Genomic DNA, 115,343 nt, shown 5'->3' on the forward strand with positions numbered 1-115,343 from the left:
ATCTGAGAACCGCCGGTGTTCGTCGTCGCCCGCACATCGAGCGAAGGCAAGAGACCTTGTGACGGATCGAACGTCACCGTGCCGTTGTCGATGCGGAAGACGGTATCGAAGTACGTCACTTGACCGCGCGTCGAGGAGAACGCGCCGTCGAGCGTCGGCGCGCTCAAGCGGCCGCCGATCGTCAGCTTGCCGGCGGCGGTGAGGTCGATCGCGCCGCCTTTGATGCGCACGCGCTTGCCCGCCGCTGCGGTGACGTTGAGGTGCATCGCAGGCAGCTCGAGTATGGATGGTTTGGGAGTTGCGGGCACGTCGCTCGGCACGAGATGAAATCCGCCGCCATAGATGCTGCCGGCATATGCCACCGTGCGGCCGGGAAGCGGCGCGGGAACGCCGGGCACCGGTCCGGGAGCGCTCTGCGTTGACGATCCTTGACCGAACGCGGTTGCAAGCGTGTAGATGGCCGAGAACGGCACGAGCGAATCGCTTGCCGTTATCGTGCCGTCGAGGTACGGATTCACGCCGGATTTGGTGAGACTGAAATCGCCGTTCAGCGTGCCGGAGATCCAACCCGGCACATCCACGTTCGCGCTGTTGAGCGCGATCGTTCCTGAATATTGGAAGCCCGGATTCGAGCGCAGTCCGAGGGCCGGCACGACGTGCGCCGACGCTTTAGCGACGACGTCGCCGGAGCCGAGGGAGCCGCGCAGGCGCGAGAGCGTGACCGTGTCCTGAGCAAGCGTCAGGTCTGCCGCCACATCGGTCATCGGCACGGTCTCAAACGCGGACCGCACCGACGCGCCGCGTAACGTCGCCGATCCGCCGAGCACGGGATTGCCTGCGTGCCCCGTAGCGGAGGCAGTCGCTTGGAGCGTGCCGGTCAGCGAAGCATAGCGATTCGTGAGCGGATCGAAAGCGGCGAGATCGACGTGGTCGGCGGTGAAACGCAGGTTGAGCGGTTTGTTCTTCGGCCCGAGCGCAAGCGGTTTGAGCTGCAGCGGCAGCGTCCCCGCGAGCGTGAGCGCACCGCGGTTTGATGCAAATGCAAGACGCGCGTCGCTCACGTCGAGTTCGCCCGGTTGAAAGTCGATGTTCGCGTTCACGCTGTCGTAGCGAACACCCAGAAGCGAGCCGGCGCTGCCGGCGACCACGGCTTGGACGCGCGGCTTGGAATACGTGCCGCCGACGCTCAGCGACATCTTCGCCGCGCCTTCGACGATGCCGGGATGCCCAAACGCCGACGCAACTTTCCCGAGATCTTGCGCATCGAGACCGGCCGACCCGACGATGCGGTCGCCCGGCCCGAATTGCGCCGATCCGGCGGCTTGCGCGAACGGCAACTGCACGCGCGCGTCGGTCAAGCCGAATGATTTCCCATCGCTCTCAAGCGAGCCGCTCAGCGTGTTGATCGCGAGCTTTCCGAGATGCCCGTCGCGCAATGCGAACGTCGCGATCGCGGATGGATGCGCGAGCTTGCCGCGCAGCTGGCCCGCTATGTCCAAACTGCCGGTCAAGCCGAGGTCTTCGTGTCGTATCAGCGGCATGACGATGCCGAGATCGACGCCCGTCGCGCCGCCGTGGACGTCGAATTCGGCACCAGTCAGGTCAGGCAATCCGGCGCGGCGAGACGAAAACGCTGCGCTGCCTGCCAGCTGCGCATTGTCGGCCGGCCCGCGTTGACGCATCGTCGCGAGCAGTTCGTTTTTCGAGCTTGCGAACGTCGCGTCCACCACGCCGAGCGGATAGCCCGCGAGGGCCGCGCCATTGAAGTCGACGCGTCCATTCGCCGCAACCATCTCCGGGTCAGACGTGAATGCGATGTTCCAGCTTCCGACGCCGTCGAGCGTGTCGTAGCCGTCGAAGAAATCGTTGAAGTCCGAAAGGTCGACGTGCGGACTCGTGGAGCGCACGTGCAGATCCGACGGAGAGATGTCGCCCGCCAGCGTGATGAGCGAAGACCCGAATTGCACCTGGCCGTTCTCAAGCGCGAGCATGCGGCGCTCGAGGTGGACGTCGCCGCGGAAATTCTTGAACGCGACGCCGCGTACCGTGCCGCCGTCCGAATAGATCTCGCCGTCGACGGACGGGGCGCCCAGCGTGCCGCGCAGTCGCATGGTCCCGCCGACAACGCCGGTCAGCGTCGCCGTGCGAGGTAAGTAACTGTTCAAGAGGCCGCCGAGATCGCCGACGCGCATCGTCGCGTGCACATCGAGCGGGTCGGACGCGACCGGCACGACGCCTTCGAGGCCGGCGATGCTTCCGTTCACTTCGACGCGGTTGCCGGCGTAGGCGACGCGGCCTGCGCGCGCCGTCAGCGTACCGCCGCCGTATTGCACGTCGACGTCACCCGAGATCGGCACGGCGTGGTAGCGGCCTCCGCTCACGGCCGCTTGCCCCGATGCGCGCAGCGCGTCAATCGACCCGCCGATCTGCGCGAACGCTGTGGCAGAACCCGCGGACAACGGCCCGCCGAGCGCCTGCAGCTGGCGCAGATCCAAGGCGTCGGCCCAAACGGCGAGCGTATCCGCGTTTGCGCCGCCGTGCGGAAGCGTGCCGGTCGCCGCGATCGCGCCGCCGGCCGCGTTTGCCGTCGCGGCAAAGACCTGCGTTGGAAGACCGCCGCCGCCGGTCATCGTCGCATCGAGCGCGCGCACGGGCACGCCGGCGATGGTGGCGTTCGCGCTGTTCGCATCGCCGCTCATCGTCCAGCGTCCGCCCGACATCACGCCGTTGAAATTGGCATTGCTGCGGCCGCGCGCACGCAGATTCGGCGGAAGGCCCGGCAGCGAAGCGATGTCCGTGGAGCCTGAGCCGCTCAGTGCGAGTGCATACTTTCCGTTGGATGGCGAAGCGGATGCAAATCCGCTCGATGCGAGCGTTCCATCCGGACCGTCGAACGACAGTCGCGCAACGCGAATCGATCCTGCCGATCCGGTCGCGATAGCCCGACCTTCACCAAGTCTGTAGCCGGCGACGACGAGACCGTTGGCCAAGAGATCGACGCCGAGGCGAGGTGCGGCCTCCGGACCATCGAGCCATGCGGCGCCGTCGAGCGTTGCGGCGATCGAGGGCAGAGCGATGGGAGCGCCGACGCCGGGAAGCGCGTACGAGCCTTCACGAAGATCGAGATCGATGCTGTGCGCGAGTGCGACGCCCTCGATCGATCGCTGCGCGTGCGGCGGTCTATCGATGCCGGCTTCGAGCACGAGCTCGCCACCCTTGGCGTTCACGATCGCGCCGGCCGAGAATCGCTCCGGTCCGGCGCGCACCACGCTGCGTATGCCGACGCCGTTGCCGCCCGTCACTTGTGCGTATCCCTCGCCGCTCAGACGAGCGAACGGACCGTTGAATGACGCGATCGCCGACGAATCTCCACCCGGATTGACATTGGCGACGAATGGGAGACCGGCCGCGGGCACGCGGCCGAACAGCGCGAGCAAGGTGGGCGATCCCTCTTGTGCGACCGCGATATCACCGCCGCCGTGAACGGTTCCGCTGTCGTACAGTCCGTCGATGGATGTGAGCGTGACGTGGCCGTGCGCGTAGTACATATCGCTCGCAAAATCGGTGAGAGCGATGTCTTGATACCACACCGAGTCCGGGGCGCGGAGAGCTGCGCGAGCGTGAACCTCGGACGGCGGCCCGGTGATGAAGACGTGGGCTGCGACGTCGCCGTGGAGCGGCAATTGGTTTGCGACCCTGAAGAGACGACGCGCGCGCGCAGCATCCGCTTCGAATGACGCGCCGATCGAGAGCGTCACGCCGCCGATCAAACGCAGGCCGCCGTCGACAGTCACAGGTATGCCGGCCGCCGTTCCGCTCATCTGCGTGAAGCTGAGCCGGCCTGCGTCGAAATGCAGCCGGCCGCTCACGTCTCGCAGCGGCACGTCGAGCGGAACGACCGTCAGCCGCGCGCCGTGCAGAGCGCCCTCACCGCTCAATCGCCACTGCGGACCGGCGGCCGGATCGTAACCCGCGTCAAACGCGCGCAGCTCCACGTCGGCGGTACCGGCATGGACCGCGAAGTCGCGCGACGAGACAATTCCGTCGACGATCGGTACGAAATCCAGATCCGGCGCGGCAAGCGACGCAAGCGCATATTGCGACCGGTCGTCTTCGACCAGCTTTCCGCTGATTCGCGTCAAGTGCGCCGGGGCAGCTGGGTCGAAGCCGTTGAAGAGCGCGCTCAGGTCGCCGTGCGTGTTTCTTCCTCTATCAATGTCGAATGTCGCGTTGACATCTGCTAGGTTGAACTTGCGTCCGCGCGGGTCCACAGAAGTCGGATCGGTAAAAACGAGGACGCCGCCCTGTACTTGCACGACGGCGCGCAGCGGCGGTCCGCTTTGTGCCGCCGGGCGAGCCGCAGCGGGGCCGGACGAGAGGAGCCGCGAGATGTTGAACGTGCCGTCGTCATACCGGATGACGTAGAGCGTCGGCCTTATCGCGATGAGGCTGCGCAACCCGTATGCGCGATCGCTGCGCGCGAACGGGCCGCCTCGGTCGTAGGTGACGATGATGTGCCCGGCCGAGAACAGTTTCGCGCCCGACTTGTCCGTTATGACCGCATCGTCGATCGTCGCCCGATCGGCACCGACGTCCATGGCACGAACATCGAGATGCAGGCCGCGCGTCGCGAGCGCGATTTGGAGCGCCATGCGCACCGCCGCCGACCGCGGAGCCTGCAGGCCGATCGTGAGCGCGACGACGAGCACGATCGCCGTTGCGATCGCCGCGAGTCTTCGAAGCCTGCTGCGCACGTGACCCTTCTTCCCTTGTCGGGAGCGGGTATCATGGCAAGCAGCAATTGTTGCTTCAATTGAAAGAGCCGACTGAAGACGAAGAGCCGACTGAAGGGGCCGACGCTAGTCGGCCCTTGAGCTCATATCCTCCGCGTGCTGCGGGCGTGCGTCACATCACACGTCGAGGTTGACGACGTCGCGAGCGTTTTCGGCGATGAACAGCTTGCGCGGCTCGACCTTCTCACCCATGAGGATGGTGAACATCTCGTCGGCCGCCACGGCGTCGTCGAGCAGCACTTTGCGCACGATTCGCGCTTCAGGGTCCATCGTCGTCTCCCAGAGCTGCTCCGGATCCATCTCGCCTAGACCTTTGTATTGCTGGATCGAGCAGCCGTCGCCGGCCTGCGCCAGGACGGCGTCGCGCTCTTCGTCGCGATAGCAATACCAGAACTTCTTACCCTTGCGTACCTGGTAGAGCGGCGGCTGGGCGATGAACAGATGACCGAGTTCGATCAGTTTCGGCATATAACGGAAGAAGAACGTCAGCAGCAGCGTGCGGATGTGCGCTCCGTCCACGTCGGCGTCGGTCATGATATAGATGCGATGGTAGCGCAATTTTGAGGCGTCGAAATCTTCGTGGAAACCTGTGCCGAGGGCCGTGATGAGCGTGCGGATCTCTTCATGGCTGACGATCTTGTCGAGGCGCGCCTTTTCGACGTTGAGGATCTTGCCTTTCAGCGGCAAGATCGCTTGGAAGTGTCGATCGCGGCCGAGCTTCGCGCTGCCGCCGGCCGATTCGCCCTCGACGAGAAAGATCTCGCTCTTGGCTGGATCCCGCTCCGAACAATCGGCGAGTTTGCCGGGCAGCGAGCCGCCGTCCAGCGCGTTCTTGCGCCGCGCGAGATCGCGCGCCTTGCGGGCCGCTTCGCGCGCGCGCGACGCGTTGACGCATTTCTCGATGATGCGGCGCGCGGGGCCCGGATTCTCCTCAAGATAGTAGCCGAGGGCTTCGCCGACGATCTCGCTGACCACGCCGTGCGCTTCGGCGCTGCCGAGCTTAGCCTTGGTCTGCCCTTCGAATTCCGGGTTGGGGATCTTCACGGAGATGACTGCCGTGAGACCTTCGCGCAGGTCTTCGCCGGTGAGGTTGCCTTCGGCATCCTTGAGCATGCCGGACTTCTTCGCATAGCTGTTGAGCACGCGCGTCAGTGCCGATCGGAACCCGGCTAAGTGCGTGCCGCCGTCGACCGTATGGATGTTGTTCGCATACGCGAGGACGTTTTCGATATAGCCGTCGTTGTATTGGAGCGCGGCTTCGACCTGGATGTGCTGCTTTTCGCCCGTCATGTAACGGACGTCGTGCAGGGGCTCTTTGTTCTTGTTGAGCTGCTCGACAAAGCTCTTGATGCCGCCTTCGTAACAGAAATTCTGCTTCTTGTCATTGCGTTCATCGCTGAGGTTGATGCGCAGACCGCGATTGAGGAACGCCAGCTCGCGAAGACGCTGCTGCAGGATGTCGAACGAGAACTCGAGTGTCGAGAAGATCTCGCTGTCGGGCTTGAACGATTGCACGGTGCCGGTGCCGTCGGCGACACCGACGACTTTCATCTTGCCGGCCGGCACGCCGCGAACGAAACGCTGCTCGTAGATCTTCTCATCGCGCATGACGCGAGTGACCATCCACTCCGACAGCGCGTTGGTGACCGATATCCCCACGCCGTGCAGACCGCCCGAAACTTTGTAACCCAAGCCTTCGAACTTGCCGCCGGCGTGCAGCACCGTCATGACCACTTCGAGCGCGGGCTTGCCCTCAGACGGGATGACGTCCACGGGAATGCCGCGGCCGTCGTCTGCGACCGAAGCCGAGCCGTCTTTGTGGAGCGTGACGTCAATCTGCCGGCAATAGCCTGCGAGCGCTTCGTCTACGGCGTTGTCGACGGCTTCGAACACGATCTGATGCAAGCCGCGCACGCTCGTGTCGCCGATGTACATGCCCGGCCGTCTGCGGACGCCCTCAAGACCTTTGAGGACTTTGATCTGTTGAGCGCCGTACTCGTTCGAATCGCCGCCGCTCTGCTGTGAATCGCCTTTGTTGTCTTTTTTGGCCAATACGAAATCCTCATGGCGCGAATACGTGTGAATCAGCGTGTGCGCGCTATTTTTTTATTCTCTCACGGCGCTGCGCGCGCCTCTCGTCGAGGTGCCTTTGCGCGCAGTCCAAGCGCGTCCGCCCACATCTCGTCGAGCACGTCGGCGACGACTGCGCGCGGCACCGCGCGCTTGGGTTTGCGTGCGATCAACATGACGTATGTCCATGCGGCGACGCGGTCGGCCGCTTCAAGCGTTCCTCGCCGTAAGCGCCGGCGCGCGCCGTCCAACTGGACTTCGAGTTGTGCAAGCACGCGGCGCCGCACGCGTTCGTATGCGGCACGATCGGCACCGGAAATGTTCGCGATGAACTCGCGCGGTGTCTGCCACGGTGCGTCGGCGAGTGCGCGCGCGAGCGCTCGATCCGACGACTGCCGTTCCTCCTCGGCGCACCGCACGCATCGCCGATCGCTCGCGGTCTGGAGAGGCGTCCACGCGCCGCAGGCAGTGCATCGGGTCCATCCTTCTCGCGCGCGCCGAACGTCCAGCGCGTGCTGTCGAGCGCGCAGCCGTGCGACGATCGCGATCAGACCTTGCTCGGATCCCGCATCCCATGGCGCGTCAGCGCCGTCAATCGCTTCCTCTTCTTGTTCGCGCGTTCGCACCGAGCGTTCGGTGCGCGATGGGCGCGGTACCGCGCCGTCTAGCAGGCGCTTTGTGCGGCCGCTCGCGACCGAGAACCGCACGCGCGTGATGCCGGCGTGGGGAACGATCGACTGCAGATTCGCGAGTATGGACGTTTCGAGGAACGAGAGCTCATTGCTCCACGCACTGCCGGCCGTCCAGATGGTCAAGATCCCGTTGCGCACTCCGGCAGGCCGCGTGCGCACCGCGACGGCCGGGCCGACGACGTCGGCCCACGCCGCAGCGATGGCGCCGGCGCTATCTGCCGTCTCGCTTGTGCGGCCCGGCTTCCATGCGGCGACAAGCGTCCGCAGACGCACGGGTCCGCTCATGCGTGCGCCGCGTTTTCCATTTCGAGCGATCCTGCGCGGACGTGGACGACTTCGCCGCGCAGACTCGCGGGCATGTCCGGAACGTCGGTGGACGTGATGAATGCTTGGTCGAAATCCCCGAGGCTGTTCAGAAACGCGTGACGCCGCTCGCGATCGAGTTCGGACAGCACGTCGTCCAGCAAAAGGATCGGCGGTTCTCCGGCAGCCGCATGCAGCGACGCGTATTCTGCCGCTTTCAGCGCCAAAACCGCCGTGCGCTGCTGGCCCTGCGAACCGAATCGCGCGAGCGCAAGACCGCCCAGCGTGAGCGCGAGGTCGTCTCGATGCGGGCCATACAGCGCGCTGCGCCGCTTGATCTCAAGCGACTGGTTCGCATCGAGCGCAGCGCGCAGCGCTTGCTCTACCGCCTCCGGCGTCTCTTCGGTCAGCGCGGGCGACGGCCGGTAGGCGACGTCGAATTCCGGCGAGGCGCCGACCCAGCGCGCATGCGCGGCGGCGGCCTCGGCCGCGAGCCTGCGCACGTAGGCGGCGCGCGCGCAAGCGATGCGGCCGCCGCTGACCGCCATCTGCTCGTTATACGTGAGCAGTAGGTCGCGATCGGGAGCGCCGTTCGCACGAAGCAGCGCGTTCTTCTGCGTTACGACGGCGCCGTATGCTGCGAGGTCGCGATAATACGACCGGCTGCTTTGCGCAAGTCCGGCGTTGAGAAGGCGGCGCCGAATTCCCGCCGGACCGATCACGAGCTGCAGATCCAGCGGGATGAACGTCACCGCCATCACGCCGCCCAGAAATTGCCCGTACGGTACCGCGCGGCCATTTCGGAAGAAGCGCTTGCGGGCTCCCTCGCCCGCCCGCGCGACGATGCACGCGGCTTGGATCTCGCCGTGTCGCGTGGACACGCGCGCCGAGACGCTCGCGGCCGGCGCATCGTCGCGAACGAGGTCCGCTTCGCGGGTGGCGCGGAACGATTTTCCGGTGGCGAGCAGCGCGAGCGCTTCCAGGAGATTCGATTTGCCTTGCGCGTTATCGCCGATGAAGACACATGCGCCGCTCGGCGGCGTGAAGCGCAGAGCGGCGTAGTTGCGGAACTGGTCGAGCTCGAGCGACAGGACGCGCACGGGCGCTACTGGCGCAGCGGCATCAAGATGAAGAGCTGCCGCGCGGCATTGTCACCTTCGTTCGGCCGGATGGCTGTGGGCTGCAGAGCGCCGACGAACTCGAGCGCCACGGTATCCGAGGTGACGTGATTCAAGATCTCCACCAGATACTTCGCGTTGAACGCGATCGTCAGCGGGTCGCCGGTGCGCTCGACATCCAATTCTTCATAGGCGTTGCCGGTGGTATCCGAAGCCGCGGTGATGACAAGGCTCGTGCCTTCCATCGCGAGCTTCACCATGCTGGCGCGCTCGCCCGCGACCACTTCGGCGCGGCGCAGACCGGCGAGCAGTTTTGCAGTGCTGGCGATGACCTTGCGCTCGAACTCTTTTGGGATGACCTGCTGGTAGTTCGGATACGGCCCGTCGACGAGACGCGCGATGATCTTCGCGTCGCCGGTGTTGAACACGAGCTGGTTCGCTTGGCCGCCAAGCGCCGTCACTTCCACCACGCCGCTGCCTGCCGCCCTCACCACCTCTCCGAGCGCTCGCGCGGGCACGATATATTTCGCACCGGCCCGGACTTTCTCGGTGAGCGCCGCTTCGTGGCGAGCGAGGCGGTAGCCGTCGGTGGCGACCATGGTCAGCTTCTGGTCCTCGATCTCGAGCAGCGCGCCCATGAGAACGGCGCCGCGCGCCTCCTCGCTCGACGCAGCAAACGTCACCGCACCGACGGCTTCGCGGAGCACTTTTGCGTCTATGCGGAATTGATCGCCCGACTTGCCTTCCGGCAACGGTGGGAATTCTTCCGCCGGCAGCGCGACGAATTCGTACTTCGAGCGGTCGCAGGTGACCGTCGCGCGGCTCGCCGTGCCGCGCATGACGAGCTCCGCGGCCGGCAGATTCGCGAGGTAGCCTGAGAACAAGCGCGCTCCGACGGTGCATGCGCCTTCTTCGCTCACCTCTGCGCTGAAATTATTCTCGAGTGTGAGTTCGAGATCGGTGGCGCGCACGTTGACGCGGCCTTTGCCGGCGGTGAGCAGGACGTTGCCCAAGATCGGCATCGTCGTGTGCGCGTTGACGACTTTCACGGCCGCGGCAACGGCCCCGGCTATGTCCTTCGTGTTGCAGGTGAACTTCATGCTTGCTCCGGGCAGCAGGACGCCTCAAGCGTCCTTTCGGTGTTGCGCAATCTTAGTCTGCGTTGCGCGGATTCGTCGCGCTGTCGTCAACTCCCGCGTCCACAGATCGGCCTAGGGCCGCGGGGAACTGTTAGATATCTTTATGATCGGTCGTCGTCATCGTAGTGGTGTGGACGCTGTGGAGTTCGTCTGTATGCCAGACGCGGCACACGGTTGCGGTGTGCGTTGCGGTGTGGATGGTGTGCGCGATCTATCCACGCCGCTCACAGAGGGACCACCTTCACGGCACGCGGGCTAGCGCAGTCCACATCATTCGCAGACCATCCACCGGGCGTCATCCTTCTTGCGTGATCGTGGTCTGGACCGAGCGCACTTTGCTGCGGAATTCGGGGTCGCGATCCTGCTGCTGTTTCACCTTGTCGCGCGCGTACATCACCGTTGTGTGGTCTTTCTTGCCGAACTCGCGCGCGATCTGCGGCAGCGATGCGTTGGTCAATTCGCAGGCCAGATACATCGCGATTTGGCGCGGCACCGTCAAGCGCTGATCGCGCCGTTGACCTTCGAGCTCTTTGACCGTGATGCCGTGGAAGCGCGCCACTTTCTCTTTGATCAACGAGATCGTCACCTTGCGCAGCGGGACCTCGTTGATCTCGTTGCGCAGCACTTCGGTGGCGAGCTCGACCGTGATCTGCTTCTTATAGAGCGATGCATACGCGGTCAGCTTTATGAGCGCGCCTTCGAGCTGGCGGATGTTCAAGGGAATGATCTTCGCGATATACGACGTCACTTCGTGCGGCACGTCGATGCCGTCGCTCTCCGCCTTCTTACGCAGGATCGCTTCGCGCGTCTCGAGGTCGGGCGATTGGATATCGGTGAGCAGTCCCCACTCGAAACGCGAGCGCAGCCGGTTCTCAAGCGTCTGGATATCCTTCGGCGGACGATCGCTCGAGATGACGAGTTGACGCTGCGCCTCGTGCAGCGTGTTGAAGGTATGGAAGAACTCTTCTTGCGTCTGCTCTTTGCCCTCGAGAAATTGGATGTCGTCGATCAGGAGCACGTCGACCGTGCGATAGCGATTGCGGAATTCAACGGTCTGATTGTTCTTGATCGCGGTGATGAACTCGTTGGTGAACGTCTCTGACGAGACGTAGACCACGCGCGCACGCGGATCCGATTCGAACGCCTTGTGGCCGATCGCATGCATGAGATGTGTTTTGCCCAGACCGACCGCGCCGTAGATGAAGAGCGGATTGTAGGCGCGGGCCGGCGCGTCGGCGACCGCTTGCGCCGCAGCGTGCGCGAACCGATTGGTCGCGCCGACGACGAATTGTTCAAATGTGTAGCGCGGGTTCAGACCCGTGTGCCGGAACTCGTCGGGGCTGCGAAACGCCGGCGGGGCAGCCGGCAAAATCGCTCCGTTATCCGGGACAGCATCGGGGGGAAGCGTCCGCGGATCCGCTTCCTCGCTGGGACCGTCGATCACAAAGCGGATGCTGATCGGCGCGCCGAGCGTTTCTGCCAAAGCCGCGGAAATGGTGCCCTTGAAGCGGTTTTCGGCCCAATCCTTTGCGAACTGATTCTGCACGCTCAGCGTGATCTCGTCGGTCGACAGCCTCAGCACGCGCATCGGCTTTATCCACGTCTCGAAGATGGGTTTCGTGAACCGCGATTCAAGGCCCACAAGAGTTGTCTGCCAGAGATATTCTTCGTTCGTGATGACCGCGCTTGAGTTCATCGTGACATCCTTCGAAATTCAAATGCGTCCGCAGGCCCGGCCTTGAAACCGGAGAGCCCGCGGTCGGCGCGATTTAATGGCCGCAAACCCTTATTCCTCCAGGGTTTGCGCGATTTACTTATACACATATACACAGCGAAATCACCAAACGTGTGGATAGTCTCCGGCCTGCGGCGATTGATGCCATGCGACGTAAGGCTTTGCCGTCTCTGACGCGCGCCGCGCGAACCGAAAGCGCGCATTTTTGACGAGCCCTGCAGCTGCCCTAAGCGGACTCCGAGCCGCGGCGCAGGCAGTGGCGACGGGCGTTGCGGCTCGCCGGTCAAGTTATCCACAATCTCATCCACAGGTGTGAATAACGCTCCGTCTCGTTCTTGTGAATGGCCGCTAAGTGCCGCAGGTATTGAGTTTGCGGCTCCGCAGACGAATTCTGAATATTGCGGCCCATGCACCGCCTGTCCACCGGGCTGCGGCCGCTCTCGACATTTGCCTCAGGCGCAGACGGTTGGGCTTCGCTTCCGCCTGCACCGCGTCCCACCGCCGCCGCAGGCGCCTTCGCCCGCCGCGCCGTACCATTCTTGACCGTGGCCCCCGGCCGGGCGTAAAATAAGAGACTATCAATCATTCATTCGGCGGTGCCGCCATCGTGGGCGGCACTCATCATGTTCGCGGCCAGAATCCCGCGACACCGCAATACCATTAGGAGCTCCGCCGTCCAGTGAAACGCACTTTTCAACCGCACAACCGGCGCCGCAAGCGCACGCATGGCTTTCGCGAACGCATGTCCACCAAGAACGGGCGCCGCGTCTTGTCGGCGCGACGGCGCAAAGGCCGCAAGCGCCTGACCCCCGACTAGCGATCTCCAAGGTGCCCTCGTTCGACAGCCTCAAGGGCCGCCGTGAGTTCACGCTCGTGATGCGAAAAGGCCGCATCGCGTCGGCGCGCGCTCTGACCGTCTATGCATTTGCGCCGCGAGGTCGCGCACGCGCGACGGTGCCGAAGCTCGGCGTCGTCATCACGAAAAAAGTCGGCAACGCGGTCGTGCGCAACCTGCTCCGCCGCCGGTGCAAGGCGCTGTTCGCAAGTTTTGCGTCGTCGGCCGATCCGCGCTGGTTTCTCGTGCAGTGCAAACCGGAGGCCGCTCGCGTGCCGTTCGCCGCACTGCGCGAACAGCTCATGCCTGCGCTCAAGGCAGCCGCATCGTGATCGCATCGCTGCTCATCGCGCTGCTGCGCGCATATCAACGCATCATCGCACCGCTGCTGCCGCAGGCATGCCGCTTCCATCCTACATGTTCGACGTACGCTGTGGAGGCGATCCGGCGACATGGTGCGCTGCGCGGTCTTGGTCTGACGCTCGCGCGGCTTGGACGCTGTGGGCCGTGGCACGCCGGCGGCCTCGACCCCGTGCCGTGACGCTGAAAGGACACCGGCGACCGAATTGTTCCATCTGATCCCGCTCTTGGCAGTGTTCGCCAATCCGTTCACCGACCTCATCGACCTGCTCGGCACGGGTTTCAACGACGTGCTGCAGTGGATCAACACCGCCGTGACGCACAACTACGGCTGGTCGATGATCGTGCTCGCGTTCGTGGTGAACGTGCTGCTCGTGCCGCTCACGCTTCAACGTTTACGCAACATGCAAGAGATGCAGGCGCTGGCGCCCTACCTCAAGCGGATTCAGACGAAGTACAAGAACGACAAACAGAAGCTCGGCGAAGAGACGATGAAGCTCTATCGCGAGCATGGCGTCAACATGTTCGGCGGCTGCCTGCCGACGCTGTTGCAGATGCCGGTGTTGTTCGGCGTCTACAACGCCATCAACCGCAACAACGACAATTTCCAGCACGCGACATGGTTGTGGATCGGCTCGTCGCTCTCGCATTCGTTCCCGCAGATACTCGCTCAGAATCTGTATCTGCCCGACATGGCGCTGCTGTTGCTGTACGCCGTGTCGATGTATTTTTCGGTGAAACTCACGACGAATGCCGGCATGATGGACGAGCAGCAGCAGCAGATGATGAACACGCAAGCGATGATCATGCCGGTCATCCTGTTCTGGATCGGACGGACGTGGCATTCGGCGTTCATCTTATACTGGCTGGCCTATAACGTGCTGTCCGTCGCGCAGACCGTGCTCTTCATGCGCTGGAATCCATCGCGCATTCCCAAGCCCGTCGAAGAGACGGAAGCCATGAAACTCGGTTACCCGCACGACTGCCCGTCGTGCAGCGAAACGCTGGTTCTCGTCAACAACAACAAATGTCAGAAATGCGGTACCAAGGTGAAGAAGATGCAGCCGAAAGCGACGACTGCCTGACGTTTCCTAAAGTCATTGGAATCGCTCGCCGGCCGGCGCGCGGGGAGAGGGCAAAATGAGCGGATTTGATTCACGGTACGAGGGCGGTCGCGGCGCCGGCCGCTCGGATCGCGGCGAACGCGGCGGCGGATATGGATCGGGCGGATACGGACACGGCGCCGGCCGGCCTGACCGCGGCGGATTCGGTCGCGGTCCCGGTCGCGGCAGCGGCGGGTTCCATCGCCGCCGTGAAGAGTGCCCACAAGATCTGCGCGCGCCCTTCAAAGATGCGCGCGATTTTCTCGCCGGCCTCATCCACACGTTCGGCTTGCCTGCGCGTCTTTCGTACGGCGGCATCGAGCAGGCTCGCGACGGCAGACAGATCGTCATCGACGTGCGCGGAGTCCGAGATCGGCCCGCGCGCGGCTACGATCGCGACGACGAGCGCGACGATGAACTCGGACTGCTCATCGGCAAACGCGGCAACATGCTCGATGCGCTCACCGTCGTCACCAATGCCGTGATGCATCGCGAAGGCGATCGCGACGTCTTCTTCGCAGTGGACGTCGAAGGCTATCGGGCGCGGCGCCGTGCGACGCTCCGAAGCATCGCTCTGCGCGCGGCGGACCGCGTGCTGCAGGAAGGTGTCGAAGTCGAACTCGAGCCGATGCCGCCTTCGGAGCGTCGCATCGTGCACATGGCGCTCGCAGCGCATCGTGACGTGGAGACGGAGAGCACGGGTGCCGGCCTCGACCGGCGCGTCGTGATCTTGGCAAGACGAGCCGGCCGCGCGGAGAGCGCGGGCGACAACCGCAATGGCCGCGACCGCAACGGACGCGACCGCGCTGGCGCAGATCGCGACGGCCGGGAGCGAGCGCCCGCGCGAGGGCGGGGCCGCGGACCGGACATCGATCGAGCGCGCGATACCGATCGCCCGATCGGCGACGACTATCCGCGCGACGACCGCTACGTCGATTGACGGTTTCTCCGACACCATAGCCGCGATCGCGACGCCGCCGGGCGTCGGCGCGGTAGCGATCATCCGCTTGTCGGGACCCGCCGCGCGCGCATATGCCGCGGCGTGCTTTTCTTTCTCTCACGGCGACGCAGACAGATGGCCCGCGGCCCGCATGCGGCGCGGCTTCATCGTCGACCCCGCCTCGGGAGCGCCGCTCGACGACGCGCTCGCTGTCGGCTTTTGGTCACCGCATTCCTATACCGGCGAAGACGTCGTCGAACTGCACGTCCACGGCGGCGCCGGGCTCGCGCAGGCGTGCTTGCAAGCGCTCCTCACGGCGGGTGCGCGGCTTGCAGCACCGGGCGAGTTCACGCGGCGCGCGTTTTGCAACGGGCGCATGGACCTCGCGCAAGCCGAAGCGGTCGCGGATCTCATCAATGCCGAAACGCGTCTCGCGGCACGCGCCGCGACGGCGCGCATGGAGGGCGAGCTCGGTAAGCGGCTGAAGGCGCTTCGCGCCGAGATCCTCGAGCGGCTCGTCGAGATCGAAGCGGCAGTCGACTATCCGGAGGAGGTTCCCGCACCCGATCCGGCCGCGCTCTCACGCTGCATCGTCGCGCAGCAGAGCGCGGTTCGCGAACTGCTCGCCGGAAGCGACACGGGAAAGCTGCTGCGCGACGGCGTCGTCTGCACGATCGCCGGGCCGCCGAACGCCGGCAAATCATCCTTGCTCAATGCGCTCGTGCGGTCGGAACGCGCCATCGTCTCGGCCCAGCCCGGCACGACTCGCGACGTCGTCGAAGAACGCTTCATCGTCGACGGCGTCGTCATCAACGCGCGCGATACCGCAGGTCTGCGCGCGACGGACGACCCGATCGAAGCCGAAGGCGTGCGCCGCGCGCGCGCGGCGATACGCGACGCGGCGCTTTGCATCTGCGTGATCGACGGCTCCGCCCATTTGGACGGCGACGCGCTGGTCGCGCTGGAAGTCACGTCCGCCGTTCCGCGTATCGTGCTCGCGAACAAGTCGGATCTCGGCCGCTCCGGCGCAGACGAGCTCGCGCGGCGGCGACCGGAGATCGAGCGGACAGCCGTCGCGAGCGCGTTTATCGCCGGCAGCGTGCGCGACGCTGCGACGATCGATGCCGTCCGCTCGGCCATCGCAGATCTGAGCTGGGGCGGCGGCCTGATCGACGCGGGCAGATCGCTGGTCGTGAACTCGAGACAGATCGACGCGCTCGCGCGAGCCGGCGAATCGCTCGCGCATGCGCGCGCGACGCTCGATGAACATCGCCCGTTCGATCTGCTCTCAGGCGATCTGCGCATCGCGGCGGCCGCGTATGGCGAGGTCACAGGTGACGATGTGACGGACGAAGTGCTGGACGGTATCTTCGCACGGTTTTGCGTCGGCAAATGATGCCCGCGTCGTAACCGTTTCATCCGCGCGCGAACATGGACGCTGCGGCGGCGCGGCGAAAGCGCGCTTCGTGCAAGATTTCGGAGTGATCGTGATCGGCGGCGGGCATGCGGGCATCGAAGCCGCGCTCGCTTCTGCGCGCATGGGCGTTGAGACGCTGCTCGTGAGCGGCGACAAATCCACCATCGGATTGATGCCGTGCAATCCGTCCATCGGCGGCCCCGCCAAAGGTCAGCTTGCGCGCGAAGTCGACGCGCTCGGCGGCGAAATGGGCCGGTGCATAGACGCGACGTACCTGCACGCGCGCTGGCTGAACGAAAGCCGCGGCCCTGCGGTGCGAGCGCTGCGTGCCCAAGCCGATAAACGCGCGTACGCGCGTCACATGCAGAGCGTCGTCCAAGCGACGCCGTATCTCACGGTCCTCGAAGCTTTGGTCGGGGAGATCTCCTCGTCGGTCGGCGCAGTCTCAGGTGTCGTCCTGCTTGACGGGACAAGGTTGGGATCTAACCAGGTCATCATGGCGGCCGGCACCTTCATGAACGGCAAGATGTTTGCCGGCGAGCGCACGACGCCCGGCGGCCGATTCGGCGAGCGACCGAGCGTGGGGCTCGGCGCGTCGCTGCGCCGGCTCGGCTTTGAAACCGGGCGCCTGAAGACGGGCACGCCGCCGCGCGTGCACAGATCGAGTATCGATTTTTCGCGCACGGTCGCGCAGCCGCCAAGCGAAGTGCCGCTCTGCTTTTCGTATCGATCGAGCCCGCGTTTTCCCGGGCCGCAGCTCGCATGTCACATCACGCAGACGAACGCCGCAACGCACGCGCTCATTCACGCGAATCTGCATCGTTCGCCGATGTACGGTACCGGAGCGATCGTGGGAAAGGGGCCGCGTTACTGCCCTTCGATCGAAGACAAAGTGATGAAATTCGCGCACAACCCGACGCATCAGATCTTCCTCGAACCGGAAGGCTGGGACGTCGACGAGATCTACGTCGGCGGATTCTCGACGTCGCTGCCGGACGAGGTCCAACTCGCGATGCTGCACACGTTGCCGGGGTTGGAATCTGCGCAGATGTTGCGCGCGGGCTATGCCGTCGAGTACGATTTCGTCTCGCCGACCGAGCTCACGTCTTCGCTCGAAACGAAGCGCATCCGCGGCCTCTATCACTGCGGTCAGGTCAACGGCACGTCGGGCTACGAAGAGGCTGCGGCACAGGGCATGGTCGCCGGCATCAATGCGGCGCGCCGCGCACAAGGCCGAGCAGAGATGACGTTGTCGCGATCCTCATCGTACATCGGCACGCTGGTCGACGACCTTGTGACGAAAGGCGCTGCGGAACCGTATCGTATGCTCACATCGCGGGCCGAGCATCGCATGCTCTTGCGGTTCGACAACGCGGACGAACGATTGATGCCGGTCGGTCACGAGATCGGTTTGATCGACGAGAGCACGTACGAGCGATTCGAAATGCGCATGGCGGCGCTGCAGCGCGAACGCCGGCGTTTGAGCGATGAGCGCAGCGACGGGAAGTCGCTCGCGGAGCGACTGCGCTCGCCGGGCGTGACCTACCGCGATGTCAGTCCAGAGGGCGGCCTTGACGACGAGTTGGGTGAGCGGCTCGCAGTAGAACTCAAGTACGAAGGATACATCAGGCGTCAATCGAGTCTCGTGGAGAAGATGGCGCGATCGGAGAACGTGAAGATCCCGCTTGGGTTTGAGTACGCGAATCTCGTGGCGCTTTCCAGAGAAGCGATCGAGAAATTGAGTGACGTGCGGCCGGCGAACATCGGCCAAGCCAGCCGGATTCCCGGCGTCACGCCGGCGGATGTGGCGGTACTTGCCATCTATCTGGAGAGCACGCGGCGGCGTGAACATGCGGAGATCGCAGGCGCGCCTGCGTGAGCGCAGACGCCGCCCCCGGCATGCTGATCGAAGGATTGCAAGCACTCGGCTTGAGCGATGCGTCCGCGATCGCGCAGCGCTTGACGCGCTACGGAGAGATGCTGTTGGCGGCAAATGCTTTGACGAATCTGTCCGGTGCGCATACGATGGCGGACCTCGTCACGCATCATTTCCTCGATAGCATAGCGCCGCTCTCCGGAGCGAAACTTCGCTCGCCCATCGTCGACGCGGGAAGCGGAGCCGGTCTGCCCGGCATCCCGTACGCGCTGGCTCACGAAGAGGCGCGCGTCGTCTTGATCGAACCGCGCAGACTGCGAGCCGCGTTCCTGAGCGAAGCAGTGGTCGGTCTCAACATCGGAGATCGCGTGACGGTGCTGAAGAGCACGTGCGAAGCGGCCGGACGATCGAGTGCCAGTCGCGAGCGTGCGGGAGCGGTTCTCATGCGGGCGATCGCAAAGCCCACGAAAGCACTCGAACTCGGCGCGCCGCTGCTCCAGCTCGGCGGCGATCTCTTCCTTTACCGCGGACGCGAACCTGAGCCAGCAGCGGATGAGCTCGCAGCAGCCGCCGATTGCGGACTGGCGCTGCGCGAGCATAAACGAGTTACTGTCCCGCATTTGGAGGCTGAGCGTCATATCTGGGTGTTCCGCAAGGTGAGAAAGACACCCGAGGGGTACCCACAACCACGAGGAAAATCGCCGCAGCGCCACGTCGGAGAAGAGTAACGTTTCACGTGGAACATCGGCAGACCGACATGGATCGGCTGCTCTCGCGCATATTGGGAAGCGCGGGCCTCTTCGCTGTGGGCGGGCGGGTCCGCGATGAACTGATCGCCGAGCTCGGCGGCCCTCAGGCCGACCACGTCGACTTCGACTACCTAGCAACCGGCATCCCGATGCCGGATCTTCTGAAGGCGCTTGGAGCCGACGGCACCGCAGAACTCGTCGGCGCGTCGTTTGGGGTCGTCAAGTTCGCGACGGACGTAGGCAGGGCGGACATTGCTCTGCCGCGTCGCGAGCGCTCGACTGGAACACATCACCGCGATTTCGACATCGAAGCCGGGCCGTCGATTTCGATCGAAGAGGATCTCGGCCGCCGTGATTTCCGGTTCAACATGCTGGCAAGAAACGTCCGCACCGGCGAGCTGATCGACCCCTACGACGGCGTCGCAGATCTGAAGGCGAAGCGGCTGGATATCGTACGCGATGAGTCGTTCGTGGAGGATCCGTTACGTATCTTGCGTGCCGCACATTTCACGGCTCGGTTCGACCTGACACCGACCGCTCGAGCCGTGAATGCGATGCGCAACGCCGTTTCTCTCATTCCGACGATTGCGCAACAGCGCGTCTCCGAGGAGCTGACCAAACTTCTGGTGCGGGCCGCAAAGCCGAGCATCGGTCTTGAACTGCTGCGAGAGATCGGCGCCCTCGAAATCATCCTTCCTGAACTGATGGAGGGGTGGGGCATGGAGCAGAATGCGTACCATAAGTATACCGTCTATTTCCACAATGTGAAATGTTGCGATGAAAGTCGCCGCACGCTCCCTCTCCGCCTCGCCGGCTTATTCCACGATGTGGGAAAGTCGAGAACGAAGGACGGTCCCCATTTTTATGGCCACGACGTCGTCGGCGAAGCGATGACGCGAACCGCATTGGCGCGCCTGAACTTCCCGAACGATCTCGCGCGCGATGTCGCGCACCTCGTGCGGCATCACATGTATGCGGCCGACGATCAGCTCACCGATGCGGCCATCCGGCGCTTCGTCCGGCGAGTGGGAATCACGCACGTCGAAGCACTGTTCGATTTGCGCGCGGCCGATGTCGAAGCGAGCGGATTTCCAGCTCGCGATCCCGAGGTCGGACGCAGATTCGAAGCGCGCGTGCGGGCGACGATCGAGGCGCGCGCGCCGTTCGGTCTCGCCGATCTGCACATCGACGGCGGCGATGTCATCGAGATCATGCGCGCAGAACGAATCGTCGATGCCGATTTCGACGGCGACAAACGCGTCGGTGAGACGCTCGCCTACTGTCTTGAAAAGGTGCTCGATGATCCAGCGCTCAACGACGGACAGGCGCTGCGCGCGATCGCGCGCGACTTTATCATTTCGAATTGGCGCTCGGGCGCATAGAGCGACGTGAACGAAACCATCGCGCGCGCCGGCCGCATTCTCGCCGTCGCAAATCAAAAAGGCGGAGTCGGAAAGACGACCACCGCGGTCAACGTCAGCGCAGCGCTCGCGCGCCGCGGCCAGCGCGTTTTGCTCGTGGACATCGATCCGCAGGGCAACTCGACGACCGGTCTCGGAATAGAGAAATCGGCGGTCGAAACGTGCATGTACGACGTCTTGCTCAAAGATGCGACTGTGAGCGACGCGCTGCATGCGACGGCTGTCCAAAATCTCACGCTGCTTCCCGCCACGTTGAATCTGGCGGGCGCGGAGCTCGAACTGGTCAGCGCGCTGTCGCGCGAGCGGAGGCTCAAGTCGGCGCTCGAACCGGTCGCCTCGGACTTCGATTACATCTTCATCGACTGCCCGCCGTCGCTTGGTCTGTTGACGCTGAACGCGCTCACCGCGGCCGAGGCGCTCTTGATCCCGATCCAAGCGGAATACTTCGCCCTTGAAGGGCTCGGCCAACTCACGCGCGTCATCGAACTCGTGCGCGCGCACTTGAATCCGACGCTGCGCATACACGGCGTCGTGGTCACGATGTTCGACGGGCGTACGAATCTCGCGAAGCAAGTCGTCGACGAAGTCGAACGCCACTTTCCCGGCTTGGTGTTCGCGACGAGGATTCCGCGCAACATACGGGTCTCCGAAGCTCCATCGTTCGGCGCGCCGATCACGGAGTTCGATCCACGAAGCGCGGGCGCGCTCGCATATGCCGCGCTCGCAGAAGAGGTGCTAGCACGATGACGCAACGGCGTGGTTTGGGCCGAGGGCTTGGCGCATTCTTTCCGGTCGGTCGGCAGGAGACCGCTCAGCCAGGCTTGCTCGATTTGGCGCTCGACGACATCGCGGCAAATCCGAATCAGCCGCGGCGCACGTTCGACGTCGCGGCGCTCAAATCGCTCGCTGATTCGATCCGCGCGAACGGCTTGCTGTCGCCGATCATCGTGCGTCCGGCTGCAGGCTCGCGCGGAAAGTACGAAATCGTCGCCGGCGAGCGGCGCTGGCGCGCGGCGCGACTGGCGGGTCTATCTGAACTGCCGGCGATCGTCCGTGATGTCGCAGACGGCGCGTCGATCGAGCTCGCGCTATTGGAAAATCTGCAGCGCGCGGATCTCAACGCGATCGAAGAAGCGGCCGGCTATCGGCAATTGCTGGACGAACACGGTTTTACCCAGGATGCGCTCGGTCAACGGCTCGGCAAAAATCGCTCCACGATCACAAACGCTCTCCGTTTGCTCTCTCTGCCGGATTCCGTGCAGGCGCTCGTGCGCGACGGCGGCATTTCCGCAGGCCATGCCCGCGCTCTGGCTGCGCTGCCCCCGGAACAAGCGGAAGCGATCGCTCGTCGGATCGCGGCGCAGGGCTTGAGCGTTCGCGACGTGGAGCACCTCGTCGCCGACGCGACGCGCGCGCGATCGGCCGGCAGAAAGTCGGCCGCACCGTCGCCGCTAGGCGCAAGCAGACCACTCTCGCCAGATATGGCCGACGTCGAGAACCGCTTGCGCTTCGCTCTCGCGACGCGCGTGACGTTGAACCTCGGCGCGCGCGGTGGAACCATCATCGTGCACTTCGCAGATGACCGAGAATTGCAACGTATCGTCGATCATCTCGCCCCGCAATCCTGAAAGGGCCTTCTTCTGAAGGGGCCGACGTTTGTCGGCCCGGGCGCTTCTCTGAAGGGGCCGACGCAAGTCGGCCCGAGCACGTCTTCTGAAGGGGCCGACGCGAGTCGGCCCTTCAACAAGAGCGCTAAAGGTCAGACGTTCGGCCGGCGACAAACGGACGCGCATGAGGCGCATCGGGTTTCTCTCACTAGCGGCATCGCTCGCACTTGCAGCGTTCGCGCTTGCAGCGCCCGCGCCTGCAGCGCCCGCGCTTGCGGCGCCCGCGCAGGCCGCGCGCGCGACGGTCGTGCTCGTCTGGTCGGTGTCGGATCCGATGTCGAGTTTCGCTGACGTGCGGCGCATGGACGTCGCGTTACGCGCGCCCTTCGAGATCGGCGCGCTCGTGAGCGCGCTGCACGATCATCCGGGTGCGCGCTTCGCGATCGAAGTCGCTCCGGATTACGTTGCGGCCCTCCGCGCGGCGGCCGTCGATCCGCTCGGCGCAGCCGTGCAAACGCCGGACGCCGAGAGCGGCGAGCACACGCGCGACGTCCTCGGGATTCTGACGCACGTGCCGCTCATGGATGCGGCGACGGCCGCGTCGAACGGCGGCCTCGCCCTCGTCGCGTACGCCGTGCGCGCGCGATGCGACCTCAACGGCAACGCCAATTGCAGGATGCGGCCGAGCGAAATGCAGCGGGCCGCGGCGCTGCACGCAGCCGCGAGCCTTGCGATGATGGGATCGGCCGCGGCTCGAGCGCTGCTCCATGCTCCGCCCGCCGGCGCCGACGCGCTCTCCACAGCTGCAGGCACGCTGCTCGCGCAAGCGGCCCGGCAGAGCGCCGCGCAGTTCGAAGCCGCGCTGAAAAGCGGCGCGCTTGAGGCCGTCGCCACGCCGGACGGCGATCCGATACTTCCGCTCCTCATCGATTCGGGTGGAAAATCTGCATCCGACCCGACGGCGATACCGCTCGACGCGAGCGCCGACGCGGTGATGCTCATCGCAAACGCGCTCGCGACGGCGGCGACGTTGAACAAAGACGCGCGCGCCGGTCTGTCATCGCCCTTCGGCGCCTACGATGACGCGGCCGCGCAGGCCATCGGCACCGCAGGCGCTCGGTTCGCGATTTTCTCCAGCCGCGTGGTGCGCGCGTCGCAGGCCGGCGGCTCCGTCGCAGCGCTCGGGGCCGCAAATGCGGCGCCGTATCAGCTCTACGATCTGCAGACGTCGAAGAGCACGCACACGCCGGTGCTCTTCTGGGATGACGCGTCATCGCAAGCCCTTGAGTCGATCGCGCCATCGTCGCCGCCCGAAGCGTTTGCAAACCGGCTCGCCGCATTGGCGCAGAACGCTGCCATCGCGGCGCCTGGAGTTCCGGCGATGATCGCATTGCGCGTTCGATTGGACCAGCTGTGGGCGCAACGCGCGGACGCGCCGGCCGTCATCAGCGACGTCGCGCGAACGTTGGGCGCGCGAGACGCGAGCGCAACGCCGAGCGAGTACGTCGAAGCGCATCAAAGAGCGGTGCCGGTCTATGGTTTTCCGTCGGGTTCGTCGCTGGGCACACTTGATGCGTTTGACGGAACGCCGAATCAGCAAGCGCTCTGGTCCGCGCTCGCAGCCGCGCGCTTCGCGGCGAGCGGCGGCGGGATCGTGACGAGCACGACCGCTCGATCGCTCATCCTGCGCGCCGAGGCCGGCACGTGGTATCGCGTGCCGGAGCTGCCGCTCCCGCCCGACGAGGTCCGATCGGAGATAGACCGCTTCCGATCGCTGCTTGCCGGCGTCTACAGAGCAGCCGGAAAGACGCCGCCTGCGACGATCGCGCCGCAGCGGACCCCGGCGCCGAGCCCAGCGCCGGCAAGCGCAGTTCCTCACTCGAGTCCGGCGCCGGCCAGCGCCGCTCCTAACGCGAGTCCGGCTCCCGTAAGTGCGACACCCAAGCCCAGCCCAAGTTATCCACAGGGCCTGTGAGTATGTGGAGAACAGGCGTTTGATGCGTCCCGGCAGGCACGAAGGCTGGGTGTGAGCCGGGCGATTCCGCTGGTCTGCAGCATCGGTAGCTCGGACCCGACCGGCGGGGCCGGCATCGGCCTGGATATCGCGCTCAACGCCTTGCTTGGGGTGCGATCGGCCATCGTCGTCACCGGAGTGACCGCTCAGAACAGCCGGGGGGTGAGTCTCGTCGCACCCTTGGATGCGAAAGCGATCCGAGCGCAACTCGGGTCGGTCTGGTCGGAGGCACGACCGGATGCGATCCGTATCGGACTCATGCCGGGCGTCCCCGCGATTCGTGCGGTGCGAACATTTTTCAAGACGCGGGCTAACGCGCTTCCGCCCATCATTCTCGATCCGGTGCTCGCGAGCACGAGCGGCCGGCGGTTCGCGGAGGCCAAAGACATCGCCGAACTGACGAAGATCTTCAAATACGCAGAACTCGTCACGCCGAACGCCGACGAAGCGGCCGTGCTTGCGGACATGCCAGTACGTTCCGTCGAAGACGCTGCTGACGCCGCGCAGCGCATCGCGCGGCGCGCGGGTTGCGCCGTGCTCGTAAAAGGCGGCCATCTCGGCGGCGGCACATGTTTCGACGTTCTCGCAGATCGGCGCGGTGTCGTTTACATCGGCGCCAAGCGGCTGCGCACAACGATGCGCGGCACTGGATGCGTGCTTGCCGCCGCCATCGCGGCGTATCGCGCGCACGGCCTCCCGCTGCTCGACGCGATCGAGCGCGCGCGCGATATCATCGCGCACGCGATGCGCCACGCGACGCCGCTCGGAAGAGGGCGGCCGCTGTTCAATCCGGCGGGGAGCGCAAGCACAAGACGCCAACGGATGAGTGAAGCGCGCCTCTTATTCGGCGACAAGGAGTGATGGACCGGTGACTGATGCCTCGAGCGCTGCCAAGCCCTCTGCGACCGCGCGAAAGCGCATCATGGCAGGCATGCGTCCGACCGGAACCCTGCACGTCGGTCATCTGCTCGGGGCGCTGAGGAATTTTGTCGACCTCTCGCAGCGCCACGATTGTTATTTCGAAGTTGCGGATCTGCACGCGCTCACGACGAAGTTCGAACGCAGCGGCGAGATAGCCGCCGACACCCGCACGATGGTCATGGGGTGGATCGCAGCCGGCCTCGATCCCGCGAACTGCACGATCTACGTCCAATCGCGCATCCCCGAGATTTCGGAGCTCTATACGCTGCTGTCGATGGTCGTGCCCGTCTCATGGCTCGAGCGCGTGCCCACTTATAAGGATCAGATCGGAGCGCTAGGGTCCGAGATCGCGACGCACGGCTTTCTCGGCTACCCCGTGCTGCAGACCGTGGACATCGCCATCATGAAGGGCCAGGGCGTGCCCGTCGGACAGGATCAGCTGCCGCATCTCGAACTCAGCCGCGAGATCGTCCGCCGCTTCAACCATCACTACGGCGCGGTGCTGATCGAACCGGAAGCGATACTGTCCGAGACGCCGTACGTGCCGGGCACCGACGGCCGCAAGATGAGCAAATCGTATGACAACGGCCTCATGCTCGCGGAAACGGCCGAACAGACGGTGGCGCGCGTCAAGACGATGTACACCGATCCGACGAAGGTCCACAAAACCGATCCCGGCCATCCGGAGACATGTCCGGTCTTTTTCTTCCAGTCGGCATTCAATCCGTCGATGGCGCCCGACATCGCGCGCCGCTGCCGCGCGGGCGAGATCGGTTGCGTCGAGGACAAAGCGGACATGGCGCGCCACTTGAACGCCGCGCTCGCGCCGCTGCGCGAACGTCTGCGCGAAATCGAGGCCAAGCCGCAGTACGTCGACGAGGTTCTCTCAGACGGCACCAAAAAAGCGCGCGCGACCGCGCAGGCGACGTTGGCGCAAGTCAAAGCAGCGATGGGGCTCCCGGCTTAGGACAGGGCGTCGCGGTCAGCGCTTGTAGGCGGCCACCACGCGCGTGATGCGCGCGAGCGCCTCGCGCAGGTTTTCTTCCGAATTGGCGTACGACAGCCGGATGAAGCCTTTGCCGTTCGGGCCGAACGTGGATCCGCCGAGCACCGCGACGTTGCCCTCTTCTAAGATGTGATTGGCGAGCTTGACGTCGTCCGTCTCGATCTTCGAGAAGTTCGGAAACACATAGAAGGCGCCGCCAGGCATCTCACACGTGACGCCGGGAATCTTTCGCAGTCCCTCGACGAGCAGCGCGCGGCGGCGCAAAAATTCGTCGCGCATCGCTTGCACCGGGCGGTCGTCGCCGGTAAGGGCCGCAATGCCGGCGTCCTGCACGAACGTCGCAGTGCACGAGACCGTGTTGAGCATCAGCGCGCCCACCGCATCGGCGATATATCGCGGGTACACGCCGAAGCCGAGGCGCCATCCGGTCATGGCCCACGCCTTCGAGAATCCGTCGATCAGGATCGTCTGGTCGGGCAAACCGCTCAGCCCGAAGTACGATGCGAACTCGGCGTCGTAGGAATGACGGTTGTAGATCTCGTCCGTCATGACGAGGATGTTGTGCCGGCGCGCGATGTCAGCGATCGCTGCGATGTCGGCCGGAGTGAGAATGCCGCCGGTGGGATTGTGCGGCGAATTCACGACGAGCATCTTCGTCTTCGGCGTGACCGCTCGTTCCAGATCGGCCGGGTCGAGCCGGAATCCGCGCCGTTCTTGCAGCGGCACCGAGACCGGAACCGCGCCGACGTACGTCACGATCGAACGATACGCGGGATACGCGGGATCGGGGATCACGACTTCATCGCCGCGATTGAGCAACGCGAGCAAAGTCATGGCGATGACCGGTTTGCCGCCCGGCCCGACCACGACCTGATCGCGGGTGACCGGAACGCCGCGCGTGCGCGTGACGTGAGCAGCGATCGCGTCTCGCAGCTCGGCGATTCCCGTGGACGGCGTGTAATGCGTGCGGTTATGGCGGATGGCGGCTATGCCCGCTTCCTTCACGTGCTCCGGCGTGTCGAAATCCGGTTCGCCGACCTCGAGGTGAATGATACTGCGACCCTGGGCCTCGAGCGCTCGTGCTTTGGCGAGCATCACGAACGCGCTCTCGGTGCCGAGCTGACTCATTGTTTCCGCTAACGCGAATCTAGGCGCAGTCTGCATCACTCATTCCACCTTATTGTAGTAGGGCGACCATCGGTCGCCCAATCTTGCTCGAATTTCGCGGGGCGCTTTGCGGCCCCCTTGGCATTTATCTCCCGAGTGCGATGCACGCCACACCTGCTGCGGCGCACACAAGACCGATGCTCTGGGCCGGAGTGAACCGTTCGTGGAGCAGGGCGCGCGCGAGCACGACGGTGCTTGCCGGATACAAAGACGCGAGCACCGCGACGATCGAAAGATAGCCGAATCGCGTCGCCTCTAAGTACATCGCGTTCGCCGCCATATCGATGGCGCCCGCCGCAATGATGAGCCGGAGCGAGCCGGGCACCGGCCGCAGCGAATGCTGAAAGACGAGTGCGGCGCCGGCACAGATCAGCGCGGAGACGAGTCGTGAAGGGACGAGCGGCCAAAGGCCCGAGACCGGATTCGTATGCGCGATGAGGATATAGAAGCCCCCGATCGCGAGACCGGAGATGAGCGCATCGATCACGCCCGGCTCGCGCCACCACGGGCTGCCTGCATCGCGCGCCGGCACGTTTGCGTCTTGCTCGCTCGGGGCGGCGGTGACGAGCGCGATCGCGACGAGCGCGACCGCGACGCCTGCGAGCGCAAGCAGTGACGGACGTTCACCCGTCGCAAGTCCATACGCAAGCGGCGCGATCGCCGCCACGACCGCTGTCACGGGCGACACCACGCTCATGCGCCCGCGCGAAAGACCGCGATAGAGAAACGCGATGCCGCACGAACCCGTGACGCCGGCGAGCGCCCCGAACACCCAGTCGCTGAGAGCTACGGTCGCCGCCGGCAAGAACAAGAGGAGCACGAGCAGCAGCGCGAGTCCGACGACCTGTGAGAGGACGACGACTGCGAGCACGCGTGCGCGCCTGCTCGCGATGCCGCCCAAGTAGTCGGATGCGCCATACGCAAATGCGGAGAGCAGCGCAAGTATGATGCCCACGTCAGCCCGTTGTACGCTCCCGCTTCGGAGCCTTCCGGCGATTCGGGTCCAGCATGGAAACCGCAGTCGCTTCGTATAATCCCATCACTATGAAGATTCGCACTTTCATTTCCACGCTTGGCCTCATCATCGCATGTTCAGCAGCCGCGGCCGCAGCCGGTGATTCGACGATCACGCCGCCGGCCGTCGATCCGCAGATCGCCGCGTTCGTATCGCAGGTGAGCGCCGACCGCTTGCGGACGAACGACACGACGCTCGTCAATTTCTCCACTCGTAACGACTTCTCGGAGACCACCTCCACGGCGACGAGCGGCGTCTTCGCAGCACGCGACTGGATCCGTTCGCAGTTCGAAGCGAGCGCGCAAGCAAGCGGCGGACGGATGACGGTGCGCCTTGACACGTACCTCCAACCCAAGACTCCGCGCACGCCGCGCGCTGTCACGGAATCCAGCGTCGTCGCCACGCTGCGCGGCGACGCGCCTGGCCCGCTGTACGTGCTGTCGAGTCATTTCGACGATTGCAACGGCGACTGCACGAACGGCACGCGCGTCGCACCGGGCGCGGACGACAACGGGTCGGCGACGTCAGAAGTGCTCGAAGCGGCGCGGATCCTCGCGCCTCATCATTTCCGCGGCACGATCGTCTTCGTCTGCTTCGACGGAGAAGAGCTCGGATTGTGGGGCTCGCAGCATTACGCCGACGAGCTGAAGGCCGCCGGCACGGCGGTGGAAGCGGACCTGAACAGCGACATCATCGGAAACAGCACCGGCGGCAACGGCGTGCACGAGCCTAACGTGATCCGCGTGTTCAGCGAAGCGCTTCCGGCGGGAGCGGTCGACGATCGCGTGAATCTGGTGGGTTCCGAAAACGACTCGCCCTCGCGCGAACTCGCACGATTTGTGGGCGCGGTCATTCCCCAGTATATTCCCGACTTCACCGTGCGGCAGATCTGGCGCGCCGATCGCTTCTTGCGGGGCGGCGATCAAGAATCGTTCCAAGCCGATGGTTTTCCCGCGATCAGATTCGTCGAGCCGAACGAGAACTTCACGCATCAGCATCAAGACGTCCGCGTGCAAGACGGTGTGCAGTACGGCGACCTTCCGCAGTTCATGGATTTCGACTATCTGGCGCAGACGACGCGCGCGAACATCGCGGCTCTCGCGGCGCTCGCGATGGCGCCGCCGCGCCCCGCCGGGGCTCAGCTCGTCGCCGCGCACCTCGGTTACGACACGACGCTGCGGTGGTCTGCCGTCTCGGGCGCCGCGAGCTACGAGATCGTCTGGCGCGCCACGAATGCCGCCGACTGGCAGTTCAGCAAAGATGTCGGCGACGTGACGAGTGCGACCGTTCCGTATAGCAAGGACGACTATATCTTTGGCGTTCGCGCCGTCGATGACGCCGGCCACGCCAGCGTCGCGAGCTACCCGACCGCCGTCCGCGAATGATGTAGGGCGCGCTTTTACAGCGCGCCGGCGGACCATAAAGGTCCGCCCTACATCGGGCCGGCGGACCATAAAGGTCCGCCCTACATCGGGCCGACGGACCATAAAGGTCCGCCCTACATCGGGCCGGCGGACCATAAAGGTCCGCCCTACATCGGGCCGGCGGACCATAAAGGTCCGCCCTACATCGGGCCGGCGGCAGATCAGTCGCGGATGCCTGTACCGTTCGGGCCGGCCGGGCGGATGTGGAAATATGCTTCGATGATCGCTTGCGCGACGGGCGCCGCGTTCACCGCGCCGAAGCCGCCGGTCCGATCCATGAAGACGACGACCGCGATCTTCGGATTATCGTAGGGCGCATAGCAGACGAACCACGTGTGGTTGTAGCCTTGCGGATTGTCGATCGTCGGTGAATTCTCGGCCGTGCCCGTTTTGCCGGCGTAGTGAAAGCCCGGGATGAAGACGTTATGAGCCGTGCCGTAGGGGTCTTCGATCGCACCGAGCATGCCGGCACGGACGATGGCCAGATCGTCCTCCGGAACCGGAACAGTTCCCTGAAATTGCGGTCCGAACGTCTTGACGATTTTGCCGCGCATGTTGCGCACATCTGCGACGAGATAGGGCGCGTAGAGGCGGCCGCCGTTTGCGACCGCCGCCGCCACTCGCAGCATTTGGATCGGCGACGCTTCGACATAGCCTTGACCGATCGCCATATTCACCGTATCGCCGCCGTACCACTCATCGCCGACGACTTTCTTCTTCCACGCCGGTGTCGGCAACGTGCCGGACGTCTCGCCCGGCAGGTCGATACCGGTCTTTAGCCCGATGCCGAACGCCGACGCGTAGTGGTCGAGCCGATCGATGCCAAGTTCGTGGCCTACTTGATAGAAGAAGACGTCGCACGAGACGGAGATCGCGCGTTGCACGGTCAGCGAACCGTGGCCGCCCGCAAGGTCGTCGTTGAAGATATAGCCGTTCAGGTCAAAAGCGCCGCCGCAGTACTTCGTGTCGGAAGCGCTCATCAAGCCCGAGGCGAGAATGGCGGAGCCGCTGATCATCTTGAAGGTCGAGCCGGTGGGATACTTGCCCGCGATCGCGCGATTGAAGAGCGGATTGAGCGGGTCGGCGAGATAGCCCGCGTAACGTTTCTCGCTGATGCCCGTTGCGAAATCGTTTGGATCGACGTTCGGCTGGCTGACGAGTGCCAGGACCGCGCCGGTGTTCGGATCTTCCACGATTGCGGCGCCCGCGACGGCGTGACCCGTGCGCTTAGAGACGATCCGCGATTGCTCGGCGACGGCTGTCTCGGCGGCGCGCTGCAAGCGCCAGTCGACGGTGAGGTCGAGACTATCGCCTGGAATCGGCGCGAACGGGAAGCCGTTCGCCACGAATCGACCGGCTGAATTGACTTTGATCTGCTGGCCGCCGCGCACGCCGAGCAGCAAGCGGTCGTACTGATATTCCAGGCCGTCTTTGCCGACGACGTCGTTCGGCCCGTATCCAGCTGCTCGACGAGCCGCATATTCGGTAGCGGTGATCTGGCCGACTTCGCCGAGGATATGCGAACCGATCGTTCCGTATGGGTAGTCGCGCACCGGAACGAGTTCGACAGCCGTACCCGGCAAGTGATCCGCTTGCTCGGCGAATCGGCTCACGACCGGCGAACTCAGGTCGTCGGCCACCGTGATCGGTCCGAGCGGAATCGCATTGGCCAGATCGTCGAAGGTGGCGTACGCTACACCGTTTTGATGAAGGAGCCGCTTCCAGATATCGGCGGACGGAACACCGATGATGCGGCCGAGTTCATCGATCTCGGCCGACGGATCGGCGAGCTGCATGGGCACGATCTGGATGACGAATGACGGTCGATTCCTTGCGATGACGGTGCCGCGCCGGTCGTAGATCACGCCGCGCGGCGCGGCGACGGGAATCGTGCGATATTGATTGAGGTCGGCGAGGTGCGAGTAATGCGCGCCGTCGCGCAGTTGAACGCCTGCGAGCCGCACGACGAGCGTCACAAACACGAGCGCTATACCGACCGCGAACGCGACGATACGCGCTCGGCGGGTCGCCGGCGTTTCCGGCGCGCCCATGCGCTGACGTTGCGCCACGACCGTCACGCGCGGATCCAGCCGCGGCTGCGGCCGAAGCGGATGAACGTGAGCGCAATCGCCGCAACCGTGCAATCCACGACGATCGCCCAGACGGCCGTGTGGGAATCGCGAGCGAAGGCACCGCGTTCACCGAACGCGATCGCGAGCGTCGCCCAGGACACGAAGGCGCACAACGCCGCCGCTGCGGCAACCGCCGCGATGAAAACCGGAAAGGAGTCCCAGAAGAATCGGTTGGCGAGCAGACCCGCGCCAAATCCGGCCAGCGTGAAACCGAGCACGTTGACGCCGCCGCCGCCAAGCGCGTCGGCGATCAATCCGGCGAGCAACCCGAGCCAGCCGCCGGTGACGACTCCGCAGCGAAGTCCCGTCCACACGACGAGCACGATGAGCAGCGAGATGTGCGCCCCGCGAAATTCGACGCTGCTCAAGACGGTGGATTGGACGATGCTTGCGGCGATCGCGAGTAAGGCCAGAAGGCCGAAGCGCGGGGGCACAGAGATCTCCGCGTCGACACGCGGTCGCCGCGGTGTGCCCGATCCGATCCGCAGCCGTTCATCCGCGCGCGCAGGATCGAGCGTGCTCATCGCGCGACCAGCACGAGCACGCGGTCGAGCGATTCGAACTTCACGGCCGGGTCGAGGACGGCGACTTGGTAGAGCGCGTTGTCCTTACGGTCGATCTCGCTCACCGTGCCGATCGGAATTCCAGCCGGATAGATCTCGCCTAAGCCCGTCACGACGACATCGCCTGCGGCCATGCGGACGTCCTGTCCGATGTATTTCATCCGCGCGTGCAGCCAAGTACCTGTGACGATGCCCCACGCGTGCGAACGTTGCAGATACGCGGGCACCGCGCTCGTCGGATCGACGATCAGCAGGACGTGCGCGGACGATCGCCCGACGTCGACGACGTGTCCGATCAACCCGTCGCCGTTCAGCACGACATCGTTGAGCGCGATTCCCTCACTTGACCCGCGATCGATCGTGAGCTCGCGCCGAGCGGCTTCCGGCGCGTAGCCGACGACGTCGGCTTCGATCGTGCGGCCTGGAACGGCCGCGCGGACGGCCAGCATGCGCAATAATTCTCGGTTTTCGACGGCGTGCTCTTTGAGGCGCTCGTCGGCCGCCGCGAGCGCGCGCGCTTTGGCTGCGAGCGCGGCATCTTGCTCGCCGATGACGCGAGCATGCGTGGCGACGTATGCCTCGGTCGCGATGACGCGGCCGGTCATCATCAGCGCGCTTTGTATCGGAGCGACGACGGTACCCGCGACTTGATCGGCGAACGATTGGCGGCCGCGGCGCGCGGCGTCGATCTCGATCAGCATGACGACGGACGCGACGATGATCAGCGCGAGGAAAACGAGGAGCTTTCTTTCATCCCAGAACGAAGGAATCGCCACCACCTGCCGATCAGCGAGACGGACGCCGGAAACAACGTATCGAACAAAACGCGATCGCGCAGGATCTCGCCCGTGCCGAGCGCCACGCACGAGAGCGGCCGGTCTGCCGTACGAACCGGCAACCGCAGAACGAGGCCCAACGTTTCCGCCAGCCCCGCGATCTGCGAGCCGCCGCCCGCCAGAACGAATCCGCGCTCCGAAAGATCGCGCACGAGTTCCGGGGGCGTCCGCTCGACGACGGCGCGGATCGCGTCCACGATCTCACCGAGCGGCTCGGCGATCGCCGCGCCGATTTCTTCCTCGCGTACCTCGAGCGTTCCCGGCCGCCGTTCGCGCAAGAACTGTCCGATCACGGCTATCGGCTTGCGTCCAAGCGGCCGCCCGTAATAACCGAGAGAGATCTTCAACTGCTCGGCCGTCCGTTCGCCGATCAAGAAGCCGCGCGACGAGCGCAAGCGTGCGCTGATCGCTTCGTCAAGCTTATCCCCGCCGAGCTTGATGGAAGAGCCGACGACGATGCCGCCCAACGCGATGACCGCGATCTCCGTGGTGCCGCCGCCGATGTCCGCGATGCCGCATGCATTGGGCTCGATCACCGGGAGGCCCGCACCGACCGCGGCCGCCATCGCCTGCTCGACGAAATAGACGCGGCCCGCTCCGGCGCCGAGCGCCGCTTGGGTGACGGCTTTCTTCTCGACGACGGTCGCCGATCCGGGAACGCCGATCATGACGCGCGGCGGGATCAGCGGCCGTCCGCGCAGCGCGCGCTCGAGCAAGCGTTTGACGAGCGCCTCCGTGTAGGTGAAATTCGAGACGACGCCGTTGCGCATCGGACGGACAACCGTGATATTGCGCGGAGTGCGGCCGAGCATCTGACGCGCGCCCTCGCCGACCGTGATGATCTCGCCGGTGTCGGTGTCGACCGCGACCATGCTCGGCTCCGAAAATCGTATGCCCTCGCCGCGCACGAACACAGGCGTATTCGCCGTGCCGAGATCCACGCCGACCTCGGGGGCGAAGCGCGCATATAACCGATCGAAGAGTCCGCTCATCCGTCCTTACGCAACTTCAAAACCGAGATCGGCGAACACGAGACCGAGCCGCGCGAGCGGCAGCCCCATGACCGCGTAGAAATCCCCGTTGACCGATGCGACGTTGAGCGCGCCTTGGCCTTGGATGCCGTATGCGCCGGCCTTGTCCATCGGCTCGCCGCTGTCGACGTACGAACGGATGCGCGCTGCCGAGAGCGGAAGGAACCGGACGCTCGTGGATTCGACGCCGCTGCTCTGCCGCATCCGCGCTCGATCGATGACGGCGAAGCCCGTATGCACTCGGTGTTCCCGGCCTGATAGAAGCTCGAGCATGCGGCGCGCGTCGGCCGCATCGCGCGGCTTTCCCAGCGCGACGCCGCCGACATCTACAACAGTATCCGCAGCGATGAGCACCGGCGGTCCGTGGGACTCCGCTGCCGCGGCTTTGCCTTCGGCATGGAATTGCGCGAGCGCCGCCGGAGTCATGCCCGGGGCGAGGGTGTTGTCTTCGTCGTAGGAACTGCGCACGACCGTGACCGCTAGCCCGAGGCCGCGCAGCAGCTCGAGACGGCGGGGCGATGCGGACGCGAGCGTGACCGCGGTCAGTCGTTCAGACACGAACGCCGCTCAATAGTACGTCACGCCGCGATCGCGGATAAAGCCGGCTTCGTGCCGCCCGCGCGGATCGTGATGCGTCCAATGGATGACGGGACCGGATGGATCGATGGCGAGCTCGCCTCTAACGGTCACGTCGTCGCCGGCGCGAACCGCCGCCGCGCGTGCGATGGAGATGTTGTCGGCGACCAGGACGTCTTGTTCGTCGCCGCCTGATATAACGGCGACCACGAATCGTTCGTGAGCACCGCTCTCGCTATCGCTCGTCGACAGCACGCGCAGTATTCTGCCTTCGACGGTCACTTCGGAGCCCGACCGGCCATGCGCGATCGCGTCCAGCGCGCCGGCGTTGTCCGCATCTGCGCCCCGCGCGCAACCAAACACCGCGAGCGCGGCGATCACGGCGAGCGGTGTGCTGCGAGTCACGACGATGCGCGCTGCGCGTCGCACTGCGAGTGCTTTCTCGACCACACGTTCGGAATTGTGGGGAACCATCGGTCCTACTATAATGGCAGACGTGCCACCCGATACACCGTCGTCAGATTCGTGGCCGCGCAAATATAGGCTACGCATCGCCGGTCAATGCCGGATCCTGATGCTTGGCTGGTTTGGCGCGTCCGCGTCGCGCAAGCGAACCCGACCGATTGCGACGGGGCGATTCGCATTCCCCGCCTTCGGCGCGAACTGAACTCCGCCATCTGAAGGGGCCGACGTCAGTCGGCCCGCTCCGTTCGATCTGCTCACTATCGATATAACCCGCGCTCACTAATATATTGCGCGACCGGTTCCACGACGAAGTCCGCGATTGATTCACCCGCCTTGACGCGCGCGCGAATCTCGCTTGCTTCGATGTCGGGCACGACCACATCGAGCCGTTCGAAGCGCGTTTGCAGGTCCGGAGGCAGATGCGCGATGACCGCCAGCACGTCCGGCCAATCGCTGCCGCGCCGCGGCACGACGTAAAATCGTTCGACTGCGCGCGCGACTTCGTCAAGCCGTCGCCAGACGCTGCGCGCAAGCGAATCGGCGCCGGCGATGAAGTTCAGCGCGTCGGCCGGGTTTGCGGCATGGACGAGGGCCAATGTATCGGCCGTAAAGACCGGGCCTTGTTGTTCGAGTGCGGTCGCATCGAACTGGATGCGGTCATCCTCACCGGCCAATGCGAGCCGCAGCATCGCTGCTCGATCCGCCGCGGATGCGTGCGTCGAGCGATGTGCAGGCGTGCCGACCGGAAGCACGAGCACGCGATCGAGTTGCGCCCGAAGAAGCGCGCCGCGCGCAATCGCCGTGTGCCCGAGATGCACCGGATCGAACGTGCCGCCGAAGACGCCGCTGCGCACGCGACGAGTCGCCCCGCCTAGGATAGTGTGTACTCGATCGAGCCGACGCGCACCGCATCGCCAGGCTGCGCCCCCAGCTTTTCGAGCTTGCGCTGTGCGCCGCAACGTTGTAAGACCCGTTCGAAATACGCGCGGCCATCTTCGGAGTCGAATTCGGTCATCGCGGCCAACCGCTCGATCTTCGCGCCGACGATCCGGTAGCCGCCATTCTCCTTATGCACTTCGACGCGCGAACTTGGTGTTTTCGGTTTGGGGTGGAGCGTGGCGGCATCGGCGACGTCGGCCGGCTCAGCCGCGCCGCGCGCGGCGACGATCGCCGCGTATGCAGTACCCATGAGTTCACGCACGCCGAGTCCGGTCGCGGCCGAGATGCCAAAGACGCGCGCCCCGCTCGCGCGTCGCACCGCTTCGAGCGTCGCCGCCGCATCGGGGAGATCTTGTTTTGACACGGCTACGATGCGGGGCTTGCTCGCAAGCAGCGGGCTCCACGCCGCGAGTTCCCGCTCGATCATCTCCATCTGCGCGAGCGCTTCGTCCGGCGCCAATCCGCCGTCCACGAGATGGATGAGCACCCGCGTGCGCTCGACATGTCGCAAGAACTTGTCGCCCAGCCCGGCTCCGTGGCTCGCCCCCTCGATCAAGCCTGGGACGTCGACGAGCACGAAATGTGCGTCGACGTCGATCTGCACGACGCCGAGTTGCGGTTCGAGCGTGGTGAACGGATAATCGGCTATCTTCGGACGCGCAGCGGAGACCGATGCCAGCAGCGTCGATTTTCCGGCGTTCGGCGCGCCGACGATGCCCGCATCCGCGAGAAGTTTTAACTGCAGGTCGAGCTCGTGTTCTTCGCCGGGCTCGCCCTTTTGCGCAAAGCGCGGCGCCTGGCGCGTCGGCGTGGCGAAATGCTGATTGCCGAGACCGCCGCGGCCGCCGCGCGCGACGAGTTCTTTTGAGCCCGGATCGCTCAAGTCTGCGACGAGCCGGCCGTCACGATAGACGAGCGTGCCGCACGGTACCTTGATGATGACGTCCGCGCCGTCTTTGCCGTGACAGTTGTCGCCGCCGCCGTGCTCGCCATGCGATGCTTTGAAAGAGCGCTTATGACGGAAATCGATCAGCGTCGTGCGTTGCGCGTCGGCTTCCACGTAGACCGATCCGCCGCGGCCGCCGTCTCCGCCATTGGGTCCGCCGCGCGGCACGAATTTCTCGCGCCGAAACGAGACGAGCCCGTTGCCGCCGTCGCCCGCGCGCACGGCGATATGCGCTTCATCTACGAACATCGGCTATCGACCGTGCGTCGAATGGCAGCGGAGAAACACAGAGGCCCGCAACGTCGTGCGGGCCGAGCGGTGGAGGCACGAACTGCGTTGCGCCGGTCAAGCCTCGGCAGAGACTGCCACGACCTGCTGGTCGCGGCCGCGGCGCACGAATTTGACGACGCCGGCCGTCAGGGCGAACAGCGTGTTGTCTTTTCCCATGCCGACATTTTCGCCCGGATAGAAACGCGTGCCGCGCTGACGCAGGATGATGTTGCCGGCGCCGACTTTTTCGCCGCCGAACTTCTTGACGCCGAGCCGCTGGGAATTCGAGTCGCGGCCGTTGCGCGACGATCCCAGGCCCTTCTTGTGGGCAAAACGCTGAAGGTTAATGTAGAAAGACACTTCGTGTGGTTCTCCAGTTTAGAATTCGGGACAGCGGCAAGGGCGCCGCATCGATACAAACGCCCCGGTAGTATATCAAACGCGCGCTCGCGGGTCAAACCACCCCTTGTTGAGCCAAATAAACCCTTCACGAACACACCAGTCGGACTACACAAGAAACTCTTAGTTGGCCCGGTAATGCTTCTGCGGCGATGCTTCGGGCCGGGAGCCGATGTGAAACCCGTTGATTTGATACCAAGCCTGCTCGATCGTTTTCCAGCCTTTCGAGTTCGTTGGCGGAACTATCAAGAGCTTTGGGAAGGCGACGATTCTCCACGGACCTTTCTTGACGCCGCGCAATTTTCAAGTTTCGTGATCGAACGTATCGTGTGTGGCGACAACGCGACGGTGCAGAACTCGTTTGATTACTTAGAGTCGATGTTGAACGAAACCTCATCAGATTCTGATCTTGCGGGGCTCATCATAGTCGGAATCCTGGAAGGCATTTACTTGCAGATGTCGTCGAGGATTGACGAAGGCAATCTGTGCGAGCAGTACATGGGACCGAAAACCATTGCGGGATGGAAGTACCTCGAGCGAACTTGGGCCGGCAAGAAATCCCTCGCCGACGTAATCGAGGGGGAGATCCGTCCAGACGATGGCTAGATTCGTCCACCTTGGAAGGTTATGGGCCGGTTTCCAAGCTCTTATCGCTTATCCCGTAAAACCGGCCCCGGCCGTTGCCGCCGCCCCGATTGCTTCTATTTAGTGACGGCGGATCAAACCTCGCAGCGACGACCTATCCACCATCGGGAGCCGCGCCCCGTTTTCCCCGAATGGTCTCGCCACGATGCGATACTCAAACGCGACGGTCGAGCGGCCGCCGCGATTTTCGCGTACCGTAAAGCCGGCGTTCGTTTTCTGCGTGATATACAGGCCGTTCGTATCCCCTTCCGGCGTGACGAATACAAGGTAACTGGCGCGCTGATCGATGACGTTTGCGAAGTCCGAGCTCAAGGCGACGCGCGATTGTCCGTTGACCAATTGGGCTTCGCCATAATCCTCGACTGATGGAACGCTCGCGGTAGGAACGTAGCGTGTCACGCTGCGGCCAGATCCGCCTTTGATAGGAGCGCAGCCCGCGACGCACGTTCCGTTCTGGTAGTAGTCACCGCCGATATCCACGCTTCCATTTGCCGTGAATCCACCGCGCGTATTGACGTTGCCGATAAAGTCGACGTACATCACCGATTGCGATCCGGTGCACGGGTTATCGCTCGGGTTGCTGCACGCCGCGAGCAGATAGACATCGTGTGTGGAACCCACGAGACTCAGCGTCGGATCATCAAGAGTGGATTCGGTATTGCCTCCTCCGCCGAAAGCATTCATCGCCACATAGTTTGTGGACGTCCCGTAGACCCCGGTACCGTTTGTCGAAGATCCGGTCACGCCATAGTTGAGCGTTCCGCCATCAGTCGAATCATCGTGGCCCCACAAACCCGATCGACCGTGGCCAAAGATCGAGCTGTTGTTCTGTGTCGAAGTGTTCGTGCCGTCGTTTGAGAGCGCGACGGACTGGATTCCATCTTGAGTGCCGGTGTTCTCGACGAACAGCGCGCTCTGGTTGACGGAGAATGCCCTGACGCCGTTCCCATTCGTCGACGTGCCCTCGACTCCGGTTCCGTTGGTCGAAGTGCCCATCACGCCGAAATCGAACACGCCGCTCGTGGATTGATCCTGTCCGAGTACGCCGGACACGCCATTTTTCGCGCTCGTGCTCTTGAATTTTGTCTGGCCGTCAGCGCCGTTACCGCTTGACGAGACGCCTCGAATCCCGGCGCCCGTAGACGTATTCGTCTCGACGAGGCAAGGCGTCGAGCTGGCGCACGTCGCGCTTACCATCGGCGTGACGAAATGCGCGTAGTCGTTTGCCGCGAGCGCAGGCAAATGCATCGCGCTCCCCACTCCGAGCGCGGCGACAAGAAGCGCAGCCGAACCACAAAGACGTACGATCGTTGCCCGAGTCATTTCAAACCTCCCCAATGACGACGATGGTGATGCCCAGCGAGGGAAAAGGCGACCCCTCAGGCGCGTCGCCCGCTCGGCCTCAACTCTAGCACCGCAGCGTCCGTTGCGCGTCCTCGGGAGACCGCCCGGTACGAAGCAGACGAAATTCTCCTCGCCTTCGCTTCGGGAACGGGCTAAAACAAGAGGCCGCCTTACGGCGGCCTCGCATCCCGACCAGACTGCCCGCCTTCTAACGGGGCAGGCGCTTATGGTTGATAGATCTGCGTGTAGTTATAGTATTGGATGTGACCCGCGGCGCCGTTGTTCGAACCACCGATGCAGTAGAGAAGGCCGTTCACCGTGGCCGATTCCGGCGCGATGACGGCAAACGGCATCGGCGCAAGACTCGTCCACGTGTTGGTCGAGCTATCGTAACCGTCAAGGAGATTCTGCGGGCCCGTTTTCTTCACTCCGCCGGCGGCATATAGCGTGTTGCCGACGACTCCGGCGCAACCGGCTTGACGCGGCGCAAACATGTGCTTCTTCGTGGTCCACGAGTTTGAATGCAGATTGTAGACCTCGTTGTCTTCGGTCGTATTCCCCGTATTCAAGAGGCCGCCCGCGGCGACGATGGACGTGCCGATCGTCCCCACGAACGAATACGATTTGCCGAGGTTCAGCGGAGCCGCGCTCGTCCAGACGTTCGTCGTCGGGTTGTAGACCTGCACGCCGGAGAATCTCCCAGCGCCGTTGTTGAAGCCGCCCACGACGTAGATGAGTCCTTTGTCGACGGTTGGGATGATGCTGTCCACGGCCGTCGGAAGCGGTGCCTTCGTGGACCAACTATTCGTCACTGGATCGTAGGCCTCGACGACGTTCAACGTGTTGTTGGCCGCATCGGCGCCCCCGATTGCGTACACGATGCCGTTGACCGCTGCTGCGCCGAGCGCATAACGCTTGGTGGGCATCTGCGCGCCGGTCTTCCAGGTGTTGGTGGACGTATCGTAGATCTCGTTCTTCCCGACCACGGTGAGCGAATCGTATCCGCCGACCACGTAGATTTTCGTCCCGACTGCGGCGGCACCGCCGGCATAGCGCTTTGTGGGCGCCGGCGCGCCCGCAGACCAAGTGTTGCTCGTGGCCGAGCGAGCGAAATTCGCGGATGCGGCGCGTTGCATAGCCGGCTGACCTTCGCCGACGAAGCGAGGGACGACAGCGTTTGAACCGCCGCCGCATGCAGCCATCGTCACGCAAACCGCGGCGGCACCGATCGCCGATCCCCAGAGGGCGGGGCTAGGATTTCTACGAGACATGGACGCTCCTTCAATGCATAGCAGCGTGCGAGCTTTATTCCATTGCACGCATCGTCGACTCACGTCACGTTACGCGAATGAGCGGCCGTCACCACCCGAACGTCGACAATTGATTCGTAAGGCCTACGCCGGCCGTTTCGCGCTCGCTTGGGTCGCTCACCAATGGCCTAGGCGCACCGCAGAGTTCGCTTCAATAGAGAAGGCGCGGAGCTCGTTCGAGCCCCGCGCCGTGGACAACACTTCGAAATTCGGAGCCTACGTTTTGTCGCGCAGCTTGCGTTTCGCCTCGTCCATGTCGGCCTTCGTCCTCTCGACATCCTCGTGGACGAACGACTTGACCTTCTCGCCTGTCGTCATCTCATCGCCGGCGACATCTCGCTTCGCGCGTTCGAGCTCTGCCTTGGTTCTATGTTCCAGTTCATGAGCCGCGTCTTTGCCGTCAGCGACGGTCTTTTTTAGCTGGTCTGTCATCGTGAGCGCCCCCTTTGCAACGCTCAGATGGTATACCCACTGCGATCGACCTCATAACGCGGCACTGCGGGAACCCATATCTTGACGACGTTTCAGCCCGACTCTGACGGGGGTATAAGAGTCACAATATATCTATATACCTATGCGACCGCAAAAGATCGGACTGAATGACCATGCCCGCAAAGAAAAAGAAAAAATCGACCCTTGCCACCGGTGCGAGAAAAGCAAAGCGTGTGGCTTCTAAGGTCTCTAAAGCGGCGCGAACCGCATCGGTTGTCGCTTCATCGGTAGCAGACGTCGCCGACGCGATTGCGGCCGGCAGTAAGAAGAAGAAATCGACGAAGTCGACCTCGCGCTCGAAATAGCGTCGTAGTAGGGCGAGCATCGCTCGCCCCGGTTACGCCGGGTTTTCCAGAGCCGCGGCGGCGCGATCGAGCTCGCGGTAGCCGACATAGTGGCGCAGGCGGTTGGTGAGGTAGGCCATGACCACGAATAAGCCTGCCAGACCGACGGCCGTGTCGAAGTACTTGCTGATCAGCACGGAGAGGATCAGCACGACGCCGCAGACCGCTCCCGGGATGACTTTGATCGCGCGCTCGGCATTGACGTAACCCGCAAAGCGACTCGGCCACGCGAAGACCCAATAGAGATTCAAGAGCGGCACGAGATGATAGAAGGCCGCTTCGGGTGGTTTGATAGGATAATCGCCATCGGTCTGTTGACGCAGCACGCTGTGAAATCGATAGACGCACATGAGATAATAGATGAAGATCAGGATCGCAAAGATCCAGAATGCATCGGATGGCGGGAGCGTCGCCTTGACGTGGGTGAGGAGGTTCACGGTTTCTTCGTCGGATGTGTCTTTGAGTTCAACGCCGATCAGCACGATGATCAACGCGAAGCCGGGCCATATAGGATAAGGCTTCAACGCATACGGATGAGCGGTGTTTGACATCGCGCGAATCGTCTGCGACCCGCGGCGCGGTCTATCCTTTGAAATAAAGAAGGGGCCTCGCGTTTGCGACACCCCCGGATCTTTACCGATAGAAATATCCGCTTATCGGCGGTTATTTCTTCTTCTTCGCCGCCTTCTTTGCCGGCTTCTTCGCCTTCTTCTTCGTGGCCATGGTGTGCAGGTCACCTCCCCCCTGGTCTTCCATCGCATGCGGGGCGTTGCTGTACGCCTCTACCATTTTGCGCTTTCAGTTTTCACACGTCGGCGCGTATCGCTTGCGGACGGAGAGTGCGGAGACTCTTAGGGTCCACATCCGGACGCTTCTTACTTAGAGAACGTCCTCCTTCTCGTCATCGGCACGTCGCGCGCGAGACATTAGCGCGCACAAATGCGCGGATGATCCGCATCATCGGATGCGGATGTTGATCGCGTTGAGCACGCCGTCGGAGACGATATCACCGTACACCGTGATCGGCAGACCCGCGCGCAGCGCTTCCCATGAACTCGCCGCGCCGGATAGGTTGAAAACGTTGGCTCGTTTGCGATAGACCGTGTTCATATAGCCCGCTTTGCTGCGCATCTGAAGAGCGTCACGCGAAACGCTCACCACGACGCCCATGACGACGCGTCTGCCCGGTGGTATCGGGCCAGAACGGATTCTGACGTTGATCGCGTTGACGGTGCCGGCCGCGACGACCGCGCCGTATACGGTGATCGTATCGCCGCCGCGGATGTTGTTCCACGAGAGCGGCCGGTCAGCGAGGTCGAACACTATCGCGTTTGCGCGGCGCACCGTGAGCATGTTACCGGCGTCACTGCGCATTTGGAAACTGTCGCCGGACATGGTCGTGACCTTGCCCATGATGACCTGTGTCGCCGCTGCGGACGGGCTGTTTGACGCGGCGATCGCCGTACCAGCGAAGGCGAATACGAGCAAGACGTGTGCAACCCGACGGAGCATGGTGCGCCCTCCTCAACAGCCTTGTTCGGAAATCGCCGCACAATAGAAAAAGCGGCGCATCCTCAAGGTTCGCTCGAGCGAGCGAGCGTTCCCTGGGATGCGCCGCGCGCGTGCTATCCTATCTCAATAACCGAGATACGAGCGAATGCGGATGGACGACGCGTACAGCACAGCCGATGACGGCGTGATGCCGGCGACGGTGATCGCTTCTCCCGCGTGCAAGCTTCGCGTGCCGACCGCGTTCGAATTGGCGTCGATCACTTGCGTACCGCTGTTGAAATAGACCGTCCACGTATAACCGGCCGCGCTGCGCATCGCGAGCGATCCGCCGTTGACGGACAACAGCGTACCCATGAGCACCTTCGTCGCTCCGTTGACGGGATACTGACCGTTCGGGTACTGGCCGTTGGGATAAGGATTGACCGGATGCTGCGGCACATACGGCGGATTGTAATTGTTATTGTTGTAGTTGTTCTTGACGTAGCCGCAGCCGTTATCGTCGCGATCGCGGTTTCCGTTGCCTATCCGCTGTACGTCGTCCGCCACGTAGACGCCGTTGCCGTTGTAACTGCCGTCCAGACGCACTTCAACGCCGCGCTGCAGCACATCATCCAGGTCGATGTTTTCGCGGTTGTAGCGACCTTGGCCGTTCAGGCGTACTTCAACGGTGCCGCGCTGAGTCTCTACCGCAAATCGGCGGTTATTGTCCACGCGCAACACGCAGCCGGTGAGCGAGGTCTGGCGATAGTCATTGCGGTTGTTATTGTCGTCGCTGTCGTGGTTTCCGTAATACCAAGATGGCGGCGCAGCGAGCGCCGGAGCGGCAGCTGTTATCGTGAGCGGGGCGAAGATCCCCGCGGCGGCCAAGAGGGCCGCAAGGTACGCGCGCATAGTATCCTTCCTCCGAATAAAATCGCGTTGCTGTTGCGCACCCATATACGAGAGAACGAAACGGCATCTCGAAGCGTTTCCCAACCGGCACACGGGCAGGAACAGGACGCGGCCTGGAACCATTAACCCGAACGTATGGGTTCATCCAGGCGCGTGGTCGTGACTGGCCTCGGCGCGGTCAGCCCGCTCGGTAACACTGTCCCCGAATTCTGGGCAAATGCGATCGCCGGCAAGAACGGCATCGGGCCTATCACGCACTTCGATCCGCGCGATCTTCCGACACGCTTCGCGGGCGAAGTCCGGAACTTCGACGCAAGCGAACTCGTCGGCAAGAAAGATTCGCGGCGGATGGACCGCTTCGCGCAGTTCGCCGTCGTGGCAGCGCGCGAGGCCGTGACCGAATCGGGTCTGCAGATCACGGATGAGAACCGCGATCGGATCGGCGTGATCGTCGCATCTGGGATCGGCGGCATCCTGACCCTTGAAGATCAGCACAGCGTTCTGCTCGAGCGCGGTCCCGACCGCGTCTCGCCTTTCTTCATTCCCATGCTGATGGGGAACAGCGCGCCAGGGCAGATCTCGATCGCCTTCGACGTGCACGGACCAAGCCAGACGACGGTGTCGGCCTGCGCGTCTTCGAACAACGCCCTCGGCGACGCATACCGGCTGATCGAGCACGGCGATGCGGACGCGGTCATCAGCGGCGGCGCGGAAGCTGCGATCACCCCGCTTGCCGTCGCCGGTTTTTGCTCGATGAAAGCGCTCTCCACGCGCAACGACGATCCAGCGAGCGCTAGCCGACCGTTCGATTTGGATCGAGACGGCTTCGTGCTCGCCGAGGGCGGCGGTGCGCTCTTGCTCGAAGAGCTGGATTTCGCCAAAAAGCGCGGCGCGCATATCTACGCCGAGATCATCGGCTACGGCCAGTCTTCAGACGCCCACCACATCGCAACGCCCGATCCGTCCGGACGCGGCGTGCGGCTCGCGATCGAACGCGCGCTGGCCGATGCCGGCTGCACACCGGACGATGTGGATTACATCAACGCTCACGCCACGTCGACCGGACTCGGCGATACGGCCGAAGTGCAGGCGTGCGCGGCGGTTTTCGGTGCGCGTTCCAAAACGCTTCCGATAAGCGCGAACAAGTCGATGTTCGGCCATTCGCTCGGAGCGGCCGGCGCGCTCGAAGGGATCTGCACCGTGTTGGCCCTTCGCGACGGCGTGCTGCCGCCGACGATCAACTATCACACGAAAGATCCGCTCTGCGACATCGATTGCGTGCCGAACGTCGCGCGCAAGGCGTCGCCCGAAGTGGCGCTGTCGAACTCGTTCGGTTTCGGCGGCCACAACGCGGTACTCGTGTTCCGCGCATATTCGGGCTAGCATGTCGCGATCGGTTGGCCGCCGCCGTCAGGTGCGCGCGTTTGCCGAGCGGCTTGGACTCTCCGCACCGGACGATGCGTGGCGCGCGTACGATGAAGCGCTCACCCACGACTCGTTCGCACACGAGGGGCCGCGAACAAAAGGCCACGATCGCGCCGCGGATTCCGCGACGTCGAACGAGCGGCTCGAATTCCTCGGTGATGCAATCCTCGGCGCGGTCACTGCGGCGTATCTCATCGGCCGCTATCCGGCAGAATCGGAAGGCAAGCTCTCGCGCAGGCGCGCCGCGCTCGTGTCGCGCGCGGCACTGGCCGTCACGGCCGACCGGTGGGGGGTGGCGAAGCTGCTGCTCCTCGGCAAAGGCGAAGCAGCGGCACACGGCGAGCGCCGCCCGACGATTCTCGCAGCAGCGGTCGAGGCCGTCATCGGGGCGGCGTTTTCCGTGGAAGGTTATGCCGCCGCGACCCGGCTCGTGACGCAAGAGCACCTCGCATTCTCCGATGTCGGAGTGACAGCCGATCCAAAGACGGCATTACAAGAGCTGGTCCAAAGCCGTTTCAAAAGGGCGCCGGCGTACGCGGTGACATCGGAGACGGGTCCGGCGCACGCCAAGGTCTACGTCGTGCGAGTCGCGATCGGCTCCGACTTGCTGGGAACGGGCTCGGGTCCGACGAAGAAGTTGGCGGAGACTGCGGCCGCTGCGGATGCACTGCACGCCTTACAGACAGCCGGAGGAATTCGTACATTTACCTCAAGAGCATAGACATCTTCGGGTTCAAGACGTTTGCGGATCGAACGCGGCTGCTGTTCGAACCCGGCATATCCGCCATCGTCGGTCCGAACGGCTCCGGTAAATCCAATTTCGTCGACGCCGTTCGCTGGGTGCTCGGCGAGCAGAGTGCGAAGCAGCTGCGCGGCGCGCGCATGGATGAGGTCATCTTCGCCGGCAACAGCCACCGCCGGCCGATGGGCATGGCCGAGGTCACGCTGACGTTCGACAATGCCGACGGGGCGCTCGCGTTGCCGTATTCCGAGGTGGCCGTGACGCGGCGCGCCTATCGCAGCGGCGAGGGCGAGTATTTCCTCAACAAATCTCAAGTCCGGCTGCGCGATATCATGGATCTGCTGCTCGGCACGGGCCTCGGTCCGGATGCTTCGGCGATCATATCTCAGGGTCAGATCGATGCGATCCTCTCGGCCAAGCCCGAGATCCGGCGGGAGATATTCGAAGAGGCCGCCGGCACGAGCAAGTATCAATCGCGCAAGCGCGAGGCGCAGCGGCGCCTCGAACAGACCGATGCGAACGCGGTGCGCGTCAACGATGTCATCGTCGAGCTCGCCAACGCGCTGCCCGCGATGGAACAAGCGGTGAGACGCGCGAAGCGCCACAAAAAGGCGAGCGCGCGGCTGCGAGAGCTAGAGATCTACTCGCACGTCCGCAAGACGGCGGAACGCAGAGACGAGCGCGCCGCGTTGGTGGAAGTGCTCGGCGAAGAAGAGGCCGAACGCGCGAGCGCGGATGCGGCGACAGCCAAACTCCACGCCGAATCGTCGGCGGCCCGATACGAAGAATATCAGTCGACGATGGCGCTCGACGAACGCAACGCGGCGTGCACGAACGCCGCGCACGAAGTGCAAGATCTTGCAGCGGCACAGGCCGGAGCGGAAGTCAGGCTGCACGAAAGTGAACGGCGCTGTTCCGACGGCGAGCGCGACGTCGAGGCCGCGACCCGGGCGGTCGCCGACGAAGAAGCGCGTGTCACGCGACTCGCATCAGAGATGGCCGCGGCGCGCGAAGAACGCGACGCAGCCCTGCAGCGAGCCGAATCTGCGGCGCGCGCGGAAGCCGACGGAACCGCCAAGTGGGAGATCGCGTACGCCGAGCTTCGCGCTCTCGAGGATTCTCGCGCTGCCACGGCTGCGAAGGCTGCCGAGGGCGAGGCCGCCTGCGCAGCGGCGCGATCGGAGCGCGACCGCTTGACGCGCATCGTCGAGGCGCTCGAAGCGGCGCTGATCGCGGATCGCGAAGCGGCAGATGCACGCTCGGAATCCGCGCGCACGCTTGCCGCCAACGTCGCGACACTGGACGCCTCGATCGAGCAGCTGCGTCGCGATGCGGCCGCTGCCGACCGCGCTCGCGAGCAGGCCGGCGCGGAACTCGAGAACGCGCGCACGGCGCTCGAGGCGGCGCGCGGACGTGCGGTCGAGATCAATGCTCGCCTGGCGGCGCTCTCGGAGTTCGAACAGCAGCGGCTCGGCGTTCCGGCGGGCGTCGATGCGGTGGTCGCCGCGCAAGGGTCAACCGGTCTGACCGGGATCATCGGCGTCGTATCGGATCTCATCCGCGTCGATGCGCGGTACGCGGCCGCGATCGACATGGCGCTCGGTGCGCGAGTCCACAACGTCGTGACCAAGACGGCCGCCGACGCACAAGCGGCGATCGCGATGCTCGACGCCACGAAGTCTGGGCGCGCGACGTTTCTGCCGCTCGATCTCGCGCGTCAAGTGGAATTGCCGCTCATGCGGGATGCGTCCAGCGCGGCCGGATTCATCGGCCGCGCTGCCGACCTTGTCTCCTGCGATGACAGCGTGCGGGGCGCGCTCGACCATCTTTTGCGCGACGTCGTGGTCGTCGACAATTTGGACACGGCGCTGCGGCTCGCGCCCACGCTGCTTCCGGCCACGATCGTCTCGCTTGCCGGCGAAGTCGTCCGCAACGCATCCATAACCGGCGGAAAGAGCGGAGCCGACACCGGGCCGCTCACGCGGCGCGCGCAGATCGCCGAACTCAGGCAGCAGAGCACTGCGGCCGACGACGCAGTGCGCGCAGCAGAGCACGCGTGGGGCGTCGCGCGAACTGCAGCGGCCGACACGACGGCCGCCGCAGAGCGCGCAGCCGAAAACCACATCCAGGCTCAGCTCCGCCGCCGAGACGACATAGCGGCGCGCGAGCGGGCCGAGATCGAAGCAGCGCGATATCATCAACAGATAGAGGCAACAGCCGAAGAACGCGAACGGTCGGCACGCGACGTGCGCGCGGCCGAGGAGACGCTGGAGCGCGAATCCGCGACGGCTGCCGCCGGCAAAGCCGCGGCGACTGCGTTAGAGCTCGAGCGCCGCGCAGCGGCGAGCCGCGCGGACGAACTGCAAAGCATTGTGAGCGGTTTGCGCGACGCGCACCGCCGCGCGGCTGCCGATGCTGCCGGTCTGGTCGAACGCGTCGCACAGGCCGGCGACGATGTCGAATCCGCCCGTTCCGACGTGATAGCCGCGCGCACCCATCGCGAAGAGCGCATCGAAGCGTTGGCGGCGGCGCGCGACGAGCGGACCCGCAACAGCGAAGAACTTGCACAGATCTCGCGGCGCAGATCCGAATCCGACGCGGCGCTCGCGGCGCTTCAAGCGGAGGCAGATGCCGCTCGGGCAGAGCGTGACCGGCTCACGGCGCGAGCTCGCGCGCTCGAAGAACAAGTGAACGCGCAATCGGCGCAGCGCCAAGCGCGCTCGCTCGAATCGGAGCGGCACCGCATCCGGTTGGCGGAGATCGACGCCGAGATCGCGATGCTCGCCGAGGCCTTCGCGCAGAATCCGGCGACATCGGAGGAATGCGAAGCTGTTTCCGCCCGCTACGAGGGATACGACGGCGATGCGGACGCTGAGATCCGGCGCTTGCGCGACGAGCTTGCGCGGCTCGGTAACGTGAATCTCAACGCGCTCGAAGACCAGGCGGCGCTCGAAGCGCGGCGCGAGTTTCTCCTCAGCCAGCTCGCCGATCTCGAAGCCGCGCGCGCGAGCATTCTCTCGGTCATCGCGGACATCGACGCGGAATCGGTCCGCCAATTCAACGCGACGTTCGAACGCATCGCCGCTGCGTTCGGTGCGACGTTCGCGCGCTTGTTCAACGGCGGCGTCGGCAAGATCTGGCTGGCAGACGCGGATGATCCAACGCAAGCAGGCATCGAAGTGGCCGCGCAGCCCCCCGGCAAGAAGATGACGAGCTTGAACTTGCTTTCAGGCGGTGAGCGAGCGATGACGGCGGTCGCGCTCATCTTCGCGATCTTGAGCGTACGGCCGAGCCCGTTCTATATCTTCGACGAAATCGATGCCGCGCTCGATGAGGCCAATGTCGGCCGCTTCGGCGCGGCGCTTGCCGACGTGGCGCGCGATGCGCAGACGATCATCATCACGCACAACAAGGCGACGATGACGCTTGCAGACCGCATCTACGGCATCACGATGGGCGAACCGGGATCGTCGAGCGTGCTCTCGCTCGCGCTGGAAAAAATCGGGGCCTGACCTTGGCTTTGGCCGCCGCGCTGCTGTCCGTGTCGGACCGGACGGGCATCGAATCGCTCGCCTCTGCGCTGCACGATAACGGCTACTCGCTCTATGGAACGTCCGGTACCGCAGAGCATCTTCGCGCCGCCGGGTTGGCGTGCGAAGATGTCGGGACGCTCACCGGGTTTCCTCCGCTGTGCGATGGTCGCGTCAAGACGCTGCATCCGAAGATATTCGCCGGCATTTTGGCGGATCGGACGCGCGCCCAGCATCTGGCGGATCTCGCACAATACGATGTGCCATCCTTTGCAGTCGTCGCCGTGAATCTGTACCCGTTTGAACAGACGGTGCAGCGACGCGGCGCGTCGGAAGCGGAGATCGTCGAACAGATCGATATCGGCGGGGTGACGCTTTTGCGCGCGGCGGCCAAGAACTACGCCCACGTGGCGGTGCTTTCCGATCCGGATCAGTACGCGGGGTTCATAGAAAGCCTGGCGCGAGGCGGGTCTTCGCTTGAGGAGCGGCGGACCTGGGCCGGCGCCGCGTTCGCGCGCTGCGAACGATACGATACCGCGATCGCCGCGCATTTTTCCGGCGCGTCGTCGCCGCTCGATCTGCCGGAGACGCTTCACATGTCGTTGACGCGCGCGGCCCAACTGCGCTACGGAGAAAATCCGCAGACGCGTGCCGCGTTCTATCTCGGTCGCCCCGACATGCCTTTGCCGAAGCAGCTCTGGGGAAAGACGCTTTCGTATAACAACCTGCTCGATCTCGACTCGTGTCTTCGGCTGCTCGCACCGATCGAATCACCGGTGGGTTTTCCCGCAGGCATCGCGCGGCACGCTGTTGCAGCCGCCATCGTCAAGCACACCGTTCCGTGCGGCTTGGCTGCTCGCGCGAACGTACACGACGCGGTGGTCGCCGCATTGGGCGCCGACCCGATCTCAGCGTTCGGCGGCATCGTCGCATGCGGGGCCGAGGTAGATGAAGCCACCGCCGCTGTGCTGGCGTCGCGGTTCTTGGAAGTCATCGCGGCGCCGTCGTTCTCCCCGGCGGCGCTGGAACGGCTGCAAAAGAAGAAGAACCTTCGCCTGCTGCAATTCGATTCGACGCTGCCGTCCGCGCTGCTCGAAGCGGGCAAAGTGCGCTCAGCGCTTGGCGGCATACTGATCGAACATCCGGATCCATCGGCGCCGGCAGATTCGTGGACGGTCATGACTCAGATCTCCCCGACCAGGGAACACTGGCGCGACCTGTTATTCGCCTTCGGAGCAGTCCGCCAAGTGAAGTCCAATGCGGCAGTCGTGGTCAGCGACGAAGTGACGCTCGGCGTGTGCGGCGGTCAGACGAATCGCGTCGCTGCGGTCGAGCTCGCATGCGAACGCGCCGGGGACGGCGTGCGCGGCGCGGTCCTCGCCACGGACGGGTTCTTTCCGTTCGCGGACGGACTTGAAGCGGCGATTCGGGCCGGCATTTCGGCCGTCATAGCGCCGGGCGGCTCCGTGCGCGACGCGGAAGTCATCGAGGCCGCGCGCAACGCCGACATCGCTCTCGTCTTCGCCACTCGCCGCTACTTCTTGCACTAGAAAATGCGGGCCCCTCATGGCCCGCCGGTCGCTGATGTAGGGCGGGCCTTTATGGCCCGCCGGCGGACCGTAACCGTCCGCCCTACAGCCGGTACGTCACGCGGCGCGTGGTGCGCGATCGCGTCGTCGAAACTTCCGCGAAAGAGATATCGGTAAGCCGCAGGGCCTGCGCCGCCTCGACGAACGCAGACGTCGCATAGATGCACGACGGCACGTCGATGCTTCGGAAGATATCGGACTTGCCGCTTACGGTGTGCGGGTCTATCGCCGCTCTTCGCCCGCTCGGCAGATCGCGATGGCCGCACGCCGCGCACGCCGGCGCGCCGCCGGGCGGCAACGATTCGTCGAACACACGGCCTTCGTAGCCGAAAACAACCTCGCGATAAAGCGGATCTTCGCCGCCCCAATACGTGATGCGGGTAGGAAACGTGCGAAGCCCGGTGATGCCCGCCGCTTCCAGCCGCAGCGCCACCTCCGGCCGGACGAGCATAACGCCCGGCCACGCCGGCCAGCCGAAGTCGCCGAACGTGCCTTTGCCGTGCCCGACGAGCGGACCGAACTCCGCACCCGGCGGCAATGCGGCTTCGGCAGGAACGAATGGGCGCACGGCCTCGCGCATGCGATGCACGATATACATCGATTGCGGCCGGCGCAGGCGGTACCGTTCTTGCCCCGGCATGCTTGAAAGATCGACGTCGGGATACGCGACGCACGACGCCCAGGTCTCGTAACAGCGGGGACAATTCTGGATGCCCGGCAAAGCCCACGTGTGCGCGGCGATGATCTCGTTTGCGATCAGCCGGTCAGCTGACGTGAGATCACGGCTGACGCGAAAAAGACGCAAGGTTTTCATCCTTCGACTGTTGTGAGCGGTCGCGCGCACGATCGCGGATAAGCCGCATCCTGTTTGCGGCTCACGACGTTCGCCACCCGCATCGGAGCGCAAGAGTGACAGACGACACACGGGCCGCTCACTTCGACTGCAACTGTCCGCACACACCGTATTCGGCAGACATCCACCGCCGGGCCGCGACGGTCATCGGGCGCCGTTCATTTCTCGCGGGACTCGGCGCGCTCGGCGCGGGCGTTGCGCTGTGGCCGCACCGCGCCCTCGGTGCGGCGCAGTCCGTCGTTCTACGTGCGGCGCGGTTGTTCGACGGTATGGCGATGCGCACGCCGGGCGTTCTCGTGATCAAAGGCGACCGCATCGTGTCGATGACCGCGGGCGACGCCGGCGCAGACGCGCACGTCGTTGATCTCGGCGACGCGACCCTCATGCCCGGACTTATAGACTGTCATACGCACGTGGCGGCGCGCGTCGTCACGTCGATCTACCTCGAAGGGTTCGGCCCGCGCGACGAATCCGGCGAAAGCGTCGCCGAAGCCGCGATCTTTAGCATCAAAAACGCTGCCGCGATGCTGCATAACGGGTTCACGACGATCCGCGACGTCGGCGGCGGCAGCGGCATCGATATCGCGGTTCGCGATTCTATCGCGCTCGGCGAGATTCAAGGCCCGAGAATGTTGGTCGCAGGGTTGCCGCTCACGATCACCGGGGGCCATGGCGATGCGAATGACGTGCCTGGCGACGTCACCGTCAACCGCCCGACGGGTGTGGCATTCGGCCCCTACGGTTTTCGCGAAGTCGTTCGCGAAAACGTGAAGAACCATGTCGATCTCATCAAGATCCTCGCTACCGGCGGCGTGCTATCGTACGGCGACGTCTGGAATATCCCGCAGATGAATCTCGACGAGATCCAAGCAACCGTGGACGAGGCGCACAAGTTCCAGCGCAAAGTCAGCGCGCACTGCCACGGCGATCCAGGCATCGCGCTCGCGGTCGAGGGCGGCTGCGATTCGATCGATCACTGCACCGGCGTCTCCGAGGGCACCGCGCGGAACATGAAGGATCGCGGCACGTATCTCGTCCCCACGATCTGGGCGCTCGATTCCATCATCCAGCCCGGCAACCCGAATCGCATCCCGCAGAACAGCCTGGACAAGGCGATGAAGATGAGCGAGCTGCGCAACGCGGGTATTCACCGTGCGCTCGGAACCGGCGTGAAGTTCGCGTACGGGACCGACGCCGGCGTTTTTCCGCACGAGCAGAACAACCTCGATTTTGCTCTGCTGCGAAGGCTTGGAATGGATGCGACCGATCTGCTCCGCTCGGCCACTTCGTCTGCGGCCGCGCTGATCGGCGCGGATGACCGCGGCCGTCTTGCGGCGGGTCTGCTCGCTGACGTCGTGGCGTTCCAGGGCGACCCGACCGCCGACATCTCCGTGATGACGAAGCCCAAGTTCATCATGCTCGGGGGTGTCCAGATCGCGAGCGCGTCGTGAACACGAACTAACGAACTGCCGCGACGATGGCGTCGACTAGTCCGTAGCGCACGTCGCCGTCGCGCAGCGTCACGCCCACGCGGCCGGTCACGCGCACCCACGCTCCGGAAGTCACGCGGACGCCGGCTCGCGGATCGACGTCAAAGCCGACGTCGACGGCATCCGCAGCGCAGCACGTCATGATGCGCCGCGAAATCGTCGGCGGCCAGCCGTCGTGCGACGGCGTCCACGTGCCGCTGACCGATATCACTCGGCCTTCGAGCGAGCGCGGATCCGCGTCCAGCGCGTCGAGCGCATCGAAAAGATCCGCGGCGCCATGTACTCGCGGCGCGCGCGATTCCACGCCCCGCACGGCGGGCGGTCCCAAGCGGGCGATCCATGCGCCGGCGAACGCGCCGCACGCAAGCGCAAGCGCGAGATGGACCGCAAAAGCGCGAGCGCTGCGATAGGCGATGACCATCAGCGCCGCCGCCGCGCACAACGTCACGGCGGGCGCAGTCGAAACGAGCGAGGCGGACCGCGATACAGCGATCGAGAGCGCCAAGCCGGCGAGAAACGCGAGCTGCCTGCAGCCCACTATGACACGGCGATGATCAGAGCGCACGCGATGCCGCTGCACGCGGCGGCCGCGATCGCACGCGCCGGACCGAACGTTCTTGCAAGCAGCATGAGCTGCCGCAAGCCTGCGCCTTGAGCGCAGAGCATGAACGCCATCTGGGAATGCGGGTCGCGCAGGAGCGCTGCCGCCATGAGCGGATCCGCACTCGAGCAGGGCGAGAATATCAGGGCCATTGCAGCGGCTCCGCCGTACGGCACGTGCGTGAAGAAGCTTGCGGGCACGAGCGCTTTTGCGCCGGCCGCTAGGATGGCGGAGATCAGGATGCCGGACAGCGCGGATGTGAGTTGAGATGCCACGGTAGCGGGCGCATGCGATTCGCGTGAGCAATCCGACCCGCGTGCCGAGCCGCCGATCGAGACAAAGCGCAAAGCAAACGCAGTCAACCCGGCGGACAGCGCGGCTCCGGCTGCACGCATGACGGCGACACGAACGCCGAAAACCGCGCAGGTCATAGCGAGCGCGAGCGGCGACGCGATCGCAGCGAACGTCAAAACGAAACCCGCCACGGGCGCGGTCGCGCGCGCCAGCGCGTCGGCGTAGCCATTGAGCGCGCAATCGCAGCCCGGATTGCACAGCGCGACCAGCACGGCCAAGCTTTTTGGGTGCGCGCATTCAGAGGAAAGGAATCGCCGCAGCGACGAGGCCGCAAGCGTGCCCGCCACGACGTAGGGGAGCGCGGCGACGACGATCGACACACAATCTTGCACGGCCTCGGAGATGCGCGCGCCATCCGCTGGACACGTCGTTGAAAGGATGCAGACCGCAGCGGCAGCGCCTGCGCGCGAAAGGCGCAGCGAAGGGTGGGATTCTCGGAAAGGCAGAAGACCGGGCGTCATTCCCGCCTTGGAGACAAAGCGCGGGACGCTTGCGCCCGCAACGCGAAGGTCCGGCGCATCGCCATCCTTCTTCTACCTATGGGTCGATCGATAACGCGCGACGTGAAAAACCTGACGGCGCCTCGCGGCACCTACGATATACTTCCCGACGATTCTCGGCGCTGGCAAGCGCTCGAGGCGGTCATCGACGGCGTCTGCGCGCGCTATTGTTATGGAGAGATCCGCACGCCGCTTTTCGAGAGCACCGACGTTTTTGTCCGCACGATCGGGGAAGGCACCGACATCGTCGACAAAGAGATGTACACCTTCATCGATCGCGGCGGGCGCAGCATCACGCTCCGGCCCGAGCTCACCGCACCGGTCGTGCGCGCCGTCCTCGAACACTCCATGCTGCAGACACTGCCGCTCAAACTGTACTATCGCGGCCCGTTCTTCCGATACGAGCGGCCGCAGCGTGGTCGATTCAGGCAAGCCCATCAAGTCGGCGTCGAATGCTTCGGCACAGCGGCTCCCGAGGCGGACGCCGAGGTCATCGCGCTGGCGCTGGACGTCGTGGGCGGGGCCGGCATCCGCGACCGGCATCTTGAGCTCAATTCGATCGGTTGTCCGACATGCCGAGCTGTCTATCGCAAAGCGCTGGTCGAATATTTCGAGAAGAACTCCGCGACGTTGTCCGAGCTGAGCCGCGCGCGCTTGACGACCAACCCGCTGCGCATTCTGGATTCAAAAGACGAAGCGGATCTGCGGCTCGTCGCGACGGCACCGCGCGTGCTTGACTATCTTTGCGCGGAATGCCGAGCGCACTTCGAAGGCGTGAAGTCCAGCTTGCGCTCGATGCACATCGACTTCGCGATCAATCCGAACATCGTTCGCGGCCTGGACTACTACACGCGCACGGTCTTCGAGATCACGTCACCGGCGCTCGGCGCGCAGAGCGCGGTCGCCGGCGGCGGGCGTTATGATGGGCTCGTCGAATCCATGGGCGGACCGCCGACGCCCGGCGTGGGTTTCGGCATGGGGATGGACCGTCTGATCCTCGCAGCCCACGCAGAGGGTTCCTCAAACAGCGACGAACGGCAGCTCGACGTCGCGTTCGTCGCACTCGAGACCGCCGGCCTCGCAGCGCTCGTTCCCGCACTCCACGCGATGCGCACCGCGGGTTTCCGCGCAGATGTCGACTACACGCTGCGCAAGATGGACAAGCAGCTCAAAAATGCAGCCGCTCGCGGCGCACGGTTGGCGGTGATCGTCGGCAGCGACGAACTTTCCGCCGGCGAAGCGACGATCCAGAACCTCGACACCCGCGAACGGTCGCGCGTCGCGCTTGCACACGTCGAAGGCGAAGTCGTTCGCCGGCTGCAGCAGCGGGAGAAGGCATGACACCCGAAAAGAAGGATCTCGACAAGCTGGTAGATCTGATGCAGCGCGAAGGCCTCGACCGGCTGCGCGTCCGCTTTGGCGACACCGACATCGATCTGCGCATGACGCTGCCGAGCGCTGCGATCGCTCCGACTGGCGAAGTGACCGCGTCCCCTCGTTCGGGCGGCGCGCCTGCGCAGGATGCCGGGCGCGCGAGTTCGCTCGCGCCGCCGAACGTCAAGAAAGTGCTGGCGCCGTTGGTAGGCGTTTTCTATCGCGCGCCCGCTCCCGGCATACCGCCGTTCGTCGAAACGGGCGGCGCCGTCGCCGAAGGGCAGGTTCTTTGCATCCTGGAAGCGATGAAATTGATGAATGAAATCGTCAGCGAATATGACGGCAGGATCGCGAAGATCTGCGTCAACGACGGCGACCTGGTCACACTGAATCAGGAACTCATGTGGATCGAGACCTGAGCGACGGCCGTGCTCGCTCGAGCGTCTTCTTGGATCGAGATGGTACCCTGAACGTGGATCGACAATACGTGCGCACACCCGAAGACGTCGAACTGGTGCCGCGCGCCGCAGACGGTGCGCGCATGCTCCAAGACGCGGGTTACGCGCTCGTGATCGTCTCCAACCAATCCGGGATCGCGCGCGGCCTGTTCACAGAAACGCAAGCGCAAGCAGTCGATGACCGCGTGATCGCGTTGCTCGCGCAAGAAGGCGTGCGCATCGCCGGTTCGTATCGTTGCCCGCACCTCCCCGACGCGCCCGTCGCAGCGTATGCAAAAGATTGCGACTGCCGCAAACCGCAGCCGGGATTGATTCTTCGCGCGGCGCGCGATCTCGATCTCGATCTTGCGACGTCGTGGGCGATCGGCGATCGGGCGCGCGACGTTGCCGCCGGGATCGCGGCGGGTTGCCGTGCCGTGTTGGTCTTGCCGACGCCTGCGCGGCAGGACGCGGAAGATTTCGAAGGGTCGCGGCCCGAGCACGTGGCGTCCGATCTGATGGATGCCGCGCGGTTCATCATCGGGCACGCGCTCCGCGCATGACCGCTCGCGAAGACGGCCGCTGGGTTTCCGATCTGCTCGCAAGCATGCGCGGCCGGCGCATCGTCGTCGCGGGCGATCTCATGTTGGACGAATGGCTGTGGGGTCGCGTGCGCCGGATATCACCCGAAGCGCCGGTGCCGGTCGTCGAAGTGCAGTCGCACTCGTACACGCTCGGCGGCGCCGGAAACGTCGCATGCAATCTTGCGGCGCTTGGTGCGCGCGTTGCCGTGGTGGGCTTGGTCGGGCGCGACGAGGCGGCCACGCGTCTGCTCGAGCTCTTCAAGCGGATGCGTGTGGACGCGCGCGGCGTGACGAGAGTCGCAGGCCGCACGACGACCCAGAAGACGCGCATCGTGGCACACCATCAGCAAGTGGTCCGCGCAGATCGGGAGAGCACCGATCGCATCGCCGGCGCGGTCCGCGAGTCGCTGTGCAGGGCGCTCGCGACGTTCGACGGCCGGGTTGACGGCGTCATCATCTCCGACTACGGCAAGGGCACGGTCGATGAGACGCTCGTGCGGACGGCACGCGCATACAAGACGCGCGCGATCGTGACCGGCGATCCGAAGCCCGCAAACCTCGCCGCGTTCTCGGGCATAGACTGCATCGCGCCCAATGCGGGCGAAGCCGAATCGGCTTCGGGCATGTCGATCGAATCCGACGCCGATCTTGCGCGCGCAGGTGCTGCGCTGGTGAAACGGACGAAGTGTCGCCACGTGCTGATCACACGCGGTGAGAACGGCATGACGCTGTTCTCGAAAGAAGGCCGGCCGTTCACGGTCCCGGCCGTGGCGCGTCAGGTGTACGATGTCAGCGGCGCGGGCGATACCGTGGTCTCGACGCTGACGCTTGCAATGACCGCAGGTGCGACCATCGAGCACGCTGTTGAGATCGCGTCGCTTGCAGCGGGCGTCGTGGTCGAAAAACTCGGCACGGCCACAGCCACGCCGGAAGAGATCATCGCATTTGCAAAACACGAAGGCGTTGCGGTGGCGGTGCCGCTGCGTTCGAGCCGTTCCCGGAGAGCGCGATGACGGCGGCTGAAAAGGTGCTCGCGCGCGACGATCTAGCGTCGCGTATCGCGGCCGAGCGCCAGTCGCGCGGCCTGGTCGTGTTCACGAACGGAGTATTCGATCTTCTGCACGTCGGGCACGTCCGATATTTGGAGAGCGCCCGCGCGCTGGGCGGCATGCTCGTCGTGGCGGTGAATTCCGATGCATCGGTGCGGCAGCTTTCGAAGGGCCCAGATCGACCGATCGTCGCGCAAGCGGAACGGGCGGAAGTCGTCGCTGCGTTGGCGAGTGTTGACTACGTGTGTATCTTCGATGAGGCGTTGCCGGACGTCACCATACGCTTGCTGCGGCCGGACATCCACGTCAAGAGCGCGCAATACGACGCGAGAACATTGCCCGAAGCAGACGCCGTGCGCGAGGTCGGAGGCCGGATCGAGATCGTGCCGCACATCGCGGCGCGGTCCACGACCGCGATCGTCCGGCGGCTGCGCGCCGGAGGCGCCAAATGACCTCCGCGCCGCGCGTCGTCGTCACCACGAACGGGCCGGGCGAACTGGTCGGCTGGGCTCGCCCGTTCTTGCGCGCGGTCTACAATCGTGCGCCCGACGCGGATGTGACCGTCGTCTTCGTGCCGTGTCCGTATGCCACGGGGCGCGAGGCCGCGCACGCGAAGCAGATGTTTCCGCGCGCCAACGTCGTCGATCCAAAAGCCTACGCGCGCTATCTTTTCCGCAAACCGGTGGCCGGAATGCACCGCGGCTTCGGCGCGCTGCAGTACCTCGGCGGCGATCTCTTCCACGCCACCACGCTTGCGAAGCGGCTCGGAATGGCGGCGCTCACGTATAAGTTCTCTCGACGCGACTACCGCTCGTCGTTCCAGCGCTTCTATGCACTTGACGAGGAGAACGCGCGCAAGCTGCGCGGCGACGGCGCGCCGCCGGAGCGAGTGCGCATCGTCGGCAATCTCGTGCCCGACAGCGTGCTCGGCGCGCTGCAGCAGCCTCTGAACCCGCCTGGAGTCGGTGAAGGCGTCTGCATCCTTCCGGGCAGCAGACCTGCAGAGATCAAGCATCTGATGCAGTACTATCTCGCGATCGCCAAGGGCCTGATCGAAGCGAGGCCGGGGTTGCCGGTCACGTTCGTCGTGTCGCCGTTCACTTCAGACGAGCAACTCGCGACCGCGCTTGCTCGCGAACCGGATCCGCTGTACGGCGGCATGCGCGGCATCGTGGCTGACGGCGGCACCGCCATCGTCGGTGACGGCGTGCGTGTCGCGCTCGACCGGTCGGGCAACTACGGGGTGCTCTCGCGGGCGGGACTGATCGTGACGATTCCAGGCACGAAGTGCCTGGAAGCCGCGGTGCTCGGCCGGCCCATGCTCGTCATCGTTCCGTTGAACCGCCCGGACGAAGTCGCGATGAACGGGCTCGGCGCATACCTGCACCACGTGCCGATCGTCGGACGCCCCCTCAAGCGCTGGCTCGTGCGCTCGGTCGAACGCCGCTTCCGTTTCGTCGCGCAGCCGAACATCGATGTGGACCGCATGCTCGCGCAGGAGCTGCGCGGCGTGCTGATGCCGTCGGACGTCGTCGCGAAGGCAGTCGACATGCTCGATAGGCCGGATGAATTACGTGCGATGGGCGAGACGCTGTCCAAAGTGTATGCGTCGCACGTCGGCGCCGCCGACCGCATGGCTGCCGACGCGCTTGCGATAGCGGCGAGCGCGGCAAGTCCGAGCGGAGCGGCCTGATACGCCCATGATCGAAGCGACCGTGATCGTTGCGACGCGGGATCGCGCCGGATTCCTGCGCGATTGCTTAGCGTCGCTTGCGCGCCAGACCGCGGCGGGCCGCTTCGAAGTGATCGTCGTGGACAACGGATCGTCGGATGAGACGCACGTGGTGGTCGCGCAAGCGAAAGAGGCGGCCGCGCTCTCGCTTCGCAGCATCGCGGTTCCGGAACCGAATCGCGCCCGCGCGCGCAACGCGGGTCTCGCGCAGGCACGCGGTGCGATCGCGATCTTCTGCGACGACGACACGATCGCGCCGCCCGGCTTCATCGCCGCACACCTTTCGGCTCACGCAGTCAGCGGCCGCGTCGTTTCCGGCCCGATCGTCAACGTCATCTCACCCGCCCATCTTGCTCCCGTTCGTCCGCGCCACTATTCCCGCGCATTCTTCTGCACGTGCAACGCGAGCGTCTCAACGGATGCGATCGAAGCGGTCGGGGGATTCGACGAAGGGTTCATGCTGTACGGCTGGGAGGACACCGAGGTCGGCGTGCGGCTGCGGAGTGCGAAGTTGACGCAATACTTCGCCTGGGATGCCGTCATCTATCACGTGAAGCCGCCGGAGACCACGACGCTCGAGCGCTTGACCGCGCTGGCGCGCGAAAAGGGCGAGATGGCTGCCCGCTTCGTCAAGAAAAGTCCGACCGTAGCGGTGCGTCTTGCCACCGGCGCCTACATCGTCAATTTCGCGCGCGCGGCGTTGGTCAACGCTCCGCCGCTCCGTTCGCTCTACGCGAGCATCGCGCGCCGAGAGGGCACGGAATCGGCGACCGGCCGATTTGCGCGTGAAGCGCTGGTGGACGCGGCATACGTGGACGCATTGCGCGCAAATCTTCGACGCCGCGATGGCTGAGCCACGGCGCATCTTGCTCGTGCGCCTCGACGGCATCGGCGACGCGCTCGCCTGTATTCCGATGCTCGAAGGACTTCATCGCGCCCATCCGTCAGCCTCATTTGGGGCGGTCATGTCGAAGTTCAACTCTGGCATCCTCTCGCCAGCGCGGATCGTCACGTATGTCTATGACGGAGAAGACGACCTCTTGCATGTGACGGAAGAAGTGCGCAACGCCGGCTACGAGGCCGCAGTCGTCGCCACAGAGGAGGTAGCGGGTTACGAGATCGCGCGGTCGAGCGGTGCCCACATCCGGATCGGATTCTGGCATCGCTTCGAGAAGCCGTTCAAGTCGCTCTGGCAGCGCGCCCAGCTCACGCGCGCGGTCTACCGTCCGGCTGCCCGGATGCGCGCGCCGGCGCACGAGGCGGTCGCGATGTATTCATTGGCTCGAGCGCTTGGCGCAGCGCCAGAGCCGATCGCCGACGCCGCAGCTCTGCGCGCGTGGGTGAATGCCGACCCGGCCGGCGCGGTGCAAGAAGGCGAGATGACGCTTGGCGTTCAGATAGCATCGAAGCTCGCAACCGGCGGTTGGGGACCGGCTGCACTCGCCGCGCTCATCGATGCGGCCTTCGCAAACGCCGGCCTGACACGATGTGCGCTGCTCGCCTCCGAAGCAGATGCGCCGCTCGCGCGGGCCGTGCTTGACCACATGCCGCCGGCCCAGCTATCCAACGGTGCCGTTAGGCTGCGCGCTCCAAGCGATGTGCCGCGCTGGCTCGGCGCGATCGCATCGCTTGGCGCCCTGATCACGCCGGACACCGGCGCAGCGCACGCCGCCGGAATGCTGGGCGTTGCTGTTGTGGATCTCTTTGACAGCCAGGACTTCGCGGCGTTGTCGAACCGCTGGCGCCCCTGGGCCGCGCCTTCGCGGTGCCTTGCGAAATCGGAATGGCATCCGGGATTGGAGTCGCGCTTTGGCGCCGAGGTCGGATTGGCAGTCAAGAATTTGCTCGCCGGCCCGAAGGCGAACGCGAACTTGAAGGGGCCGACGTCAGCCGGCCCACGCGAATGACCGCGCGCCGGCCTAGTCACAATGTTGAAGGGGCCGTTGAAGGGGCAGACGTTAGTCGGCCCGCACGACTTCACGCTCACAAGCCTGAAGGGGCCGACGTTAGTCGGCCCGCGCGAGTGCTCGCCGTTTGCACGGGCGGCGGCGTCGGCGACCTCATCGCGGCGACGCCGGCGATGTCCGCGCTTGCTCGAACTTTTGGCGCGCCGTTGACGGTGCTCGCATCGCCGTACGCCGCGCCGTTTCTGCGCGGACATCCGGCCGTCGCCGTTATCATGTCCGACGATAACGCGACGCCGATTCGAGAGACGATCGAAGCGGTTCGCGCGCGAGAGTTCACACACGCGGTCGTCTTCTGGTCAACGCCGCGCGTCGCAGCCATCGTGCAGCGCGCGCGCATTCGGGTGCGCGTTGGACAATCGCGCCGGCTGTATTCTTGGCGCTACACCGTGCGCGTGCCCGTGCGCACCGAATCCGGCGACGTCTCGAGCCGCTGGTCAGATGTGCAGATGGACTACGCGCGCGCGCTGGGCGCCGTCGCTGAAGCGAGCGATTTCGTCATCAACATTCCGATCGACGCGGCGGACGAACGCGAAGCAGACGCTGTTCTTGCCGGAGCGGGTGTCGCGGACCGCTTCGTCGTCTTTCACGCGGTCCGCGGCATGCGTCTCGACGGCGTGCGATGGCCCGTACAATCCTTTGCGACGATCGGTGACGCGCTCGGCCGTGAATTCGACGCGCAGATCGTTCTGACGGGAACGACAGAAGAGCGCCCGGTGATCGATGAGATCGCTGCTCGCATCAGTGCGCCGCACGCAAGCATCGCCGGCTTGACTTCGCTCCGCGCGCTGGCCGCCGTTCTCGAACGCTCTGCCTTGGTGGTCGCATTGGATTCGGGTCCGATGCATATCGCCGCCGCAGTCGGCGCGCCCACGGTCGGAATTTTCGCGCTCAAGACCGATCTGCCGCGACGCTGGCAGCCGCTCGGTCCGCGCGTGGCGCTCGTCGAACCTTCGTATCCGTGTCCGGGCTGTCGAAAGGAGACGTGCCGAACATTCGATTGTTATGCCGCCCTGACGCCCGACGCCGTCGTCGCCGCAGCCAGGAGTCTTTTCTAGTCGGACAATGGATTCCGTGCGTGAAATGAAAAGCACGGCGCGATGCCGGCGACCGATGTGGCGAAGCCCAAGATCACGGTGCAGCTGTGCACGTATAACCGGCGCGCGCTGCTCGGCCGCGTGCTGCAAGCGCTGTTCACGCAAGATCTCGATCCCGAGGACTACGAGATCGTCCTGGTCGACGATGGTTCGACGGACGGCTCCTATGAGTCGGTCATCGAAAAACTCGCGCCGCCATGCGCGCTGCACGTCGTCCGGCAGCGCAACGCCGGCCTCGCTCGCGGTCGCAATGCCGGAATCGCGCGAGCGCGCGGCGCGGTGATCATGTTCATGGATGACGACGTGCTGGCCACGCCGGGATTGCTCTCGGCGCACGTCCGTTTTCACAAAGCACATCAGCGGGCGATCTGCCGCGGCGGCGTGATCAACGTGTCATCGTTCGACGATCTTCCGCCCGCCCGCTACTCATGGCGCAACTACTCCGGCGCGTACTTCTGGACCACAAATGTCTCCGCGCCGCTCGCGCTCGTGCGCGAAGCGGGAGCATTCGATGAGCGTTTTTCGGAATACGGCTGGGAGGATCTCGAGCTCGGCTTCCGTTTGCGAACGATGGGAGTTCCGTCCATTCTCGCGCGCGACGCGCTTGTCTATCATTATAAACCGCCGGCGCAGCCGCAGGCATTCGACGGCATGATCCGTCAGGCGCGCGCGCAAGCGCGCACTGCGCGGCTCTTCGCCGAGAAACATCCGCATTGGCGAGTGCGGGTCGCAACCGGGCAGACGGCGCCTCAGCTTTTTCTGAGCGGCCTCGCGCGGGCGTTCGGTTGGCCTGCGCTGCTGCGCAAACTATCGCGCGACCGCGATGCCCGAAATGCGAACGCCCTCCAGCGCTGGGCCGCGGCGCGTCTCGCGCGCGCCGCGTATTTCGATGAGTTGCGCCGCACGGAAATCCGGTAGTCGGGCGCCGATGCATTGACGGCCGTCGACACGAGCCATCCGCCGAGAAAGATATTGCTGATCCGCACGGATCGCGTAGGCGATCTCGTGCTCACGACTCCGGCGATCGCTTCGTTCCGGAGATCGTGGCCGAATGCGCGCATTGAAATACTCGCCAACGACTATAACGAACCGGTCGTCCGCAACTCGCCGGACATCGATGTCGTGCACGTTCTCGCCCGGTCGACCGATAGGGTCAAAGCGAGGCAGATCGCAGAGGCGCTTGGACGAAACGTCGATCTGGCGATCGCACTGTCGCCGCGCACGCAAGACTATCTCCTCGCCGCGTGGAGCCGCGCACCGCGTCGGCTCGGGTACGTCTACCGGCGCCGCTACCTCTCGCGCATCGCGGCCCGCTATTTGTTGACCGCGCACGCCATCTCCGATGCCGACCCCGATCTCGCCGATCGGCACCCCGAACGCCCCGTCGCGCATGAGGTCCGGCAGGTCCAGGCACTGGTCGTGCTCGCAGGCGGCAGCCAGATGTCCGACGCGCTCGTTCTGCGCACTGGTCCCGATGACGAAGCATTTGCGCGCGAACGCGTGCCGGCAGGTTCTATCGGCTTGAATCTCTCGCCGCGTTGGTTCAACGAGAACTTTGGAATCGCGCCGACGAAGCTGACGATCGAACGACTCGCCGCATTGGACGCTCCGCTCGTCGTCACATACGGCGACGACGTGCGCGACATCGCGAAGTCCCTCCAAACCGCGCTCGTGCTGCCGAATATCACGTGGATATGCGGCGCATCCGTCTTGGAATGGGCTGCGACGCTCGCCCGCTGTTCGGTCGTCGCAACAGTCGATACCGGTGCGACGCACGTCGCAGCGGCGATGGGCGTGCCGGTGGTGGTCGTCTTCGAACGCCGCTACTACACGCTCAGTTCCCAGGAATGGTCGCCGTGGCGGGTGCCCAGCGCCCTTCTGTGCAAACCTACGGATGGCGCGGATTGCACGACACTCGTCGACGACATCGTCGCCGCGGTCGATCGGCTGCGCAGGCGTTAACGCACGGCGCCGACTCATCAGCATCGCCCGACACAGGCTTCAAACCTTTACGCGATATGCAACTATCCGTCGTCATACCGACGTACAACCGCTTGGACTCACTGCGCGAAGTGCTGCCGACGCTGCTCGCGCAGACGGTGGACGCGCGCTCGTACGAGATCATCGTCGCTGATTCGCGCAGCGTCGACGGCACTGCGGAATACGTCCAATCGCTTGCACAAGATCTCGACGCCGGACGGCTCGTGTATCGCCCGGGTGCCTACTCGGGGCGCGCCGCGGCGCGCAATGCGGGCGTCGCAGCGGCAACGGCTCCGATCGTGCTGTTCACCGATTCCGATATTCTCGCGTCGCATGATCTCCTCGAGCGTCACCTGGCCGTTCATGAGTCGAGCGCGGCGGATGTCGCGGTCGTGGGCTGCGAACTGCAAGTGGCATCGCTCGACGATTACCGCGCGCAGCGTGACAATCCGGAACTGCGCAAACCGCTGCATCCGGCGCAGCGGACCAGAATCTCGTGGCTCTATTTTCTCACCGGCAACGCGTCCGTGCGCCGCGCCGATCTCGAAGCGGTCGGCGGATTCGACGAGAGTTTCACCGGCTACGGTCACGAGGATCTCGAGCTCGGGTACCGGCTTGAGAAACGCGGCGTCGAACTCCGCTACGAGGCGCGCGCGGTCAACTATCATTGGCATCCCGTGCCGTACGAGGAACAAGTCGGGCGGAGCGAACTCGCCGGCGTTTCAACCGTGCGCTTCTACCGCAAGCATCCGGACGTCGAAGTCATGGCGAAACTGGGAATGACGCCCATCTCGCTTGCGCTGCATTCGTTCCTTCGCGCCGCGACGCCGCTGCGCAACGCGATCGAACGCGCGGGCGCATCGCAACCCAGGCCTAAGAAGAACACCTGGCCATACATCGCGCGGCAGATCGCATATCAATATCACTACGTCAGCGGCGTGAAACGCGCGCTGCGCGACACCAACGGAGCGAAGACTTGACCGACGACGCAATGCTGCACACGACCTGCGGCGACCTTACGGCAGCCCACGACGGACGCACCGCGACCATCCAGGGCTGGGTCAACAGCGCGCGCGATCACGGCGATCTGATCTTCATCGACGTCCGCGATCGTTTCGGCGTGACGCAGACCGTCTTCGACCCGAGCGTCGCGCCGCAAGCGGCGGCGCTCGCGAAGACGCTCCGATCCGAGGACGTCGTGCGCGTCGAAGGGCGCGTGCGTCGCCGGCCGGCCGGGACGGAAAATCAGAAGATCGCCACAGGCGAGATCGAGCTCGCCGCCGCTCAAGCGCAAGTGCTCAACCGGTCGCTCACGCCGCCGTTTCCCATCCATAGCGACGGCGATGTGGACGAGACACTGCGGATGAAGTATCGCTATCTCGATTTGCGGCGCCCGCACATGCAGCGCAACATCGCCTTGCGTCATCGCGCCCTCAAAACCGTGCGCGATTTCTTGGACGAACGCGGTTTTCTCGAAATAGAGACGCCGATGCTCATCAAGCAGACGCCGGAAGGCGCGCGCGATTTTCTCGTTCCGAGCAGATTGCATCCGGGCGAGTTCTACGCACTGCCGCAATCGCCGCAATTGTTTAAGCAGATCCTCATGGTCGCAGGCTTCCACCGCTACTTCCAGATAGCGCGCTGCTTCCGCGACGAAGCGTCTCGGGCGGACCGGCAACCGGAGTTCACGCAGATCGATATCGAGATGGCGTTCCCGACGCAGGACCACGTGATCGATCTCGTCGAGGGCATGATGGCGCGCGTCTTCGACGAGACGCTCGGCGTGCAGATCGCGACGCCGTTTCCCCGCCTGACGTACGCCGACGCGATGGCAACATACGGCGTGGACAAACCGGATCTGCGTTTCGGCCTCGAACTAGCCGACTATGGCCACGCTTTCGAGGGAACCGAGTTCAAGATCTTCGCTGCGGCGTTGGCGGCCGGAAAGCGGATCATCGGATTCGTCGATCCCGGCGGCGCGGCGCGTTCGCGGCGCGAGTTCGACGCCCTCGTTGAAAGCGCGCTCGCGCTCGGCGCGAAGGGCTTGGCTTGGATCGCGTTCGCAGATGACGGTCCGCGCTCTTCGTTGCCCAAGAGCGCTTTGACCCCGCAGATGCTCGATGCGCTCACCCGCATCGGCAAGGCGAAGCCCGGCGACGCCGTGCTGCTCGTCGCCGACGACATGGTCGAAGCCCAAACCCATGCCGGACAGCTCCGTCTGCACGTCGCCGGCGCCAAGGGTTTGCGCGACCCGAAACGTTTCGAATTCTGCTGGGTGCTCGACTTTCCGCTGTTCGAACGGGATGCGGAGAGCGGCGCGATAACGTCCATGCACCACCCGTTCACCGCGCCGGCGCCGGGTTTCGAAGCACTCGAAGGCGATCCGCTCGCGATCCGCGCGCAGCACTACGACGTCGTGCTCAACGGATCGGAGATCGGAAGCGGATCGATCAGAATCCACGACCCCGAACTCCAACGCCGTGTTTTCCGGATCCTCGGCTACACCGACGAGCAAGTGCGTGACCGCTTCGGCTTTTTGCTCGACGCCTTCGCATACGGCGCGCCGCCGCACGGGGGCATCGCACCGGGCGTCGATCGGCTCATACAGATGATGGTCGGCGCGGAATCCATCCGCGAAGTCATCGCGTTCCCGAAGAATCAGCGCTTCCAAGATCTCATGATCGAGGCACCGGCGCCGGTGCCGCCGGAGCTTCTGCGCGAGCTGTCGCTGCGCGTCGATGCACCGCGGACAGATGCCGCGCCGCAGGCGAAAGCATGACGCTGCGCCTCGTACCCGAGTCGGAAGCCGAAGACGAACGCGCCGTCGAAGTCTATCGCGATCTCAAACATTCGCTGCGCGTCCCGATCGTCGCGAGTCTGTTTCAAGCCTACGCGGCGTGGCCGCGCTTTCTCGACGCAATGTGGCGCCGGCTGCGGCCAAGCCTTCTCGCGGCTTCATTCCTGAAGCGTTCGCAGACCATCGCCGATACTGCCGACAGCGCGATCTCCGAGTGGCCGGTGGCAGACCACTCGAGCGCGCTTTCGATCCGGCACAACGCTCGCGAGATCGCTCGCATGCGCGATCTCGTGGAACTCTTCCATCACCTCAATCCAAAGCTGCTGATCATCGCTTCTGCCGTGGATGGGGCTTTGACCGACGGCGTGATCGGCGGCCTGGGCAACACAGGGCCCCGACAGCCCGGCGCGTCGTACGACATCGGCTACGACCATCGAACGGTCTCCGTCGCGTTTGCGAACGAGCGCGAGTCGCCATTGCGCGTCCGCTCGATATTCGAAGACATGAAATCTGTCGCCGATCCGTTTGCGATCGACGCGGAGCACCGAGCGATCGCGACGTCACCGGACTGGCTTGAGATCTGGTGGCGAGATTGCAAACCGACGTATTCGGACCCGCGCAGGGCCTCGCTCAGAGATAAGCTGCGCGACGACGGTCGCGCCGCCGCACAGGAATTGCCGTACCGTCTCGCGCTCAGCGGCGAGCTGCTCTCGGACCTCGGCGTTCAAGGGGCCGAGCGCGAGCAGATCACTCAGACGAACCGTCTCTTCTGCGAGTCATTGCCCGGTCTGATCATCGACACAGCAATCGCGCGCAAAGGCCTCAGATAAATAAAAGGGCCGACTTCATGTCGGCCCTTCGTCGTTGGTTGTTGACCGATCAGCTGCCTGATTCGATCCCGATCTTGTTGGCGACTTGCTCGGTGAACCAGACCGTGCTATTCGGTCCGACACAGATCCGATTGAGGCCGCTCGAAGCCGTTGGCACGATGTATTCGTTGACGACACCCGCCGTCGTTATCGTGCCGATGCTGTTCGCGTTTACTTCGGTGAACCAGAGAAGATTTGAACCGGCGGGACCGGCTGTGATGCCGACCGGACCGGCGTTGAACGTCAGAAGGTTGAAGTTCGTCGCGACGCCCGCCGGCGTCACCCGCGCGATCTGTCCGACGCCCGTCTCAGCGACCCAGAGATTTCCGTCGGGTCCGGCGGCGATGCCGTCGGGCTGGCTATTCGGCAACGGCAGCGTGTACTCGGTGATCGTGCCGGTTGTCGTGATGCGGCCGACTTTGTTCGTGCCGTTCTCGGTGAACCAGAGCGCGCCGTCCGGACCGTTCGTGATGCTGCTCGGTCGGGCGTGCAGGCTGGGCAAGGTATATTCCGTTATCGTGCCCGACGGCGTGATAGAACCCACGCGATTGCCATCGAACTCGGTGAACCAGACGTTCCCGTCCGGACCGCCCGTGATGCCGATCGGATCTGACTGCAGATGCGGGAGCGGATACTCGGTGATGACGCCCGCCGTGGTGATCTTCCCGATCTTGTCGCCGATAGATTCGGCGAACCAGAGGTTGCCATCCGGGCCGACCGCGATCTGGCTCGGGTCCGAGTTGCGCGTGCTGATCACAAAGCGCGTGGCCTTATGCGTCGTGGCGTTGATCGTGACGATCGCGCTCTTGTGGTGCTGCGCATACCAGATGTTGCCGTCCGGGCCCATCACGATTCCGGCGGGCTGGCTGGTCTTCTGCGCGATCGCGAGCTCCGTGATCACCGACGTGAACGAGGGATTCGCGCCATGGGCGCCCGGGCGCGCGATGTAGCCGCTCGCACCGCCTTGCCCACCTGCAGGAAGGACCGATTTGCCCGAGCACGCAGCGAGTGCAAGCGCGGCGCACGCGACGGACACGATTCGCACTGTCGTCTTCATATGAATACTCACAAACTCCCAACTAAGATTCGTCTAGAGAAGAGGCTTTATAGTATCATCACGGCCTTGGCCGGCGGTAGGCAATTTAGGCCCTAACGTTAGTCCGATTCGGCCGACGATTGTGCGGCAGGCAGGCGGCCGCTCGGCGCGATCAGGTAGACGGCGCCATGCGATCCGCCTTGCCAAACTCGCTCGAACTGCTTGCGATCATAGATGCGTCGGATCGAACCGGCTTGCGCATACGGGTCGTTGACGATGACGTCGCCTCTGCTCGTGAATCCGCGCACCACGAGCAAGTGGCCTGCGGTTTTGGGGTACGGCGCGCCGTCGAGATCGCCCGGGCCTACGCGAATGCTCGCTACGACGGGCACGCCGTCAGCGATATATCGCTCCAAATCAGCCAGCGAGGGCAGTCTTGCCACCCAGCCTTCAAGTCCGTGCTGCGACGCGAACGCCACGTTGAACGGCCAATTGCCGCACCCGTCATAAGCCGGATCGTACGTGCCGGCCGCCGCATCGGCGACATCGACGTCCCAATCTGGGTTTCCGGATTTGCGCGCCCAGTACGCCATCACCATGGAGATGCTCGCCGGACTGCACCACGAATCGCCGCCGCCGCCATAGCGGCCGCCTTCGGAACCGATGCGTTGCGTCCGCTCGGGAACGGGCAAGTCCATGCCCCACGCCGTCGAACGCCGGGCATCGCCCTGTGAGACCGAACGATGCGTGTCCGTATCGGTGGTCACGGCGAGCAGCCGCAGGGACGGTGCCTCACCGCCGGGCGGTGAGTGCATGATGACGCGCAGCTGCACAGCGTTTGCAGTCTGCGCCAGCACGAGCGTGTCGGTATCCACTCTGCCATCGGCGTCGTGTTGACCGTTGCGCGAGCGCCGGTGGCCGCCGCTCAAGTCCGGGCTCCACTCGCCCATATCGAACCATGCCGTCCAACGCTGACCGATGCGCGCGCGCATGCCGACATCGACCCACCCCGCGGGCGGGGATTCGATATTCCACGAAGCGATCGCCGACGTGAACCCCGATGGCACCGCATGGACTGCGGATTCGTAATCACGGCGCACCGGTTCCGGGAAGCGAATCACGAATACCGCCGCGGCGAGCATGCAGGCTGCGGTCAGATCTGCCATTCCCAGGCGTTCCAATAGTCCGTGATCACAGGTGCGGGCTTGAAGTTCTTCAGATCGGAGTTGTATGCGATGACGTTCTGATCCCAGTAGATCAAGAGCATCGGCGTTTCATCGAGCAAGATCTTCCAGGCGGCCCGATAGTCCGCGCGCCGGCGCGCATGATCGTAGCTCACCTGCGCGTCCTTCAGATATGCGTCCACGACCGGGTTGCAATAGAAATTCGTGTTCGAGCCGTGGTGTGGAAAGTAATCGCATCCGATTCCTGCGAGGTCGTCGGGATCTGTGCCCTCGGTGTTCAGGATCAACGCCATGTCGTAGTGGCCGCCGTACAGCGGTCCATCCGGCGCGAACAGCACGGCGCCTTCGTAGTTCTTGGCATCGAGTTCGATGCCGACCGCCTTCAGCTCCGAGGCGATGAGCGCTTCTGCGTCTTGATTCAGCAGATTGCTCGTCGCTGTCGAAATCGTCAGCGCGAGCCGCACGCCGTTTTTTGCGCGCACGCCGTCGCTCCCGATCCGCCATCCATCTGCGTCCAACATGTGCGCGGCGGCCGCCGGATCGAACGGCGCCGGCTTGAGGTCGTTCGCGGCCCAGGAGAACGGCGGGATGTCGGTCACGGCGCGCACGCCCAACCCGCCGTAGACGGCTCGGATGAGCCGATCGACGTCGATCGCCCGCACGATCGCACGGCGCACGACGACATCTGCGAGCAAGGGACTCTTGCAGTCGAAATCGAGATGGCGGTAGTTCGCCTGTAGGACCGTGGAGACCCGGATGCCCGCGATCGTATTCAATTGCGGCACGAGTGATTTCGTAACGCCGTCCACCATATCGATGTCGTGCGATTTCAGCGCGGAGAACAGCGTGTTGACATTGGGGATGATCTCGATGTCGATGGTGTCGAGCTTCGGCTTGCCGCGCCAGTAGCGCGGGTTGGCGCCAAAGACGATATCCTGACCCGATATCCATTGTTTGAGCACGAACGGTCCGTCCCCGATCGGCGCGCGGTCGTATGCGATGTTGTTGAGCGTCGCGTATTTTTCCAAGAGATGTTTCGGCAGCGGCGTGAACGTGCCGGCCGAGAAGAGGTAGACCGCAGCCGCGAGCGGCTTCTTCAAGACGAAGGTCACCTGGTGCGCGTTATCGCGTTGGATGGCCTGGATCTGGTCGTATCCCTGCGTGTACACCACCGGATTACGGCCATCCACGATCGCATGCCACGTGAAGATCACGTCGTCGGCCGTCACCGGCGCGCCGTCCGACCAGACGACGCCTTGGCGCAGCTTGAATGTGATGCGCAAGCCGTCGCCGCTGATCAACCCGTTCGCTTGCGTCGGCACGACGGTGACAAGCGACGGAACCGGCCTTTCGTGGTCGTCGAAGCGGAAGAACGGTTCGAATAAGAGCGATGTGACGTCGTCCGCGGATTCCTGATTCGAGAACATGCGGATGAGCGAATTCGGTTCTTCCGCCTCGCTCAGGCGCAGCGTGCCGTGGATCGTCCAGGGATTGGCCGTGCGCGGCCCCACGCTTGCGGACGTCGTGCCGACCTTGCTGCACGAAACGAGCGCGACGGCCGCCGCGAGCAGCGCGATTCGGCGCATCACGATGCGCGCCGCCGCTTGACCGTCTCCTCTGCCGCGCGCGCGATCGCATGCCACAGCTTGTCGGCGCCATTGCGCACGACGTCGTCGGCCGGCAGACCCGTTTCGAGTTCAGCCGCGGCGATCGCCTCGCGCGCCTCCGGCTCGGCCAAACCGGCGGTGTTCAGCGCGATCGCCGCGCAACGCGCCCGCTTGACGCGCGCCAAGATCTGCTCGTGATCGCGGGCGAGGTCGCGCAACGACGGTATCGCAACGTCGAAGTCTTCGATCGTCTGCTGGCCCGCGCGGTGGCAGAGCACCAAAAGGTCAGGTGCGCTTCCGTACATGAGTCCGAGCGTAACGGGCCCATAGGCCGGGTGATGGATCGCGCCTTGACCTTCCACGAGCGTGATGTCGGTGCCGGGCGAGACGCCCGTGACCAACTGCTCCGCGGCGCCGGTGACGAAATCCGATATCACGCGATCGACCGAGATGCCCGAACCGGCGATCATGATGCCGGTTTGGCCGGTCGCCACGAATTCCGGTCGTGCGCCGGCCGCGCGTCCGGCCTGCTCGAGTTCCAGCATCACGGTCATCTTGCCGATCGCGCAATCGCTGCCCACCGCGAGCACGACGACCTGCGGAACGCTGTATGCCGCACCCGAGAATATCGGGATCGGCTCGGGCGGCCGGCGCACATCCCAGAATTGCGCACCGGTCCTCTTCGCGCGGCCCGAGAACTCCGGATCGTCGGCGAGGAATTCGTGCAGCCCGCTCACGATCTCCAAGCGCGCTTCGATGGCGTCGAGAACCCGCGGCCGGAATGCCGCCGGCAAGAAACCGCCGGCGTTCGCGACGCCGATGAGCAGTGATGTGGGAGAAAATGCAAGCGCCTCGGCCACGCTCGCGACGATCGGCGCGTCGCAGCGCACGTGCGGATGGAGCTCGTTCACGCGACGGCCGGCAGCGGTCGTGTCGATGACCGCGACCACGTCGTCTCGCCCGTAACGCATAACGCCGAACGCCGTCTTCGCATGACGATCGGCTATGAAACCCTCGGTGAGAACCGCGTAACGCCGGTGCGTCGGCATGGCTTGATTTACGCCGCTTTGCGCGGTCGCACCCCTAGCCCCGGCGCAGTGGGCAGACGCATTTGCCCGCCGTCGTAGAGCAAGCCGGCGTACGGATCGTCCGTGATGAGCAGCGGACCATCGAGGTCTGCGTAATCCACCATCGGCGATAGCTGCGCCGCCGCGGTGCACAATATCGACGACTCGATCATGCAGCCGAGCATGATCTTCATCCCCATAGCTCGCGCCGCGTGGATCATCCGGATGGCTTCGCGCATGCCGCCGCATTTCACAAGTTTGATGTTGATCGCATCGACGCAACCAAAAAGCGGCGCGAGATCATCAAGCGTAAGGCAATCCTCGTCCGCCATGATCGGCACGCCGGCATTTTCGCGCACGTATCGCAGCCCGGCGGGATTGCCGGCGGCGATGGGTTGCTCGCAGAATTCGAGATCGAAACGCCGGAGGTCACGCAAATGACTGACCGCTTCTTCAGGGGTCCACGCTTCGTTCGCATCCACACGGATGATGCCGCGATAGACGGAGCGCATGGCCTCAAGCGCCGCGATCTCATTGCCCGCGCCCACTTTGACTTTGAGGATGGGCATGTCGAGCGCTTCGCGCGTCTTGCTCAGCATTTTTTCCACGTCATCGATGCCGATCGTGAACGACGTCTGCAGCGCCTTCGCCGGATCCAAGCCGAGGAGACCGTACACGGGTATTCCAAGGCGCCTGCCGACCCAATCGTGCAGGGCGAGATCCAAGGCGCACATCGCGCCGCGTTGGTCAGATGGAAGTTTGCCCAGCACTTCGTCGATATGCCAGAGGTTCGCGCAAGTCAGGTCGAGTTGGCGCAGCTGGCGCTCGACAAGACCAGCATTTTCGCCATAGCGTTCTATCGGGGCGGATTCGCCGACCGCATCGATGCCGTCGGCGCTCAGGCGCAGAAGAAGCGTCTGCGCGACGTCTTCTGACGAGCGCGCGATCGTGAACGTGTGGCGCAAGTGCATGACCAGCGTTTCATATTGAAGCGTAGGCGTCATGCGCCCTGAGATTGGGGGGCGCCGCACCAACCTCCCTTCGCTTTTGTCAAGACTTGTTTTCGTTTATGCGGCGTGTTAGGGTGAAGCCCTAAAGCGCGGTTGCGCTCCCTGCGGTGTACGTCAGCCTGTCTCGTGTTTGAACCACAAACAACACGAGAGGGAGCCGAACTCCGGGCGTCTTGTGCAAGCCCTCCTCGAAGAGGGAAGCCTTCCGGCGCTTGGGTCAGCACCCACCTGCTAAAGCGGGTTCGATCTCCGGCAGGCAACGGCTCAATGGGGAGCTCGATCGCGAAGGAAGGGGCCGGCTTTATGCCGGCCCTTCTTATTTCACAATTTGTTTTTCGCGTCATAATCGCTTGCGGGGCGCCAAAAGCGGAACATCGCAAGCAGCGTGAGCCACGCAGCGATGTAACAGGCGTACCTGCCGGTATCACCATACTCTCCCGCATTCGCGTAGAAATAGAAAAAACCACAAATCCCGACCAGTACCACGACTAGGCGCACGTCACGGGACTGCGGCCTTTCCGTCGGGTTGTCTGCGCCACGCCGCGATGAGAGCTTCAAAACGACCGACGGCGAGCTGCTCGCCGACCAGCGCGATGAAACCTCGATAGCCTGAACTGCGAATCACATCGATTGACCGCCGGTCATCCGAACGCGCAGTCACGAGGACTGTTTCATCGAGGAGCGCGCGAAAATCGGTGCTCTTGTCGCCGGCCAAGTCCTCCGCACGCGTCGCGATGCGGAGCCATGCAGAGTCGCATTCTTTTTGCGCTCGTTTCATGTCGGCGGGCGACGCGACCAACGACCCTTCGTCCCCGCGTTCGAGTGCGAGCGTGATATTCGCGCGCTTGGCGTCGACGCACGCCGCCTTCAGACCGCGGATGAGCTCGCGCCAGGCGATACCTGGTGATCCGTCGGGTACGCCCGCGACCGAAAAACGCAACAGCGGTGAGCCCAGCTCGGCCGCATGACCGATCCACGGCAGAAAACCCGCCACGGACGCATCTATATCGGCGCCGCCAAGGGCTACGGGCGACCGTACGCCTGCGACGGTCAGGCATCGGTCCGCGCAGAGCTTCTTCAATTGCGCGAGATAGTCGCCGTCCGTGCGCGGAAAATACGCCCCGTCGAACTCGACGCCGTCGACATCGAGCTCGCTTGCGCAGACGTCGATCCACTCCAACTGCGTAAGCGCGCCATTGTCGAGCGCTCGGCCGAACGCCGCCGTGCTGCAGCAGAGCTTCATGCCCGCGCGTTCTGCGCGCTTGATGCGTTCTCCTAACGGCGTCGTAGGTCACGCGCTCGATGGATACGAACGGTCGGCCGATGACCGAGGGACGCGTTCGTCTACTTTTCGTTTGCAGCGGCAACATCTGCCGAAGCCCGCTTGCGCAGGTCATGGCGCACGCGGCATTGCGCGAAGCGGATGTCGACGCGGTGGTGGAGAGCTGCGGCACAGCCGCGATCGACGGTCTATCCGCCGAAGCCGGGGCGCGCCGGCAAGCGGAATCGATCGGACTGTCGCTGGACGCGCATCATGCGCAGCCGATGACGCGAGAATTGATCGCCAACTCGTCGCTGGTCGTCTGCGTCACCGATCGTCATCGCGATTATCTCCACCGTTTCTTCCCCGAAGCGAAAGCGAAGATCGTCAGCTTCGACAGCGTGACCGGCATGGGAGACATTCCGGACCCTTACGGTGGAACCGAGTCGGATTACCGTGACGTGCGCGAACAACTGGCGAAAGGCATGCCGAAAATCGTCGCCGCATTGACCGGTCAAAAAGGTCGCTCCCACAGACGCAAGCGAACGTAACGGCTCTGACTTATGAGCGCAAAACATCTCCGCATCGCCGTCGGCGCCGACCACGCGGGCTTTCTCTATAAGACGCAGATCGCCGCCGTGCTGCGCGAACTCGGACACGAAGTCGTGGACTTCGGCACGTACTCCACGGACCCGGTCGACTATCCGCCCATCGGGTTCAAGGTAGGTGAAGCTGTCGGGCGCGGCGAGTTCGACCGCGGCGTGCTCGTGTGCGGCTCGAGTCTCGGCATCGCGATCGCGGCGAACAAGGTGCATGGCGTTCGTGCCGTCTGCATCGCCGAACCGTACTCCGCACGCCTCAGCCGTCAGCACAACCATGCGAACATCATCTGCTTCGGCGAGCGTCTCACCGGTTGGGAGATGGTCGTGGAGTGTTTGCACGTCTGGCTCGATACGGAAGCCGAGGGCGGCAGGCACGAACGCCGAGTCAAAGAGCTCGATGACTACGACCAGACCGTCGCCGCCGCGCAGGGAGAAAACGCTTGAACGCGCGGCTGCTCGAGGCCGGAGTACTTGCTGCGCAAGATCCGGCGGTCTACGACGCCATCGCAAAAGAAGAAGAACGCCAGAGCAAAAATCTTGAGCTGATCGCATCCGAGAACTACGTCAGCGCCGCGGTTCGCGAAGCGGCAGCCTCCGTGCTGACGAACAAGTACGCCGAGGGCTATCCGGGCAAGCGGTACTACGGCGGCTGCGAATACGTGGACGTCATCGAGACGCTGGCCATGGAGCGCCTGAAGCAGCTCTTCGGCGTCGAATATGCCAACGTGCAGCCCCACTCGGGCGCGCAGGCCAACATGGCGGTCTACTTCTCTGCGCTGAAACCGGGCGACGTCATCATGGGCACGGCGCTCGACCATGGCGGCCACCTCACGCATGGCAGCAAAGTCAACTTCAGCGGCAAGTTGTATGACGTCGTGCCGTACATGGTGGACGCGAAGACCGAGCGGTTCGATTACGATTCGATACGCGCGATAGCGCGCGAGCGCAAGCCGAAGATGTTGGTGGCGGGCTGGAGCGCTTACTCACGGACCGTGGATTGGAAGGCGTTCGCCGATATCGCGCACGAGGTCGGCGCCCTGCTCTTCACCGACATCGCGCACGTCGCCGGACTTGTCTGCACCGGTTTGTATCCGTCTCCGGTCGGCCACGCCGACTACGTCACGACGACCACGCACAAGACGCTGCGCGGACCGCGCGGCGGTGTCGTCATGTGCAACGGAGAGCTCGGCAAAGGCATTTCAAAGACCACGTTCCCGGGCATTCAGGGCGGGCCGCTCATGCACATCATCGCGGCCAAAGCGGTCGCGTTCGCCGAAGCGTTGCGGCCCGAGTTCTCGGACTACGCGCGTCAAGTCGTCAGCAATGCGCGCACGCTGGCGGAAACGCTGCAAGCCGGCGGCGTACGCATCGTCACCGGTGGAACCGATAATCACCTGATGCTCGTGGATGTCTCGTCGCGCGGCTTGACCGGCAAGGATGTGGAAGTCTACCTTGATGAGATCGGGGTGACGGTCAATAAGAACACGATACCTTTCGATAAGAATCCGCCTTCGGTCGCGAGCGGCGTGCGCGTCGGCACGCCGGCTGTCACGACGCGCGGCATGAAAGAGGCGGAGATGCGCGAGATCGGTGCGATCATGATCGCCGCCATGGACGACATGAGCAGCCGGGCGCGCGTCGATGCGTTGCGTTCGCGCGTCTACGGACTGACGTCGCAATTCGGCGTGCCGTAAGGCACGAGCGGACGAGAGCAGCACACATCGTGGAGCCGCGCGAGTTCCCCAATCTCACGGTGCTGTCGCATCCGCTCGTGGACGACAAGCTGGGACGACTGCGCGACGCCGCCACATCGCATAAAGAATTCCGCGAGCTGTGCACGGAGCTCGCGACGCTGCTCGCCTATCCTGCGACGGAAGATCTTGAGACGCGGGAGACCCGCGTCGCCACACCGGTGGACTGGGCAGCGGCGAAATCGCTCGTGAGCGTTCCTTTGCTCGTGCCGATCCTGCGCGCCGGACTCGGTCTCGTGCCCGGCTTTCATGCGCTCCTGCCGCAAGCGCAAGTCGCGCACGTCGGCATGTATCGCGACCCGGATTCATTGCAGGCGGTCGCATACTACGCGAACCTGCCCGACGATCTTCGCGGCCGTCGCGCGTTTGTGCTCGACCCGATGCTTGCCACCGGCGGCTCGGCGGTCGCCACCATCGATCTCCTCGTCGATCGCGGCGCGCGCCCGACCGACATCGTGGTCATCACGTTGATCGCCGCGCCTGAAGGATGCGGCGTCGTCGCAGGCGCGCACCCAGAAGTCAAGGTCTTCACGTGCGCGCTCGATCGTCACCTCAACGCGCACGGTTACATCGTGCCGGGCTTGGGCGATGCGGGCGATCGGCTGTTCGGGCGGGGCGCCGGCCGCAAGCCGGAGACGCACGGCGGCCGAGCGACATGACGGCGGCCAGCGAACGGCCATCGTGGGACGCCTATTTCATGGCGATCGCCCACGCGGTGGCATCGCGCTCCACGTGTTCGCGTCGCTCCGTCGGCGCGATCATCGTGAAGGACAAGCGGATCCTCACGACCGGCTACAACGGAGCGCCCATCGGTTTGCGGCACTGCGATCACACCGACGGCGGTGACATGCTGCACGGCCACTGCGCGCGCTCCACGCACGCGGAGCAGAACGCGATCGTCCAAGCAAGCCGGCACGGCGTCGCGATCTCAGGCAGCACGCTCTATTGCACGGCGAGCGCATGCCTGACGTGCGCCAAACTGCTCGTGAACGGCGGCATCACGCGAATCGTCTACGATGATCCATACCCCGACGACTTGGCCGTCGCCATGTTCCGCGAGGCGCAGATACAAGTGGACCGCTTCTCGTGATCGTTCTGACGACGACAACGCTTGCCCCGGCCGTGACGACCACGCCTGTAGGGCGGACCTTTACGGTCCGCCCGGCCGACCTTAAAGGTCGGCCCCACATCGGCGCTGCCACCGTCCACCATGCAGCGCCGGGCATCCAGTCGCTCCCCGGCGACGTGAATATCGGCTGGCTGTGCGCGATAACGTTTGTGCTTGCTGCGATCGCGTGCGCCGTCGTCACGCCGCTCGTCCGGCGTATGGCGTTTCGCGTCGGCGTGTTCGATGAGCCCGACGGCGAACGCCGCGTGCATACCGAGCCGACGCCCAGGCTCGGCGGCATCGCGATCTTCTTGGGTTTCATGCTTGCGCTCTTCACCACGCTGAATTTCGCGCTGACGCATTCGTACGTCATCCATCATTATTTGGATACGCCCGATCTCGCGCATCTCATCGGCCTGCTGTTCGGCGGCACGTTGATGATGGGCGTCGGATTGTGGGATGACATCATGGCGATGCGTCCGCGGCGCAAGTTCCTCGCACAGTTCGTGGTCTCGCTCGTCACGATCGTCATGTACGGCTTCACGATCGATCAGATCAAAGTGCCGCATTTCGGTCTTGTGGACTTCGGATGGTTCGCCGTGCCGTTCTCGATCTTCTGGTACATGGGCATGGTGAACGCGATCAATTTCCTCGACGGCTTGGACGGCCTCGTGGCCGGCGTCACGCTGATCTCTTCGATAACGATGCTCATCGTCTCGGTCTGGAAGGGCCAGTATCTCGTCGCGATCACGATGGCGGCGCTCGCCGGCTCCGCCGCCGGATTTCTGCCGTTCAACTATAATCCGGCGCGCATCTTCATGGGCGATGGCGGATCGCTCTTCATCGGATTCGTCCTCGCCAGCGCCGCAGTCGAAGGACGCGCGAAAGGTGCGATCGCTATCTCACTCGTTCTGCCGTTCCTCATCATCTTGGCGTTCCCGATCCTCGACACGGCGAACGTCATCGTCAAACGGCTGCGCGCCGGCACGCCGCTCTTCGCCGCAGATCGCAGCCACACACACCACCGGCTGCTCGATCTCGGTCTATCCCAGCGGGCTGCCGTCAACGTCATCTATGCGGTGTGCGGGGCGCTCTGCGCGATCGTGCTCGTTCTCGCCCGACCAGGTGGCCCGCACCTGTTTTGAATCAAAAACTGCGCGTCTGCGTCGTGTTCGGCACGCGCCCCGATGCCGTGAAGATGGCGCCTGTCGTTCACCGTCTTTCCGCGGATCCAGGCATCACGTGCATCACGGTCGCTACCGCGCAGCATCGCGAGATGCTCGATGAAGTACTGGGGCTGTTCGGCGTCACGCCCGAGTACGATCTCGCGGTGATGACGGAAGGCCAGACGCTCACGGACGTCACGACACGCGTGCTCGAGCGGATGGGAAGCGTGCTTGACGACGCGCGGCCCGACGTCGTCCTCGTGCACGGCGACACGACAACGTCGACCGCCTCCGCGCTGGCAGCATATTATAAGAAGATTCCGGTCGGTCACGTCGAGGCTGGACTGCGCACGGACACGATCTACGAGCCGTTCCCCGAAGAGATGAACCGTCGCCTGACCGGTGTGATCGCGACGCATCATTTCGCGCCGACACCCACTGCGAAAGCAAACCTGCTGGCGGAAGGCAAGGCGCGTTCGTCCATCGTCGTCACCGGCAACACGGTGATCGACGCGTTTCTCTGGGTTCACGCGCGATTGCAGCCAGGCGATGCGCCGGACATTCCGACAAGGCGCCTGCTTTTCGTCGAAGCGCATCGCCGCGAAAACCTCGGTGCTCCGATGGAGGCGATCTGCCGGGCGCTCAAGACGGTGGTCGAAGCGCACGACGACCTCACGCTGCTCTGGCCCGTGCATCCGAATCCCGCAGTCGTGGAAGTCGTGCGCAGGACGCTCGACTGCGTGCCGCGCGTCCGGCTCGTCCAGCCGATGTCGTATCGCGCGCTCGTTGCCGCGATCGGCCGATCGACGATCATCGCGACCGATTCCGGCGGGCTTCAAGAGGAAGCGCCGTGTCTCGGCCGGCCGGTCGTCGTGTTGCGCCGCGTCACGGAGCGGCCGGAAGGGGTCGCAGCCGGCACGCTGCGACTTGTTGGAACCGACGAAGCGCTCGTGACGAAGACGCTCAACGACTTGCTTGACGATCGCGCGGCGTACGATGCGATGGCCAGAGCGAGCAATCCGTACGGCGACGGAAAGGCCGCCGATCGGATCGCGCGCGCGCTGCTCGCGCACTATCGCGGCGGTGAACCGGCGCCGGAGTTCGATCCGTCGCTTCCGCCGACACTGCCCAACGCGCGGTGAATCCGAAGGCCTCGAGCTATCTTCAGCTCGCCGGCGCCGGGAGCAGTATCGTCGGCACGCTTGTCGTCGGTCTCTTGCTCGGACTGGCGGCGGCGAGATACCTGCACTGGGAATGGGCGGCGCCGGTCGGATTGATTCTCGGTTTCGTCGCCGGCATCGTGTCAGCGTACCGGCGCTTCACATCTTCATAGCCGGCGGACCATAAAGGTCCGCCCTACACCGCACGCTCTCGGAGGTCGGCATTTGGGACGGCGCGAACCCGGTCGTTCCGATGGAAATCTACCGCCCCTTTCAGGCAGCGGTCGCATCGCGTAGTGCGGCAGTCGCACTCGCGGCGGCTTCTCTGCTGTCGGTCGCCTGGCACGCCTACATCCCCGCGCTCGCGTTTATCGGTGGGACCTTAGTAAGTCTCGCGTGCCAATTCCACATCGCTAGAAGTTTCAACCGATTGGTGAAAGGCGGCAAACGCTATCTACCGTTTCTCCCGGTCGAAGGCGTATTGCGCGTGCTTCTGGCTGGTGCAGCGCCCTTTCTGATCGTCGGACGCGGACCATGGCTCGGTTACTTCACATACCTTGCCGGATTTGTCGCACCGCTGGCAGTAGCGATTCTGGTATATCATAAACAAATCGTTGACGGTCGCGACAACGCGAACGCCTAAAGGGAAACGATGCACGAGACCATCGGAACTCATCCGCTCTGGGTGATTCCGTTCATGCCCGCGCCGTTCAATACTGTGCACGCGGACACGGTTACCATCACGTGGATCGCCATGGCGATCGTGCTCGTGGCGGTCGGCGTGCTCGCGCAGATGCATCCCGTCACGCGCCTTTCCAAACGCTACTCGTTTCTTGAGCTGATCGTCACCGGCATCGCGAGTCAAGTCGAGACGATTCTCGGCAAGAACGGCCTGCCGTTCGTTCCTTTCATCCTCTCGCTCTTCATGTTCATCTTCGTGCTCAACGAGATCGGGCTATTCCCCTTCATCGGTATGTCGCCGACCTCCGATCTGAATACGACCGCCGCGCTTGCGATCTTCACCATCCTGCTCATTCAAGGCGTCGGCATCGCGCGAAAGGGTCTGGGCTATTTCGGCCATCTCGTCATCAGGCCGCTCGGCCTCGGCATCCCGATGCTGCCGATCATGATCATCGACGAGCTCGCGCGGCCGGTCACGCTTGCGATGCGGCTCTTCGGGAACATCTTCGCCGGTGAGATATTGTTGGTGGTGGTCTCGGTCGTCATCGCCGCGCATCTCGGCATCATCTCGGCGCTGGCGAACGGCGGTCCGATCTTCATCTACGTGTTCAACATGCTCATCGGGCTCATCCAAGCGGTCGTATTCACGTTGCTCACCGCCGCGTACCTCATCACTCCGACGTCCGACGAACCTCACTAAAGGGAGAACACATGGAAAACGCTATTTTGGTTTCAGCCGTCATCATCGCGTTCGCGTTGATGGTCGGTTTCGCGGCCTTCGGGTCCGCGATCGGTGACGGCATCATCGGCAGCAAGGCCGTGGAATCGATCGCACGGCAGCCGGAAGCCAGGCCGAACATATTCTTCTTCTACTTCCTCGGATTCGGCATCCTGGAGGCATTCCCGATCATCGCGATCGCGCTCGCCTTCTTTCTTCTTATCGGCGGCGGCGGGCTCGGCGTGATGTCGGTGCTCAAGCCGATCCTCGGCAAGTAGTCCGCGAAAGACCAGCATGCTGCTCTCGATCGACGGCACGTTCCTCGTCCAGATCCTGAACTTCGTCGTGTTCTGGACACTGCTGAACTATGTGTTCATCAGACCGACGAGGCGCGCGATCGAGGCTCGTCAGCAGGCGATCGATGCAGTGAATCGCGCCGCCGAGGAATTGCGCAAGCGCGCCGAAGCGCTGAACGCACAGGCCGAATCGCTGTTGGACGGAACGCGCCGCCGCGCCGACGAGCTGCTGCGCGCTGCAGCTGCGCAAGCCGCCGATGAAGCCGATGCCATCGCGCGCCGCGCCGCCGCCGATGCGGCTGCGTCCGTTCAGCTCGCTCACGCGACCGTCGCCGCGGAGCGCGCGGCAGCCGTCGCGAACCAAGGGCCGCTCGTCGCCGAACTTGCGCGCGCCATGGTCGCCAAGGCGACCGATCTCGAAAGCGTGGCGTAGGATGAGCACGCCCGATCTCACCGATCCGGTCTTTATCGCGAAGGTCATCGACTTCATCATATTCGCGATCGCGATCGTTTACATATTCCAGAAGTTTCTCAAGCCGCAGCTCGTCGCGGTGCAAGAGGCGCAGAACAAGGCAGTCGCCGACGCCGACGCCTATCGCCGGAGCTGCGCCGAGGCGGTGGAGACGGCGCAACGGGATCTCGAACAGGCCGGCAAAGATTCGCAGCGCATGGAGTCGACAGCCGATGCACAGGCAAAGCGGATGGTTGCCGACGAGATCGCGGAAGCAGGCGAACGCGCGAAACGCGTCGTTGACCATGCGGCGGGCGAGCTCGAACGCGAACGCTTTCGCGTCCGACGCGAGCTTCTCGAAGAGACGGTAGATCGGGCACATGCGCAAGCGCGCGAAGAAGTGCAGCGCGGACTAACGCCGGCCCGCCAGCGCGCGCTCGTCGAACGTATGCTCACAGATCTTGAGCGCAGCCGTGTTTAAAGAGACTGTGGCCCGACGCTATTCCGCCGCGCTTTTCGCTCTCGCGAAGGACGCAGGCACCATCGATGCGACCGTGCGCGAACTCGACGCGTTTGTCGCAGCGCTCAAGAGCGATCCGTCTATCGCCGAATTCTTCGGCTCGCCGGTGATCGAGCGCGCGCGCAAGACCGAGCTGCTCAAGAGCGCGCTCGATGGGCGCGCAAGCGAGCTCATCTCGGGATTCCTGGCCTTGTTGGTCGCGAAGCGGCGCGAGAACCTCGTCGAGACGATCGCGCGACAGATGCACGAGCTTTCCGACGAAGACGCGCAGCGCGCGACTGCCCACATCGCAACGCCCGCAGGGTTGGATCCAGCAGAACTCGCCGACCTCGCCCGGCGCCTTTCAAACGTCTACAAACGCACCATCGTGCCCCAGGCGAAGGTGGATCCCGGCATTCTGGGCGGCGCCGTCGTGCAGGTCGGCGACAAGTATGTCGACGCCAGCATCGCCGGCAAACTCGAAGCGGTTCGCCGCCATTTGCTCGCGCACGTCGACGCCCCCGGCTCGACGTCCCCGAACGGAAAAGGAAGTCAGTAGATGATCAATGCGGATGAGATAGCCGGTATCCTCAAGGCCCAGATACTGAACGCGCGGACGCAAGTCCAAGAGGACGAAGTCGGCACCGTCATAGAGGTCGGCGACGGCGTCGCGCGCGTCTATGGGCTGTCTGCGGTCGGTTTGAACGAGCTCGTTCAATTCCCAAATGGCCTGTTCGGCATCGCGTTCAACCTTGAAGAGGACAACGTCGGCGTCGTCATCATGGGTCCCGACGTTGAGATCAAAGAAGGCGCGACGGTGCGCCGCACCGGCAAGATCATCTCGGTGCCCGTCGGCGACGGCGTGGTCGGGCGGATTGTCGATCCGCTCGGTCAGCCGCTCGACGACAAAGGACCGGTCAAGACGACTCGCACGCGGCCCATCGAAACGCAAGCGCCAAGCGTGGTCCAGCGCCAACCGGTTCACGAACCGATGCAGACCGGTATCAAGGCCATCGACGGCCTCGTGCCGATCGGGCGCGGCCAGCGCGAGCTGATCATCGGGGACCGGCAGACCGGCAAGACCGCGCTTGCGGTCGACTCGATCATCAACCAAAAGGGCAAAGGGGTCATCTGCATCTATGTCGCGATCGGCCAGAAAGCGTCGACCGTCGCGCAGCTCTACAAGATCCTCACCGATGCCGGGGCGATGGATTACACCACGATCGTCGCGGCCAACTCCGGCGACCCGGCGAGCTTGCGCTACATCGCCCCGTACGCGGGCTGCGCGATGGGTCAAGAACTCATGTACGCGGGCAAGCACGTGCTCATCATCTATGACGATCTCTCAAAGCACGCGCAGGCATATCGCGAGATCTCACTCGTTCTGCGCCGCCCGCCTGGGCGAGAAGCGTATCCGGGCGATATCTTCTATCTGCACTCACGCCTCTTAGAGCGTGCGGCCAAGCTCTCGGACGAACTCGGCGCAGGGTCGCTCACCGCGCTGCCGATCATCGAGACGCAGCAAGGCGACGTCTCGGCATACATCCCGACGAACTTGATCTCCATCACGGACGGACAGATCTATCTCGAGACCGGCTTGTTCTTCAACGGAATCCGCCCGGCCATCGACGTCGGCTTGTCGGTCTCTCGCGTCGGCGGCAACGCACAGACGAAAGCGATGAAGGCGGTGGCCGGCCAACTCCGGCTTGAGCTCTCGCAGTATCGCGATCTCGCAGCGTTCTCGAAGTTGGCCTCGGACCTGGACAAAGCGACGCAAGCCCAGCTCTCCCGCGGTGAGAAGATCACGGAAACGCTGAAGCAGCCGCAGTTCGAGCCGCTTGACCTGGATCAGCAGGTCGTCCAGATCTATGTGGCCGTCAACGACCAGCTCGCGGACGTGCCCACCACGGATATCCAACGCTTCCACAAGCGTTTCTACGAATTTCTCAAGACCACCGTGCCCGGTGTCTTGAGCGCCATCGTCGATTCGAAGACGCTTTCCGACGACACCAAGAAGCAGCTGAACTCGAGCATCGCAGAGTTCAAGCAGCGGTTCAACAAGAGCAGCTGACGATATGCCAACCCTCCGCCAGCTGCGCGACCGCGTCAAGAGCCTGAAGAACACGCAGCAGATCACGCGCGCGATGAAGATGGTCGCCGGCGCGCGCATCCGCCGTGCTGAGCTCGCGATGAAGGCTGCGCGGCCGTATGCGACGGCGGTCGGCGAAATGTTGCGCGAACTTGCGAGCGGCGGCGCAAAGGATCACCCGCTCCTGCAAGAGCGCGAAGTGCGAACCCCGGCCGTGCTGCTGATGACGGCGGACAAAGGGCTATGCGGCGCGTTCAACTCCAATCTCGTGCGCTCCGCGCTCAATACGGCGAAAACCGCGGGGCCGCAGACGCGGCTCTACCTCGTCGGTCTTAAGGGCCGCGTGCAGCTGCGCAAGTCGCCGTACGAGATCGCGGAATATTGGCCTCTCCTGGGCACGCCCTTCTCTGAGCTGAGCAAAATCGTGGCCCAAAAAGTTTCGGATGATTTTCTTTCCGGCGCGGTCGATGACGTCACGCTTGTCTCGAGTCGTTTCGTATCCACGATCGTGCAGCGGCCGACGCCCGTCCGTCTGCTCCCGGTCTCGAGCGGTGAGGCCGCGGCGCGTCGATCGCCGACGCAGAACAGCTACGAGTTCGAACCCGATACCAAGGGCGTGCTGGCAGCGCTGCTTCCGAAGTATGTCGAGTTCACCGTCTATCAAGCGCTGCTCGAAACGCAAGCATCCGAATTCGCGGCGCGTCTGCTCGCGATGAGCAACGCGACGGATAACGCCGGCAAGCTGATCGACGACCTGACGCTTGTGATGAACAAAACGCGCCAAGCTGCGATCACAAAGGAGATCTTGGAGATCGTCGGCGGCGCGGAGGCCCTAAAGGGATGAATCACCTTTGTAGGGCGGACCTTTACGGTCCGCCGGCGGCCCATAAAGGGCCGCCCTACATTCCGCCCGGCGCGCCGTAAAGGCGCGCCCCACATTCAAATAGCCCCACATTCAAATAGCCCCACATTCGTTCGGATAAAGGATAACGCATGGCAACCGCAGGCAAAGTCGTCCAGGTTCTCGGCAACGTCGTCGACGTGGAATTCTCGCTCGAGACACTGCCGGCGATATACACAGCGCTTCGCACGACGGTCGCGTCCGCGGACGGCGCCGGCACCGAGCTGACGCTCGAAGTGCAGGGCGAGTTGGGAAATAACCAGGTGCGCTGTCTCGCGATGGGCGCCACCGAAGGTATGGTCCGCGGCGCCGAAGTCCGGGATACCGGCGCGCCGATCAGCGTTCCCGTCGGCGAAGGCACGCTCGGCCGCATCTTCAACGTGCTCGGCAAAGCGATCGACTCCGACAGGCCGGTCCAAGCAAGCGCGATACATCCGATCCATCGGAGCGCGCCACTGGTCGACGAACAAGATCCCACCACCGTGATGTTCGAGACCGGGATCAAAGTCGTGGATCTCATGGCTCCCTATGTACGCGGCGGAAAAGTTGGCCTGTTCGGCGGCGCCGGCGTCGGCAAGACCGTCCTCATACAAGAACTGATCCGCAACATCGCGGCAGAGCACGGCGGGTACTCCGTCTTCACCGGCATCGGTGAGCGCACGCGCGAAGGCAACGATCTTTACCTGGAGATGAAGCACTCGGGTGTCCTCGATAAGACTGCGCTCGTCTTCGGGCAAATGGATGAGCCGCCGGGCGTTCGGCTGCGGATCGGTCTCACGGGCGTGACCATGGCCGAATATTTCCGCGACGACCAAGGCAAAGACGTCCTGCTCTTCATCGACAACATCTTCCGCTTCATGCAGGCGGGCTCGGAAGTCTCGGCGCTGCTCGGACGCATGCCGTCAGCCGTCGGCTATCAACCGACGCTCGCATCGGAGATGGGCGCACTCGAAGAGCGCATCACTTCCACCCGCAAAGGCTCGATCACGTCCGTGCAGGCGGTGTACGTCCCCGCCGACGACTTGACCGATCCCGCAGTCGCCACGACCTTTGCCCACCTCGACGCCACGACCGTGCTCTCGCGCTCGATTTCGGATAAAGGCATCTACCCGGCCGTGGATCCGCTCGCGTCCACCTCGCGCTTGCTCGAGCCGCGCTTCGTCGGAGACGAGCACTACGAAGTCGCCCGCCGTGTCCAAGAAACGCTGCAGCGCTACAAAGATCTGCAGGACATCATCGCGATTCTCGGTGTTGAGGAATTGTCGGAAGACGACAAAGTCATCGTCGGCCGCGCGCGCCGCATCCAGCGGTTCCTTTCGCAACCGTTCCACGTCGCTGAAGCGTTCACGGGCCGGCCAGGAAAATACGTGCCGCTCAAAGAGACGATCGCAGGCTTCAAAGAGATGGTCGAAGGCAAGCTCGACGATCTTCCGGAGCAGGCGTTCTACATGGTCGGCAACATCGACGAGGCCAAAGAAGCGGCAGAGAAGATGAAGGCGGGCGTCTGACGGCGATGGCAGCATCTGTCGACCTCGACGTCATCACGCCGGGCGCGGTCAAATTCCAAGGGAAGGTCGAGATCGTCGTGGCCCCAGGCGGCGCCGGCGACCTAGCCGCATTGCCCAATCATGCGCCGATGCTCACGACGCTGCGCATCGGCGTGCTTCGAGCCACGGTCGCGGACGGCGAGAAGCGCCGCATCGAATTCGCCGTCAACGGCGGTTTTATGCAGATCACGCCGGCGAAATGCGTCGTCCTGACGGACATGGCGCTGAGCGCAGCCGACATCAATATCGACGCGGTGCAAGCCGAGGCTAGGCGGGCCGCGGAGAGCCTCGCGCAGAAGCATGGTGCGAACGACGTGAGTGAACGTGACGCCGTGGCGTGGGCGGCGGCCCAGCTCGAGGTCGCGCGAGCCCCACAGGTCTGACCGCGGTCGCGTCTTCGACTGACGCGACGTCACAAGGATATCGATGGACCACCTAGACGGCTTGCGCACTCGGCTCGTCGTTGACGGCGGCCGGCGCCTCGAGGGTTCGGTCGAGGTGCCCGGCGCCAAGAACGCGGCGCTTCCGATCATGGCGGCAGCGATTCTCGCCGAAGGCGAAGTGATTCTGCACGCCGTGCCGCGCATCACCGACGTCGACGTGATGGCGTCCATCCTCGAAAGCCTTGGTGCGCGCGTCCGCGAGCAACCCGGCGGCACGCTCATCATCGACACGTCGTCCATCGCTTCGCACGCGGCGCCCTACGCGCTCGTCAGCAAATTAAACGCATCGTTCGACGTCGCCGGACCTCTGCTCGCGCGTTTCGGCCGCGCACAAGTCCCGCAGCCCGGCGGCTGCGTGCTCGGTCCGCGGGCGGTCGATCTCCACTTGAGAGGTTTCGAAGCCCTCGGCGCCGCGGTCACGCTCGAGCACGGCTCCATCATCGCGAGCGCGGAGTCGCTGACGGGGGCGGACATCACGCTCGATCGTCCGAGTGTCGGCGCCACCGAGAACATCATGCTCGCGGCGACGCGCGCGAAGGGCACGACGATCATCCGAAATGCCGCGCGCGAACCCGAGGTCTGCGATCTCGCGGAGTTCGTCAACGCGATGGGCGGACGCGTGCGCGGCCACGGCAGTTCAACGATCACGATCGAAGGCGTGCGCCGGCTGCGCGGTGTCGAATACACGATCATTCCCGACCGGCTGATGGCCGGGACGTATCTCTTGGCCGGTGCGATCACGGGCGGCGATGTGACCGTCAAAGGTTTGGACCCGACGTTCCTCTCCGCGCTGACGGAAGCGCTCTCGGCGAGCGGTGCAGAGGTCACGGCGTCGGGCGTAAGCGTGCGCGTGCAGGGGAAAGCTCATCGCAAGCCGGTCGATATCGTCACCGCGCCCTATCCAGGGTTTCCCACCGACCTGCAGCCGCAGTTCGTCGCTTACTTGAGCCTCGCGCGCGGAACTTCCACCGTCGAAGAGACGATCTTCGACGCGCGCTTCGTCTATGTGAGCGAGCTCGCGCGCATGGGCGCAGACATCCGCGTGGCCGGGCGCACCGCAATCGTGACCGGCGTCGAACGGCTCAAGGATGCGGTGGTCGAGGCGCCGGATATCCGAGCAGGCGGCGCGCTCGTCCTCGCCGCTCTCGCGGCCGAAGGCACGACGCAGATCGGTGGGCTCGAGTTCATCGATCGCGGCTACGAATTTTTCGAAGAACAACTCGCGACGCTCGGCGCGTCGATCGCGCGCGCGAGCGCGGTCGAGCCCGTGATGCCGCGTCAAGACCTCGGCGAGACGATTCGGATGCCGCGCATCGTCACGCCGTTTCGCGCTTCGTGACCACACCGCTCGTCGCGCAGTAGGAGACCAGTTTGGAAATCGGAATCGACCTCGGCACTGCGAACGTCCTCGTCTACGTTCGCGGCAAAGGCATCGTGCTGCGCGAACCTTCGGTCGTCGCGCGCGATGTCCGCTCCGGAAAAACGCTCGCGGTCGGAGAAGAAGCGCGCATGATGCTCGGCAAGACGCCGAGCAACATCCAAGCCATTCGTCCGCTGCGCGACGGCGTCATCGCCGACTTCGAAGTCACAGAAGCAATGCTCAATTATTTCATCAAGAAGGTCACGCGCAACAACGGATTCTTTTCGTGGCTGCGGCCAAAACCAGCGGTGACGATCTGCGTTCCGGCGGAGATCACGTCGGTGGAAGAGCGCGCAGTGCGCGACGCCGCGAAACTTGCCGGCGCCAAGAGCGTGGACATCGTTGAAGAACCCATGGCGGCGGCGATCGGAGCCGGCCTGCCCATCGACGGGCCCAGCGGCAACATGGTCGTGGACATCGGCGGCGGCACATCCGACGTCGCGGTGATCTCGCTCGGCGGCATCGTCGTGAGCCAATCGATCCGCGTCGCGGGGAACAAGATCGATGAAGCGATCGCCCGGCACATCCGGCGCGTGTACAATCTCATGATCGGCGAGCGGACCGCCGAGGACATCAAGGTCACGATTGGATCGGCTTACAAGCTCGATCCGGAATTGCGGATGGATATCCGGGGCCGCGATCTCATCAACGGTCTGCCCAAGACGGTGAACATCTCGTCGGAAGAGATGCGTGAAGCGATGGCCGAGCCCATCGGGGCGATCATCGACGCGGTCAAGAGCGTGCTGGAAAAGACCCCGCCGGAATTGGCGGCGGACATCATCGATCGCGGAATATTCCTCACAGGCGGCGGCGCGCTGCTGCGCGGCTTTGATTCGCTGCTCTCCGAAGTGACCGGGATTCCCGTGATCGTCGCGGATGATCCGATGTCGTGCGTCGCGATCGGCACCGGCCAACGCGTTCGGGTGTGAGTGCAATTCCGGCGCCTTCAATAATTCGTTCGTCTGCGCGCACCGGCCGCGCCGACACATTTGTCCTAGCGCTGCACGCGCATCTGCCGTTCGTCCGAAAAGCCGGCCGCTGGCCGTTCGGCGAAGAGTGGCTGTACGAAGCGATGGCCGGCACGTATCTGCCGCTGCTCGGCGTCTTCGAACGCCTGGCGCACGACGGCGTTGCTGCTCGCGCGGCGGTCGGCATAACGCCTGTGCTGCTCGAACAGCTTGCGGATCCGTATCTGCAAGACGGCTTCACCGAGTATGCCGCGAGAGTCGCAGCTGCAGCCGACGTCGACGCCGAAAACGCGGCCGACTCGGGCCAATCCGCGCGCGCGGCGCTCGCGCGCGATCACGCGCGCCGCTACCGGGAGTTGGCGGCTGACTTCACGGCGCGCGGCGGCGATATCGTCGCTGGCTTCGCCTCGCTAGCGCAAGCGGGCCGCATCGAAATCCTCACGTCTGCTGCCACGCACGCGTTCTTGCCGCTGCTAGCCACGGAGTCGCTCGTGCGAGCCGAACTGCGCGTCGGCGTGGAGACGACGCGCGCGCGTCTCGGCGTCGCGCCGGCCGGCATCTGGCTGCCGGAGTGTGCGTATCGCCCAGGACTCGAGCGCGATCTCGAAGAGCTCGGACTTCGGTATTTCTTCGTAGATGCGCACGCGGTCACGGGCGCGGAGCCGCTTTCGGCGTCGAGTCATTTCGGGCTTGCGGCACGAGCGGCGACCGTTGAGCAAGAAGACGCGGCGTCACACGAGGCTGCGACCTTTCGACCGCATTACGTCGCCGATTCGAGCGTCATCGCATTTGCGCGTTCGGTCGAAGTCAGCCGGCAAGTCTGGGCGCGGCATTTCGGCTATCCGGGAGATCCCGCATACCTCGAGTTCCACAAGCGCGCGGAGACGTCGGGCTTGCATTATTGGGCGGTGAGCGGACCGTCGCACGACCTGGGTGATAAGGCCGAATACGATCCTGCCGCTGCGAGTTATCGCGTGCGCGAGCAGGCGGAGCATTTCGCTTCGCTGGTCGAGGATCTGGCCGTCTCGGTCGCCGACGGCGCGTGCATCGTCGCGCCCTACGACGCCGAGCTCTTCGGACATTGGTGGTTTGAGGGGCCGGCGTGGATCGAAGCAGTCATGCGCAGACTTGCGGCGCGCGGTGCGGTCACCCCGGCCACCCCATCGGAAGCGCTGACGATGGTACCGGCGCGCGACGCGCTCGATCTGCCGGCGACGTCTTGGGGTGAGGGCGGCGACTTCAGAGTCTGGTCGAACGCGCAGACGGACTGGATGTGGCCGCGCATCCACGCCGCCGAGTTCGCGATGCGTGACGCAGTTCGTTCGCTGCCGAACGCAGATCCGCTCACGAAACTGTACCTCAATCAAGCTGCACGCGAACTCTTGTTGCTCAGTTCCAGCGACTGGCCGTTTCTCATCACGACCGGGCAGGCGCGCGAGTACGCGGAGCAGCGGTTCTCGGAACACATCACGCGCTTCGATGACTGTCTCGCAGCCGCTAAACACGGCGGCGCGAGCGAGAGCGCACGGCGCAGACTGGCCCTGTACGCGGAGACCGACAACGTCTTCGCGCGGATCGACTACCGCATCTTCGGTTGACCTACGTAGGGCGGCCCTCTATCGCCCGCCGCAAATGTTGGGCGGGCCTTTATGGCCCGCCGCAAAGGTTGGGCGGGCCTTTATGGCCCGCCGCAAATGTTTATGGCGGCCATGTAGGGCGGGCCTTTATGGCCCGCCGACGAGATGTACCGCCATCGTAAGGTCCGTCCTACAGCGCGCCGGGCGGATGCAGAATATTGCACGCGGCAAAGTTGTCGGCTTCCGGATAGCTGGTTGCGCGCACGCGCGCGGCAGCTGCTTCGTAGTCGTATTCCGAACGCTGCAATCGGACATCCGGACCGAGCTGCAGCCAATATGCGCCGCGCTCCTCGAAGGGCATGCCGACGCTGCCTGCGTTCACCACCCGAACCGCGCCGATCATCCGATCGAACTGCGTGTGCGTGTGACCGCAGATGACCAACGACGAACTGACATCGGCGAAGGCCGGCAGCAGGTTCTCTTCAGGCGTTTCGCGCGTGAAGATCTCCGTGTCGCTTCGCGGCGTCGCGTGACAGAATAAAACGTCACCGAGCCCTGCGATCGGGAGCTGCAACGTCGGCGGCCAGGCGGCGATCGCCAACGCATCATCGGATCGCAGCTGCAACGCGGTCCATTTCACCACGTGCCGGAACTTTTCTGGGACCCCGCTCGTTTCATCGCCGTCGAGCAACGCGAGCACCTCGCGATCTCCGTTGCCGCGGATGAATTCCACCGGGATGTCCAAATCTTGCAAGAACGCCATCGTTTCACGCGGCATCGGGCCCGGCAGAACGTCGCCGCCGACGACGATCCGATCTATTGTTTCGCGACGGACGTCGCGAAGGACGGCCTCAAGCGCCGGAAGATTCGAATGGATATCATACAGCGCCGCGACCCGCACGTGAGGCTCGGCGTTTTAAATGTAGCGCAGGGTGTCAGCGCGACCAGAGGAGCAGTCGTGCGCGCGCGATGCGATGGCGCGTGGATGCCATGAGGCGCCTGCCTCGATCCGCTGCCCGCGCGCGGAGCCGCTGTCCGATAGACAGCGGAATCAATGCCGATTGAACGGCGACGGTCGCGATGATCAAACCGCCGAGGAAAAGTCGTTCGCGAAGGCGCGACAAAGGCATTCTCCGTACTCTAGCGACTGGAAACGCCACCGGCGAACGACTTACCGCTTTTCATTCCGCGGGACCTTCTTCTCACGATGCCACCCAACTCGCTGCGCAGATTCACAGGCATTCCGGATAGCGCGATGCTATCGGATGCGCGCGCATGCGTGCGAAGCGGCGGCACGTTGATCTTTCCGACGGAGACCGTGTATGGGATTGGTTGCGATCCCGACGATGCAAGCGCTGTGGCCGCGGTCTATGCCGCGAAGCGGCGGCCGCCGGACAAACCGCTCTCGTTGCACGTCGCGAAGTGCGCCGACGCATTCCCATTTGTCACACAATTAACGCCCGCGGCGCTCACCGTCATGGATAGACTCATGCCGGGTCCGATCGCCCTCATCGTTGCGCGGAATCCCAAAATCGGTGCAGCCGCGGTCGGGGGCGCGCCGACGATCAGCATACGTTGTCCGGATGATGACGCATGTCGCGCGATCCTGACCGCGACGGGTCCGCTTGCGGCGACGTCCGCGAACATCTCCGGCATGACCCCATATGATGGAACAAACGATGACTTCGATCTTCTGCCGGATGCCACGCTCGCGCTCGTCAAAGGGCCGACTAGCTGGCGGCGAGAAAGCACGATTCTTGACTGCACCGCTGCGACCGCAAAAATATTACGCTCCGGCGCTCTTTCCGCAGACGTCATCCGCTCCACGCTGGCCGGCATCGCCGAACTGGAATCTTGACGCATGAACCACCGCGCAGCCGCAGCGCTCTCTTGCACCTTTTTGATCGCCGCGATTTCGGGCGCCGCCGCCGCGCCCACGCCGCGTCCGTCCGGTAACGCGCCGTCGCCCGCGCCGGCGTCGTCATCGTCTGGTTCCATCGTCAGTTCCGGCCCCGCGCAGACGCGCTTCGGCGACCTCACCGTCAATTTCAGCGAAGGCGAAGGCAACCTCAAGACCGGTGACTTCGTGATGCCGTCGACCGTGACCGGACACTCCAGCGATGGAACGTTTCGGGGGGATCGCGCATTCGGCAATAGCAAGCGCGACGAAGTCACGCTGATCGGTCACGTTCTCGTGCACAAACTCGGGGGTGTAGGCGGCAACGGAAAGAAGCCGAGCGAACCCGTGACGTTGACGTGCGACAAGCTGCAGATCTATAACAAGCGCAAGGTCTACATCGCGAGCGGCAACGTGAAAGTCGTCCAAGGCGACAAGACGCTCACGGCTCCCCTTATGCGGCTTGACGATGAAACGCACGATGCAGCGCTCACCGGCGGCGTTCACGCGGACGAGCCGCCGGATCGGACCTTCGACGCCGCGGAAGTTCTGTACAACACGAAGACCGAGAATTTCAAGGCGCTCGGCGGCGTGCAGGCGACGTTTCCTCTGAAGTCCTCGCCGACTCCGGCCCCGCCGCCCTCGTTCGCGTCGCCGTTACCGTCGGCGGCGGCATCGCCGCGCGCTCCGCGGCCTTCGCCAGCACCCACGCGCGGCTCATAGCAGACACCGTGACGGCCGTCACAGCGAACGGCCGTGTGCGGTAGTCCGACGCGCTCTCCATTCCGATACAGTAACTGATGGCAGCGGCGCGAGCCGGCCTTGCCGCGCCGCGTTTTTTGAATGGGGATCGCTCCGTGCTCGATTTCATCGACAAAAAATTCACCGACATCTTGATCGAGAAAGGCGTGCTGACCGCCGAACAGCTCGGCGCAGCGACGGCCGAAGCGACACGCCGCAAAGATCCGCTCGAAAAAGTTCTCGTCGAGATGCGCGTCGCGCCAAAAGAAGAGATCATGTGGGCGCGGGCCGAGGAGCTAGGCAAGATCTACGTCGATCTCGCGAACCGCAAGATCGACCCCGAAATCGCGAACATCGTCCCCGAGACCATCGCGAGGCGCCATCACCTCATCTGCATCGGCAAGATGGACAAGAAGGTCACGTTGGCGATGGCCGACCCGACCGACATCTTCGCCCTTGACGACGTGCGGCTCAAGACCGGGCTGACACCCGAACCGGTCCTCTCCTTTATCGACGACATCGAGCGCGCGCTCGACGGCATCTATTCGAGCGGCGACAGCAAGTGGCAGTCGTTGATCACGGAGACCGAAGAAGGCGTCGACGTCGTCAAAGAATCCGAGGAGATGCCCGACGACATCGTCGTCGACGCGCCGATCGTGCGCCTTGCGGACCTCATCGTCACGCAGGCGATCCAGCAGAAAGCCTCCGACATCCACATCGAGCCGTTTGAGCGCGAGATCGTCGTGCGCTATCGCATCGACGGCGTGCTGCGCATCGTGATGAATCCGCCCAAGGCCATCCAACCGGCCCTCATCTCTCGATTCAAGATCATGGCGAACCTGAACATCGCTGAAAAGCGCGTTCCACAAGACGGCCGCATCCAGGTCAACCTCAAGCGCGATCGGTATGACTTGCGCGTCTCCGTGCTGCCGTGCATCTACGGCGAATCGGTCGTCATGCGTATTCTCGACCGTAAGAGCGTGAATGTCGAACTCGACAAACTTGGCTTCCACCCGCAGCTGCTCGAGGTGTGGAAAAAGCTGATCGCGCTGCCGAACGGCGTGCTGCTCGTGACCGGTCCGACCGGTTCCGGTAAATCCACGACGCTCTACGCGACGCTCAACGCGATCAACGACAGCGAGACGAAGATCGTGACCGTCGAGGACCCGGTCGAGTACAACATCACCGGCATCAATCAGGTGCAGGTCAATCCAAAGGTCGGCCTGACGTTTGCCATGGGCTTGCGATCGTTCTTGCGTCAGGACCCAGACGTCATGATGGTCGGAGAAATCCGAGACCAGGAGACCGCGCTCATCGCTGTCCAGTCTGCATTGACCGGCCACCTCGTGCTCTCAACGCTGCACACCAACGATTCGGTTTCGTCGGTCACACGACTCATCGACATGGGCATCGAGCCCTTCTTGCTTGCCTCGTCCGTGCAAGGAGTCATGGCACAGCGCTTGGTCCGCACCGTCTGCTCCAACTGCAAGCGCAGCGTCAAGACGATCAAAGCCGTCGCGGCGAAGTTCGAAGAGTACGGCATACCCGGCGAATCGCTAAAGCTCGTGAAAGGCGAAGGCTGCGAGAACTGCAACGGCACCGGATACAAGGGGCGCGCCGGCGTCCACGAATTGTTCGCCATGACGGACGAGATGCGCCGCCTCGTGCTCGAGCGCGGCCTTCCTCAGGAGATGAAGAAACTCGCGCTCGACCAAGGCTTGCGCACGCTGTATCACGACGGTCTATTGAAAGTGGCACAGGGAATCACGACGCTCGAAGAAGTCTTGCGCGTCGCCGTCGACTAGGCGGACTAATGTAGGGCGGACCTTTATGGTCCGCATCCGGCATCGGAAAGGGGCGGACCTTAAAGGTCCGCCCTACCTCTCGTTTTCGCCGGGTTCGTAGAATTTGCGGCCGGCGAGTTCGTCCGGTAAATGCTGCTGATCGACGCGCGCCTTCTCGTAATCGTGCGCGTATTTATAACCGGCGCCGTACCCGAGTTCGCGCATCAGACCGGTCACCGCGTTGCGCAGGTGCAGCGGCACTGGCAGTGCGCCGGTCTCGTCGATTGCTTCCTTCGCCCCGAAGTACGCGCGCAAACCGGAATTGCTCTTCGGCGCCCGGCTAAGGTAGATCGTCGCCTCGGTAAGCGGATACAGCGCCTCGGGCATGCCGATCGCATGGGTCGCTTGGAATGCGGCCATGGCGAGCGGCAGCGCGTGAGGATCCGCAAGCCCGACATCCTCGCAAGAGAGCACGACGAGCCGCCGCGCGACGAAAAGCGGATCCTCACCGGCTTCGAGCATGCGTGCGAGATAGTAGACGGCGGCGTCGGCGTCGCTGTCGCGCACCGATTTGATGAAGGCAGAGATGACGTCGTAGTGCTCGTCGCCCGCCTTGTCGTAGCGAAGCGCGCGCCGCTGCAACGCTTCTTCTACGTCGCCCGACTTCACGATGGCGTCCGCGCCGTCGCGCGTCAGCGCGATCTCCGCGGCGAGTTCCAGCGCATTCAAAGCGATCCGCGCGTCGCCGCCCGACGCCGCGGCGAGCTGTGCGCGCGCAGGCGCGTCCAAACGCACGCGGCCGGACAATCCGCGCTCCTCGTCCGCGAGCGCGCGGTCGAGGAGCGTGAGGATATCGGCATCTTCGAGCGGCCTGAGCACGACGACCCGCGTGCGCGACAGAAGTGCGCTGTTGACTTCAAACGACGGGTTCTCCGTCGTCGCGCCGATCAGGGTGACGTCGCCCCGCTCGACGTAGGGAAGTATCGCGTCTTGCTGACCCTTGTTGAAGCGGTGGATCTCATCGATGAACAAGACGGTGCGTCTGCCGGATGCCGAAAGCAGCCGCTTCGCGTCGGCGACAGCCCGTCGAAGATCCGCCACGCCGGCGCTGACCGCGGAAAGTTGGACGAGGCGCGCGTCGCCGGCGGCGGCGGCAAGGCGCGCTAACGTCGTCTTGCCGGTGCCGGGCGGCCCCCAAAGGATCATTGACGGCGGATTGCCGCGCTCGAGCGCCGAGCGCAATCCCGAGCCCGGCGCTAGCGCATGGCCCTGGCCGACGAATTCGGCCAGCGAGCGCGGACGCATGCGCGCAGCGAGTGGAGCGCCGATCGGCAACGCTTCTTGCGCGGTATCATCGAACGCGCGCTCGCCGAAAAGCATCGGCTCGTCACTCATGCTGCGACGTTCTACGCATCGCGTGCAAGGCCCGCCGCGAGCGAGCGGTGGGGAGTAAAAGAACCTTCAGCGAAACAGAGCCGGCAATGGATCGCATCTATTTGGACAATGCGGCGACGACCGCCGTGCGGCAAGAAGCGGTCGATGCGATGTTGCCTTTTCTAAAGGAAGCATTCGCCAATCCGTCCAGTCCGCATCGCAGCGGTCAGCGCGTGAAGACCGCGCTCGAACGCGCCCGGGTTCAGACTGCGGCGGCGCTCAACGCGCGGCCGGGAGAGATCATCTTCACCGGAAGCGGATCCGAAGCGGACAGCCTCGCGATATTCGGCATCATGCATGCCAACGCGGAGCGCGGCAACCACTTCATCACCTCCGCGATCGAGCACCACGCCGTGACGCACGCTGCCGATCGGCTGCGCCGCGACGGCGCCGATGTGACGATACTGCCGGTGGACGGCGATGGATTCGTCCGCGCGCAAGACCTCAAGAGCGCGTTGACGGACAAGACCGTGCTCGTGAGCATCATGCACGCGAACAACGAGATCGGCACGATCCAACCGATAGCGGAACTCGCGGCGCTCGCACACGAACGCGGCGCGTATTTTCACACGGACGCAGTGCAGACGGTCGGCCACATCAGCGCCGACGTGCAAGTCCTCGGCGTTGATGCGCTCTCGCTCTCAGCGCACAAATTCGAAGGCCCGAAGGGCATCGCCGCGCTGTACGTTCGGAAGGGCATTCGCATCTCGCCGCTTGTCGTTGGCGGCGGCCAGGAGAACGGCCGGCGCGCAGGCACGGAAAACGTGGCCGGCGCCGCGGCGCTCGCGACCGCGCTCGAGATGAGCATCGCGGAATTGGAGCAATCGAAGCAGCGCACGTCGCTCCTGCGCGATATGCTGATCGACGGCGTCTTACGTTCGATTCCGGGCACGGCCCTCAACGGTCCGCGCGAGAGGCGAATCCCGAATAACGCGTCCCTGCGCTTCACGGAGATCGAGGCAGACACGCTGATCATCGGGCTCGATATGGAAGGCATCGAGGCTTCCACGGGAAGCGCATGCACGTCGGGCTCACTGGAGCCCTCGCACGTCTTGACGGCGATCGGCCTCGATACGAAGGCGGCGCGAGGAACCGTGCGATTCTCACTCGGGAGAACCACGACGAAGGACGAGATAGTCCGTTTGCTCACGGTGCTGCCGGGTATGATAGAGAAACTGCGCGCAATGGCGCGCACCTTAGTCGCCGGCCCGTGACTAAAACGCAAAGCCCGGGCGCCAACGCTCTGTAAGAGGGGAGGCGCGGGTTCGCGGCTCCCAGAAGTGCCCCGGTCCGCATTGTCCCGGATAAGGAGACCACTCGCCGAATGTCCGCGCAAGATGTCATGTGGCTCGCTATCGGACTCTCGAGCTTGGCGGTCGCAGGCGGGCTTCTCTTTGCGCTTCTCAAACTTGGTGGGCTGATCGACCGAGCGTCCGCCACCCTCGACAAAGTGGACGGTGAGCTCACCACGCTTATCGTCCCCGTCACGAAGACGTTGACCCACGTGAGCGGCATCGCAGGAAATGCAGAGAAAGTAAGCAGTCGTGTGGAGCGCGCGGCCGGACTCGTCGAGAGTTCTGCCGCAGCGCTTGCGAAAACGGCCGATGTGGCCCAAGCGGCGGTATCCCCGACCGTGGCCACGATCGCGGGCGTAGTAGCCGGCGTGACGCAAGGGGCGAAGACATTTTTCGGCGGCCACAGGCGCGGCAACGGCCGTCCCTGATCGCAGCCGGTACTAAAAGAAGACGGAGACTTGCAAGATATGTCAGATAACGACCGTGGCGATTCTGGACTCGGGTTTCTCTCAGGTCTCGTGATCGGCGGATTCGCGGGCGCCGTGCTCGCGCTTGTGCTCGCGCCGCAGACGGGCGAAGAGACCCGCGATTATATTCGCGGCAAAGCGCACGAAGCCAAAGGCAAAGCGCTCGACATGGCTTACGACATCAAAGACCACGCTGCGACAGTCGCCGAAGATCTGCGATCGCAAGCAGACGAACTCGTCCGAAAAGGGCGCGATCTGGCAGAGTCCACTCGCGCACAGGTCAGCGACGCGATCGAATCCGGACGCAAAGCGGCCCGGAGCAAGATCGACGAACTCAAGAATGACTAACGGGGAAACCGAAAGAGTGGACATCAAAGTCAGCGTTCGGCAATCGGATGGAGCAACTGGTCCGACGGTCGTCGACCTCAATGGTGAGATCGACGTCTACACATCGCCCAAAGTCAAAGAGACGATCTCGGAGCTCATCGACCAGCAGCACTATCGCCTCGTGATCAATTTGGAGAATGTCCGGTACATCGATTCGACCGGGCTGGGCGTTCTCATCGGCGGATTGAAGCGCGTGCGCGAACACAGCGGCAGTGTCAATCTGGTCTGCAACAATCCGCAGATCCGCAAGATCTTCGACATCACGGGGCTCGTCAAGATCTTCGGCATCTACGACGACGAGAAGGCGGCATGCGAGAGCATCTGATGCCCGGCGGAGTGGAGCACTCGCTCGACGGGAATCTGCAGCTGCGCATACCGAGCCGCGCAGAATGGGTGAGCGTCGCGCGTCTCGCCGTGGCCGGCATCGCACACCGCATCGACGCGACGATCGACGAAGTCGAAGACTTGAAGCTCGCCGTCGCCGAGGCGTGCACGAATTGTATTCAGCACGCGCAAGGCAATGAGGAAGTGCTGGTCTCGTTCGAGATCTCCGGCCGGCGCATCACGGTCGTGGTCGAAGACGGCGGCAAAGGTTTCGACGGCCGCGCGCTTGCACCCGAACCTCTCGGCGAACCCAAAGTCGGCGGCCTCGGCGTCTTTTTGATCAGGTCTCTCATGGATGAAGTGGACTACGATTTCGATCCGCTGACGGGTACGAAACTCACCATGTCCAAAATGCTTGGGCAATAGTCCGCGATGTCCGCACGACCCACCGAGCGCTCGGAAGAGCGTTTCGACCGCGAACGCACACGCACGCTTTTTCGTTCGTTCGCAGAATCGCGCGATCCGGCGATTCGTGAAGAGCTCGTACTCGCACACGTAAATCTCGTCCGATATCTCGCCGCCCGCTTCGCCAATCGCGGCGAATTGGCCGACGATCTTATCCAAGTCGGCACGCTCGGTTTGATCAAGGCGATCGACCGCTATGATGTGACGCGCGGCGTCGAGTTCACGACGTATGCCACGCCGACGATCATCGGCGAGATCAAACGCCACTTCCGCGACAAGGGCTGGGCGGTCAAAGTGCCGCGGCGGCTTCAAGAGCTCAATCTCGCGGTCAATCGTTCGGTCGAGAAGCTCGCCGTGGAACTCGGCCGCTCGCCCACGGTGCGCGACCTGTCGGAGCGTCTCGGCGCGAGCGACGAAGAGATCATCGAAGCGCAGGAACTCGGACAGGCGTACAATCTGCTCTCGCTTGACACCGAAATGGGCCAAGACGGAGAGACGCGTTCGGCAACCCTTCTCGATTATGTCGGGAAAGTCGACGGCGGTTTCGCCGCACTCGACGACCGAGCCGGCCTGGAACGCGGGTTCACCGTCCTCGACAAACGCGAACGCGTCATCATCTATCTGCGTTTCTTCGAAAACCTATCGCAAGCCGATATCGCCAAACGCATGAACGTCTCGCAGATGCACGTCTCACGCCTGCAGCAGCGCGCGCTGTCGAAGCTGCAGCAGTATCTCCAAGACGCCTGACGCAAAGGGCGGCGCACGGCCGCGCGCTGAAGTACCGCAGCGCATGACATCGCAGCAGATCCGCCGTTCGTTCGTCGACTTTTTCAAGGCAAAAGGCCACGCCCTTTTGCCAGGCGCATCGCTCGTGCCCGACGCGATGTCCACCACATTGTTCACGATCGCCGGTATGGAGCCGTTCGTGCCCGTCTTCTTGGGTGCGGAAGCCGCGCCGGCGCCCCGCGTCGTGACGGTGCAGCGCTGTCTGCGAGTGGCCGGCGGGAAGAACGACATCGAGAATGTCGGCCGGAGCGGCCGGCACGGCACGTTCCTCGAGATGCTCGGCAATTTCTCGTTCGGCGACTACTACAAACGCGAAGCCATCGCGTTCGCCTGGGAATATCTCACGGTCACACTCGGGCTTGCGGCGGATCGCTTGCGCGCCACCGTGTACGTGGATGACGACGAGGCGGCGGAGATCTGGCATCGCGACATCGGGCTCGGGCGCGATCGTATCTCGCGCTTTGTCGAAGACAACTTCTGGGATATGGGCCCGACGGGTCCCTGCGGCCCGTGCTCCGAGATCTTCTACGACCTCGGCGAATCCGCGGGGTGCGGCAGGGCCGATTGCGGCGTCGGCTGTGCGCATTGCAGCCGCCACATCGAGTTGTGGAATCTCGTCTTTCAGCAATACGACCGCGATCGCGACGGCGTCTTGCATCCGCTCCCGAAGCGCTGTATCGATACGGGCATGGGATTCGAGCGGCTTTGCATGGTGCTGGCCGGGAAAACGTCCATCTTCGACACCGATCTGTATCAGGACATCATCGCCGCCTTGCCTCGCGGCACATCGTCGTCGCTCGACGTGCAAGAACAAGCGGTGCACCGGCGGATCATCTCGGATCACGCGCGCGCGGTGGTCTTCTTGATCGCCGACGGGGTCAGCCCCAGCAACACGGATCGCGGGTACGTGCTGCGCTATCTCATCCGGCGCGCTGTGCGCAGCGGCCGCGTGCTCGGCTACGCCTCGGGCTTCCTGAGCGCGCTTGTGCCGTCGGTCGTGCGTACTCTCGAGGATGGCTATCCCGAACTGCCGCCGGCTGCCGAACGGGTCGCGACCGTGCTTGCCGCCGAAGAGCGCCAATTCGACGAGACGCTGCAACGCGGCACGCGCCGTTTGACCGATGCGATCGCGGCGTTGCGCTCACGCGGCGCCGCAGTGCTTTCCGGGCGCGATGTTTTCGAGCTCCACGACACCTATGGGTTTCCACCGGAACTCACGGCGGAGATGGCGGGCGAGGCCGGGATGAGCGTGGACATGGACGGCTATCGCGCATCTATGGACGAACAACGCGAACGCGCGCGGCGCGACGCGAAGGCGAAGCGGCTCGATCTTCGGGTGGGCGACGCCGACGCCGACGCCGGCGCGACGCTGCCGGATTCAGAATTTGTCGGCTACGAATCGCTGACGGGGTCGAGCCCTGTCGAGGCGCTCTACGATCCGTCGGGCGCATCCATCGCAACTCTTGAGGCCGGTCAGGACGGCGTGGTCTTGCTCGCGCGCACACCATTCTATGCCGAGCGAGGCGGGCAGATGGGCGATCGCGGCGAGCTGGCGCACAGCGGTGCATCCTTCGAGGTTCGAGACGTTCAGTACCGCGACAAATCACACCGCCATATCCTGCACAAAGGACGCGTGCGCGAAGGGCGCATCGCCGTCGGAGACGTCGTCGACGCCTTCGTTGATCCGGCGTGGCGGCGCGAGATCCGCCGCCATCACACCGTGACCCATCTTCTCCAACGCGCGCTCAAGGATGTGGCGGGCGAAGGCGTGTCGCAGCGCGGGAGCGCCGTGTTCCCCGACCGGACGCGCTTCGACTTCGAATCGCCGGTCGGCGCGCTCGGCAAAGATCAGCGCAGTCAAGTGATCGCTCAGGTGAATGAACTGATCCGCGCCGACTATCATATCGGCGTGCAGACGATGTCGTTCGAAGAAGCCGCGCGACGGGGCGCTGTGTTCATGAAGGGCGAGCGCTACGGCGACGTCGTTCGGGTCGTGACGTTCGGTCCAAGTGTGGAACTTTGCGGCGGTACGCACGTGGACTCCACGGGCGAGATCGGCCATTTCGTGTTGCTCTCGGAGAGCGCCATCGGCGCCGGCATTCGCCGCGTGGAAGGCCTTGTCTCCCAAGCTGCAGATGCTTACGTCGAGCGCGTGCGCGATGCGGCGGAAGACGCCGGCACCATCCTCGCCTCAACAGTCGAGCAGCTTCCGGAATCGGTCGCGAAGCTCAACCGCGATCGCAAGGAACTGGAAAAGAAGATCGCCGCGCTGCAGGCGCAGTTGGCGCAGACGCGCGCGTCAGCGCATCTCGAAAACGTCCAAGATGTCGATGGCGTCGCATATCTCGCGGTCCACGCAGCCGGTGAAGAGGGCGTGGCGGTGAAGGACCTCGCTGAATCTCTGCGCGCGAAATTCAAGAGCGGTGTGCTTGCCGTCGCCGGCCGCGAGAACGGCAAGGTGGGCATCGTCGTCAGCGTGAGTTCGGACCTGGTCAAACGCGGACTGTCTGCGAAGGACGTCTTTGCGACAATCGCGGCGCACGCGGACGCCAAGGGCGGCGGGAGCCCGGCATGGGCGCAAGGCGCAGGCAAGAACGAAGCCGGCATCGACGCCGGATTTGCAAGCGTTCCGTCGATGATCCGCGAGTCGCTGCGTGCCTGATCCGGTCGCATTGGTTCTCGCGGCGCTCTTCGCGCTCGCGCCTGTGCAAGGAACCGCGGTTGCGACGCCGATCGCTGCGCCGCCGTCCAGCGCGCTCGCGCTCTTCAGCCGATATCAGTCGCGCATGCTCCTCATCAAGCAACCGCCGGTGATGGTCTTCGAATACACGCGCACGAGAAGCGGACCGACACGCGTCGTGACGGAGAATCATCGTGTCTATCGCGATGAAGCGGGTCACGAACGCAACGAGACGACCGCGATCAACGGTTCGCCGTTGGTCCCGCCGCCCTTCATCACGTATGCGCGCACCGACTGGCCCTACGGCGCAGAGAAGTTTCTCGTCGACGCCAATGCGTATGCCGTCGAACCCAGAGGCGTCGACCAAGTGAACGGTCGCAGGGCGTATACCTACGCCGTCGTCCTTAAGGAACCGGCTGCCTTTGCCGTGACGGACCTCGAACTCGACGTTCGAAGCGCATTGCCGCTGCGCGAGCGTTTCACCGCAAGCTCCGACATCTGCAACGCATCGGGGACGATCGAGTTCGGACGGAGCGGAGCCTATTGGATGCCGACCATCGTCGGCGTCTCATGCACACTCGCCGCTACTCCATCGCAGGCGGCAGCGGCCGTCGCGCCGACGCCGCCTCCGATCCGCGACACCATCCGCTTCACGACCTATTCGTATCCGACCGCGATCCCGCCGCAGGTCTTCGGAATCGTGCCTTCCCCGGCGCCGTCCGGCGCGGATTCACTAGGACCGTGAGCGAGGCGCGGCGCGTCGAAAGCGCCTTCGGTCCACGCACGTGGATCGTGTTCGCCGGCGCGCTCGTCTTCTATCTCATCTCATCCGGCGGTAAGCAGTCGTTCTACGATAACTACACGCTGCTCGCAAACGCGTGGCTGCACGGTTCGATCGCGATTCCAGATCCCGGTCCGGCCATCGACGCCCTCAAGTACATGGGCAAGTTCTACATCATCGAGGCGCCGATGCCGGCCGTGATCATGCTGCCGTTCGCTCTGCTCTTCGGCCTAAACGCAAACGAAACGCTTGCATGTGTGTTGTGCGGCGCGGTGGCCGTGACGGCGGCCGATGTCATCTTGCGCCGCATGGGCGTGAGCGACGTCGCCCGCGACGCGACGCTTGCGTTCCTCGCCGCGGGCACGGTGCTCTGGTGGTGCACGGCCTTTGGGGCGGTGTGGATGTACGCGCACGTGGCCGGCGCGATGTTCGCGCTCCTCTTCCTGGCCGAATGGTACGGCCACAGGCGCCCATGGCTCTTGGGTTTGCTGATCGCCTGCGCCGCGCTCTCGCGCTTTCCCATCGTGCTCGCCGCGGTTCCGTTCGGTCTCTGGCTGCTGGCGGAGACGCCGCCGGAGAAGCGCTGGCGCGTGCTCGGATCGGCGGCTCTCGGCATCGCGCCGCTCTTCCTCTTATATGCGGGGTACAACTTCGCGCGCTGGGGCACGCTCAACGATATCGGATACACGGTCTGGTATCATCAGGACTCCGTCGGCTCTCCCACCGGAAGCCCGTTCCAACTGCAATATCTGCCGTTCAACTTGTACAGCTTTTTTGTGCTCGCGCCCGACTTCACCGGCTACTTTCCGTACCTGAAACCCGAGTCGTTGGGCGTCTCGCTCACCTTGACGAGCCCAGCGCTCGTGCTCGCCTTCGCGGCTTTGCGCGGGCGCGAATCCTTCGCGCTCTGGAGTGCGGCGGTGCTGACCGCGATCCCATCGCTGCTCTACTACGTCAACGGTTTCGAACAGTTCGGCATGCGCCATTCGCTCGACTTCACTCCGTTCTTGATTCCGCTCGTGGCGCGCGGATTCGAGCGCACGCCGCGCATGCTCGGCTTCGCATTGGTCGCGTTTTCCATCGCCGCGAATCTTTTCGGCGTCTGGTACTCGTGGGCGTATCACGCGTATCACGTCGTGCCGTAGTCGAACGGCGCGCGCATTAAGGAACATTAACCGGCACGACACCATAGCGATGCGCTGCGATCGCTCTCTCCAAGGCTATTGAGGCAAACCTTAAGAAACGATGGTCGAAATGTCGCAGGCCAGCGTTGAGCGCGCGCCCTCGAAGCAGTGGAAGATCCTTGTGGTGGACGATGAAGTGCATATACTTCAGACGCTTCGCTACAATCTCGAGAAGAACGGTTACTTGGTCTGCACTGCCGGCGATGGCCGGCAAGCGCTGAGCATCCTCGAAATCGAGAAGCCGGATCTCTGCGTGCTCGATATCATGCTGCCCGAGCTCGACGGCACGGAGGTGTGCCGCGAGATCCGCAAGCGCTCGAACATGCCTGTGCTCATGCTGAGCGCGAAAGATCAAGAGATCGACAAGGTGCTCTTGCTCGAGATCGGCGCTGACGACTACATCACAAAACCGTTTTCCATCTACGAGTTGCTGGCGCGCGTAAAGGCGCACTTGCGCCGGCTCGGCAACGCCGCCAAGGCCGCCCAAGATGTCACGGTGTTGACGGGCGGCGACATCGAGCTCGACGTCGCCCGGCAGCGAGTCACGAAGGGCGGCAAGGTCGTTGAGCTTGCTCCCAAGGAATTCTCATTGCTGCACGTGCTGCTCGAGAACCGCGGCCGCGTGGTGACTCGTCAGACACTGCTCGATCGCGTGTGGGGCTACGATTTCTACGGCGACCAGCAGACCGTAAACGTCCACGTCCGCTGGCTGCGCGAGAAAGTCGAAGACGACCCGAACGAACCAAAGCACATAATCACCGTGCGCAGTCGCGGATATCTCTTCCGCGAGTGATCCGATGATCTCGCCGATTCTCGCCGCGGCGCTCGCGCTCGCCGCCGCATTCATCATCGCTTTCTGGGTGACGCGACGCCGCCTTGAAGCCGCGCGCGCCGAACTCGCCGCGGCCGCCAACGGCGCAGCGAGATCGTCGGACAGCGACCTTGCGGCGATGGCGCGTCTCAGCGCGCTGCTGGACGCTCTGCCCGTCGGCGTCATCGTCATCGACGACGACGCACGGGTCGTCGCCTTCAATGCCGCCGCCACCGAGATCCTCGGCGTGCAAGCAGAGCGTGCGATCGGGCGCGCGCTCATCGAGAGCGTGCGCAGCTACGACTTGGATCGCCGGCTTCTGGCGGCGTTGCGCGAAGGCGTGGAAGGCACGGCGGACGTGCCGCTGCACGCGGCTTCCGATCGCAGCCTGCGCATCACCACCAAAGCCGTGCATGCCGCCGATGGCTCCATCGAGGCGATCGCCATCGTCGAAGATCTCACGCGCGTGCGCGATCTCGAAGCGATGCGCCGCGATTTCGTGTCGAACGTCTCGCACGAATTGCGGACGCCGCTCTCGGCGATGAAGATCATGATCGAAACATTGCAGTCGGGAGCGGGGGGCGAAGCGGCTGCGGGCTTTCTCCGAAGCCTCGCAGCGGAAACCGATCGCATGGTGGCGCTCGTTGAAGATCTGCTCGACCTCGCGCGGCTCGAAAGCGGCAAACTCGAGATGCGCTTCGGCAGCGTCGATCTCATAGACCTATGCCGCGACGTGGTCGCTTCGCATCTGCCGCGTGCGCGCCGCCTGGGCATTTCGCTCAAAGCAGCGTTGCCGGAGGGAAGAGTCACGATCATCGGCGATCGCGACAAGCTCGTGCAAGTCATGGTGAATCTGCTCGACAACGCGCTTCGGCATACGCCGTCGGGCGGTCACGTGGAAGTGGGGTTGAGCTCGGCTCCGAGCCTTGCGACGCTCTACGTCAAAGATGACGGGCCGGGAATACCGTATGACGCGCTACCGCACATCTTCGAGCGCTTTTACGTCGTGGACCAATCGCGCTCGCGCAGCGCAGGCGGTACTGGCCTCGGACTTGCTATCGTCAAACACATCGTCGAGGCGCACGGCGGGTCTGTGACGGCAGAGAGTGAGCTCAACAGAGGAACGACTTTCCGCTGTACGTTTAGCGGCTAGATGACTGCACGATCGTCCACGTTTTCACCAGCGATATCAATCGCCGGGGACGCGGCGGATCATCGGGATGACCAAGCTCCGTCGCTCGCGTTCGGCGGAGTTGTACTATCCCGATGTTCCGCCGCGTCCCCGGTAATCGACATCGATCGGTGATGCAAGGTTTACAAACGGGCGTGCGGGCCCTATAATGCAATATATTCGACGGATTACGCGTTAGCGAGGGACGATTGGCCCGCGAGAACTTCCACCGCATACTCAACGAAACCCAACAGGACGTCTTGCGCATGGGCAGCCTCGTCGAGGAAGCCATCACCAAGGCCGTCGATGCTTTGGCGCGGTCCGACATAGCCCTCGCTGAAGAAATCCTCAATTTCGACGACTATATCGACGATTTGAACGTCCGCATCGAGACGAATTGCCTCAACCTGCTCGCCCTGCAGCAGCCCATGGCGTCCGATCTGCGCACGATCGCGGCCATGCTCGACATCATCATCGACCTAGAACGCATCGGCGACCATGCCTGCGACATCGCGCAGATCACAAAGCACCTGGCGAGCGAACCGCAGCTCAAACCGATGATCGACATCCCGCGAATGGCGGCTCGAGCGCGAGAGATGCTGCGCGAAGCGCTAGATGCGTTCGCCAACCGCGACGCAATGGCCGCGCACCGCATACCGGCGAAAGACGATGAAGTCGATCGTCTCTATCGCACGGTGTTCAAAGAGCTCATCGAATTCATGGCCAAGGATCCCAAGGCCATCAACAGAGGCAGTAACCTCATCCTGGTCGCGCTCTATCTCGAACGGATAGCCGACCACGCCACGAACGTCTGCGAGCGCGTCGCGTATATGGTCGAGGGCGTCCCAAAGAAACTCAAACGATCGGTCGTCGAGATCAACGATGTCGCGGCGCACGGCGACGAGCTCATACGGGCCTCCCGTGTGGAAGGCGCGGCCGGGGCGCCTTAATCTTCCTTAAGGTTGCGATAACCCTGGCTTGATGGCTCTCATGATATGATGGCCAAGCAAGTGTCCACCCATGGTATTCTCACCCGAAGACAGGAGCACTGAAGATCATCGTGCGCATACGCCCCCTCGTCCTCAGCGCGGTCGCTGTCGCGGCCGTGGCACTCATCGCGCTATTTGGCACAGCGATCGTCCGCGCCGATGCCCAGCTCGTCGGCGCCGGCTCGTCGTTCGATTATCCGTTCTTCTCGCGCGCGTTCTACCAGTATTCGCAAGTCCACACGGACGTCTCTGTAGACTACCAGAGCATCGGCTCCGGCGCGGGCATCCAGCAGTTCACCGCCAAAACGGTCGACTTCGGCGCTAGTGACGTGCCGATGAACTCGAAGGAATTGGCCGCCGCCAACGCATCGAACGGCGCGGTCGTTCAAGTGCCGGTCGCGCTCGGCGGGGTCGTCATCGCCTACAACGTGCCGGGAGCACCGGCGAATCTCCATCTCACACCCGACGCGCTCGTCGCCATCTTCGAGGGCAAGATCTCGAACTGGAACGACAAGGCGCTGGCAGCGCTCAATCCAGGGTCGAATCTGCCGAACCTGCCGATCGTCACGGTGCACCGCGCCGACGGAAGCGGCACCACATACATCTTCACCGACTATCTAAGCCGCGTCAGCTCGGCATGGAATTCGAGCGTCGGCACAAGCAAGACGGTGAGCTGGCCGGCCGCGGCTGCATCGCTTGGTGCAAAAGGCAATGAAGGCGTCGCCGGGCAGGTCCGCAACAATCCGGGCGCCATCGGCTACGTCGAACTCGCGTACGCGCTCGAGAACGGCATGACATACGCCGCGATCCAAAACAAGAGCGGTAGATTCGTCTCTCCGACGCTCGACAGCGTTCGCGCAGCCGCCGCCCAAAAGCCCAACGTGAACCCGACCGATTTCTCGATCGTCGATCAGCAAGGCGCTTCGAGCTATCCGATCTGCGGTTACTCGTGGGTCATGCTCTGGAAGACCCAGCCGGACGCCGGTCGCGGACACGCGCTGGTCGATCTGTTCAATTGGGTGGTGAGCTCGGGACAGACATACGCGAAAAACGTGCACTACGTGCCGCTGCCCTCAAACGTCCAAAACGGTGCCCGCCAAGCGCTAGCGACCATCCATTAGACAACAAACCGCGACGAAAGGCGGTGCGGCAGCAGGCGACAAACCTGAGTTCCGCACCGCCTTCGTCATCCGCCCAGAGAGCGTCGTGTCGCAGCAAACCGTCGACATCGCAACCGCCGGATTGAGACTCACGTCAACGCGATTGCGACGCGCGATATCGCCCGTCGGCGACCGCGCATTTCTCGCCACCGTCACCGGCGCCGCGTGGCTCGTGCTGCTCGTCGTGGCCGGTCTCTTCGTCGTCTTGCTCATCGCGTCGCTGCCCGCGATCAAGACAGTTCCGATCTCGTCGATCGTCAGCACCGCGTGGGATCCGACCAACGGCAAGTACGGCGTGCTTTCATTTGTGTTCGGCACGCTCGTGACGTCGGCTATCGCGCTCGCGATCGCGGGTCCGATCGGCGTCGCCTGCGCGCTCTATCTCGCGGAGCTCGCGTCGCGCCGGCTGGCGGGGCCGCTCGGCATGCTCGTGGAGCTGTTGGCGGCGGTGCCGAGCGTGGTGTACGGCTTATGGGGACTGTTCGTGCTCGCACCGATCATGCGCACGATGGTCGAGCCGTTCTTGAATAAGACTTTAGGGTTCTTGCCGCTGTTCCAAGGTCCGTTCTATGGCGTGGGAATGCTCGCCGGCGGCGTCTTGCTCTCGATCATGGTCCTTCCGACCGTCGCGGCAATATCGCGCGATGTGTTCCTTGCGGTCCCAAACGAGCAGCGCGAAGCCATGCTCGCACTCGGTGCGACCAAGTGGGAAGTGCTCGCAAAAGCGGTCCTTCCGTATGCGCGCTCCGGCGTCATCGGCGCGCTCGTGCTCGCGCTCGGCCGCGCGCTCGGCGAAGCCATGGCTGTCGTCATGGTCATCGGCAACAAGCCCGCCATCGCGGCCTCGCTTTTCGCGCCAGGCTACACGATGGCCAGCGTTCTCGCAAATGAGTTCACCGAGGCCACCGGCAGCCAGTACGTGGCGATGCTGATCGAGATCGGCTTATTGCTCTTCGTCGTCAGCCTCGTCGTCAACGTCATCGCTCGCACGTTGGTCTGGGGAGTCGCGAGCGGTTCGCGATCGCGCGCCCGATGACAAGGCTCTCGGTGCGGCGCGCATACAGCGGATTCATGGTGGTCGTCGCGGGCTTGTGCACGGTGCTCGCCGCCGGCGTTCTTGCGGCGGTCATCTTCTACGTCGTCGAAAACGGCGCCGGCGCGCTGAGGCCATCGTTCTTCACGAAACTTCCTGCGCCGATCGGCATCCCTGGAGGCGGAATCGCAAATGCGATCGCGGGCTCCGCGCTCGTGATCGCGATGGCATCGATCGCCGCGATTCCGATCGGCGTCCTTGCCGGGATATATCTCGCGCTCTACGGCCGCGGAAAGACCGCCACCGCCGTGCGTTTCTTGAGCGACGTGCTGACGGGCGTTCCATCTATCGCGATCGGCGTCTTCGCGTATGCGCTCGTCGTGCTGCCGAGCAGACATTTTTCGGCCCTTTCCGCATCGGTTGCGCTTGCCATCATCATGCTGCCGATCATCGTCCGCACGACCGAGGAAGCGGTCAGGTTGGTGCCGCACTCGATCCGCGAAGGGGCGCTCGCGCTCGGCATCCCAACGTGGAAAGCCGTACTCCTCGTGACGCTGCCGTGCGCTCGAGCGGGTATCGTCACGGGAACGCTGCTCGCAATCGCTCGCGTGGCGGGCGAGTCCGCGCCGTTGCTCTTCACCGCTTTCGGCAGCTTGTTCTGGGGCCGCGGGGTCAACTCGCCCACGGCGGCGCTGCCGCTCGTGATCTTCCAATATGCGATCTCACCCTACAAGGACTGGCAGCAATTCGCATGGGGCGGCGCGCTCGTACTGATCATCTTCGTCTTCCTGTTGAACCTTGCCGCGCGACTTGCGCTGCCGTCGAGGATGCCAAGCCGATGACGCGACCGCTTGTCGAGGCCGCATGACGGTCGATCTTCGAACGCAGTCGCTCAGCGCGTACTACGGCAAGCATCTTGCCGTCCGCGACATCACGATCAACTTCGAGAAGAACGCGATCACGGCGCTCATCGGTCCGTCCGGCTGCGGCAAGTCGACGCTCTTGCGCTGCCTGAACCGCATGCATGAGGTCATCGCAAATACGCGAGTCGAAGGGCAAGTCGTTCTCGACGGCGAGAATCTCTACGACCCCGGCGTCGATCCCACAGCGTTGCGCCGCCGCATCGGCATGGTCTTCCAACGCGCGAATCCGTTCCCCACGATGACCATCAAAGACAACGTGGTCGCGGGCGTGCGCCTCGCCGGCGAAGTGAGGGATCGCGCCGACCTCGATGCGATCGCCGAGAAAAGTCTGCGCCAGGCCGCGCTTTGGGATGAAGTCAAGGACAAGCTGAATCAATCCGGCACATCGCTTTCGGGCGGTCAGCAGCAGCGGCTCTGCATCGCACGAGCCCTCGCCGTCGAACCAGAAGTGCTCTTGATGGATGAACCGGCGTCGGCCCTTGATCCGATCTCGACGATGAAGATCGAAGAGCTTATGCGCGATCTCAAGAAGACGTACACGATCGTCATCGTCACGCACAACATGCAGCAAGCGGCGCGCTGTTCGGACTATACCGGCTTCATGCTGGCAGGGGAGGCGACACCCGGCGAACTCGTGGAGTTCGGCGATTCATCGTCGATCTTCACCACGCCCAAGGATCCGCGGACGGAAGACTATATCACCGGACGTTTTGGCTAGGGCCATTCATAAGGGGAGAGACCGATCGTGAAGATGCGTGTGTTCGCCATGGCGGCGCTTGTGGCGGCGATCTCTTTGATGGGCAGCGCCGCGCAAGCATTCGGGCTGCTGCCTGACGGCCGTTCGGTGACGCCGACCGGATTCACCATCCCGGTCGAAGGTTTCGCCACGTCGGCGGCCATGTCGCCCGATGGCCAATGGATCGCGGTGCTCTCGCAGGACGGGAATGCGATCGACGTGATCGCGACCGGCGAAGATGCAAGGCAAGTGGACCGGCTCGCCGCACCGTTTGCATCGGGCATGACGTGGACGAGCGACGGACTTTACGTCACCCGCGGCTTCACGGGAATGATCTCACGCTATCGGTACGATTCGGCGGCTTCCGTCGACGGGCCGGCGTTCAC

Annotated in this window: 111 protein-coding genes and 1 other RNA gene (2 of these 112 cut by a window edge); 77 read left to right on the forward strand and 35 right to left on the reverse strand. The window is 64.1% G+C overall.

Annotated features, from left to right (window positions below):
• From VKT51_03310 to dnaA, 6 genes are all read right to left on the reverse strand, one after another.
• On the reverse strand, positions 1–4,754 hold the 5' portion of the coding sequence (locus VKT51_03310; protein HLJ83191.1) for a translocation/assembly module TamB domain-containing protein. Its footprint begins 472 nt before the window's first position; 4,754 of the gene's 5,226 nt are visible here — the first part of the coding sequence; it begins with the start codon at positions 4,752–4,754; its stop codon lies off the left edge, out of view.
• 156 nt (positions 4,755–4,910) lie between these two features.
• Positions 4,911–6,845 carry a DNA topoisomerase (ATP-hydrolyzing) subunit B gene (gene gyrB / locus VKT51_03315; protein ID HLJ83192.1) on the reverse strand — a complete coding sequence of 645 codons (1,935 nt, stop codon included), beginning with the start codon at positions 6,843–6,845 and terminating at the stop codon, positions 4,911–4,913.
• Positions 6,846–6,907: 62 nt separating this feature from the next.
• Positions 6,908–7,840, reverse strand: coding sequence for a DUF721 domain-containing protein (locus VKT51_03320; protein HLJ83193.1), 933 nt, complete (start codon positions 7,838–7,840; stop codon positions 6,908–6,910).
• Positions 7,837–8,958, reverse strand: a complete 1,122-nt coding sequence (recF, locus tag VKT51_03325; protein ID HLJ83194.1) for a DNA replication and repair protein RecF — start codon at positions 8,956–8,958, stop codon at positions 7,837–7,839. The genes VKT51_03320 and recF overlap by 4 nt, the downstream gene beginning before the upstream one ends.
• A gap of 5 nt (positions 8,959–8,963) precedes the next feature.
• Positions 8,964–10,076 (reverse strand): DNA polymerase III subunit beta, encoded by a 1,113-nt coding sequence (dnaN, locus tag VKT51_03330; GenBank protein ID HLJ83195.1) that lies wholly within the window; start codon positions 10,074–10,076, stop codon positions 8,964–8,966.
• Positions 10,077–10,410: 334 nt separating this feature from the next.
• Positions 10,411–11,811 carry a chromosomal replication initiator protein DnaA gene (gene dnaA, locus VKT51_03335; protein ID HLJ83196.1) on the reverse strand — a complete coding sequence of 467 codons (1,401 nt, stop codon included), beginning with the start codon at positions 11,809–11,811 and terminating at the stop codon, positions 10,411–10,413.
• A gap of 718 nt (positions 11,812–12,529) precedes the next feature.
• On the opposite strand from dnaA, the gene rpmH reads away from it, so the two are divergent.
• From rpmH to trpS, 14 genes are all read left to right on the forward strand, one after another.
• The gene (gene rpmH, locus VKT51_03340) at positions 12,530–12,667 is read left to right on the forward strand and encodes a 50S ribosomal protein L34 (GenBank protein HLJ83197.1); all 138 of its coding nucleotides are present in this window, start codon (positions 12,530–12,532) and stop codon (positions 12,665–12,667) included.
• Positions 12,668–12,678: 11 nt separating this feature from the next.
• Entirely contained in the window at positions 12,679–13,017 is a 339-nt protein-coding gene (gene rnpA / locus VKT51_03345; GenBank protein HLJ83198.1) for a ribonuclease P protein component, read from the forward strand.
• Positions 13,014–13,226 (forward strand): membrane protein insertion efficiency factor YidD, encoded by a 213-nt coding sequence (gene yidD / locus VKT51_03350; GenBank protein ID HLJ83199.1) that lies wholly within the window; start codon positions 13,014–13,016, stop codon positions 13,224–13,226. The genes rnpA and yidD overlap by 4 nt, the downstream gene beginning before the upstream one ends.
• A 25-nt stretch (positions 13,227–13,251) precedes the next feature.
• A complete protein-coding gene (locus tag VKT51_03355) occupies positions 13,252–14,130 on the forward strand; it encodes a YidC/Oxa1 family membrane protein insertase (GenBank protein HLJ83200.1) in 879 nt (292 codons plus the stop codon).
• A gap of 55 nt (positions 14,131–14,185) precedes the next feature.
• A complete protein-coding gene (locus VKT51_03360; protein ID HLJ83201.1) occupies positions 14,186–15,088 on the forward strand; it encodes a R3H domain-containing nucleic acid-binding protein in 903 nt (300 codons plus the stop codon).
• 25 nt (positions 15,089–15,113) lie between these two features.
• The gene (mnmE, locus tag VKT51_03365; protein ID HLJ83202.1) at positions 15,114–16,484 is read left to right on the forward strand and encodes a tRNA uridine-5-carboxymethylaminomethyl(34) synthesis GTPase MnmE; all 1,371 of its coding nucleotides are present in this window, start codon (positions 15,114–15,116) and stop codon (positions 16,482–16,484) included.
• Between the two features lie 70 nt (positions 16,485–16,554).
• A complete protein-coding gene (mnmG, locus tag VKT51_03370; protein HLJ83203.1) occupies positions 16,555–18,384 on the forward strand; it encodes a tRNA uridine-5-carboxymethylaminomethyl(34) synthesis enzyme MnmG in 1,830 nt (609 codons plus the stop codon).
• On the forward strand, positions 18,381–19,109 hold the full coding sequence (locus VKT51_03375; protein ID HLJ83204.1) for a 16S rRNA (guanine(527)-N(7))-methyltransferase RsmG: 729 nt from the start codon (positions 18,381–18,383) through the stop codon (positions 19,107–19,109). The genes mnmG and VKT51_03375 overlap by 4 nt, the downstream gene beginning before the upstream one ends.
• An 8-nt stretch (positions 19,110–19,117) precedes the next feature.
• Entirely contained in the window at positions 19,118–20,512 is a 1,395-nt protein-coding gene (locus tag VKT51_03380) for an HD domain-containing protein (protein HLJ83205.1), read from the forward strand.
• A 6-nt stretch (positions 20,513–20,518) separates the two neighbouring features.
• Positions 20,519–21,298, forward strand: coding sequence for an AAA family ATPase (locus VKT51_03385; GenBank protein HLJ83206.1), 780 nt, complete (start codon positions 20,519–20,521; stop codon positions 21,296–21,298).
• Positions 21,295–22,179 (forward strand): ParB/RepB/Spo0J family partition protein, encoded by an 885-nt coding sequence (locus VKT51_03390; GenBank protein ID HLJ83207.1) that lies wholly within the window; start codon positions 21,295–21,297, stop codon positions 22,177–22,179. Before VKT51_03385 ends, VKT51_03390 begins: the two co-directional genes overlap by 4 nt.
• A gap of 163 nt (positions 22,180–22,342) precedes the next feature.
• Complete coding sequence (locus VKT51_03395; GenBank protein HLJ83208.1) at positions 22,343–24,133, forward strand: hypothetical protein; 1,791 nt, start codon at positions 22,343–22,345, stop codon at positions 24,131–24,133.
• A gap of 51 nt (positions 24,134–24,184) precedes the next feature.
• Positions 24,185–25,033: a hydroxymethylpyrimidine/phosphomethylpyrimidine kinase gene (locus VKT51_03400; protein HLJ83209.1), complete on the forward strand. Its 849-nt coding sequence runs from the start codon at positions 24,185–24,187 to the stop codon at positions 25,031–25,033.
• Positions 25,034–25,040: 7 nt separating this feature from the next.
• Entirely contained in the window at positions 25,041–26,060 is a 1,020-nt protein-coding gene (gene trpS / locus VKT51_03405; GenBank protein ID HLJ83210.1) for a tryptophan--tRNA ligase, read from the forward strand.
• 15 nt (positions 26,061–26,075) lie between these two features.
• On the opposite strand, the gene VKT51_03410 is transcribed toward trpS, so the two are convergent.
• Positions 26,076–27,227: a pyridoxal phosphate-dependent aminotransferase gene (locus VKT51_03410; protein HLJ83211.1), complete on the reverse strand. Its 1,152-nt coding sequence runs from the start codon at positions 27,225–27,227 to the stop codon at positions 26,076–26,078.
• 124 nt (positions 27,228–27,351) lie between these two features.
• Positions 27,352–28,221: a DMT family transporter gene (locus VKT51_03415; GenBank protein HLJ83212.1), complete on the reverse strand. Its 870-nt coding sequence runs from the start codon at positions 28,219–28,221 to the stop codon at positions 27,352–27,354.
• Between the two features lie 89 nt (positions 28,222–28,310).
• On the opposite strand from VKT51_03415, the gene VKT51_03420 reads away from it, so the two are divergent.
• A complete protein-coding gene (locus VKT51_03420) occupies positions 28,311–29,666 on the forward strand; it encodes a M28 family metallopeptidase (GenBank protein ID HLJ83213.1) in 1,356 nt (451 codons plus the stop codon).
• A 200-nt stretch (positions 29,667–29,866) separates the two neighbouring features.
• Here VKT51_03420 and mrdA read toward each other — a convergent pair whose 3' ends face one another.
• The 9 genes from mrdA to rpmA form a co-directional block, all read right to left on the reverse strand.
• On the reverse strand, positions 29,867–31,783 hold the full coding sequence (mrdA, locus tag VKT51_03425; GenBank protein HLJ83214.1) for a penicillin-binding protein 2: 1,917 nt from the start codon (positions 31,781–31,783) through the stop codon (positions 29,867–29,869).
• Positions 31,780–32,361 carry a rod shape-determining protein MreD gene (gene mreD, locus VKT51_03430; protein HLJ83215.1) on the reverse strand — a complete coding sequence of 194 codons (582 nt, stop codon included), beginning with the start codon at positions 32,359–32,361 and terminating at the stop codon, positions 31,780–31,782. Before mreD ends, mrdA begins: the two co-directional genes overlap by 4 nt.
• Positions 32,358–33,176, reverse strand: a complete 819-nt coding sequence (mreC, locus tag VKT51_03435) for a rod shape-determining protein MreC (protein HLJ83216.1) — start codon at positions 33,174–33,176, stop codon at positions 32,358–32,360. Before mreC ends, mreD begins: the two co-directional genes overlap by 4 nt.
• Positions 33,122–34,228 (reverse strand): rod shape-determining protein, encoded by a 1,107-nt coding sequence (locus tag VKT51_03440; protein ID HLJ83217.1) that lies wholly within the window; start codon positions 34,226–34,228, stop codon positions 33,122–33,124. The genes mreC and VKT51_03440 overlap by 55 nt, the downstream gene beginning before the upstream one ends.
• Positions 34,229–34,234: 6 nt before the next feature.
• Complete coding sequence (locus VKT51_03445; protein ID HLJ83218.1) at positions 34,235–34,825, reverse strand: Maf family protein; 591 nt, start codon at positions 34,823–34,825, stop codon at positions 34,235–34,237.
• A gap of 9 nt (positions 34,826–34,834) precedes the next feature.
• The gene (locus VKT51_03450) at positions 34,835–35,272 is read right to left on the reverse strand and encodes a DUF3465 domain-containing protein (protein ID HLJ83219.1); all 438 of its coding nucleotides are present in this window, start codon (positions 35,270–35,272) and stop codon (positions 34,835–34,837) included.
• Positions 35,273–35,565: 293 nt separating this feature from the next.
• Positions 35,566–36,162: a nicotinate (nicotinamide) nucleotide adenylyltransferase gene (nadD, locus tag VKT51_03455; protein ID HLJ83220.1), complete on the reverse strand. Its 597-nt coding sequence runs from the start codon at positions 36,160–36,162 to the stop codon at positions 35,566–35,568.
• Between the two features lie 17 nt (positions 36,163–36,179).
• Positions 36,180–37,442, reverse strand: a complete 1,263-nt coding sequence (obgE, locus tag VKT51_03460) for a GTPase ObgE (GenBank protein HLJ83221.1) — start codon at positions 37,440–37,442, stop codon at positions 36,180–36,182.
• A 96-nt stretch (positions 37,443–37,538) separates the two neighbouring features.
• The gene (gene rpmA / locus VKT51_03465; GenBank protein ID HLJ83222.1) at positions 37,539–37,811 is read right to left on the reverse strand and encodes a 50S ribosomal protein L27; all 273 of its coding nucleotides are present in this window, start codon (positions 37,809–37,811) and stop codon (positions 37,539–37,541) included.
• A gap of 225 nt (positions 37,812–38,036) precedes the next feature.
• Between rpmA and VKT51_03470 the strand changes: the two genes are divergently transcribed.
• Positions 38,037–38,468 carry a hypothetical protein gene (locus VKT51_03470; GenBank protein ID HLJ83223.1) on the forward strand — a complete coding sequence of 144 codons (432 nt, stop codon included), beginning with the start codon at positions 38,037–38,039 and terminating at the stop codon, positions 38,466–38,468.
• A 99-nt stretch (positions 38,469–38,567) separates the two neighbouring features.
• On the opposite strand, the gene VKT51_03475 is transcribed toward VKT51_03470, so the two are convergent.
• The 6 genes from VKT51_03475 to VKT51_03500 all read right to left on the reverse strand — a co-directional run bounded on the left by VKT51_03475 (position 38,568) and on the right by VKT51_03500 (position 44,400).
• A complete protein-coding gene (locus VKT51_03475) occupies positions 38,568–39,830 on the reverse strand; it encodes a hypothetical protein (GenBank protein HLJ83224.1) in 1,263 nt (420 codons plus the stop codon).
• Between the two features lie 245 nt (positions 39,831–40,075).
• Positions 40,076–41,122 carry a kelch repeat-containing protein gene (locus VKT51_03480; GenBank protein ID HLJ83225.1) on the reverse strand — a complete coding sequence of 349 codons (1,047 nt, stop codon included), beginning with the start codon at positions 41,120–41,122 and terminating at the stop codon, positions 40,076–40,078.
• A 255-nt stretch (positions 41,123–41,377) separates the two neighbouring features.
• Positions 41,378–41,593, reverse strand: coding sequence for a hypothetical protein (locus VKT51_03485; GenBank protein HLJ83226.1), 216 nt, complete (start codon positions 41,591–41,593; stop codon positions 41,378–41,380).
• 397 nt (positions 41,594–41,990) lie between these two features.
• On the reverse strand, positions 41,991–42,548 hold the full coding sequence (locus VKT51_03490) for a hypothetical protein (protein HLJ83227.1): 558 nt from the start codon (positions 42,546–42,548) through the stop codon (positions 41,991–41,993).
• Between the two features lie 406 nt (positions 42,549–42,954).
• Positions 42,955–43,509, reverse strand: a complete 555-nt coding sequence (locus VKT51_03495; protein HLJ83228.1) for a hypothetical protein — start codon at positions 43,507–43,509, stop codon at positions 42,955–42,957.
• Positions 43,510–43,632: 123 nt separating this feature from the next.
• The gene (locus VKT51_03500; protein HLJ83229.1) at positions 43,633–44,400 is read right to left on the reverse strand and encodes a DUF5666 domain-containing protein; all 768 of its coding nucleotides are present in this window, start codon (positions 44,398–44,400) and stop codon (positions 43,633–43,635) included.
• Between the two features lie 135 nt (positions 44,401–44,535).
• Here VKT51_03500 and fabF point away from each other — a divergent pair, with 135 nt between their 5' ends.
• Genes fabF through purH form a run of 4 tightly spaced genes read left to right on the forward strand, consistent with a single transcriptional unit; the run spans position 44,536 to position 51,647 of the window.
• Entirely contained in the window at positions 44,536–45,783 is a 1,248-nt protein-coding gene (gene fabF / locus VKT51_03505; GenBank protein ID HLJ83230.1) for a beta-ketoacyl-ACP synthase II, read from the forward strand.
• Between the two features lies 1 nt (position 45,784).
• Entirely contained in the window at positions 45,785–46,546 is a 762-nt protein-coding gene (gene rnc / locus VKT51_03510; GenBank protein HLJ83231.1) for a ribonuclease III, read from the forward strand.
• Between the two features lie 41 nt (positions 46,547–46,587).
• Positions 46,588–50,079, forward strand: a complete 3,492-nt coding sequence (gene smc, locus VKT51_03515) for a chromosome segregation protein SMC (protein ID HLJ83232.1) — start codon at positions 46,588–46,590, stop codon at positions 50,077–50,079.
• A 2-nt stretch (positions 50,080–50,081) separates the two neighbouring features.
• Positions 50,082–51,647 (forward strand): bifunctional phosphoribosylaminoimidazolecarboxamide formyltransferase/IMP cyclohydrolase, encoded by a 1,566-nt coding sequence (gene purH, locus VKT51_03520; GenBank protein ID HLJ83233.1) that lies wholly within the window; start codon positions 50,082–50,084, stop codon positions 51,645–51,647.
• An 82-nt stretch (positions 51,648–51,729) separates the two neighbouring features.
• Here purH and VKT51_03525 read toward each other — a convergent pair whose 3' ends face one another.
• Positions 51,730–52,491: a double-CXXCG motif protein gene (locus tag VKT51_03525; GenBank protein ID HLJ83234.1), complete on the reverse strand. Its 762-nt coding sequence runs from the start codon at positions 52,489–52,491 to the stop codon at positions 51,730–51,732.
• A 104-nt stretch (positions 52,492–52,595) separates the two neighbouring features.
• Between VKT51_03525 and VKT51_03530 the strand changes: the two genes are divergently transcribed.
• Complete coding sequence (locus VKT51_03530) at positions 52,596–53,990, forward strand: amidohydrolase family protein (GenBank protein HLJ83235.1); 1,395 nt, start codon at positions 52,596–52,598, stop codon at positions 53,988–53,990.
• Between the two features lie 7 nt (positions 53,991–53,997).
• Here the strand turns inward: VKT51_03530 and VKT51_03535 are convergent, their stop codons facing one another.
• Positions 53,998–54,594, reverse strand: a complete 597-nt coding sequence (locus tag VKT51_03535) for a hypothetical protein (protein ID HLJ83236.1) — start codon at positions 54,592–54,594, stop codon at positions 53,998–54,000.
• The gene (locus VKT51_03540; protein ID HLJ83237.1) at positions 54,567–55,445 is read right to left on the reverse strand and encodes a hypothetical protein; all 879 of its coding nucleotides are present in this window, start codon (positions 55,443–55,445) and stop codon (positions 54,567–54,569) included. The genes VKT51_03535 and VKT51_03540 overlap by 28 nt, the downstream gene beginning before the upstream one ends.
• Positions 55,446–55,547: 102 nt before the next feature.
• Here VKT51_03540 and hisS point away from each other — a divergent pair, with 102 nt between their 5' ends.
• The 14 genes from hisS (at position 55,548) to VKT51_03610 (ending at position 69,328) form a co-directional block, all read left to right on the forward strand.
• Entirely contained in the window at positions 55,548–56,825 is a 1,278-nt protein-coding gene (hisS, locus tag VKT51_03545; GenBank protein ID HLJ83238.1) for a histidine--tRNA ligase, read from the forward strand.
• Positions 56,822–57,277, forward strand: a complete 456-nt coding sequence (locus tag VKT51_03550; GenBank protein HLJ83239.1) for a biotin/lipoyl-containing protein — start codon at positions 56,822–56,824, stop codon at positions 57,275–57,277. Before hisS ends, VKT51_03550 begins: the two co-directional genes overlap by 4 nt.
• The gene (locus tag VKT51_03555; protein ID HLJ83240.1) at positions 57,262–57,858 is read left to right on the forward strand and encodes an HAD family hydrolase; all 597 of its coding nucleotides are present in this window, start codon (positions 57,262–57,264) and stop codon (positions 57,856–57,858) included. Before VKT51_03550 ends, VKT51_03555 begins: the two co-directional genes overlap by 16 nt.
• Complete coding sequence (rfaE1, locus tag VKT51_03560) at positions 57,855–58,892, forward strand: D-glycero-beta-D-manno-heptose-7-phosphate kinase (GenBank protein HLJ83241.1); 1,038 nt, start codon at positions 57,855–57,857, stop codon at positions 58,890–58,892. Before VKT51_03555 ends, rfaE1 begins: the two co-directional genes overlap by 4 nt.
• Positions 58,889–59,380, forward strand: coding sequence for an adenylyltransferase/cytidyltransferase family protein (locus VKT51_03565; GenBank protein ID HLJ83242.1), 492 nt, complete (start codon positions 58,889–58,891; stop codon positions 59,378–59,380). Before rfaE1 ends, VKT51_03565 begins: the two co-directional genes overlap by 4 nt.
• Positions 59,377–60,621 (forward strand): hypothetical protein, encoded by a 1,245-nt coding sequence (locus VKT51_03570; GenBank protein ID HLJ83243.1) that lies wholly within the window; start codon positions 59,377–59,379, stop codon positions 60,619–60,621. The genes VKT51_03565 and VKT51_03570 overlap by 4 nt, the downstream gene beginning before the upstream one ends.
• A gap of 7 nt (positions 60,622–60,628) precedes the next feature.
• Positions 60,629–61,513 carry a glycosyltransferase gene (locus VKT51_03575; protein HLJ83244.1) on the forward strand — a complete coding sequence of 295 codons (885 nt, stop codon included), beginning with the start codon at positions 60,629–60,631 and terminating at the stop codon, positions 61,511–61,513.
• Positions 61,506–62,567 (forward strand): hypothetical protein, encoded by a 1,062-nt coding sequence (locus VKT51_03580; GenBank protein HLJ83245.1) that lies wholly within the window; start codon positions 61,506–61,508, stop codon positions 62,565–62,567. The genes VKT51_03575 and VKT51_03580 overlap by 8 nt, the downstream gene beginning before the upstream one ends.
• Before the next feature lie 116 nt (positions 62,568–62,683).
• A complete protein-coding gene (locus VKT51_03585) occupies positions 62,684–63,682 on the forward strand; it encodes a glycosyltransferase family 9 protein (GenBank protein HLJ83246.1) in 999 nt (332 codons plus the stop codon).
• 42 nt (positions 63,683–63,724) lie between these two features.
• On the forward strand, positions 63,725–64,639 hold the full coding sequence (locus VKT51_03590) for a glycosyltransferase family 2 protein (GenBank protein ID HLJ83247.1): 915 nt from the start codon (positions 63,725–63,727) through the stop codon (positions 64,637–64,639).
• A 54-nt stretch (positions 64,640–64,693) separates the two neighbouring features.
• Positions 64,694–65,683 (forward strand): glycosyltransferase family 9 protein, encoded by a 990-nt coding sequence (locus VKT51_03595; protein ID HLJ83248.1) that lies wholly within the window; start codon positions 64,694–64,696, stop codon positions 65,681–65,683.
• Positions 65,684–65,739: 56 nt separating this feature from the next.
• On the forward strand, positions 65,740–66,681 hold the full coding sequence (locus tag VKT51_03600; GenBank protein ID HLJ83249.1) for a glycosyltransferase: 942 nt from the start codon (positions 65,740–65,742) through the stop codon (positions 66,679–66,681).
• Complete coding sequence (gene aspS / locus VKT51_03605) at positions 66,678–68,480, forward strand: aspartate--tRNA ligase (protein ID HLJ83250.1); 1,803 nt, start codon at positions 66,678–66,680, stop codon at positions 68,478–68,480. Before VKT51_03600 ends, aspS begins: the two co-directional genes overlap by 4 nt.
• Complete coding sequence (locus VKT51_03610; GenBank protein HLJ83251.1) at positions 68,477–69,328, forward strand: halocarboxylic acid dehydrogenase DehI family protein; 852 nt, start codon at positions 68,477–68,479, stop codon at positions 69,326–69,328. The genes aspS and VKT51_03610 overlap by 4 nt, the downstream gene beginning before the upstream one ends.
• Before the next feature lie 49 nt (positions 69,329–69,377).
• Here the strand turns inward: VKT51_03610 and VKT51_03615 are convergent, their stop codons facing one another.
• The 5 genes from VKT51_03615 to VKT51_03635 form a co-directional block, all read right to left on the reverse strand.
• Positions 69,378–70,424: a hypothetical protein gene (locus tag VKT51_03615; protein ID HLJ83252.1), complete on the reverse strand. Its 1,047-nt coding sequence runs from the start codon at positions 70,422–70,424 to the stop codon at positions 69,378–69,380.
• 98 nt (positions 70,425–70,522) lie between these two features.
• On the reverse strand, positions 70,523–71,569 hold the full coding sequence (locus VKT51_03620; GenBank protein HLJ83253.1) for a peptidase C39 family protein: 1,047 nt from the start codon (positions 71,567–71,569) through the stop codon (positions 70,523–70,525).
• On the reverse strand, positions 71,557–73,230 hold the full coding sequence (locus VKT51_03625; protein ID HLJ83254.1) for a peptide ABC transporter substrate-binding protein: 1,674 nt from the start codon (positions 73,228–73,230) through the stop codon (positions 71,557–71,559). The genes VKT51_03620 and VKT51_03625 overlap by 13 nt, the downstream gene beginning before the upstream one ends.
• On the reverse strand, positions 73,173–74,243 hold the full coding sequence (locus VKT51_03630; GenBank protein HLJ83255.1) for a DUF1611 domain-containing protein: 1,071 nt from the start codon (positions 74,241–74,243) through the stop codon (positions 73,173–73,175). The genes VKT51_03625 and VKT51_03630 overlap by 58 nt, the downstream gene beginning before the upstream one ends.
• A gap of 8 nt (positions 74,244–74,251) precedes the next feature.
• On the reverse strand, positions 74,252–75,265 hold the full coding sequence (locus tag VKT51_03635; GenBank protein HLJ83256.1) for a dipeptide epimerase: 1,014 nt from the start codon (positions 75,263–75,265) through the stop codon (positions 74,252–74,254).
• A gap of 102 nt (positions 75,266–75,367) precedes the next feature.
• Here VKT51_03635 and ssrS point away from each other — a divergent pair.
• Positions 75,368–75,549: non-coding RNA, 6S RNA (gene ssrS, locus VKT51_03640), on the forward strand.
• A gap of 221 nt (positions 75,550–75,770) precedes the next feature.
• Here the strand turns inward: ssrS and VKT51_03645 are convergent.
• Entirely contained in the window at positions 75,771–76,514 is a 744-nt protein-coding gene (locus VKT51_03645) for a TIM barrel protein (protein HLJ83257.1), read from the reverse strand.
• An 80-nt stretch (positions 76,515–76,594) separates the two neighbouring features.
• Here VKT51_03645 and VKT51_03650 point away from each other — a divergent pair, with 80 nt between their 5' ends.
• The 21 genes from VKT51_03650 to VKT51_03750 all read left to right on the forward strand — a co-directional run bounded on the left by VKT51_03650 (position 76,595) and on the right by VKT51_03750 (position 93,930).
• Positions 76,595–77,083, forward strand: coding sequence for a hypothetical protein (locus VKT51_03650; GenBank protein ID HLJ83258.1), 489 nt, complete (start codon positions 76,595–76,597; stop codon positions 77,081–77,083).
• A gap of 12 nt (positions 77,084–77,095) precedes the next feature.
• Positions 77,096–77,578, forward strand: a complete 483-nt coding sequence (gene rpiB, locus VKT51_03655) for a ribose 5-phosphate isomerase B (GenBank protein ID HLJ83259.1) — start codon at positions 77,096–77,098, stop codon at positions 77,576–77,578.
• Positions 77,575–78,828 (forward strand): serine hydroxymethyltransferase, encoded by a 1,254-nt coding sequence (gene glyA / locus VKT51_03660; GenBank protein ID HLJ83260.1) that lies wholly within the window; start codon positions 77,575–77,577, stop codon positions 78,826–78,828. The genes rpiB and glyA overlap by 4 nt, the downstream gene beginning before the upstream one ends.
• Before the next feature lie 29 nt (positions 78,829–78,857).
• Entirely contained in the window at positions 78,858–79,544 is a 687-nt protein-coding gene (gene upp, locus VKT51_03665) for a uracil phosphoribosyltransferase (protein ID HLJ83261.1), read from the forward strand.
• A complete protein-coding gene (locus tag VKT51_03670) occupies positions 79,541–79,975 on the forward strand; it encodes a cytidine/deoxycytidylate deaminase family protein (GenBank protein HLJ83262.1) in 435 nt (144 codons plus the stop codon). Before upp ends, VKT51_03670 begins: the two co-directional genes overlap by 4 nt.
• Positions 79,972–81,138, forward strand: coding sequence for an MraY family glycosyltransferase (locus VKT51_03675; protein HLJ83263.1), 1,167 nt, complete (start codon positions 79,972–79,974; stop codon positions 81,136–81,138). Before VKT51_03670 ends, VKT51_03675 begins: the two co-directional genes overlap by 4 nt.
• A complete protein-coding gene (gene wecB, locus VKT51_03680; protein ID HLJ83264.1) occupies positions 81,135–82,301 on the forward strand; it encodes a UDP-N-acetylglucosamine 2-epimerase (non-hydrolyzing) in 1,167 nt (388 codons plus the stop codon). The genes VKT51_03675 and wecB overlap by 4 nt, the downstream gene beginning before the upstream one ends.
• Positions 82,298–82,492 carry an AtpZ/AtpI family protein gene (locus VKT51_03685; protein HLJ83265.1) on the forward strand — a complete coding sequence of 65 codons (195 nt, stop codon included), beginning with the start codon at positions 82,298–82,300 and terminating at the stop codon, positions 82,490–82,492. The genes wecB and VKT51_03685 overlap by 4 nt, the downstream gene beginning before the upstream one ends.
• 80 nt (positions 82,493–82,572) lie before the next feature.
• Positions 82,573–82,962 (forward strand): hypothetical protein, encoded by a 390-nt coding sequence (locus tag VKT51_03690; protein ID HLJ83266.1) that lies wholly within the window; start codon positions 82,573–82,575, stop codon positions 82,960–82,962.
• A 9-nt stretch (positions 82,963–82,971) separates the two neighbouring features.
• Entirely contained in the window at positions 82,972–83,700 is a 729-nt protein-coding gene (atpB, locus tag VKT51_03695) for a F0F1 ATP synthase subunit A (GenBank protein ID HLJ83267.1), read from the forward strand.
• Positions 83,701–83,711: 11 nt separating this feature from the next.
• On the forward strand, positions 83,712–83,996 hold the full coding sequence (gene atpE, locus VKT51_03700; GenBank protein HLJ83268.1) for a F0F1 ATP synthase subunit C: 285 nt from the start codon (positions 83,712–83,714) through the stop codon (positions 83,994–83,996).
• 16 nt (positions 83,997–84,012) lie between these two features.
• The gene (locus VKT51_03705; GenBank protein HLJ83269.1) at positions 84,013–84,447 is read left to right on the forward strand and encodes an ATP synthase F0 subunit B; all 435 of its coding nucleotides are present in this window, start codon (positions 84,013–84,015) and stop codon (positions 84,445–84,447) included.
• A 1-nt stretch (position 84,448) separates the two neighbouring features.
• A complete protein-coding gene (locus tag VKT51_03710) occupies positions 84,449–84,946 on the forward strand; it encodes a hypothetical protein (protein HLJ83270.1) in 498 nt (165 codons plus the stop codon).
• Entirely contained in the window at positions 84,939–85,523 is a 585-nt protein-coding gene (atpH, locus tag VKT51_03715) for an ATP synthase F1 subunit delta (protein HLJ83271.1), read from the forward strand. Before VKT51_03710 ends, atpH begins: the two co-directional genes overlap by 8 nt.
• The gene (gene atpA / locus VKT51_03720; GenBank protein HLJ83272.1) at positions 85,524–87,035 is read left to right on the forward strand and encodes a F0F1 ATP synthase subunit alpha; all 1,512 of its coding nucleotides are present in this window, start codon (positions 85,524–85,526) and stop codon (positions 87,033–87,035) included.
• A 4-nt stretch (positions 87,036–87,039) separates the two neighbouring features.
• Positions 87,040–87,897: an ATP synthase F1 subunit gamma gene (gene atpG, locus VKT51_03725; protein ID HLJ83273.1), complete on the forward strand. Its 858-nt coding sequence runs from the start codon at positions 87,040–87,042 to the stop codon at positions 87,895–87,897.
• 149 nt (positions 87,898–88,046) lie between these two features.
• The gene (gene atpD, locus VKT51_03730; protein HLJ83274.1) at positions 88,047–89,462 is read left to right on the forward strand and encodes a F0F1 ATP synthase subunit beta; all 1,416 of its coding nucleotides are present in this window, start codon (positions 88,047–88,049) and stop codon (positions 89,460–89,462) included.
• A 5-nt stretch (positions 89,463–89,467) separates the two neighbouring features.
• Positions 89,468–89,884, forward strand: coding sequence for an ATP synthase F1 subunit epsilon (gene atpC / locus VKT51_03735; GenBank protein ID HLJ83275.1), 417 nt, complete (start codon positions 89,468–89,470; stop codon positions 89,882–89,884).
• Positions 89,885–89,927: 43 nt separating this feature from the next.
• The gene (gene murA, locus VKT51_03740) at positions 89,928–91,283 is read left to right on the forward strand and encodes a UDP-N-acetylglucosamine 1-carboxyvinyltransferase (protein ID HLJ83276.1); all 1,356 of its coding nucleotides are present in this window, start codon (positions 89,928–89,930) and stop codon (positions 91,281–91,283) included.
• A 32-nt stretch (positions 91,284–91,315) separates the two neighbouring features.
• Positions 91,316–92,293, forward strand: coding sequence for a rod shape-determining protein (locus VKT51_03745; protein ID HLJ83277.1), 978 nt, complete (start codon positions 91,316–91,318; stop codon positions 92,291–92,293).
• A complete protein-coding gene (locus tag VKT51_03750; protein HLJ83278.1) occupies positions 92,290–93,930 on the forward strand; it encodes a 1,4-alpha-glucan branching protein domain-containing protein in 1,641 nt (546 codons plus the stop codon). The genes VKT51_03745 and VKT51_03750 overlap by 4 nt, the downstream gene beginning before the upstream one ends.
• Before the next feature lie 169 nt (positions 93,931–94,099).
• Here the strand turns inward: VKT51_03750 and VKT51_03755 are convergent, their stop codons facing one another.
• Both VKT51_03755 and VKT51_03760 read right to left on the reverse strand, forming a co-directional pair.
• Positions 94,100–94,810 (reverse strand): metallophosphoesterase family protein, encoded by a 711-nt coding sequence (locus tag VKT51_03755; protein HLJ83279.1) that lies wholly within the window; start codon positions 94,808–94,810, stop codon positions 94,100–94,102.
• A 34-nt stretch (positions 94,811–94,844) separates the two neighbouring features.
• A complete protein-coding gene (locus VKT51_03760; GenBank protein HLJ83280.1) occupies positions 94,845–95,039 on the reverse strand; it encodes a hypothetical protein in 195 nt (64 codons plus the stop codon).
• 77 nt (positions 95,040–95,116) lie between these two features.
• Here VKT51_03760 and VKT51_03765 point away from each other — a divergent pair, with 77 nt between their 5' ends.
• The 3 genes from VKT51_03765 (at position 95,117) to gspE (ending at position 98,352) form a co-directional block, all read left to right on the forward strand.
• Entirely contained in the window at positions 95,117–95,767 is a 651-nt protein-coding gene (locus VKT51_03765; GenBank protein ID HLJ83281.1) for an L-threonylcarbamoyladenylate synthase, read from the forward strand.
• A gap of 3 nt (positions 95,768–95,770) precedes the next feature.
• Positions 95,771–96,529 carry an LPS export ABC transporter periplasmic protein LptC gene (lptC, locus tag VKT51_03770; GenBank protein ID HLJ83282.1) on the forward strand — a complete coding sequence of 253 codons (759 nt, stop codon included), beginning with the start codon at positions 95,771–95,773 and terminating at the stop codon, positions 96,527–96,529.
• Positions 96,530–96,606: 77 nt separating this feature from the next.
• Positions 96,607–98,352 (forward strand): type II secretion system ATPase GspE, encoded by a 1,746-nt coding sequence (gene gspE / locus VKT51_03775; protein ID HLJ83283.1) that lies wholly within the window; start codon positions 96,607–96,609, stop codon positions 98,350–98,352.
• 72 nt (positions 98,353–98,424) lie between these two features.
• On the opposite strand, the gene VKT51_03780 is transcribed toward gspE, so the two are convergent.
• Complete coding sequence (locus tag VKT51_03780; GenBank protein ID HLJ83284.1) at positions 98,425–99,726, reverse strand: replication-associated recombination protein A; 1,302 nt, start codon at positions 99,724–99,726, stop codon at positions 98,425–98,427.
• An 86-nt stretch (positions 99,727–99,812) separates the two neighbouring features.
• Between VKT51_03780 and VKT51_03785 the strand changes: the two genes are divergently transcribed.
• The 17 genes from VKT51_03785 to VKT51_03865 form a co-directional block, all read left to right on the forward strand.
• A complete protein-coding gene (locus VKT51_03785) occupies positions 99,813–100,979 on the forward strand; it encodes an IscS subfamily cysteine desulfurase (GenBank protein HLJ83285.1) in 1,167 nt (388 codons plus the stop codon).
• A 110-nt stretch (positions 100,980–101,089) separates the two neighbouring features.
• Positions 101,090–101,488 (forward strand): hypothetical protein, encoded by a 399-nt coding sequence (locus VKT51_03790; protein HLJ83286.1) that lies wholly within the window; start codon positions 101,090–101,092, stop codon positions 101,486–101,488.
• Between the two features lie 39 nt (positions 101,489–101,527).
• Positions 101,528–101,875, forward strand: coding sequence for a YtxH domain-containing protein (locus VKT51_03795; protein HLJ83287.1), 348 nt, complete (start codon positions 101,528–101,530; stop codon positions 101,873–101,875).
• Positions 101,868–102,239 carry an STAS domain-containing protein gene (locus VKT51_03800; GenBank protein ID HLJ83288.1) on the forward strand — a complete coding sequence of 124 codons (372 nt, stop codon included), beginning with the start codon at positions 101,868–101,870 and terminating at the stop codon, positions 102,237–102,239. Before VKT51_03795 ends, VKT51_03800 begins: the two co-directional genes overlap by 8 nt.
• The gene (locus tag VKT51_03805; GenBank protein HLJ83289.1) at positions 102,224–102,664 is read left to right on the forward strand and encodes an ATP-binding protein; all 441 of its coding nucleotides are present in this window, start codon (positions 102,224–102,226) and stop codon (positions 102,662–102,664) included. Before VKT51_03800 ends, VKT51_03805 begins: the two co-directional genes overlap by 16 nt.
• A gap of 6 nt (positions 102,665–102,670) precedes the next feature.
• Positions 102,671–103,450, forward strand: coding sequence for a SigB/SigF/SigG family RNA polymerase sigma factor (locus tag VKT51_03810; protein ID HLJ83290.1), 780 nt, complete (start codon positions 102,671–102,673; stop codon positions 103,448–103,450).
• A gap of 43 nt (positions 103,451–103,493) precedes the next feature.
• On the forward strand, positions 103,494–106,151 hold the full coding sequence (alaS, locus tag VKT51_03815; GenBank protein HLJ83291.1) for an alanine--tRNA ligase: 2,658 nt from the start codon (positions 103,494–103,496) through the stop codon (positions 106,149–106,151).
• Positions 106,144–106,914 (forward strand): hypothetical protein, encoded by a 771-nt coding sequence (locus VKT51_03820; protein ID HLJ83292.1) that lies wholly within the window; start codon positions 106,144–106,146, stop codon positions 106,912–106,914. Before alaS ends, VKT51_03820 begins: the two co-directional genes overlap by 8 nt.
• Positions 106,911–108,095, forward strand: coding sequence for a hypothetical protein (locus tag VKT51_03825; protein HLJ83293.1), 1,185 nt, complete (start codon positions 106,911–106,913; stop codon positions 108,093–108,095). Before VKT51_03820 ends, VKT51_03825 begins: the two co-directional genes overlap by 4 nt.
• Before the next feature lie 109 nt (positions 108,096–108,204).
• On the forward strand, positions 108,205–108,927 hold the full coding sequence (locus tag VKT51_03830) for a response regulator transcription factor (GenBank protein HLJ83294.1): 723 nt from the start codon (positions 108,205–108,207) through the stop codon (positions 108,925–108,927).
• Between the two features lie 4 nt (positions 108,928–108,931).
• Complete coding sequence (locus VKT51_03835; protein HLJ83295.1) at positions 108,932–110,098, forward strand: ATP-binding protein; 1,167 nt, start codon at positions 108,932–108,934, stop codon at positions 110,096–110,098.
• Between the two features lie 227 nt (positions 110,099–110,325).
• Positions 110,326–111,066 carry a phosphate signaling complex protein PhoU gene (gene phoU, locus VKT51_03840; GenBank protein ID HLJ83296.1) on the forward strand — a complete coding sequence of 247 codons (741 nt, stop codon included), beginning with the start codon at positions 110,326–110,328 and terminating at the stop codon, positions 111,064–111,066.
• A 110-nt stretch (positions 111,067–111,176) separates the two neighbouring features.
• On the forward strand, positions 111,177–112,226 hold the full coding sequence (pstS, locus tag VKT51_03845) for a phosphate ABC transporter substrate-binding protein PstS (GenBank protein ID HLJ83297.1): 1,050 nt from the start codon (positions 111,177–111,179) through the stop codon (positions 112,224–112,226).
• 85 nt (positions 112,227–112,311) lie between these two features.
• On the forward strand, positions 112,312–113,301 hold the full coding sequence (gene pstC / locus VKT51_03850) for a phosphate ABC transporter permease subunit PstC (GenBank protein ID HLJ83298.1): 990 nt from the start codon (positions 112,312–112,314) through the stop codon (positions 113,299–113,301).
• Entirely contained in the window at positions 113,298–114,140 is an 843-nt protein-coding gene (gene pstA, locus VKT51_03855) for a phosphate ABC transporter permease PstA (protein ID HLJ83299.1), read from the forward strand. Before pstC ends, pstA begins: the two co-directional genes overlap by 4 nt.
• Before the next feature lie 22 nt (positions 114,141–114,162).
• The gene (gene pstB / locus VKT51_03860) at positions 114,163–114,939 is read left to right on the forward strand and encodes a phosphate ABC transporter ATP-binding protein PstB (GenBank protein HLJ83300.1); all 777 of its coding nucleotides are present in this window, start codon (positions 114,163–114,165) and stop codon (positions 114,937–114,939) included.
• Between the two features lie 33 nt (positions 114,940–114,972).
• Positions 114,973–115,343 carry the start of a bifunctional YncE family protein/alkaline phosphatase family protein gene (locus tag VKT51_03865; GenBank protein ID HLJ83301.1) on the forward strand. It continues 2,035 nt past the right edge of the window, so only the first 371 of its 2,406 coding nucleotides appear in the window; its start codon is at positions 114,973–114,975; the stop codon falls past the right edge of the window.

Source organism: Candidatus Eremiobacteraceae bacterium, from assembly GCA_035295225.1.
In the GTDB taxonomy this organism is placed as follows: Bacteria; Vulcanimicrobiota; Vulcanimicrobiia; order Eremiobacterales; family Eremiobacteraceae; genus JABCYQ01.

What these genes read in the sequence shown, in the direction of transcription:
- VKT51_03490 (HLJ83227.1), bottom strand. Translation starts at nt 42,548, where the DNA reads ATGTCAAACACCGCTCATCCGTATGCGTTGAAGCCTTATCCTATATGG.
- VKT51_03765 (HLJ83281.1), top strand. Translation starts at nt 95,117, where the DNA reads ATGCCACCCAACTCGCTGCGCAGATTCACAGGCATTCCGGATAGCGCG.
- VKT51_03670 (HLJ83262.1), top strand. Translation starts at nt 79,541, where the DNA reads ATGACGGCGGCCAGCGAACGGCCATCGTGGGACGCCTATTTCATGGCG.
- VKT51_03410 (HLJ83211.1), bottom strand. Translation starts at nt 27,227, where the DNA reads ATGAGTCAGCTCGGCACCGAGAGCGCGTTCGTGATGCTCGCCAAAGCA.
- VKT51_03495 (HLJ83228.1), bottom strand. Translation starts at nt 43,509, where the DNA reads ATGCTCCGTCGGGTTGCACACGTCTTGCTCGTATTCGCCTTCGCTGGT.
- VKT51_03645 (HLJ83257.1), bottom strand. Translation starts at nt 76,514, where the DNA reads ATGAAGCTCTGCTGCAGCACGGCGGCGTTCGGCCGAGCGCTCGACAAT.
- VKT51_03395 (HLJ83208.1), top strand. Translation starts at nt 22,343, where the DNA reads ATGAGGCGCATCGGGTTTCTCTCACTAGCGGCATCGCTCGCACTTGCA.
- alaS (HLJ83291.1), top strand. Translation starts at nt 103,494, where the DNA reads ATGACATCGCAGCAGATCCGCCGTTCGTTCGTCGACTTTTTCAAGGCA.
- VKT51_03590 (HLJ83247.1), top strand. Translation starts at nt 63,725, where the DNA reads ATGCCGGCGACCGATGTGGCGAAGCCCAAGATCACGGTGCAGCTGTGC.
- VKT51_03835 (HLJ83295.1), top strand. Translation starts at nt 108,932, where the DNA reads ATGATCTCGCCGATTCTCGCCGCGGCGCTCGCGCTCGCCGCCGCATTC.
- VKT51_03790 (HLJ83286.1), top strand. Translation starts at nt 101,090, where the DNA reads ATGTCCGCGCAAGATGTCATGTGGCTCGCTATCGGACTCTCGAGCTTG.
- VKT51_03760 (HLJ83280.1), bottom strand. Translation starts at nt 95,039, where the DNA reads ATGCCTTTGTCGCGCCTTCGCGAACGACTTTTCCTCGGCGGTTTGATC.
- VKT51_03550 (HLJ83239.1), top strand. Translation starts at nt 56,822, where the DNA reads ATGACACCCGAAAAGAAGGATCTCGACAAGCTGGTAGATCTGATGCAG.
- VKT51_03705 (HLJ83269.1), top strand. Translation starts at nt 84,013, where the DNA reads ATGCTGCTCTCGATCGACGGCACGTTCCTCGTCCAGATCCTGAACTTC.
- VKT51_03800 (HLJ83288.1), top strand. Translation starts at nt 101,868, where the DNA reads ATGACTAACGGGGAAACCGAAAGAGTGGACATCAAAGTCAGCGTTCGG.
- VKT51_03795 (HLJ83287.1), top strand. Translation starts at nt 101,528, where the DNA reads ATGTCAGATAACGACCGTGGCGATTCTGGACTCGGGTTTCTCTCAGGT.
- atpG (HLJ83273.1), top strand. Translation starts at nt 87,040, where the DNA reads ATGCCAACCCTCCGCCAGCTGCGCGACCGCGTCAAGAGCCTGAAGAAC.
- VKT51_03600 (HLJ83249.1), top strand. Translation starts at nt 65,740, where the DNA reads ATGCAACTATCCGTCGTCATACCGACGTACAACCGCTTGGACTCACTG.
- VKT51_03440 (HLJ83217.1), bottom strand. Translation starts at nt 34,228, where the DNA reads ATGAGCGGACTCTTCGATCGGTTATATGCGCGCTTCGCCCCCGAGGTC.
- VKT51_03780 (HLJ83284.1), bottom strand. Translation starts at nt 99,726, where the DNA reads ATGAGTGACGAGCCGATGCTTTTCGGCGAGCGCGCGTTCGATGATACC.
- VKT51_03485 (HLJ83226.1), bottom strand. Translation starts at nt 41,593, where the DNA reads ATGACAGACCAGCTAAAAAAGACCGTCGCTGACGGCAAAGACGCGGCT.
- VKT51_03565 (HLJ83242.1), top strand. Translation starts at nt 58,889, where the DNA reads ATGACGGCGGCTGAAAAGGTGCTCGCGCGCGACGATCTAGCGTCGCGT.
- fabF (HLJ83230.1), top strand. Translation starts at nt 44,536, where the DNA reads ATGGGTTCATCCAGGCGCGTGGTCGTGACTGGCCTCGGCGCGGTCAGC.
- VKT51_03650 (HLJ83258.1), top strand. Translation starts at nt 76,595, where the DNA reads ATGACCGAGGGACGCGTTCGTCTACTTTTCGTTTGCAGCGGCAACATC.
- VKT51_03805 (HLJ83289.1), top strand. Translation starts at nt 102,224, where the DNA reads ATGCGAGAGCATCTGATGCCCGGCGGAGTGGAGCACTCGCTCGACGGG.
- VKT51_03540 (HLJ83237.1), bottom strand. Translation starts at nt 55,445, where the DNA reads ATGACGCCCGGTCTTCTGCCTTTCCGAGAATCCCACCCTTCGCTGCGC.
- VKT51_03615 (HLJ83252.1), bottom strand. Translation starts at nt 70,424, where the DNA reads ATGAAGACGACAGTGCGAATCGTGTCCGTCGCGTGCGCCGCGCTTGCA.
- VKT51_03475 (HLJ83224.1), bottom strand. Translation starts at nt 39,830, where the DNA reads ATGACTCGGGCAACGATCGTACGTCTTTGTGGTTCGGCTGCGCTTCTT.
- rfaE1 (HLJ83241.1), top strand. Translation starts at nt 57,855, where the DNA reads ATGACCGCTCGCGAAGACGGCCGCTGGGTTTCCGATCTGCTCGCAAGC.
- gspE (HLJ83283.1), top strand. Translation starts at nt 96,607, where the DNA reads ATGGCAGCGGCGCGAGCCGGCCTTGCCGCGCCGCGTTTTTTGAATGGG.
- rpiB (HLJ83259.1), top strand. Translation starts at nt 77,096, where the DNA reads ATGAGCGCAAAACATCTCCGCATCGCCGTCGGCGCCGACCACGCGGGC.
- VKT51_03830 (HLJ83294.1), top strand. Translation starts at nt 108,205, where the DNA reads ATGTCGCAGGCCAGCGTTGAGCGCGCGCCCTCGAAGCAGTGGAAGATC.
- atpB (HLJ83267.1), top strand. Translation starts at nt 82,972, where the DNA reads ATGCACGAGACCATCGGAACTCATCCGCTCTGGGTGATTCCGTTCATG.
- VKT51_03710 (HLJ83270.1), top strand. Translation starts at nt 84,449, where the DNA reads ATGAGCACGCCCGATCTCACCGATCCGGTCTTTATCGCGAAGGTCATC.
- VKT51_03620 (HLJ83253.1), bottom strand. Translation starts at nt 71,569, where the DNA reads ATGGCAGATCTGACCGCAGCCTGCATGCTCGCCGCGGCGGTATTCGTG.
- rnc (HLJ83231.1), top strand. Translation starts at nt 45,785, where the DNA reads ATGTCGCGATCGGTTGGCCGCCGCCGTCAGGTGCGCGCGTTTGCCGAG.
- VKT51_03570 (HLJ83243.1), top strand. Translation starts at nt 59,377, where the DNA reads ATGACCTCCGCGCCGCGCGTCGTCGTCACCACGAACGGGCCGGGCGAA.
- atpC (HLJ83275.1), top strand. Translation starts at nt 89,468, where the DNA reads ATGGCAGCATCTGTCGACCTCGACGTCATCACGCCGGGCGCGGTCAAA.
- VKT51_03810 (HLJ83290.1), top strand. Translation starts at nt 102,671, where the DNA reads ATGTCCGCACGACCCACCGAGCGCTCGGAAGAGCGTTTCGACCGCGAA.
- VKT51_03610 (HLJ83251.1), top strand. Translation starts at nt 68,477, where the DNA reads ATGACGCTGCGCCTCGTACCCGAGTCGGAAGCCGAAGACGAACGCGCC.
- VKT51_03635 (HLJ83256.1), bottom strand. Translation starts at nt 75,265, where the DNA reads ATGACGCCTACGCTTCAATATGAAACGCTGGTCATGCACTTGCGCCAC.
- VKT51_03480 (HLJ83225.1), bottom strand. Translation starts at nt 41,122, where the DNA reads ATGTCTCGTAGAAATCCTAGCCCCGCCCTCTGGGGATCGGCGATCGGT.
- murA (HLJ83276.1), top strand. Translation starts at nt 89,928, where the DNA reads ATGGACCACCTAGACGGCTTGCGCACTCGGCTCGTCGTTGACGGCGGC.
- VKT51_03575 (HLJ83244.1), top strand. Translation starts at nt 60,629, where the DNA reads ATGATCGAAGCGACCGTGATCGTTGCGACGCGGGATCGCGCCGGATTC.
- VKT51_03690 (HLJ83266.1), top strand. Translation starts at nt 82,573, where the DNA reads ATGGAAATCTACCGCCCCTTTCAGGCAGCGGTCGCATCGCGTAGTGCG.
- pstA (HLJ83299.1), top strand. Translation starts at nt 113,298, where the DNA reads ATGACAAGGCTCTCGGTGCGGCGCGCATACAGCGGATTCATGGTGGTC.
- VKT51_03630 (HLJ83255.1), bottom strand. Translation starts at nt 74,243, where the DNA reads ATGCCGACGCACCGGCGTTACGCGGTTCTCACCGAGGGTTTCATAGCC.
- mreD (HLJ83215.1), bottom strand. Translation starts at nt 32,361, where the DNA reads ATGAGCACGCTCGATCCTGCGCGCGCGGATGAACGGCTGCGGATCGGA.
- obgE (HLJ83221.1), bottom strand. Translation starts at nt 37,442, where the DNA reads ATGTTCGTAGATGAAGCGCATATCGCCGTGCGCGCGGGCGACGGCGGC.
- VKT51_03785 (HLJ83285.1), top strand. Translation starts at nt 99,813, where the DNA reads ATGGATCGCATCTATTTGGACAATGCGGCGACGACCGCCGTGCGGCAA.
- dnaA (HLJ83196.1), bottom strand. Translation starts at nt 11,811, where the DNA reads ATGAACTCAAGCGCGGTCATCACGAACGAAGAATATCTCTGGCAGACA.
- VKT51_03320 (HLJ83193.1), bottom strand. Translation starts at nt 7,840, where the DNA reads ATGAGCGGACCCGTGCGTCTGCGGACGCTTGTCGCCGCATGGAAGCCG.
- atpA (HLJ83272.1), top strand. Translation starts at nt 85,524, where the DNA reads ATGATCAATGCGGATGAGATAGCCGGTATCCTCAAGGCCCAGATACTG.
- VKT51_03360 (HLJ83201.1), top strand. Translation starts at nt 14,186, where the DNA reads ATGAGCGGATTTGATTCACGGTACGAGGGCGGTCGCGGCGCCGGCCGC.
- VKT51_03500 (HLJ83229.1), bottom strand. Translation starts at nt 44,400, where the DNA reads ATGCGCGCGTACCTTGCGGCCCTCTTGGCCGCCGCGGGGATCTTCGCC.
- atpD (HLJ83274.1), top strand. Translation starts at nt 88,047, where the DNA reads ATGGCAACCGCAGGCAAAGTCGTCCAGGTTCTCGGCAACGTCGTCGAC.
- VKT51_03420 (HLJ83213.1), top strand. Translation starts at nt 28,311, where the DNA reads ATGAAGATTCGCACTTTCATTTCCACGCTTGGCCTCATCATCGCATGT.
- dnaN (HLJ83195.1), bottom strand. Translation starts at nt 10,076, where the DNA reads ATGAAGTTCACCTGCAACACGAAGGACATAGCCGGGGCCGTTGCCGCG.
- atpE (HLJ83268.1), top strand. Translation starts at nt 83,712, where the DNA reads ATGGAAAACGCTATTTTGGTTTCAGCCGTCATCATCGCGTTCGCGTTG.
- VKT51_03580 (HLJ83245.1), top strand. Translation starts at nt 61,506, where the DNA reads ATGGCTGAGCCACGGCGCATCTTGCTCGTGCGCCTCGACGGCATCGGC.
- VKT51_03390 (HLJ83207.1), top strand. Translation starts at nt 21,295, where the DNA reads ATGACGCAACGGCGTGGTTTGGGCCGAGGGCTTGGCGCATTCTTTCCG.
- lptC (HLJ83282.1), top strand. Translation starts at nt 95,771, where the DNA reads ATGAACCACCGCGCAGCCGCAGCGCTCTCTTGCACCTTTTTGATCGCC.
- pstB (HLJ83300.1), top strand. Translation starts at nt 114,163, where the DNA reads ATGACGGTCGATCTTCGAACGCAGTCGCTCAGCGCGTACTACGGCAAG.